The organism is Pseudomonas sp. 7P_10.2_Bac1, assembly GCF_025465935.1.
Taxonomy (GTDB): Bacteria; Pseudomonadota; Gammaproteobacteria; order Pseudomonadales; family Pseudomonadaceae; genus Aquipseudomonas.
In genome coordinates this window covers 1-107314 of record NZ_JANLNV010000051.1, presented here as the reverse complement: position 1 = coordinate 107314, position 107314 = coordinate 1, and the positions used below count along the sequence as shown (strand labels likewise).

At 57.9% G+C, this 107314-nt stretch carries 91 protein-coding genes, 6 tRNA genes and 2 pseudogenes; 61 read left to right on the top strand and 38 right to left on the bottom strand.

The features are described 5' to 3' along the window. Window positions 1-330: 330 nt before the first annotated feature. The gene (locus NTD86_RS09195) at window positions 331-1653 is read right to left on the bottom strand and encodes an Nramp family divalent metal transporter (RefSeq protein ID WP_262201884.1); all 1323 of its coding nucleotides are present in this window, start codon (window positions 1651-1653) and stop codon (window positions 331-333) included. A 30-nt stretch (window positions 1654-1683) separates the two neighbouring features. Then, window positions 1684-2634 (bottom strand): 2-hydroxyacid dehydrogenase, encoded by a 951-nt coding sequence (locus tag NTD86_RS09190; RefSeq protein WP_262201883.1) that lies wholly within the window; start codon window positions 2632-2634, stop codon window positions 1684-1686. Between the two features lie 212 nt (window positions 2635-2846). Here NTD86_RS09190 and gltX point away from each other — a divergent pair, with 212 nt between their 5' ends. From gltX to NTD86_RS09145, 9 genes are all read left to right on the top strand, one after another. Then, window positions 2847-4328, top strand: coding sequence for a glutamate--tRNA ligase (gene gltX / locus NTD86_RS09185; RefSeq protein ID WP_262201882.1), 1482 nt, complete (start codon window positions 2847-2849; stop codon window positions 4326-4328). A gap of 265 nt (window positions 4329-4593) precedes the next feature. Continuing rightward, window positions 4594-4669: transfer RNA gene (locus NTD86_RS09180), tRNA-Ala, on the top strand. Window positions 4670-4744: 75 nt separating this feature from the next. Beyond that, window positions 4745-4820: transfer RNA gene (locus NTD86_RS09175), tRNA-Glu, on the top strand. Between the two features lie 50 nt (window positions 4821-4870). After that, window positions 4871-4946: transfer RNA gene (locus NTD86_RS09170), tRNA-Ala, on the top strand. A 77-nt stretch (window positions 4947-5023) separates the two neighbouring features. Continuing rightward, window positions 5024-5099 (top strand) — tRNA-Glu (locus NTD86_RS09165). A 172-nt stretch (window positions 5100-5271) separates the two neighbouring features. Then, entirely contained in the window at window positions 5272-5706 is a 435-nt protein-coding gene (locus tag NTD86_RS09160) for an acyl-CoA thioesterase (RefSeq protein WP_262201881.1), read from the top strand. Between the two features lie 57 nt (window positions 5707-5763). Beyond that, window positions 5764-6723, top strand: coding sequence for a tRNA dihydrouridine synthase (locus NTD86_RS09155; RefSeq protein WP_262201880.1), 960 nt, complete (start codon window positions 5764-5766; stop codon window positions 6721-6723). 123 nt (window positions 6724-6846) lie between these two features. Next, window positions 6847-7332 (top strand): Hsp20 family protein, encoded by a 486-nt coding sequence (locus NTD86_RS09150; protein WP_262201879.1) that lies wholly within the window; start codon window positions 6847-6849, stop codon window positions 7330-7332. 169 nt (window positions 7333-7501) lie between these two features. Next, window positions 7502-7630: a hypothetical protein gene (locus NTD86_RS09145; protein WP_262201878.1), complete on the top strand. Its 129-nt coding sequence runs from the start codon at window positions 7502-7504 to the stop codon at window positions 7628-7630. Between the two features lie 70 nt (window positions 7631-7700). On the opposite strand, the gene pbpG is transcribed toward NTD86_RS09145, so the two are convergent. From pbpG to NTD86_RS09130, 3 genes are all read right to left on the bottom strand, one after another. Then, a complete protein-coding gene (gene pbpG, locus NTD86_RS09140; protein ID WP_262201877.1) occupies window positions 7701-8639 on the bottom strand; it encodes a D-alanyl-D-alanine endopeptidase in 939 nt (312 codons plus the stop codon). Between the two features lie 350 nt (window positions 8640-8989). Further along, a complete protein-coding gene (locus NTD86_RS09135) occupies window positions 8990-9199 on the bottom strand; it encodes a helix-turn-helix domain-containing protein (protein ID WP_262201876.1) in 210 nt (69 codons plus the stop codon). Between the two features lie 9 nt (window positions 9200-9208). Continuing rightward, window positions 9209-9760: a DUF2975 domain-containing protein gene (locus tag NTD86_RS09130; RefSeq protein WP_262201875.1), complete on the bottom strand. Its 552-nt coding sequence runs from the start codon at window positions 9758-9760 to the stop codon at window positions 9209-9211. Between the two features lie 269 nt (window positions 9761-10029). On the opposite strand from NTD86_RS09130, the gene NTD86_RS09125 reads away from it, so the two are divergent. Beyond that, complete coding sequence (locus NTD86_RS09125) at window positions 10030-10971, top strand: class I SAM-dependent methyltransferase (protein ID WP_262201874.1); 942 nt, start codon at window positions 10030-10032, stop codon at window positions 10969-10971. 189 nt (window positions 10972-11160) lie between these two features. Here NTD86_RS09125 and NTD86_RS09120 read toward each other — a convergent pair whose 3' ends face one another. Next, window positions 11161-11679: a Dps family protein gene (locus NTD86_RS09120; RefSeq protein ID WP_262201873.1), complete on the bottom strand. Its 519-nt coding sequence runs from the start codon at window positions 11677-11679 to the stop codon at window positions 11161-11163. 205 nt (window positions 11680-11884) lie between these two features. Here NTD86_RS09120 and NTD86_RS09115 point away from each other — a divergent pair, with 205 nt between their 5' ends. Then, window positions 11885-12580 carry an AzlC family ABC transporter permease gene (locus tag NTD86_RS09115; protein ID WP_262201872.1) on the top strand — a complete coding sequence of 232 codons (696 nt, stop codon included), beginning with the start codon at window positions 11885-11887 and terminating at the stop codon, window positions 12578-12580. Continuing rightward, the gene (locus NTD86_RS09110) at window positions 12577-12891 is read left to right on the top strand and encodes an AzlD domain-containing protein (RefSeq protein ID WP_262201871.1); all 315 of its coding nucleotides are present in this window, start codon (window positions 12577-12579) and stop codon (window positions 12889-12891) included. Before NTD86_RS09115 ends, NTD86_RS09110 begins: the two co-directional genes overlap by 4 nt. Here the strand turns inward: NTD86_RS09110 and NTD86_RS09105 are convergent. The 3 genes from NTD86_RS09105 to NTD86_RS09095 all read right to left on the bottom strand — a co-directional run bounded on the left by NTD86_RS09105 (window position 12839) and on the right by NTD86_RS09095 (window position 13879). Continuing rightward, window positions 12839-13033 (bottom strand): hypothetical protein, encoded by a 195-nt coding sequence (locus tag NTD86_RS09105; protein WP_262201869.1) that lies wholly within the window; start codon window positions 13031-13033, stop codon window positions 12839-12841. The genes NTD86_RS09110 and NTD86_RS09105 overlap by 53 nt on opposite strands. A 133-nt stretch (window positions 13034-13166) precedes the next feature. Beyond that, window positions 13167-13361 (bottom strand): hypothetical protein, encoded by a 195-nt coding sequence (locus NTD86_RS09100; RefSeq protein ID WP_262201868.1) that lies wholly within the window; start codon window positions 13359-13361, stop codon window positions 13167-13169. Window positions 13362-13534: 173 nt separating this feature from the next. Further along, the gene (locus tag NTD86_RS09095; RefSeq protein ID WP_262201867.1) at window positions 13535-13879 is read right to left on the bottom strand and encodes a hypothetical protein; all 345 of its coding nucleotides are present in this window, start codon (window positions 13877-13879) and stop codon (window positions 13535-13537) included. 218 nt (window positions 13880-14097) lie between these two features. Here NTD86_RS09095 and NTD86_RS09090 point away from each other — a divergent pair, with 218 nt between their 5' ends. Beyond that, window positions 14098-14916 (top strand): shikimate 5-dehydrogenase, encoded by an 819-nt coding sequence (locus NTD86_RS09090; RefSeq protein ID WP_262201866.1) that lies wholly within the window; start codon window positions 14098-14100, stop codon window positions 14914-14916. A gap of 36 nt (window positions 14917-14952) precedes the next feature. Here the strand turns inward: NTD86_RS09090 and NTD86_RS09085 are convergent, their stop codons facing one another. Next, entirely contained in the window at window positions 14953-15597 is a 645-nt protein-coding gene (locus tag NTD86_RS09085; RefSeq protein WP_262201865.1) for a YceH family protein, read from the bottom strand. Between the two features lie 130 nt (window positions 15598-15727). On the opposite strand from NTD86_RS09085, the gene NTD86_RS09080 reads away from it, so the two are divergent. Then, the gene (locus tag NTD86_RS09080) at window positions 15728-16237 is read left to right on the top strand and encodes a DUF1993 family protein (protein ID WP_262201864.1); all 510 of its coding nucleotides are present in this window, start codon (window positions 15728-15730) and stop codon (window positions 16235-16237) included. Window positions 16238-16296: 59 nt separating this feature from the next. Here the strand turns inward: NTD86_RS09080 and sstT are convergent, their stop codons facing one another. Then, the gene (gene sstT, locus NTD86_RS09075; RefSeq protein ID WP_262201863.1) at window positions 16297-17517 is read right to left on the bottom strand and encodes a serine/threonine transporter SstT; all 1221 of its coding nucleotides are present in this window, start codon (window positions 17515-17517) and stop codon (window positions 16297-16299) included. A 352-nt stretch (window positions 17518-17869) separates the two neighbouring features. Here sstT and NTD86_RS09070 point away from each other — a divergent pair, with 352 nt between their 5' ends. After that, entirely contained in the window at window positions 17870-19024 is a 1155-nt protein-coding gene (locus NTD86_RS09070) for an MFS transporter (protein WP_262201862.1), read from the top strand. Here the strand turns inward: NTD86_RS09070 and nhaR are convergent. Continuing rightward, window positions 19021-19926: a transcriptional activator NhaR gene (gene nhaR, locus NTD86_RS09065; protein ID WP_262201861.1), complete on the bottom strand. Its 906-nt coding sequence runs from the start codon at window positions 19924-19926 to the stop codon at window positions 19021-19023. The two genes, NTD86_RS09070 and nhaR, sit on opposite strands and share 4 nt — an antisense overlap. 134 nt (window positions 19927-20060) lie before the next feature. Here nhaR and NTD86_RS09060 point away from each other — a divergent pair, with 134 nt between their 5' ends. Both NTD86_RS09060 and NTD86_RS09055 read left to right on the top strand, forming a co-directional pair. Then, window positions 20061-20303, top strand: coding sequence for a hypothetical protein (locus NTD86_RS09060; RefSeq protein ID WP_262201860.1), 243 nt, complete (start codon window positions 20061-20063; stop codon window positions 20301-20303). Window positions 20304-20333: 30 nt separating this feature from the next. After that, complete coding sequence (locus NTD86_RS09055; RefSeq protein ID WP_262201859.1) at window positions 20334-21089, top strand: TerC family protein; 756 nt, start codon at window positions 20334-20336, stop codon at window positions 21087-21089. Between the two features lie 156 nt (window positions 21090-21245). Here the strand turns inward: NTD86_RS09055 and NTD86_RS09050 are convergent, their stop codons facing one another. Continuing rightward, window positions 21246-21413: a hypothetical protein gene (locus NTD86_RS09050; RefSeq protein ID WP_262201858.1), complete on the bottom strand. Its 168-nt coding sequence runs from the start codon at window positions 21411-21413 to the stop codon at window positions 21246-21248. Window positions 21414-21633: 220 nt separating this feature from the next. Between NTD86_RS09050 and NTD86_RS09045 the strand changes: the two genes are divergently transcribed. Then, the gene (locus NTD86_RS09045) at window positions 21634-22311 is read left to right on the top strand and encodes a peptidase C39 family protein (protein ID WP_262201857.1); all 678 of its coding nucleotides are present in this window, start codon (window positions 21634-21636) and stop codon (window positions 22309-22311) included. 107 nt (window positions 22312-22418) lie between these two features. Here the strand turns inward: NTD86_RS09045 and NTD86_RS09040 are convergent, their stop codons facing one another. Continuing rightward, window positions 22419-23702, bottom strand: coding sequence for an NAD(P)/FAD-dependent oxidoreductase (locus tag NTD86_RS09040; protein WP_262201856.1), 1284 nt, complete (start codon window positions 23700-23702; stop codon window positions 22419-22421). A 184-nt stretch (window positions 23703-23886) separates the two neighbouring features. Between NTD86_RS09040 and NTD86_RS09035 the strand changes: the two genes are divergently transcribed. The 11 genes from NTD86_RS09035 to NTD86_RS08985 all read left to right on the top strand — a co-directional run bounded on the left by NTD86_RS09035 (window position 23887) and on the right by NTD86_RS08985 (window position 40890). Next, window positions 23887-23963 (top strand) — tRNA-Val (locus NTD86_RS09035). Between the two features lie 824 nt (window positions 23964-24787). After that, window positions 24788-26041: a cellulose biosynthesis protein BcsQ gene (gene bcsQ, locus NTD86_RS09030; RefSeq protein ID WP_262201855.1), complete on the top strand. Its 1254-nt coding sequence runs from the start codon at window positions 24788-24790 to the stop codon at window positions 26039-26041. A 107-nt stretch (window positions 26042-26148) separates the two neighbouring features. Beyond that, window positions 26149-28266 carry a UDP-forming cellulose synthase catalytic subunit gene (bcsA, locus tag NTD86_RS09025; RefSeq protein WP_410016966.1) on the top strand — a complete coding sequence of 706 codons (2118 nt, stop codon included), beginning with the start codon at window positions 26149-26151 and terminating at the stop codon, window positions 28264-28266. Next, complete coding sequence (gene bcsB / locus NTD86_RS09020) at window positions 28266-30533, top strand: cellulose biosynthesis cyclic di-GMP-binding regulatory protein BcsB (protein ID WP_262201853.1); 2268 nt, start codon at window positions 28266-28268, stop codon at window positions 30531-30533. Before bcsA ends, bcsB begins: the two co-directional genes overlap by 1 nt. Before the next feature lie 5 nt (window positions 30534-30538). Then, complete coding sequence (gene bcsZ / locus NTD86_RS09015; protein WP_262201851.1) at window positions 30539-31774, top strand: cellulose synthase complex periplasmic endoglucanase BcsZ; 1236 nt, start codon at window positions 30539-30541, stop codon at window positions 31772-31774. Beyond that, the gene (locus tag NTD86_RS09010; protein WP_262201850.1) at window positions 31750-35787 is read left to right on the top strand and encodes a cellulose biosynthesis protein BcsC; all 4038 of its coding nucleotides are present in this window, start codon (window positions 31750-31752) and stop codon (window positions 35785-35787) included. The genes bcsZ and NTD86_RS09010 overlap by 25 nt, the downstream gene beginning before the upstream one ends. A gap of 53 nt (window positions 35788-35840) precedes the next feature. Then, on the top strand, window positions 35841-36473 hold the full coding sequence (locus NTD86_RS09005; protein WP_262201889.1) for an SGNH/GDSL hydrolase family protein: 633 nt from the start codon (window positions 35841-35843) through the stop codon (window positions 36471-36473). After that, window positions 36470-37138, top strand: coding sequence for an alginate O-acetyltransferase AlgF (locus NTD86_RS09000; RefSeq protein ID WP_262201849.1), 669 nt, complete (start codon window positions 36470-36472; stop codon window positions 37136-37138). The genes NTD86_RS09005 and NTD86_RS09000 overlap by 4 nt, the downstream gene beginning before the upstream one ends. Window positions 37139-37156: 18 nt before the next feature. Further along, window positions 37157-38572 carry an MBOAT family O-acyltransferase gene (locus tag NTD86_RS08995; RefSeq protein ID WP_262201848.1) on the top strand — a complete coding sequence of 472 codons (1416 nt, stop codon included), beginning with the start codon at window positions 37157-37159 and terminating at the stop codon, window positions 38570-38572. Window positions 38573-38583: 11 nt separating this feature from the next. Further along, complete coding sequence (locus NTD86_RS08990) at window positions 38584-39732, top strand: alginate O-acetyltransferase AlgX-related protein (protein WP_262201847.1); 1149 nt, start codon at window positions 38584-38586, stop codon at window positions 39730-39732. An 81-nt stretch (window positions 39733-39813) separates the two neighbouring features. Further along, window positions 39814-40890 carry an alkene reductase gene (locus NTD86_RS08985; RefSeq protein WP_262201846.1) on the top strand — a complete coding sequence of 359 codons (1077 nt, stop codon included), beginning with the start codon at window positions 39814-39816 and terminating at the stop codon, window positions 40888-40890. A 138-nt stretch (window positions 40891-41028) separates the two neighbouring features. Here NTD86_RS08985 and NTD86_RS08980 read toward each other — a convergent pair. After that, a tRNA-Gln gene (locus NTD86_RS08980) sits at window positions 41029-41103 on the bottom strand. A gap of 327 nt (window positions 41104-41430) precedes the next feature. Between NTD86_RS08980 and NTD86_RS08975 the strand changes: the two genes are divergently transcribed. The 3 genes from NTD86_RS08975 (at window position 41431) to NTD86_RS08965 (ending at window position 44267) form a co-directional block, all read left to right on the top strand. Further along, window positions 41431-41988: a helix-turn-helix domain-containing protein gene (locus tag NTD86_RS08975; protein WP_262201845.1), complete on the top strand. Its 558-nt coding sequence runs from the start codon at window positions 41431-41433 to the stop codon at window positions 41986-41988. Between the two features lie 16 nt (window positions 41989-42004). After that, window positions 42005-43351 (top strand): glutamine synthetase family protein, encoded by a 1347-nt coding sequence (locus NTD86_RS08970; protein ID WP_262201844.1) that lies wholly within the window; start codon window positions 42005-42007, stop codon window positions 43349-43351. 91 nt (window positions 43352-43442) lie between these two features. Continuing rightward, window positions 43443-44267 carry an AraC family transcriptional regulator gene (locus NTD86_RS08965; protein ID WP_262201843.1) on the top strand — a complete coding sequence of 275 codons (825 nt, stop codon included), beginning with the start codon at window positions 43443-43445 and terminating at the stop codon, window positions 44265-44267. Here the strand turns inward: NTD86_RS08965 and NTD86_RS08960 are convergent. Together NTD86_RS08960 and bamA are read right to left on the bottom strand one after the other, a co-directional pair. Then, window positions 44264-44851 (bottom strand): LysE family translocator, encoded by a 588-nt coding sequence (locus tag NTD86_RS08960; RefSeq protein ID WP_262201842.1) that lies wholly within the window; start codon window positions 44849-44851, stop codon window positions 44264-44266. The two genes, NTD86_RS08965 and NTD86_RS08960, sit on opposite strands and share 4 nt — an antisense overlap. Before the next feature lie 262 nt (window positions 44852-45113). Further along, window positions 45114-47480 (bottom strand): outer membrane protein assembly factor BamA, encoded by a 2367-nt coding sequence (bamA, locus tag NTD86_RS08955; RefSeq protein ID WP_262201841.1) that lies wholly within the window; start codon window positions 47478-47480, stop codon window positions 45114-45116. A gap of 230 nt (window positions 47481-47710) precedes the next feature. Between bamA and NTD86_RS08950 the strand changes: the two genes are divergently transcribed. The 3 genes from NTD86_RS08950 to NTD86_RS08940 all read left to right on the top strand — a co-directional run bounded on the left by NTD86_RS08950 (window position 47711) and on the right by NTD86_RS08940 (window position 50305). Next, window positions 47711-48397, top strand: coding sequence for a response regulator transcription factor (locus NTD86_RS08950; protein ID WP_262201840.1), 687 nt, complete (start codon window positions 47711-47713; stop codon window positions 48395-48397). After that, window positions 48394-49674 (top strand): sensor histidine kinase, encoded by a 1281-nt coding sequence (locus NTD86_RS08945; protein WP_262201888.1) that lies wholly within the window; start codon window positions 48394-48396, stop codon window positions 49672-49674. Before NTD86_RS08950 ends, NTD86_RS08945 begins: the two co-directional genes overlap by 4 nt. A 181-nt stretch (window positions 49675-49855) precedes the next feature. Beyond that, entirely contained in the window at window positions 49856-50305 is a 450-nt protein-coding gene (locus tag NTD86_RS08940) for a hypothetical protein (protein WP_262201839.1), read from the top strand. Window positions 50306-50308: 3 nt separating this feature from the next. Here the strand turns inward: NTD86_RS08940 and NTD86_RS08935 are convergent, their stop codons facing one another. Further along, the gene (locus NTD86_RS08935) at window positions 50309-51892 is read right to left on the bottom strand and encodes an aldehyde dehydrogenase (NADP(+)) (RefSeq protein WP_262201838.1); all 1584 of its coding nucleotides are present in this window, start codon (window positions 51890-51892) and stop codon (window positions 50309-50311) included. A gap of 319 nt (window positions 51893-52211) precedes the next feature. On the opposite strand from NTD86_RS08935, the gene NTD86_RS08930 reads away from it, so the two are divergent. The 17 genes and pseudogenes from NTD86_RS08930 to NTD86_RS08845 all read left to right on the top strand — a co-directional run bounded on the left by NTD86_RS08930 (window position 52212) and on the right by NTD86_RS08845 (window position 73901). Further along, window positions 52212-53435: an SfnB family sulfur acquisition oxidoreductase gene (locus tag NTD86_RS08930; protein ID WP_262201837.1), complete on the top strand. Its 1224-nt coding sequence runs from the start codon at window positions 52212-52214 to the stop codon at window positions 53433-53435. Window positions 53436-53437: 2 nt separating this feature from the next. Then, complete coding sequence (locus tag NTD86_RS08925) at window positions 53438-54103, top strand: methionine ABC transporter permease (protein WP_262201835.1); 666 nt, start codon at window positions 53438-53440, stop codon at window positions 54101-54103. A gap of 34 nt (window positions 54104-54137) precedes the next feature. After that, window positions 54138-54908 (top strand): MetQ/NlpA family ABC transporter substrate-binding protein, encoded by a 771-nt coding sequence (locus NTD86_RS08920; RefSeq protein WP_262201834.1) that lies wholly within the window; start codon window positions 54138-54140, stop codon window positions 54906-54908. Between the two features lie 78 nt (window positions 54909-54986). After that, window positions 54987-55118 carry a hypothetical protein gene (locus NTD86_RS08915; protein WP_262201833.1) on the top strand — a complete coding sequence of 44 codons (132 nt, stop codon included), beginning with the start codon at window positions 54987-54989 and terminating at the stop codon, window positions 55116-55118. Window positions 55119-55370: 252 nt separating this feature from the next. Then, window positions 55371-56426, top strand: coding sequence for an NADP(H)-dependent aldo-keto reductase (locus NTD86_RS08910; RefSeq protein WP_262201832.1), 1056 nt, complete (start codon window positions 55371-55373; stop codon window positions 56424-56426). 11 nt (window positions 56427-56437) lie between these two features. Beyond that, entirely contained in the window at window positions 56438-57832 is a 1395-nt protein-coding gene (locus NTD86_RS08905; RefSeq protein WP_262201830.1) for an LLM class flavin-dependent oxidoreductase, read from the top strand. Between the two features lie 247 nt (window positions 57833-58079). After that, the gene (locus NTD86_RS08900; protein WP_262201829.1) at window positions 58080-59714 is read left to right on the top strand and encodes an ABC transporter substrate-binding protein; all 1635 of its coding nucleotides are present in this window, start codon (window positions 58080-58082) and stop codon (window positions 59712-59714) included. A gap of 13 nt (window positions 59715-59727) precedes the next feature. Further along, window positions 59728-60708, top strand: a complete 981-nt coding sequence (locus NTD86_RS08895) for an ABC transporter permease (RefSeq protein WP_262201828.1) — start codon at window positions 59728-59730, stop codon at window positions 60706-60708. Beyond that, window positions 60705-61568 carry an ABC transporter permease gene (locus NTD86_RS08890; RefSeq protein ID WP_262201827.1) on the top strand — a complete coding sequence of 288 codons (864 nt, stop codon included), beginning with the start codon at window positions 60705-60707 and terminating at the stop codon, window positions 61566-61568. The genes NTD86_RS08895 and NTD86_RS08890 overlap by 4 nt, the downstream gene beginning before the upstream one ends. After that, window positions 61565-63277 carry a dipeptide ABC transporter ATP-binding protein gene (locus NTD86_RS08885; protein ID WP_262201826.1) on the top strand — a complete coding sequence of 571 codons (1713 nt, stop codon included), beginning with the start codon at window positions 61565-61567 and terminating at the stop codon, window positions 63275-63277. Before NTD86_RS08890 ends, NTD86_RS08885 begins: the two co-directional genes overlap by 4 nt. A gap of 23 nt (window positions 63278-63300) precedes the next feature. After that, window positions 63301-64509: an acyl-CoA dehydrogenase family protein gene (locus tag NTD86_RS08880; RefSeq protein ID WP_262201825.1), complete on the top strand. Its 1209-nt coding sequence runs from the start codon at window positions 63301-63303 to the stop codon at window positions 64507-64509. Between the two features lie 265 nt (window positions 64510-64774). Beyond that, the gene (locus NTD86_RS08875; RefSeq protein ID WP_262201824.1) at window positions 64775-66808 is read left to right on the top strand and encodes a type VI secretion system tip protein VgrG; all 2034 of its coding nucleotides are present in this window, start codon (window positions 64775-64777) and stop codon (window positions 66806-66808) included. Next, entirely contained in the window at window positions 66798-67541 is a 744-nt protein-coding gene (locus NTD86_RS08870) for a DUF4123 domain-containing protein (RefSeq protein ID WP_262201823.1), read from the top strand. The genes NTD86_RS08875 and NTD86_RS08870 overlap by 11 nt, the downstream gene beginning before the upstream one ends. After that, window positions 67538-72373 carry an RHS repeat-associated core domain-containing protein gene (locus NTD86_RS08865; RefSeq protein WP_262201822.1) on the top strand — a complete coding sequence of 1612 codons (4836 nt, stop codon included), beginning with the start codon at window positions 67538-67540 and terminating at the stop codon, window positions 72371-72373. Before NTD86_RS08870 ends, NTD86_RS08865 begins: the two co-directional genes overlap by 4 nt. Then, complete coding sequence (locus NTD86_RS08860; RefSeq protein ID WP_262201821.1) at window positions 72370-72765, top strand: immunity 50 family protein; 396 nt, start codon at window positions 72370-72372, stop codon at window positions 72763-72765. Before NTD86_RS08865 ends, NTD86_RS08860 begins: the two co-directional genes overlap by 4 nt. A gap of 52 nt (window positions 72766-72817) precedes the next feature. After that, a pseudogene (locus tag NTD86_RS24265) lies at window positions 72818-73519 on the top strand (RHS repeat-associated core domain-containing protein); the annotation flags it as partial. Further along, the gene (locus tag NTD86_RS08845) at window positions 73503-73901 is read left to right on the top strand and encodes an immunity 50 family protein (protein ID WP_262201820.1); all 399 of its coding nucleotides are present in this window, start codon (window positions 73503-73505) and stop codon (window positions 73899-73901) included. The pseudogene NTD86_RS24265 and the gene NTD86_RS08845, both read left to right, overlap by 17 nt. Before the next feature lie 580 nt (window positions 73902-74481). On the opposite strand, the gene NTD86_RS08840 is transcribed toward NTD86_RS08845, so the two are convergent. The 6 genes from NTD86_RS08840 to NTD86_RS08815 form a co-directional block, all read right to left on the bottom strand. Continuing rightward, a complete protein-coding gene (locus tag NTD86_RS08840; RefSeq protein ID WP_262201819.1) occupies window positions 74482-75585 on the bottom strand; it encodes a sigma-54 interaction domain-containing protein in 1104 nt (367 codons plus the stop codon). Window positions 75586-75593: 8 nt separating this feature from the next. Beyond that, window positions 75594-76781, bottom strand: coding sequence for an acyl-CoA dehydrogenase family protein (locus tag NTD86_RS08835; protein ID WP_262201818.1), 1188 nt, complete (start codon window positions 76779-76781; stop codon window positions 75594-75596). A 71-nt stretch (window positions 76782-76852) separates the two neighbouring features. Next, a complete protein-coding gene (locus tag NTD86_RS08830; protein WP_262201817.1) occupies window positions 76853-77254 on the bottom strand; it encodes an ExbD/TolR family protein in 402 nt (133 codons plus the stop codon). 1 nt (window position 77255) lies between these two features. After that, on the bottom strand, window positions 77256-77975 hold the full coding sequence (locus tag NTD86_RS08825; protein ID WP_048368933.1) for a MotA/TolQ/ExbB proton channel family protein: 720 nt from the start codon (window positions 77973-77975) through the stop codon (window positions 77256-77258). Between the two features lie 89 nt (window positions 77976-78064). After that, window positions 78065-78871 carry an energy transducer TonB gene (locus tag NTD86_RS08820; protein WP_262201816.1) on the bottom strand — a complete coding sequence of 269 codons (807 nt, stop codon included), beginning with the start codon at window positions 78869-78871 and terminating at the stop codon, window positions 78065-78067. Between the two features lie 385 nt (window positions 78872-79256). Next, window positions 79257-79445, bottom strand: coding sequence for a hypothetical protein (locus tag NTD86_RS08815; protein ID WP_262201815.1), 189 nt, complete (start codon window positions 79443-79445; stop codon window positions 79257-79259). Window positions 79446-79458: 13 nt separating this feature from the next. Between NTD86_RS08815 and NTD86_RS08810 the strand changes: the two genes are divergently transcribed. Beyond that, window positions 79459-81492, top strand: coding sequence for a TonB-dependent receptor family protein (locus NTD86_RS08810; protein ID WP_262201813.1), 2034 nt, complete (start codon window positions 79459-79461; stop codon window positions 81490-81492). Between the two features lie 88 nt (window positions 81493-81580). Here NTD86_RS08810 and NTD86_RS08805 read toward each other — a convergent pair whose 3' ends face one another. Continuing rightward, entirely contained in the window at window positions 81581-82531 is a 951-nt protein-coding gene (locus tag NTD86_RS08805; RefSeq protein WP_262201812.1) for a DUF979 domain-containing protein, read from the bottom strand. Next, on the bottom strand, window positions 82528-83253 hold the full coding sequence (locus tag NTD86_RS08800) for a DUF969 domain-containing protein (RefSeq protein WP_262201811.1): 726 nt from the start codon (window positions 83251-83253) through the stop codon (window positions 82528-82530). The genes NTD86_RS08805 and NTD86_RS08800 overlap by 4 nt, the downstream gene beginning before the upstream one ends. 287 nt (window positions 83254-83540) lie before the next feature. Here NTD86_RS08800 and NTD86_RS08795 point away from each other — a divergent pair, with 287 nt between their 5' ends. Beyond that, the gene (locus NTD86_RS08795; protein WP_262201810.1) at window positions 83541-84461 is read left to right on the top strand and encodes a LysR family transcriptional regulator; all 921 of its coding nucleotides are present in this window, start codon (window positions 83541-83543) and stop codon (window positions 84459-84461) included. 357 nt (window positions 84462-84818) lie between these two features. On the opposite strand, the gene NTD86_RS08790 is transcribed toward NTD86_RS08795, so the two are convergent. Together NTD86_RS08790 and NTD86_RS08785 are read right to left on the bottom strand one after the other, a co-directional pair. Continuing rightward, window positions 84819-86123: a sensor histidine kinase gene (locus NTD86_RS08790; RefSeq protein ID WP_262201809.1), complete on the bottom strand. Its 1305-nt coding sequence runs from the start codon at window positions 86121-86123 to the stop codon at window positions 84819-84821. Further along, entirely contained in the window at window positions 86120-86860 is a 741-nt protein-coding gene (locus NTD86_RS08785; RefSeq protein WP_262201808.1) for a response regulator, read from the bottom strand. The genes NTD86_RS08790 and NTD86_RS08785 overlap by 4 nt, the downstream gene beginning before the upstream one ends. Window positions 86861-87166: 306 nt before the next feature. Here NTD86_RS08785 and NTD86_RS08780 point away from each other — a divergent pair, with 306 nt between their 5' ends. Together NTD86_RS08780 and NTD86_RS08775 are read left to right on the top strand one after the other, a co-directional pair. Beyond that, a complete protein-coding gene (locus NTD86_RS08780) occupies window positions 87167-87430 on the top strand; it encodes a DUF2790 domain-containing protein (RefSeq protein WP_262201807.1) in 264 nt (87 codons plus the stop codon). A gap of 111 nt (window positions 87431-87541) precedes the next feature. Beyond that, window positions 87542-87982: pseudogene (locus NTD86_RS08775) on the top strand (thioredoxin family protein); the annotation flags it as partial. Between the two features lie 159 nt (window positions 87983-88141). Here NTD86_RS08775 and ppnN read toward each other — a convergent pair. The 3 genes from ppnN to csrA form a co-directional block, all read right to left on the bottom strand. Continuing rightward, a complete protein-coding gene (gene ppnN / locus NTD86_RS08770; RefSeq protein WP_262201806.1) occupies window positions 88142-89515 on the bottom strand; it encodes a nucleotide 5'-monophosphate nucleosidase PpnN in 1374 nt (457 codons plus the stop codon). A 384-nt stretch (window positions 89516-89899) separates the two neighbouring features. After that, the gene (locus NTD86_RS08765; RefSeq protein ID WP_262201805.1) at window positions 89900-90436 is read right to left on the bottom strand and encodes a DUF1269 domain-containing protein; all 537 of its coding nucleotides are present in this window, start codon (window positions 90434-90436) and stop codon (window positions 89900-89902) included. Window positions 90437-90718: 282 nt separating this feature from the next. Next, on the bottom strand, window positions 90719-90913 hold the full coding sequence (csrA, locus tag NTD86_RS08760; protein ID WP_262201804.1) for a carbon storage regulator CsrA: 195 nt from the start codon (window positions 90911-90913) through the stop codon (window positions 90719-90721). Between the two features lie 252 nt (window positions 90914-91165). Here csrA and NTD86_RS08755 point away from each other — a divergent pair, with 252 nt between their 5' ends. Next, the gene (locus tag NTD86_RS08755; protein WP_262201803.1) at window positions 91166-91522 is read left to right on the top strand and encodes an SPOR domain-containing protein; all 357 of its coding nucleotides are present in this window, start codon (window positions 91166-91168) and stop codon (window positions 91520-91522) included. Between the two features lie 189 nt (window positions 91523-91711). On the opposite strand, the gene NTD86_RS08750 is transcribed toward NTD86_RS08755, so the two are convergent. Beyond that, on the bottom strand, window positions 91712-91996 hold the full coding sequence (locus NTD86_RS08750) for a helix-turn-helix domain-containing protein (RefSeq protein ID WP_262201802.1): 285 nt from the start codon (window positions 91994-91996) through the stop codon (window positions 91712-91714). A gap of 306 nt (window positions 91997-92302) precedes the next feature. On the opposite strand from NTD86_RS08750, the gene NTD86_RS08745 reads away from it, so the two are divergent. Then, a complete protein-coding gene (locus NTD86_RS08745) occupies window positions 92303-92923 on the top strand; it encodes a TetR/AcrR family transcriptional regulator (RefSeq protein WP_262201801.1) in 621 nt (206 codons plus the stop codon). Between the two features lie 94 nt (window positions 92924-93017). Here the strand turns inward: NTD86_RS08745 and preA are convergent, their stop codons facing one another. Genes preA through hydA form a run of 3 tightly spaced genes read right to left on the bottom strand, consistent with a single transcriptional unit; the run spans window position 93018 to window position 97157 of the window. Continuing rightward, window positions 93018-94292, bottom strand: coding sequence for an NAD-dependent dihydropyrimidine dehydrogenase subunit PreA (gene preA, locus NTD86_RS08740; protein WP_262201800.1), 1275 nt, complete (start codon window positions 94290-94292; stop codon window positions 93018-93020). Further along, window positions 94293-95660 (bottom strand): NAD(P)-dependent oxidoreductase, encoded by a 1368-nt coding sequence (locus tag NTD86_RS08735; protein WP_262201799.1) that lies wholly within the window; start codon window positions 95658-95660, stop codon window positions 94293-94295. 57 nt (window positions 95661-95717) lie between these two features. Next, a complete protein-coding gene (hydA, locus tag NTD86_RS08730; protein ID WP_262201798.1) occupies window positions 95718-97157 on the bottom strand; it encodes a dihydropyrimidinase in 1440 nt (479 codons plus the stop codon). A gap of 593 nt (window positions 97158-97750) precedes the next feature. Here hydA and NTD86_RS08725 point away from each other — a divergent pair. Together NTD86_RS08725 and NTD86_RS08720 are read left to right on the top strand one after the other, a co-directional pair. After that, window positions 97751-99238, top strand: coding sequence for an NCS1 family nucleobase:cation symporter-1 (locus tag NTD86_RS08725; RefSeq protein ID WP_262201885.1), 1488 nt, complete (start codon window positions 97751-97753; stop codon window positions 99236-99238). A 28-nt stretch (window positions 99239-99266) separates the two neighbouring features. Continuing rightward, window positions 99267-100544: a Zn-dependent hydrolase gene (locus tag NTD86_RS08720; protein WP_262201797.1), complete on the top strand. Its 1278-nt coding sequence runs from the start codon at window positions 99267-99269 to the stop codon at window positions 100542-100544. 175 nt (window positions 100545-100719) lie between these two features. Here the strand turns inward: NTD86_RS08720 and NTD86_RS08715 are convergent, their stop codons facing one another. Genes NTD86_RS08715 through NTD86_RS08705 form a run of 3 tightly spaced genes read right to left on the bottom strand, consistent with a single transcriptional unit; the run spans window position 100720 to window position 106502 of the window. Then, window positions 100720-102138 (bottom strand): efflux transporter outer membrane subunit, encoded by a 1419-nt coding sequence (locus NTD86_RS08715; RefSeq protein ID WP_262201796.1) that lies wholly within the window; start codon window positions 102136-102138, stop codon window positions 100720-100722. Next, window positions 102122-103288, bottom strand: coding sequence for an efflux RND transporter periplasmic adaptor subunit (locus NTD86_RS08710; RefSeq protein ID WP_262201795.1), 1167 nt, complete (start codon window positions 103286-103288; stop codon window positions 102122-102124). Before NTD86_RS08710 ends, NTD86_RS08715 begins: the two co-directional genes overlap by 17 nt. Beyond that, window positions 103278-106502, bottom strand: a complete 3225-nt coding sequence (locus NTD86_RS08705; protein WP_262201794.1) for an efflux RND transporter permease subunit — start codon at window positions 106500-106502, stop codon at window positions 103278-103280. Before NTD86_RS08705 ends, NTD86_RS08710 begins: the two co-directional genes overlap by 11 nt. A gap of 224 nt (window positions 106503-106726) precedes the next feature. Here NTD86_RS08705 and NTD86_RS08700 point away from each other — a divergent pair, with 224 nt between their 5' ends. Further along, complete coding sequence (locus tag NTD86_RS08700; RefSeq protein ID WP_262201793.1) at window positions 106727-107140, top strand: hypothetical protein; 414 nt, start codon at window positions 106727-106729, stop codon at window positions 107138-107140. The last annotated feature ends 174 nt before the right edge of the window (window positions 107141-107314 follow it).

Sequence of the window (107314 nt, the reverse complement as noted above, 5' to 3'; positions counted from 1 at the left end):
GATGACTCTAGGGGCCTGTACGAACTTGTCTCGCCCTTGCCCTCTCGCGAGGGAGAGGGAACTGATTGGGGGATGCTGAAGATATTTGTTTGCTACCCGACGCGATGACTCTAGCGGCCTGTACGAACTTGTCTCGCCCTAGCCCTCTCGCGAGGGAGAGGGAACTGATTGTGGGATGCTGAAGATATCTGTTTGCTACCCGACGCAATGACTCTAGCGGCCTGTAGGAGCGAGCTTGCCTCGCGATCTTTTGATCTTTATCTGTTGATCCAAGCGCCTGCTCTCCCGAAGGAGAGGTAACCGCTTGAGGGATGCAGAAGATTTCACGGTTCAGTCGAAGCCGATCTGTGCAATCAACCACACATTCGCCCCGCTGATCACGGCAAACAGGAACCACGCCAGCAGCCGCGTCGGCAACCGATTGGCAAATGGACCCATGAGTTTCGGGTCGCTGGTCATGCGGATCAACGGGTACAAGGCAAACGGTAATTGCAGGCTGAGGACGACCTGGCTAAGGATCAGCAGCTTGCCCACGGCATCGTCGCCCATCAACCACACCCCGAGAAACGCCGGGATCAGCGCCAGCCCGCGGGTGATCAGGCGGCGCTGCCAGCAGGGGATGCGCAGCTTGAGATAGCCCTCCATGATCACTTGCCCGGCAATGGTGCCGGTGAAGGTGGAGCTTTGCCCCGAGGCCAGCAAGGCCACGCCAAACAGCACGCTGGCCAGTGCGCCGCCGACCAGCGGGTCGAGCATGCGGTAGGCGTCTTGAATGTCGATGATGTCGGAGTGACCGGTCTGGTGGAAGGCCGCTGCCGCGAGGATCAGAATCGCCGCATTGACCAGCAGCGCCAAGGTCAGCGAGCCGATGGTGTCGATACGCGACAGGCGCACTGCGTCCAGTTTGCTGGCGTAGTCTGTGCCGGTCAGGCGGGTTTGCACGATGGATGTGTGCAGGTACAGGTTGTGCGGCATGACCGTGGCGCCCACGATACCGATGGCGATGTACAGCGGCGCGGCGTCGCTGATGGCTGACAGCGAAGGTTTGAACCCTTCGAAAACGTCCGGCCAGTAGGGTTTGATCAGCACCAGTTCGACCAGGAAGCAGGCCGCAATGGTCATGACCAAGGTCAGCATGATGGCTTCCAGGCGGCGGAAACCTTTGCCTTGCAAGGCCAGAATCAACAGGGTGTCGAAGGCCGTCAGGGCGATACCGAAGGTCAGCGAACAACCCAGCAGCAAGTGAAAGGCCAGCGCGCAGCCGAGCACTTCAGCAAGGTCGGTGGCGATAATCGAAATTTCCGCCAAAACCCACTGAAACCGCGCCGAGCGCTGGCTGTAGCGCTCACGGCACAGTTGCGCCAGGTCGCGGCCGGTGGCGATGCCCAGGCGCGAGCACAGGCATTGGACTGCCATGCCGGCAAGGCTGGCGAGCAAGACCACAAACAGCAGGTTGTAGCCGTAGCGTGAACCGGCTTCGATGGCGGTGGCCCAGTTGCCGGGGTCCATGTAGCCGATGCTGATGAGCAGGCCGGGGCCGGCATAACGCAATACGCGCTTCCAGAACGGGGCGCGGGCGTCGACAGGGACGCTACCGCTGACTTCGGGAGGGCAGAAGGGCGCGGTGGCGATTTTCGGCAGACTGAATTTCAAGCGCGAGCTCCGGGTGGTTACAAATCAGGTTCAGCGCGGGGCTGGCAAGTGCAGCGGGGTCAGCAACGGCTGGCCAGTAAAAAAGGCCTGCAGGTTGTCGAGCACCTTTTGCACGGTGTCGTGAGCCGCCTCGGGGGACTGGCCGGCTACGTGCGGGGTCATGACCACATTGGCGAGGGTTTTCAGCGCGTCTGGGACCAGCGGCTCGCCATCAAACACATCGAGCCCGGCGCCTGCGATCTGGCCCGAAGTCAGGGCGCTGATCAGGGCCTGGGTGTCGACCACGCTGCCACGGGCAATGTTGATCAGGTAGCCGTCCGGGCCCAGGGCATCCAGCACCTCGGCGTCCACCAGGTGCCGCGTGTCGGCACCGCCGGGTGTCGCCAGCACCAGAAAGTCCACCGCGCTGGCCAGTTCACGGACGTTGGCTTTGTAGGTGTAGGGGCTGTCTGGGCGCGGTTGGCGGGTGTAGTAGCTCACGCTCATGTCAAACCCGAGTGCGGCGCGCTTGGCAATGGCCTGGCCGACGGCGCCCAGGCCAATGAGGCCCAGACGTTTGCCAGTGAGTGACGGTTGGCGGACCTTGTTCCATTCGCTGCGGCGTACGCTGGCGTCTGCCTGGGGAATCCCGCGCACCACCGACAGCAGCAGCGCCATGGCATGGTCCGCCACGCACGAGGCATTAGCGCCGGCACCGTTGGTCACTTTGATGCCGCGGTTGCTGGCGGCCTGCAAGTCGACTTCTTCATAACCGGCACCGATGACGCAGATGATCTGGAGCAAGGGCAGGGCGGCTATTTCATCGGCGCGCAAGCCCAGCGGACCGCGCGTCAGCACGGCATCGATGCGGCCGCCGTGGCGGGCGATGGCCTCGGCGCGGCTAGCGGGTGTAGGCGCAAGAATCAACTCGTACCCCTGATCCTCCAGCAGATACAGACAGTCATTAACCGTTTCAACCAGCACCAGCACGACGTGGCCCATGGGGACTCCAGACAGGACTAACCGAGAATGAGGCGAGATTAGCACCTCTGTCCCCGGGGTTACCCTGTATCAAGTTGATACAAATGCTCTATTTTGCGGTTTTTTCATCTGCGCGTCGGATGTTCAGCCTTTGCCTGCGTGCTGCGCTGGAGCCAAGCCGGGTCGGCCTGTTAACATTCGCCCTTTGTTTTATCTTCACTTCGAGATCGCTCATGACCACCGTTCGCACGCGCATTGCGCCATCACCTACCGGTGACCCCCACGTAGGGACCGCTTACATCGCTTTGTTCAACTACTGCTTTGCCAAGCAGCATGGCGGCGAGTTCATCCTGCGCATCGAAGACACTGACCAATTGCGTTCGACCCGCGAGTCCGAACAGCAGATTTTCGATGCTTTGCGCTGGCTGGGCATCACCTGGAGCGAAGGCCCGGACGTTGGCGGCCCGCACGGCCCGTACCGTCAAAGCGAGCGCAGCGAGATCTACAAGCAGTACACCCAGGAACTGGTCGACAAGGGCTATGCCTTCCCGTGCTTCTGCACTGCAGAAGAACTGGACCAGATGCGCGCCGAGCAGATGGCCAAGGGTGAAACCCCGCGCTATGACGGCCGCGCCTTGCTGCTGTCCAAAGAAGAAGTCGAGCGTCGCCTGGCGGCGGGCGAGCCGCACGTTATCCGCATGAAAGTGCCGACCGAAGGCGTGTGCGTGGTACCTGACATGCTGCGTGGCGACGTTGAGATCCCGTGGGATCGCATGGACATGCAAGTGCTGATGAAGGCCGACGGCCTGCCGACGTACTTCCTGGCCAACGTGGTCGATGACCACTTGATGGGCATCACCCACGTGCTGCGTGGCGAAGAATGGCTGCCCTCGGCGCCAAAACTGATCCTGCTGTATGAATACTTTGGCTGGGAGCAGCCGCAGTTGTGCTACATGCCGCTGCTGCGTAACCCGGACAAGAGCAAGCTGTCCAAGCGCAAGAACCCGACGTCGGTGACGTTCTATGAGCGCATGGGCTTCATGCCTGAGGCCATGCTCAACTACCTGGGCCGTATGGGCTGGTCGATGCCGGACGAGCGCGAGAAGTTCTCGCTGCAGGAAATGGTCGACAACTTCGATCTGTCCCGCGTATCGCTGGGCGGACCGATTTTCGATATCGAGAAACTGTCTTGGCTCAATGGTCAGTGGCTGCGTGACCTGCCGCTGGAAGAGTTTGCAAGCCGTGTCCAGCACTGGGCGTTGAACCCTGAGTACCTGATGAAGATCGCGCCGCTGGTGCAAGGCCGTGTCGAGACCTTCAGCCAGATCGCGCCATTGGCCGGGTTCTTCTTCGCAGGTGGCGTGCAGCCGGATGCCAAGCTGTTTGAGCACAAGAAGCTGTCGGGCGATCAGGTTCGCCAGTTGATGCAACTGATTCTGTGGAAGCTCGAAAGCCTGCGTCAGTGGGAGAAGGACTCGATCACCGCGTGCATTCAGGCCGTGGTGGACGCCCTGGAACTGAAGCTGCGTGATGCCATGCCGCTGATGTTCGCGTCCATCACCGGCCAGGCCAGCTCGGTGTCGGTGCTCGATGCCATGGAGATTCTGGGCCCGGACCTGACCCGTTTCCGTCTGCGTCAGGCGCTGGACCTGCTGGGCGGCGTGTCGAAGAAAGAAAACAAAGAGTGGGAAAAGCTGTTCAGCGCAATGGCTTGATTCGCATTTATTTGTAGTCGTTGCCGTAGGCTGCGAGAAGGGCTGAAGGTGTTTTGGAACAGCAGGGCTGCTGTGCAAGCCATCGCAGCCTGTGGCAGCGACTACAAATTTAATCAGCGAGCCCCCGTGTTTTCGGGGTTTTAAGGGTAAGTGGTTGTTCTCACGGCAAATTTTTTTAAAAATTTTTGAAAATAAGTTTGACAGCCTACCGATCCAGTCTTAATATGCGCCCCGTCCACACAGCAACACGCAACACTGACTGTTTGGGGCTATAGCTCAGCTGGGAGAGCGCTTGCATGGCATGCAAGAGGTCAACGGTTCGATCCCGTTTAGCTCCACCAAATTTTAGGTTCAATGCTTGGCCACACCGGCATTGAATCGATCAGCACTCAGCGCTGATCAAATAGAAGGTTTATGTCCCCTTCGTCTAGTGGCCTAGGACACCGCCCTTTCACGGCGGTAACAGGGGTTCGAGTCCCCTAGGGGACGCCAGTTTCACAGAAGCAGCATTTCGATGTTGCTCCGCCGCCAGGCGATAAATCGGGGCTATAGCTCAGCTGGGAGAGCGCTTGCATGGCATGCAAGAGGTCAACGGTTCGATCCCGTTTAGCTCCACCAATTTACAGTTCAATGCCGGGCCAAATTGGCATTGAATCGATCAGTACTCAGCACTGATCACTGTTAGAAGGGTTTGTGTCCCCTTCGTCTAGTGGCCTAGGACACCGCCCTTTCACGGCGGTAACAGGGGTTCGAGTCCCCTAGGGGACGCCACGATTACCCGCTCTGCGGGATTTTTAAGGGTCATTCATTTATTGAATGACCCTTTTGTTTTTCTGGCGTTTGCCCATTTCCCAACCTTATCTTGAACCATCAGTGCGAGCCTGCCTCAGCGCCGACCGGGTGCGTTACACTGCGCGCTTTATTGGTATGCAGGGAGACAGGCATGAATTGGGATCTGGCGACGCCGTTTATCATTGATCTGCGGGTTCAAGCCGAAGACATTGACGGTTTTGGCCATGCCAATAACGCCGCCTACGTGGTTTGGTTGGAACGCTGCGCCTGGCGTCACTCACAGCGCCTGGGCCTGGACTTGACCGAGTACCGCAGGCTTGACCGGGCAATGGCCGTGGCGCGCCATGAAATTGATTACCTGGCCAGTGCTTACGAAGGTGATGAGTTGCAGCTCGCGACCTGGATTGTCGATTGCGACAAGCGTCTGCGTCTGACGCGGCACTTCCAGTTGATCCGGCCAAACGATGGCGTGACCTTGTTGCGTGCGCAAACCACTTTTGTCTGCATCGAGCTGTCGACGGGCAAGGCCAAGCGCATGCCACCCGAGTTTCTGGAAGGGTACAGTTCGGCAGTCGTGGCGCGCTGATACCGATTGCCCGCATAACCCCGTAAACTGCCGCACGTTTTCTCATGAGAGTCACCCATGCAAATTGCTTTGGCGCCGATGGAGGGGTTGGTCGACAACATCCTGCGTGATGTCCTGACCCGCACCGGCGGTATTGATTGGTGTGTGACCGAATTTATTCGGGTCACTGAGCGGCTATTGCCCGAGGCCTACATCCACAAGTTCGCTCCTGAGCTGCAGCATGGCGCTAAAACCCGTGCTGGAGTGCCACTGCGCGTGCAGTTACTGGGTTCTGATCCTGCCTGCCTGGCTGATAACGCGGCGTTGGCGTGCCAATTGGGCAGCGAGGTCATCGACCTCAACTTTGGTTGCCCGGCCAAGACCGTGAACAAATCCCGTGGTGGCGCAGTGCTGCTTAAAGAGCCGGAATTGCTGCATGCGATTTTGCTGCAAGTGCGGCGCACGGTGCCTGCGCATATTCCGGTCACCGCCAAGATGCGCCTGGGCTTCGACACGCCCGACAGTGCCAATGAGTGCGCCATTGCTCTGGCTGAAGGCGGTGCGAGCCAGATCGTGGTGCATGCACGGACCAAAATGGATGGCTACAAGCCGCCTGCGCATTGGGAATACATCGCTCAGGTGCAAGAGGTGGTCAAGGTGCCGGTGTTTGCCAATGGCGATATCTGGTCGGTTGAAGACTGGCGCCGTTGCCGCGAAATCAGTGGAGCTGAAGACATCATGCTGGGGCGCGGGCTGGTGTCGCGCCCTGACCTTGCCCGGCAAATCGCCGCAGCGCGGGCGGGCGAGGAGGTGGTTGAAATGACCTGGGCAGATCTGCAACCGATGATTCGCGATTTCTGGGCCCAGGCCGAGGCGCAACTGACGCCGCGTTCAGCGCCGGGGCGACTCAAGCAATGGTTGGCCATGTTGACGCGTAACTACCCGCAAGCGGTAGTGTTGTTCAATGCCATGCGCCGTGAAACCGACTGTGAAAAGGTTCGGCATCTGGTCAATAACCCGCCTGTGGACGCCGCCTGAAGCGTCCTGAAAAATTCCAAAAAAGCTTCTTGAAAAGATTTTGCTCATCCCTACTTAGGGGTTAAGCGATGCCGAAACCGGGTCGCGGAGACAAAAATCTCGCTGAAATCAGGAGGCTAAATTATGAACACTGCATTTTCCTTGGCGCCACTGTTCCGTAATTCTGTCGGTTTTGACCGTTTTAGTGACTTGTTTGAAACCGCGCTGCGCAACGACTCCAGTGCTGGCTATCCACCCTACAACGTCGAAAAGCACGGTGATGACAGTTATCGCATCGTGATCGCAGCAGCCGGGTTCACCCAGAACGATCTGGACCTGCAAGTTGAAAAGGGTGTGTTGAGCGTCAGCGGCAGCAAACGTGAAACCTTTGGTGACAACACTGAAGGCAGCGCTGAGAAACCAGCATCAGGCGTGACCTACTTGCATCAGGGTATCGCGCAGCGGGCATTCAAATTGTCCTTCCGTCTCGACGATCACATCGAGATCAAAAACGCGAACCTGAGCAATGGCTTGCTGAGCATCGACCTGCAGCGGGTGGTGCCCGAGGAAGCCAAGGCCAAACGCATCCCGATCAATACCGGGGATCAACAGCCTGCTCTGCAACACTGATGTGAGTCAGTGCTGGAACCCCGCCTTGCAGGCGGGGTTCTTTATTGCAGCAGGTGGGGGAGATTGCAACGGATCTGCAAGCGCGTGTTTCTATCGCCCGGATGGGCGCAAGGCTTCAACTAGTCTGCAAGGACTGGCCTCGACACCGGGGCTTTGACTGGAGCTTTAAATGAAGAACAAACGCGCACGTGATTCAGAAACAGGTCTGTTCATACCGTTGGAGGAGGCCAGGCGCCGCCCAAAAGAAACCACCGTCGAAACCATCAAGAAAACGCCCAAGCCTTCACCCAAGCGTTAACGGGCACCACGCAGGCACTTGCTCCGACTCTCTCCCCGGGGCAGGTGCCTGTTTTTTAACGAGTGCCGTGTTACTCGGCAATATGCGCCGTTTTAGGTTGATGCTGTTGCAGGTTTTTGTCGGCCTTGTAGCGCAGTGCAACGTCAGGCACGTTGCTGGTCTTGCCGGTTTCCACCCAGTTACGAATACGCCCGGCGTCGGCAAAATGGGTGTATTTGCCAAAGGCATCCAGAATGACCAGTGACACAGGGCGATTACCCATTTCGGTCACCAGCACCAGGCAGTGACCGGCCTGATTGGTGAAGCCAGTCTTGGTGATCTTGATGTTCCATTTGTCTTTGTTGATCAAGTGATCTGTGTTGTGAAAGCCCAGGGTGTAGTTGGGTTTGCGGAACGTCACTGATTTTTCCTTGGTGGTACTCAGTTGGCTGAGCATCGGATAGTGACGCGCGGCCGCCAGCAGCTTGCTCAAGTCCCGTGCGGTCGAGACGTTGCGCGGCGACAGGCCGGTGGGTTCCACGTAATGCGTGTGCATCATGCCCAGGCTTTTGGCCTTGGCGTTCATGGCTGCAATGAACTTCACATAACCGCCTGGGTAGTGGTGAGCTAGGGTGGCGGCGGCGCGGTTTTCGGAGGACATCAAGGTGATCAGCATCATGTCATGGCGTGTCAGTTCGCTGCCCAGCTTGACCCGCGAAAACACCCCTTTCATTTCCGGGGTATCGCTAATGTTGACCGGAATGTATTCGTCCATGGATTGCTTGGCGTCCAGCACCACCATGGCGGTCATGAGTTTCGACACCGAAGCGATGGGCACGACCACGTCCGGGTTGCTGGCGTAAATGACTTTGTTGGTTTGCAGATCGATCAACAGCGCACTGCCGGAGGCAATGTGCAGTTTCGATACATCCCTAGGGGACAAGGTGCTTTCAGTCGCTGCGGCGATTGAGGGAGCGGCTGTGCCTGTAAGAACTAAAAATAGGCTCAAAATCGAAAGATGAATTTTCACGCAGATTGACTCAAGGGTGGTTAGGGAATTCTGAACAGCAGTCGTTGGTATACATATAACGTTACATTTGCTGAGTATGGATTAATAACGTTAGAAATGCCTGATTTTGCAGTGAGTTAGCAGAGAAATTTCACGCTATGCATGACCCTCGGTATTGAAGGGACGCAAGGGGGGGATTCTGCTCATTCAATGATCAATGAAGCGTGCATCGCACGAGCCTATCAGTGCGATGCTGTTGGGTGGCTGAACAGACTGGGCGTCAGGGATTACGGGGGTTGCAAACGCAAAAACGCCCATGAGCGATGTGGCTCATGGGCGTGCAGGTTGGCCTTGATAAAGGAAGGGGCGGGTTACGGGTCCGGTTGAAAGTGCAGCAAGTCGCCCGGTTGGCACTCCAGTGCGACGCAGATAGCCTCCAGGGTGGCCAGTCTGATGCCTTTAACTTTTCCTTGTTTGAGCAGTGAAAGGTTCTGCTCGGTGATCCCGACCATGTGCGCTAGGTCTTTGGACTTCATTTTGCGCGTGGCTAGCATGACGTCCAGTTTTATGGCTATTGGCATCGTGCCCTCTTAAACAAACTGCTCATTTTCTCTGGCCAACGAGCACGCGTTGGACAAGCTCCTGGCGATGATCATAAGAGAGGCTGAGAGAAAAAACGCAACAATATGTGACGGCTCAAAATTTATGCTGAGCATACGCTCGCCGACAGGTCGGGTGAAGGTAATCCATACGCTCATGACCGGTGTCAGTAGCAGACTGGCCAGCACCCATAGCAACACGCTCTTGCCCACTTTACCGAGCAGGCCTGCTGACTCAGGTGAAAAGTATTCGCCTTTGCCATAGGCCAGAAACAGGCTGCGCAAAGCCAGCAAGCCTTTGGCCAGTATCAGTAGCGGAATACTGGACAGGACTATCCCGCCAGCCGCTTGCCACCAAGGCATGAGCGAAACGTCGACATTTAATTGACCGATCAGCGCAGTCAGGTTGAACCCTCCCATGAAAGAGCCTAGAGCGCTTGGGAAAATCCAGTAAGCGACATTGGCCAGCAGCATGCTGACCACCAGTACCAATGTAGCGGTTGCCAGGATCCGGCTGCGATTGGCCAAGAGATCTGTTGTCATCGAACAATCCTTTTAAGTGGTAGTTATCGATTTAAGTGTCCGGATGCCGCGCAGTCCCTCCGGGTAGTCCTGTGCGGTAGAGGCATCGTAATTCGATAATAAATGATTGTAAAACGATAATTTCATGATCTTCCAATTGGTACGCTTCGGGTCCTGTGTCTGCGCAGTGTGGCGCTGTGGCGCAGCAGTGATACACCGCACACGCTGAGCCGGGCTGAGGCTCGGCAATGGTGTAAAATGCCGGCCCTTGAAATTGACCGGCCAGCCCGATGACTCCTGAAGCATTAACCACTCTGCACCTGCACTTAATCACGGCTCTGGAAACTGCGCCCGCTGAAACACGTCGTATTTTCCATGGGCGCGGCCGTTGCTGGCCCGGCTTTGAGCAGTTGACGGTCGATTGGTTGCAGGGTGTGGTGCTGGTCTCACTGTTCAAAGAGCCGGAGCCCTTGCAGCTTGAGAGTTTGAAAAAAATGCTCATGGCGATTGCCGGCTCGCCTGTCTGGCAAGCCAGTGGCGCTCACACGCTGGTCATGCAGCACCGCTATACCGCGCAAAGTGACACCCACTGGCTGGTGGGTGAGCCGGTTGATGAGTGGACGCTCACAGAAGGCGGGCTGCGTTACCAAGTGGACCTGGGCCGCAAGCAGAACAACGGATTGTTTCTGGACATGCGCTACGGTCGCAATTGGGTGCGTGAGCAGGCTGCAGGCAAGCGGATCCTGAACCTGTTCGCCTACACCTGCGGTTTTTCTGTAGCCGCCATTGAGGGCGGGGCGCAGCACGTGGTTAACCTGGACATGTCGCGCGCAGCCCTGAGCCGGGGTCGGGACAATCATCGACTGAACGGCCATGACACCAGCAAGGTGAGCTTTCTCGGGCATGAATTATTCAAGTCCTGGGGCAAGGTCAAAAACCTGGGCCCTTACGATATGGTCATCATCGACCCGCCTTCTTTCCAGAAGGGCAGCTTTCTGCTGACCAAGGATTACCGGCGCGTGTTGCGGCGCTTGCCCGAATTGCTCAGCGAAAACGGTACGGTGCTGGCGTGCATGAACGACCCATCGCTAGGTTCTGAATTCTTGATCAATGGGGTGATGGCGGAGGCGCCCGACCTGCGATTTGAGCAGCGTCTGGAAAACCCGCCAGAGTTCCCGGACGCCGACCCCGAGTGCGGCTTGAAGGCGCTGGTGTTCAGGCAGGCGGTGTAGCAGGCAAAAAAAAGCCCGCGGGGGAGGGGTGCGGGCTAAGGTTCATTGAATGAGCAGACTCACTATACAAGTCGCGTGTCATCACCACCGTGAAACAAGTTTCATGAGCCTGGATGAATCTGCAGAAGCTGGCGAAGGCTCGATCTGTTTTAAATGACGCAACCTGCGCCAGCTATTGCGCGCAACACGTTAGCGGGTGCGCGACGACTCAAACAGGAACCAGACGCGACGTTCGGCTTCGTCGATCCAGTTTTCCAGCAGGCTGGTGGTGGCCACGTCACCCGACTCCGAGCATAGCTCGTGGGTGGCACGCATGTAGGCGGCCAATTGGATGTTGTCTTCGCGCAGTTCGGCGAGCATGTCTTCCGGGGTCACGAAGTCAGCATCGTTGTCCAGCAGGCGCTGGAGCTTCTTGACGTGCCCGATCGAGCGAATGGTGGTGCGCCCCAGCTTGCGTACGCGTTCGGCGATGGCATCGGTGGTGGCAAAAATCTGATCGGATTGCTCATCCAGCAGCAGGTGGAAGTCACGGAAATGCGGGCCGGACATGTGCCAGTGGAAGTTTTTGGTTTTCATGTAGATGGCGAACGTGTCGGCCAGCAATGCATTCACTTCAGCAGCAATGTTAATGCGTGCTTCTTCGCTCAGCGCCGAAGGTGTCCGCAGATCGGCCTTTCTGCTTTCCTTGGCGGATTTCAGGTCTTTCATGGTCGTTCCTCGTGTTGGCTGTGAAGGGGCTTAAACGAATGAATAGTGGGCTGACTAAAGACCACGATCGGTGGTTCGTCAAACCCGCCGGGCGCCCTGATAAGGGTGGCTAAACGTTACGACCGAACGATGAGCAAGATCGTTCAAGACATTACACGATCAAGTTGCGACCCTTTGTCGCTGCTTACTGCCGGGATGTTTTTTGATGCCTACTTCGCTTCCTCGTGTCGCTTTTACTCGCGGTGCGATTGCTTGCCTGCCCTTGACCCTGGCGTGCGCACCCTGGGGTTTGCTGGCAGGGTCTACCGCGATTGATGCGCAGTTGACGCCCATGCAAACCCAAGGGCTTTCGTTGTTTGTGTTTGCCGGCGCGGCCCAGTTGGTCGCGATTGGCATGATCAAGGGCGGCGCCAGCGCACTGTCCATTCTGATTACAACCTTGCTGCTGACCTCGCAGCACTTGCTCTATGCCATGCATTTACGCCCGCTGGTCTCGCCCATGCAGGCGAAGTGGCGCATCAGCCTGGGTTTTTTGCTGACGGATGAGTTTTTTGCTCTGGTCAGCCCGTATGACCACAAGACGTTTAACCGCTGGTATGCGCTGGGCGTGGGTCTGTGTATGTATGTGGGCTGGAACCTATTTACCTGCCTTGGGGTGATTGTCGGCAGGAGCATCCCGGGGCTGGATCAACTGGGGTTGGAGTTTTCGATTGCGGCGACGTTCATTGCCCTGATCACGCCCATTGTGCGCAATGTGCCGACTGTCGTGTGCGTGGCCGTGTCTCTGCTGACAGTGGTGCTGTTCAGTTACTGGCAATGGGAGTCGGCGATTGTGCTGGCAGGGTTGGCGGGTATGACCGCCGGGTATGTGTGCAAACGACTGGGAGCGTCCTTCACATGACGGTTTGGCTGATTATTGGCGGGATGACGCTGATTCTGTTTTTCAACCGCTATCTGTTTCTTGAGCCGCGCTTGCCGATTCGCTTGAATCGTGGGGTTCGCGAATTTCTGGGGTTTGCCGTACCTGGCATGCTGACTGCGATTTGCGGGCCGATCATTTTTATCAAGGACCACACGCTTGATCTGAGCCCAGGCAACCCGTATCTACTGGCTGGCGTGTGCGCGATAGGGCTGATGCTCTGGACCCGTAACGTCTTGCTCAGTGTCGTATCAAGTGTTGCGTTGTTTTACCTGTTTCGTTGGTGGCTATGACTTGCGCCGCGGCGCGAGAAGTAAACGGGCCGCCGACGGCAACACCGTCAATGACCACGTACCAGCACGCCAGCAGGCCGTCCGCGCGTAGCGGTTCGGGAACTGCGCTGCCGATAACCGACATGATATGGACCTTTGGCATAGGAACCTCCTGCATTCAAACAATGGCGCAACTTTAAAGCCTGAGCCCAAGCGCAAAAAATCATTACGCTTGATAGTTGCCATTGATGCGGGTGAGGTTGGGGGATTCCACGGGTCTACGCCCCCTGCACGGCCTAATCGACCACTAGATCAAGCATGTGCATCACTTCCTGATCACTCAACAGACCTTGGCTGACCAAGTGCTGAGCCAGCAGTGAAACCAGTTTGGCTGCCCGGTGGCTTTCGAGTTGTTTCAGCTCGGTCAGCGTGTTGTAGACCTTACTTGAAGTGCACAGACCAACGGTACGGTGCGGGTTTTGTGTCGGCATACAGGTCGTCCTTGTTTTTATAGTGTGCGAAATGTCACGGCCAGAGTGTCAAAGTGTGTGCATTCTTTATGCCACAGTTTCAGCCAATACTGTGTCCAGTGCGTGACAATCGCAATCTCAATTCAAACCTGGCGGCAACTGCACCAGCTTGCCGCAGGGGGGGACGCGCGCGATTACCAGCGTGGTGGGCCGTAATAACCGCGAGGCGGGCCGTAGTACACCGGTTGTGGATGCACGTAATACGCCGGTGCATAAACCGGTTGCGGTTGTACGTAAACAGGCTGCGCCTGGTAGTACACCGGAGGCGCCTGCACATAAACCGGTTGTGGCTGCACATATACGGGGCGTTGTACGTAAACCGGGTGTTGCTGGCTGGCCACTATCGAGCCAACAACCGTAGCACCGACCACTGCGCCAAGTAGCGCCGGGCCAGCACCCCAACCGCCATGGGCGGATGCCTGGCCAGCGACAGCCAAGGCGCCGATAAGCAAAGCAACTTTGGGGAAGGTACGCATCATGACGATTCCTCTGTTCTCAACCCCGCGTCTTGGCCTGCACCAGGCCATATGAATTGGCGGGGATAACACTAAGACAATCTTTTTAGAAAAAATTGCAAAATGTTTCGGTAAAGTTTGTGTAAGGTCTTGGGCCGCTGACACGTTTCAGTGAGGGCCATGATCCTGCAAATTGATCGTTGCGGCTTGAGCCATTTATCCGAAAGCACGAGGAGATGAACATGCAAATGAATCCGAACAAAGACACCCGGCTGTGCATATCGATGTCAGGCAGACCCGGGAATTTCGGACTGCGTTTTCATAATCATCTGTACGAGCAGTTGGGCCTGAATTTTTATTACAAAGCGTTCAGCCCAAAGGATCTGGCCGGAGCCATCACCGGAATCCGTGCCCTTGATATTCGTGGCTGCGGGGTGTCGATGCCTTTCAAGGAGGCGAGCATTGCTCTGGTCGATGAACTGGATGCTTCGGCACAGGCGATTCAGTCCATCAACACCATCGTTAACACTGACGGTCATTTGAAGGCTTACAACACCGATTACATCGCCATTGCGCAGTTGTTGCGTGATCACCAGGTGGCCAAAGACACCACGTTTGCCTTGCGCGGCAGCGGCGGCATGGCCAAGGCTGTGGCTTCGGCGTTACGCGATGGTGGTTATCGCAATGGCGTGATCGTGGCGCGCAACGAGGCAACGGGCTCGGCCCTGGCCAAGAACTGCGGGTTTACCTGGCAGGCGGAACTGGGCGAGCACCGCCCACAGATGCTGATCAACGTGACGCCGGTGGGCATGGCGGGCGGGGTAGAAGCTGATGACCTGGCCTTTGCGGCAGAGGCGATTGATCAGGCCGACATTCTGTTCGATGTGGTGGCGATCCCGGTTGAAACGCCACTGATCGTGCGGGGGCGAGCGCACGGCAAACGCGTGATTACCGGCCTGGAAGTCATTGCAATTCAGGCCCTTGAGCAATTTGTGCTGTACACCGGCGTGCGTCCAACGCCTGAGCAGTTCCAGGCTGCGGTGGCGTTTGCTCGTAGTTGAGTCGGGTGCCGGGCGTATCAGGCCCGGCACAGCGTTTTACTCCAGTTGCGCCAGTCGCGCTTCGAGTGCCGCAATGCGTGCCTCGAGCGCTTCAAAGCGTTCCAGCGATACCCCTGAATGGCTGCTGCGCTCGCTGGGTTGCTGGCGGGCGGCGATGATTGCTTCGATGTCTGCCGGGTCGCCCAGCGCGTGGGTATAGCGGTCTTCACGCTGGCCGGGCTGACGCGCAATGAGCAGCGCCAGATCACGGGCAATCAGTCGTTCGAGCTGATGCTGGACCTGCTCGGTGTCTTCAAAGTCGTGCATGCGGCTGCTACGGGTCAGCAACTCATTGAGGGTTTGCGGACCGCGCAGAAACAATAGCCCCAGCAGTATCACCTGGGCTGGAACCAACTCCAGCGTCTTGTCGACCTTATGCTCCCAGCGATCCGCGCGACTGCCCATGACCAGTCGGGTAAAACCGCGCCCTTCGAGGGCTCGCAGGCTTTGCCCGACCTGGCCTTGAGTCAGGTTCATCACCGGCTCACGGCTGGTCTTCTGATTGCAAGCCAGCACCAGCGCATTCAGGGTCAGCGGATAGGTTTCCGGGTTGGTGGCCTGTTTTTCGATCAAGGAACCGAGGATGCGGATTTCGGTACTGTTTAGCTGAAATCCGGCGTCGGTATCGTGTTCAGTGCTCATCACGCTTTCCTTGTGCGTTGAAAAGCCTAGCCTATGGCCTGTTCCAGCAAAAAGACAAGCCGCTTGGCAGGCGTGGTATGCCTATAATCGCCGCACATTCACTTCCTGCCCACAGACTGTCGAGACCTTCATGACTATCTCTCTGTACGCTGCTTCTGTTCCTGTGTTCAAACAAATGCTCAACGCCCTGAGCGGTGTGTTGAGCAAGGCTGAAGCCCATGCCACAGCCAAGAACATTGACCCGAATGTGTTCTTGCAGGCGCGTCTGGCCCCGGACATGTTCCCGCTGGTGCGCCAGGTACAAATCGCTGTTGATTTCACCAAGGGTGTCTCAGGCCGTCTGGCTGAGATCGAACTGCCTAAATACGATGACAGCGAAGTGACCTTTGCTGACCTGCAGGCGCTGATCAGCAAGGTGCTGGCGTTTGTTGACGGTATTGCCCCGGCGCAGATCGACGGCAAGGAAGGCATCGAAATCATCACCCGTCAGGGCACGCCAAAAGAAAAACGCTTCACCGGTCAGTCGTACCTGCTGACTTACGGCCTGCCGCAGTTCTTCTTCCACGTGACCACCGCTTACGCGATTCTGCGCCACAACGGCGTAGAAATCGGCAAGCGCGACTACATGGGCGCGTTCTAAGACGCTGTACAGGACGTTACCGCTCAGGAGCGCTAACAAGCGCTCCTGAGCCAGCTGGATTATGCGTGCTCTTCTTTGGCCAGGCAGGCCGCAGCAGTGAACAGCACGTCGGTCGAGGAGTTAAGCGCGGTTTCAGCCGAGTCCTGCAAGATGCCGATAATGAAGCCGACGGCCACTACTTGCATTGCAATTTCGCTCGGGATACCGAACAGGCTGCACGCCAGCGGGATCAACAGCAGCGAGCCCCCCGCAACACCCGACGCGCCACAGGCGCACACGGCTGCCATCACGCTGAGCAGAACGGCGGTCGGTAGATCCACCTCAATACCTAGTGTATGCACGGCCGCCAGAGTCAAAACGGTGATGGTAATGGCTGCACCGGCCATGTTGATGGTCGCGCCCAGAGGAATCGATACCGAATAGGTGTCTTCATGCAGGCCCAAACGCTCGCTCAACGCCATGTTGACCGGGATGTTGGCTGCCGAACTACGGGTGAAAAACGCTGTGATACCGCTCTCGCGCAAGCACAGGAACACCAGCGGATACGGGTTGCGACGCAGCTTCCAGAACACGATCAGCGGGTTGACCACCAAGGCCACAAACAGCATGCAGCCGATCAGTACGGTGAGCAGATGCAGGTAGCCCAGCAAAGCGCTGAAGCCGGAAGTGGCGAGGGTCGAGCTGACCAGGCCGAAAATGCCCAGTGGTGCGAAGCGAATCACTACGCGCACGATCAAGGTCACGCCATTGGATAAGTCATTGAGCACTGTGCGGGTGGTGTCGCCTGCATGGCGAACCGCAATGCCCATACCGATTGCCCAAGCCAGTACGCCGATGAAATTGGCATTCATCAGGGCGCTGACGGGGTTGTCGACCGCGCTCAATAACAGGCTTTGCAGGACGTCGCTGATGCCGCCGGGCGCTGCGATGGCGATGTCTTCAATGACCAAAATCAGGCTGGAAGGGAACAGCATGCTGGCGATCACCGCCACCACGGCCGCGGCAAAGGTGCCGAACAAATACAGGATAAGAATCGGACGGATATGGGTTTCCTGCCCGTGTTTGTGGTTGGCAATCGAGGCCATGACCAGCACAAACACCAGAATCGGTGCCACGGCTTTCAAGGCGCTGACGAACACCTTCCCGATAAAGGCCACCGAGAGTGCCGCCGCCGGTGCAAGCCAGGCCAGCAAAATGCCGGCAATCAGCCCAATCACAATCTGGGTCACCAGGCTGGTCCGTTTGAGCTTGTGCAGCAGGGTAGGTGGAGCGTCAGTCATAAGAGTGTCTCTAGTTGTTGTGGTTGGCGCATTCAAAGGCTCTGGCATTGGCCCAGCACTCGGCCTGCAGGCAGTGGCTGCCCGCAGAAGCGCTTAAACGTGTGAGTTAAGCAGAGTGGAGGCGAACTCAGTCATGTGTGCTGAACACATCTATCTGACTAAGACCAGAACGGGGGGCGGACTTTACCACACAGAAGTAGGAGCTTTCCTACGCCGGGGGTGCTGAGGGTCAGGTGCGCGGCGCTCAATTGGCCCGATGACGAATCATTCTGTTACTATTGCGCATCCCTTTTTTCTTCATATCAGCGGGCCTTTTGGGCTTTCGCTGGCGTTGTCGTCTCTGGAGTTATTCATGCTGTTGCCCATCCTGCTGCTGTCTGCGGCCGGTTTCACCGTGCTCACCACGGAGTTCATCATTGTCGGTCTGCTGCCCTCGATTGCCCGTGACCTGGAGGTCAGCGTGCCGCAGGCGGGCTTGCTGGTCACCTTGTTCGCTTTTACCGTGGCGGCCCTGGGGCCGTTCCTGACCGCCTATTTCGCCCGGTTCGAGCGCAAACGACTGTTTATCGGCATTTTGTTAATGTTTGCCTTCGCCAATACCGTGGCCGCGCTGGCGCCCAATATCTGGGTAATGGCGTTTGCGCGTTTGTTGCCTGCGCTCGGCTTGCCGGTGTTTTGGGCGCTGGCCAGCGAAACGGCTGTAGACATTGTCGGGCCTGAGTATGCAGGCCGTGCGATTGCGAAAATTGGCTTTGGTATTGTCTGTGCGACGGTGTTTGGTATTCCGGTGGGAACATTGATCTCTGATGCGTGGGGCTGGCGCAGCGCGTTCGCGATTCTGGCGGTGATTGCCCTGGCCAAGGCCTTGCTGCTGTGGGTGTACCTGCCCGCGGTCAAAGGCGTCAAAGATGGCGTCACCTTGCGTTCACAGTTTGGCCTGCTGCGCAGCCCGCTGATGATCGGGCACATCGTGCTGTCGGTGCTGGTGTTCAGCGGCATGTTCACGGCCTACACCTATCTGGCCGATATCCTGGAGCGCCTGGCCGGTTTTGACGGCACGCTGGTGGGTTGGTGTCTGATGGGCTTTGGCGCAGTCGGCCTGATCGGCAACTCGCTGGGCGGGCGCATGGTCGACCGCCATCCACTGATTGCCTCGATGGTGTTTTGCACGTTCATGATCGGCGGCATGGTGGCGTTGGTGCCAAGCATTCACTCCACATTGGGATTGGCGGCGGCAATGGGCGTGTGGGGCATTACCCAGGCGGCACTGTTTCTGGTCAGCCATGTCCGACTGATGAAAGCTGCACCGCATGCGCCTGCATTTGCCGCATCGCTGAACATTGCCGGGGCCAACCTGGGGATCGGCCTTGGCGCTCTGTTTGGCGGGCATGTGATCGATCACTACGGGTTGGCCAGCCTGGGCTTTGCCGGGGCGGGCTTCATTCTGGTGTCGATCATGCTCGCTTTGTTGCTGATGACCGTTAAACCACAGGCGGCCTGCGCCTAATCGCGGGCATCGGTGAATAATTCACGGCGCGCGCCCTCGGTAATCGCAACGATGCCGGGGTGCAGGATCTTGCGTTCCACAGTAATGGCGTAAAACGATTCGGTGACTGCCTCGGTCTGGCCGATCAGTTCTACGTCAAACTGGCGCATGATTTCATCGGCGATCACGCTGGGGGCGATAAACACGCCGATGCCTGACTGACCAAACGCCTGCATCAGCGCGCTGTCATCGAATTCTCCGACCATCCGCGGGTGGATCTTCAATTCTGCCAACCAACGCAGCAGGCGCGTGCGGAGCACCGTCTCGGGGCCAGGGATCAGCAACGGCGCATCTTGCAGGCAGTGCGGGAAGTTTTCTGCGTACTCGCTGGCGAGGCCCGACGTCGCAAAAAAACTGATGCCACATTCGCCAAGCTTCTGGCTTAGGCCTTTAATGTCTAGATGGGAAGGCATCGGGCTGTCGGAAATCACCAGGTCAAGGCGTTGAATCGCCAGATCTGCCAACAGCCGGTCGAGCTTGTCTTCGCGGCAGGTAATGCGCATTGGCTTGTCCAGCTCCATGGTCGGAGCGATCAAGCGATAGACAATCGACTTGGGCACCACGTCAGCGACACCGACCCGGAACAACACTTGCTGCTCTTTGGGCGCCATGCGCAACATGCTTTCCAGTTCACTGCCCACCTGGAAGATCTGCTCGGCGTAAGGCAGCACCTGGCGCCCGGTTTCGGTCAGTTCCAACTGCCGTCCTACCCGACGAAACAAGGGCAGGCCATAGGTGTCTTCCAGCAGGCTGATTTGCCCGCTGACGGTCTGTGCGGTCAGGTTCAATTGCTCGCAGGCGCGCACGATGCTGCCGGTCTTGGCAACGACCCAAAAGTAATGGAGTTGGCGGTAATTGAGCATGAGGTCTGCAATACTTCGTAAAAACCGAAGTATAACGCTTAAAAATACGAATTTTCCTGAAGTGTCTGTCTCTCTAGAATCCCGCGTTATTCGCCAACCACGGGTTGGCTGCAGGCTAAAGAGGGCGCACCACGATGAACGTTCAAAAAGCGGGTTATGCCGCGCTGTTGGCAGCAACACTGGCGCTGTTGAGCGGTTGTGATCAGGCAGAAAAGGCAGCGCAACAGATGCTCAGTAAAACCGCTGAGGCTGCCAAGCAGGCCATTGATGACACGCACAAGGCGGCTGAGCAGGCGCTCAATGAAGCCACCGGCGGGCGCTTGATTGAAAAAGAGCCGCCGGCAGAAGAGCGTAAAGAGACGTCGCACACTATTTAAATTGTCTTACTCAAGAGTCAGAACGCACCTATGGAATACCTTTTAGAACTGGCGGTCAGCCCTACGGCCTGGATTGCACTGGCCACGCTCATCGTGATGGAGGTCGTGCTGGGGATCGACAACCTGATCTTTATCTCGATTTTGACCAATAAACTGCCAGAACAATTTCGCACCAAGGCCCGGCGTATCGGTATCGGCCTGGCGCTGATTCTGCGCCTGGGCTTGCTCAGCACCATCGCCTACATCGTGCAACTGACCACGCCGGTGTTTGAAGTGCTGGGGCAGGCCTTCTCCTGGAAGGACATGATTTTGATCGCCGGTGGTCTGTTCCTGGTGTGGAAGGCCACCAGCGAAATTCACCACAATATGAGCCCTGAGGCCGAGGACAAGGCTGAGAGCGTCGCGTCCAAGGTGGCCGTCGGCTTTGCCGCGGCGATCGGTCAGATCCTGATGCTCGACCTGGTGTTTTCCATCGACAGCATCGTCACGGCAGTCGGTATGACCGAGCACTTGCCGATCATGGTGATTGCGGTGGTGGTCGCGGTAATGGTGATGCTGCTGGCCTCGGAGCCTCTGGCCAAGTTCATCAATGAAAACCCGACCGTGGTGATGCTGGCCCTGGCGTTCCTGATCATGATCGGCATGACCCTGATCGCTGAAGGCTTCGGTGCTCATGTGCCAAAAGGTTACGTTTACGCGGCCATGGCGTTCTCTGCCACGGTAGAAACCCTGAACATCCTCGCGCGGCGAGCGCGGGAAAAACGTCAAGGTGCCTTGACGAAGTAATCGCGGGTTGCAACTCAAAACCGTCCATCCTTTTCGGGGTGGATGGTTTTTTTTGCAGCGTTCAAGGGCTATTGCTGTGCAATTGCAAGGCTCAGGACGTAGGGACGAAAGCCCGCGTGGGCTTTCGTCGCGTCTGTTGTGAAACGGGAACAGAGCCTAGTGCGCGTTGGCGGCTCGGGCAGCCGTCTGGGCCGGTTTTTGTTGCGGTTTTGGCTGGGGTTGCGGGTGGTGATGGCGGCTGATGCGCATCAGGCCCCAGAGCATGGCGGCGGCGACGGTCAGCCAGCCGGTGATCAACAGGATAATGGTCAATGTCGGGCTCATAAGTGCCTCCTTTGCCCGCGACGGGCATAAACACACTTCAGATGACAGTCTAGCGCGGGCAGTGTTTCAGTCTATTGACCAAAGGTCGTGCTGCACCAACCGATTGGCTCTATGTACGCGCTTTCACTGTGCTTTAAGGCTATACCTTGCGACAGTGGCGCCCTATGATCGTCGGCCATGGCAGACCTTGCGGTCTGGTGTTCATTCAAAGCGAGGGAGTATGCAGGGAGTGACTGGATTGAGATCGGTGCGTCTGTGGCTGATGGCCGCCCTGGCCGTGACTGTTGTGGGCTGTGCCAGTGTTGACCAGACTGGCATGCGTCGCCTGCCGGAACGGGTGGAACTCAACGGGGGGACTTTTTTTCGCGGTAATGCCCATCAAAGTGGCCCCCAGGTATTGGCCAGCATGCTGGGTGAACAGCGCATCAGAATCACCCCGGGGCTGCTGACCAAGCCCCTCAAGCTGCCTGAGGCTGAGGCGTCGTTGCAGGGCAACATGGAGCAGTTGGCCGGGCAATACGGGCTCATGGTGTATCGGCTGGACCCATCGCTGCCGGCGTTGTTGACCCAGGTTGCGGCTGGCCATCCCGTGATGGTGCGCTTTATGGAAGGCCGGGTCTGGACCGAGCCACGCTATGCGGTGCTGGCGGGTTATGACCGAAATAAGCAAACCGTTCTGCTACGGGCAGGCATGGACCGGAGGCTGATCATGGACTTCAGTAAATTTGAGTCCAGATGGAAAGACGCTGGGAGCTGGGCCGTGTTGATTTTGTCCCCGGACCAAGTGCCGGTGAATGTCGACAAAGAGCGCTGGTTAAAAGCGGCTAATGACTTGTCCCGCCTTGGCCAGGAGCAAGCGGCGGGCAAAGCCATCAAGGCCCTGCAAGCGCAGCAATAAATACCAATAACCCAACGCGCTTGCCCCTACCACTTGGAGCACACGGCCATCCGTGGCCGTGCGGCTAACCCGGCGTCCTGCCGGGCTTGGTCAGGCACAAACCCTGTTTAAAACCCGAACTTGTCGCGCAAGCTGTAGTACCAGGCGCCCAGTGCAGTCAGCGGCGTGCGCAGCAATTGCCCGCCCGGGAATGGGTAGTGCGGCAAGTCAGCAAATGCATCAAAACGCTCGGCTTGACCGCGCAATGCTTCGGACAGCACCTTGCCTGCCAGATGCGTATACGTGACTCCGTGCCCGCTGCAGCCTTGGGAGTAATAAATGTTGTCGCCAATACGCCCGACCTGCGGCAAGCGTGACAGCGTCAGCAGGAAGTTACCCGTCCACGCGTAATCAATTTTCACGTCCTTGAGTTGCGGGAACGCCTTGAGCATTTTCGGTCGGATGATTGCTTCGATATTGGCCGGATCGCGCGCGCCGTATACCACGCCACCGCCGAAGATCAGGCGCTTGTCGCCAGACAGGCGATAGTAGTCGAGCAAATAGTTACAATCCTCGACGCAGTAATCCTGAGGTAGCAGCGTTTTGGCCAGCGCGTCGCCCAGCGGTTCCGTGGTGATGACTTGCGTGCCACACGGCATGGATTTGGACGCCAGTTCGGGCACTAGATTGCCCAGATAGGCATTGCCCGCGACGATGATGAACTTGGCCCGGACTTTACCCTGCGGTGTATGCACCACCGGGCTGGCGCCACGTTCGATGCGCACGGCGGGCGACTGCTCGTAGATCTTTGCGCCCAGGGACTCCACTGCAGCGGCTTCGCCCAGCGCCAGATTGAGCGGGTGAATATGCCCGCCGCTCATGTCCAGCAAGCCGCCCTGATAAAGATCGCAGGCAACTACTTCGCCAATACGGCGCTTGTCCAGCAACTCCAGTTGGGTGTTGCCAAAGCGTTCCCAAAGCTTCTTCTGCGCTTCGAGGTGGCCCATTTGTTTGCTGGTGATGGCGGCAAACACACCGCCGTCTTTCAAATCGCACTGGATCTGATACTTGGCAACGCGCTCGCGAATAATCCTGCCGCCCTCAAACGCCATCTGGCCCAGCAGTTGGGCTTGTTTGGCGCCGACCGTGCGTTCAATCACATCAATGTCGCGGCTATAACTGTTAACGATCTGGCCGCCGTTACGTCCCGACGCGCCAAACCCCACTTTGGCCGCCTCTAATACCGTGACCTTGAAACCGCTCTCGAGAAGAAACAGAGCACTCGACAACCCGGTGTAACCGGCGCCGATCACACAGACATCCGTTTCAACCTCATCCTGCAGGGCAGGGCGCTCCGGCGCCGGATTAGCCGAAGCCGCATAGTAGGACTGGGGATAAGGTGTGTTCGCCATTCTGCAACCTCTGTTTTATATTTTTTACGAGTGAGTTCGATGCTACCTCAGTTGAAATCCACCCGCCAGCCAGCGCCAATTGCGTATTTTCGGGATGAAAATAAAAATTTCGACTATTCATGGGGTTAGCTGCAAAAAAGGTGTTGACACCCCTCCGCAAATCTATAGAATGCGACCCCACAGCAGGCACGTAGCTCAGTTGGTTAGAGCACCACCTTGACATGGTGGGGGTCGTTGGTTCGAGTCCAATCGCGCCTACCAAACAAAATCCGCTCTGCTGGGCGGTCTAGAAGGGCTCACCGAAAGGTGGGCCCTTTTTTGTTGTCTGCGATTTAACATCGTCCTCTAAAAGCGTCAGATTGCCCTCCGCATAAATGTCATAACCCAACCCAGATACGACGCAAATCCTGTTGAGGTTGGCGTCGGTAATGGCGCACCGTTCAACGGCGTTTTCGTCGCCCTATTCACTGCAGATCACTTATTTGGTGTACCTCCTTGGCAGTCGCAAAGTGCGATACGCAGGCCTACAGGCTGCGCAATAAGCCTGACGCTTGGTCTAGTAGACGCCCCCAGGGATGACGCACGCGAAGGTGTCCACGTGGCAAGTAGCAATCGCGACTAAACCCGGCCGATGATTTTTCAGCGGTAGCCTGAGGTTAATGCTCTAGTAAGGCCGAAAAGCGCTTGATTATCAGCACTTTAGAACCACGCTCTCTGCGGATATGGACGCGTTTGCAGTGCCAGGCGGTGATCAACTCTGTCAATCCTGTGCCGCATTTGTGTAACGGCGGTGAGATAACGCTCATTTCATCCATATGCCTCTTTTTGACGACACCTCCACAGTTTTCGCGGGCTCCAGCCCAGCGGGCGGTTATGCGGTGCGCTGGGCGTGTATGGATGTCAATTTTGAAAAAATGAAAATGTCAAAATAATGACGAACTGGATGATTTTTTTTAATTGGAGGTCGGTTTTAGGGTCTGTCATATTCAAAATATTGACGATGCCATATTGATGGCCTAGCTTGAGGTTATCGGTGTGGTGAAGCAGAACTTCCTAATAAAAAGCCAGTGTCACGGGAATTCTTTATGAATCGTACAGATGACATTTCGAATCTTTTCAGTCGATTCGGAGCAAGCGCTGGCAGTTATCACGAGTTCGAAAGTCAGGCCGATTTCAAAGAAAACCAACCCGTCCCGGCCCCCGACAAAGCCCTTGTCGGCCCTGAAGCGGTGCCTGCCCCATCTATCGTTGAAGAACTTGTGGAGGCACCGGTGCAAGAGCCGTTCAGTGAGTCGTTGCCCGAACCTCAGAAGGCCATCGAAGTTGAGTCTCGGGTAACGCCGTCTGTTGACCCGCAGGCTGCTGCGCCGACCCCGCAAGCGCCAGAATCTGCAAAAGCTTCAGAAGCTCAAGAAACGCCGGTTGCGCCTGTGACCGCGCCAAGCCAATTGCGCAATCTGCTCGCTGAAGTGGTGCAGGCCCGTCAGGCTGAGGAGCAGGCCCTGGCCGGTGAGGCGTTACGCCAGGCCGCCGCTCGAGGCCGTCCGGCCAAATGCAAGGCTCACATTGTGGCGCTGATTTCGTTCAAGGGTGGGGTCGGTAAAACCACTTTGGGGGCAGGGCTGGCCAGTTGCTTGCGTCTGGAGGGGGGCCGGACCCTGGCCATCGACCTGGACCCGCAAAACGCCTTGCATTACCACCTGGGTGTCGAGCACAGCGTGTCAGGTCTCGGTAGCCTGAATGGGGCGCAGCAGGGTTTGAACGACCGGTTGCAGCAGGGTTTTGATGATGCCTTGTTGCTGCCTTATGGCGTGTTGAGTGAAGACGAACATCACGCACTGATGCAAGAGATGCGTGAAGACCGGCATTGGTTGGCTCGCCAACTGGACAGCATGGACCTGAATGAAAACGATGTTGTGGTGCTCGACACCCCTACCGGTTCCACTCGGTCGTTGGCGCAAGCTCTGGATGTAGCCGATGAAGTGCTGATTGTCAGCACCGCCGATGCCGCCAGTTTTATCACCCTCGACTCAATCGAACATCTGCTGGGCACTGCTGATGTTCGTCCGGCGTATTCGCGCTGCAGTCATGTGGTGAACCAATTTGATGCCAGTCGCGAATTTTCCAGAGACATGCTGCAAGTTCTAAAGCGACGCCTTGGCGATCAGCTTTTGGCGGTTGTGGCGCTGGACAACGCTTTGGGCGAGGTGCTGGCCTATGGGCGTAATCCCATGGCGCAGGCTGAGCTTTCCCCCGCGTGCGAAGACGTGGTGCTTTTGTCGCAAATACTTAAATCCCGGTTTGCAGCCTCATCTTCTCAAGGGGTTGCAGCCCAGTGATCAACACGAGCGAAGAGCCTTCAAGCGCGACTGAATCCAACAGGACTCAGCGTTTGGCCCGGTCTTTTTCAGATCGTATCGAGCAATGGCCGCCCGGGTTGCGACGCATGCTGGGCGTTGGCGTCGCGCTGTTATGCGCCGTGCTGGGGATATTTGTCATCATCGCGCCCTTTGATTTTTATGCGCAGTGCACCTTCGCCCTGAGCTGTTTCATCGTGGCGCTGATAGTGCGCAAGATACCGGGACGCCTGACGGTGTTGATCCTGATCGCCCTGTCACTGACCGCTTCGTTGCGTTACATGTACTGGCGCGTGACCTCGACCCTGGACTTTGAAAGCTGGCTCGACATTGCGTTCGGTTACGGCTTGGTGCTGGCCGAGCTCTATGCCCTGGCCGTGTTGATTTTCGGTTATCTGCAAACGGCCTGGCCGTTGCGGCGCCAGCCCGTGTTGCTCAAGGCGCCGCCCAGTGAATGGCCGGTTGTAGACGTATTTATCCCGACCTACAACGAAGCGCTGGAAATCGTGAAGCTGACAATTTTTGCAGCCCAGGCTATGGACTGGCCCAAGGACAAGCTGCGGGTCCATGTGCTTGACGACGGCAATCGCCAGGACTTTCGTGAGTTCTGTGAGCAGATCAATGTCAACTACATTGCCCGTGACAACAACCGTTTCGCCAAGGCTGGCAACCTCAACGAAGCCTTGAAGGTGACCAGCGGCGAGTATGTGGCCTTTTTCGATGCCGACCACGTGCCGACTCGCTCGTTTCTGCAAATCAGCATCGGCTGGTTCCTCAAGGACCCCAAGCTGTCGATGTTGCAGACGCCGCACTTCTTCTTTTCGCCAGATCCGTTCGAGAAGAACCTCAACACCTTCCGCTCGGTGCCAAACGAGGGCGAGCTGTTCTATGGGCTGGTGCAGGATGGCAACGACCTGTGGAACGCCACTTTCTTTTGTGGCTCGTGTGCAGTGTTGCGCCGTGGCCCGTTGATGGAAGTCGGCGGGGTTGCGGTAGAAACCGTGACCGAAGACGCCCACACCGCGCTCAAACTCAACCGCGCGGGCTACAACACCGCGTATCTGGCGATCCCCCAGGCGGCTGGTCTGGCCACGGAGAGTCTGTCGCGGCATATCAACCAGCGGATCCGTTGGGCACGGGGCATGGCGCAGATTTTTCGTACCGACAACCCGTTGTTCGGCAAGGGCTTAAAGCTGGGGCAGCGCCTGTGCTACCTCAACGCCATGCTGCACTTTTTTTATGGTTTGCCGCGGCTGGTGTTCTTGACCGCGCCGTTGGCGTATCTGTTTTTTGGTGCGCAGATCTTTCATGCCTCCGGCTTGATGATCATGGCCTATGCGCTGCCGCACATCTTCCACGCCAGCTTGACCAACTCGGCCATCCAAGGGCGCTTCCGCCACTCGTTCTGGAACGAGGTGTACGAGACGGTACTGGCCTGGTACATCATGGGGCCGGTGCTGACGGCGCTGGTGCGCCCCAAGTTTGGTGGTTTCAACGTCACCAACAAGGGCGGGATCATCGACCAGACTTACTTCGACTGGAAGCTTGCCCGGCCTTATATCGTGCTGCTGGCGCTCAACCTGGCGGGGATGATTTTCGGCCTGGTGCAACTGGCACTGGGGCATGAAGGCTCGGTGATCACCTTGCTGATCAACCTGGTGTGGACGGTCTATAACCTGATCATTACCAGCGCTGCCGTGGCGGTCGCCAGTGAGACCCGTCAGATACGTTCAGAGCCGCGGGTGGCAGCCGAACTGCCGGCGCTATTGACCTTGGCTGATGGTCGCGTCATCGAAGGCGTGACCCAGGATTTTTCGCAAAAGGGCATGGGGATGCGCTTGCCCGAAGGGGTCAGCGTGCCCCAAGGCGCGCGCGTGCAGCTGTCGCTGTTCAAAGACAATCACCCCAGCGTCTTCCCCGCCAATATTGTGTTTAGCCGCGGCTCTCTGCTCGGCTTGCAGTTTGATCAATTGAGTTTGCGACAGCAGAGCGAATGGGTCCGTCTGACGTTTTCACGTGCCGATACCTGGGCGTCTACGTGGGGCCACGGCCAGATCGATACGCCAGTGGTGGCCTTGCGCGCCGTGACCCGCATTGGCGGGCGCGGTCTCTATGCCCTGTTTCAAGCCACGCTCATGGAGGCGCGCAACTTAATCCAGCGTCGTCGTGTCGCCTCATCCACTCTAGAAAACGTAACGGACAAATGATGAATTCAAAGTCTATTGCTCTCAGTACGCTGCGCGATCCGTGTCGTGCACTGGCAGGCCTGACCTGTGCCTGGCTGGCCTTGAGTGGCGGCACCGCATTCGCCGAGACAGCTGCTGCTCCGGCGGCCAACACCAATAGCTACACGGTGACGCTCAAGCAACTGGGGCGCAATTACCCCATGACCTTGCGCGGCGTTGATTCCACAGACAGCGTCAATTTCAACGTGCGCGCAGACTCGATCGTGACGGGTGCCAAGTTGAACCTGCAGTACACGTATTCACCTGCGCTGCTGGCTGATCTGTCGCACATCAACGTACTGGTCAATGACGAAGTGGCGGCAAGCTTGCCGTTGCCCAAAGACAAAGCCGGGCAACCGCAGCAACAGACAATCGAGATTCCGGCGCACCTGATCACCGAGTTCAACCGCTTGAGCCTGCAGTTTATCGGGCACTACACGATGAGCTGCGAAGACCCGCTGCATTCAAGCCTGTGGGCCAAGATAAACAACGGCACACTTCTGACCCTGGACGTGTCCCCCCTCGTGTTGCCTGATGACTTGTCGATCTTGCCGCTGCCTTTTTTTGATCGCCGTGACGCGCAGCCCCTGAATCTGCCATTTGTATTTGCCGCATCACCTGACAACACCACGCTGGAAGCTGCCGGGGCGTTGTCTTCCTGGTTCGGTGCCTTGGCCAGTTACCGCGGTGCGCGGTTCACCTCAAGTTTCAACCAGATCCCCACCCACGGTAACGCGGTGGTGCTGCTCAGTGGCCCGGGCGACTTGCAACTGGACGGGGTAAGCCTGCCAGCGGCCAAAGGGCCGAGCATTAACCTGATCACCAACCCCAACGACCCTAACGGCAAGTTGCTGCTTATCACCGGTCGCGACAGTGCCGAACTCAAACGGGCTGCGACCGCTCTGGTACTGGGCAGTCAGGCGTTGTCGGGCAACAGTGTCGTGATCGATAACCTCGCGGTCGTGCAGCCACGCAAACCCTACGATGCGCCTAACTGGTTGCCCACCGATCGCAAGGTCAAGCTGGGCGAGCTGCTGCCTGAGCAGCAATTCAATGTCTCCGGCTATAACCCGGGCGACATCGTGGTGCCTTTGAACTTCCCGCCAGACTTGTTCACCTGGCGCGATTCTGGCGCCCCGCTGGACCTCAAATACCGGTACACGCCTCAAGAGAAATCCAATAACTCGTCGTTTATTGTCAGCTTCAACGATGCATTGATTCAGTCGCAGAGCCTGCCGTCCGAAGACAAGCTCGACAGCGGTGTGCTCAGCGATCTGGCCTCCAACAATGGCAACCTTGATCGCGAAGCCAACGTGCGCTTGCCGTTGAACTCGGTGGCCCTGCAATCACGCCTGCAACTGCGCTTCATGTTTGATTACATCAAGCAGGGTGAATGCCGCGACATCATCATCGACAACATGCGCGGTGCCATCGACCCCGAGTCGACACTGGACTTGACCGGCTACGATCATTTCATCGCCATGCCTAACCTTGGGGTATTCAAGGACGCCGGCTTCCCGTTCACCCGCATGGCGGATCTGTCGGAAACCGCCGTGGTGCTGCCTGACCATCCGGGGGCTGCCGAGCTCAATGCATTCCTGACCGTGCTCGGGCGCTTTGGCCAGGCCACTGGTTACCCGGCGGTTGGTGTGCAAGTGATTGAGGCAGACAAGGTGGCGGGGGCGGCAAACAAGGACCTGCTGGTATTTGCCTCGGGTTCGAACCAGCCGTTGTTGCAACAGTGGGCCGACCGCTTGCCTGCCTACGACGCCAACGGGCAGCAGACATTTCATCTCTCCGATTTGCCCATGCGCATTCGTGACTGGTTCAGCCCTGACCCTGAAGCCAACCTGCGCCAGAGCAAGCTGCAGATGGCGTTTTCGGGTGGCGCCCGCAGTACCTACCTGACGGGCTTCGAGTCGCCACTCAAGAGCGGGCGCAGTGTGGTGGTGATCGCGGGGGGCGGGCCTGACGGCCTGGCCGATGCGACCAATGCGCTGATTGGCGGGGAGGATTACACCCAATCAGTCCAGGGCAGCCTGGTGGTGGTGCGCGACAAATCCATCGAGGCGCTGGTCGCTGACGAGGATTACTACGTCGGTAGCTTGGGGCCGATCAAATACCTGCAATGGCTGATGTCGCGCCATGTGCTGTGGGTGTTGCTGCTGACCGGCCTGGGTGTGCTCGTGCTCAGTGGCCTGGCTTACCTGGCCCTGCGTGCGCGTGCCAATAAACGTCTTAAAGAGTAAGGCCTATGCTTTTTTCGACGGGTGTCAGTGCCGTTCAAAGCCGCTTTCGTGCAGGTGCTTTGTTCGCATTGCTGTTGACCTGGCCGCTGCCAACGACTGCGCGCGCAGAGGCTTGCCGCGTGTCGCCCTGGCCGCTGTGGCAAACCTTCGCCGCGCATTTTGTACAGCCCGACGGACGCGTGATGGATGCCAGCACGCCGCAGCGTCACAGTTCATCGGAAGGGCAGTCGTATGCCATGTTTTTTGCGTTGGTGGCGAACGACCGTGAGGCCTTCGATAAGCTGTGGCGCTGGAGCGTGAACAACTTGGCCCAAGGCGACATCAACACCCATTTACCGGGTTGGTTCTGGGGCCTGGACGAGCACGGAGAATGGATCTTGCTGGACAGCAATTCAGCTTCCGATGGCGACTTGTGGTTTGCCTACGCCTTGCTTGAAGCCGGGCGGCTATGGCATCGCCCTGACTACACCGAAGACGGCCACCAGCTATTGCACAACGTCGCCAGTCAGGAGGTCGCCACCTTGCCGGGGCTGGGCAAGATGCTGATGCCGGGCAAGTTCGGCTTTATCAAGCCTGACCCCGCCACTCCTGAGCAGTGGCAGTTAAACCCCAGTTACATGCCCATCCCGATTCTCCACCGATTTGCAGAGGTCGACCCTGCTGGCCCATGGGCCGAGATCGCCAACAATACGGCGGCCCTGATCCAGGCGGTTTCCCGCAACGGGTTTGTTGCCGACTGGGTGACTTACCGCGCTACCGGCCCCGAAACCGGCGAGTTTGTGGTTGATCCGACCAAGGGTGATCTGGGCAGCTATGACGCCATACGCACTTACCTCTGGGCGGGGTTGATGCCGGCGCCTGACCGCTTGCGCAAGCCCTTGCTCGATAGCCTCAGCGGCATGTTGCAAGCCACCACCGAGGATGGCGCGCCGCCGGAGAAAGTCCGGGTCAAGAGCGGCGAGCGCAGCGGGGCAGGGCCGTTTGGTTTTTCGGCGGCGTTGCTGCCGTACCTCAAGGCCCTGGGCAAAGACACATTGCAACAACAGCAGGCACTACGGGTTGAACAACTCATGGCGCAAAGCCTCACACCCGAGGCCATCGAGCTCGCGCAGCCACCGTATTACTTTTTTGTCTTGAGCCTGTTTTCCCTGGGTTACATGGACAACCGCTACCACTTCCTGATTGACGGGAAGTTGCAACCGATGTGGGAGACAACATGTCTGCGCGCCACCATGCTGTAGCTTTCGGGATACTTGCCGCCCTGATCAACAGCAGCAGTTTTGCCGCGCTTAATGACGCGGGCAAGGCACTGCTGGAGCAGGGTAAATATTGGCAGACTCAAAATGACCCGACCCGGGCCGCCGAGATCTGGAAAAAGCTGTTGCTGATAGAGCCTCAGCAAGTGGATGCGCTTTATGGCCTTGGGCTGCTTGAACTCAGGGCCAAACGAGTGGCGGGAGCCAATAACTACCTGGCGCAGTTGAAAAAATCGCACCCGGGCGAGCCGCTGACCTTACAGCTGGAGCAAGCGATTGCGCTTCAGGCCGGCTCCAACCCGGACCTGCTCGACCAGGCCCGCACCCAGGCCAGAGGTGGGGAGCTGGATAAGGCGGTGGCGCTGTACCGGCAGGCGTTTGCGGGCAAACCGCCGCAAGGTGATCTGGCGGTGGAGTTCTACAACTACTTGAGTTACACCGCCAGCGGCGGCAACGAGGCGCGTCAGGGGTTGGAGCGTTTGCTGCAACAGAACCCGAACAACGCCAAGGCCAAACTGGTGCTGGCCAAGTTGCTGATTCGAAGCGAAGGCACGCGGCCAGAAGGTTTGCGGCGTCTGGCGCAGTTATCGACCCTGCCTGAACTGGGCGGTGAGGCAACCGAGAGCTGGCGCCAAGGGCTGGTCTGGCTGGGCACGCCACGCCCTTCGGATATTCCCTTGTTTGAGGCTTACCTCAAGGCCAACCCGAACGACACTGAAATCCGCAAGCAAATGCTCAGTCGACCCAAGGCTGGCAGCACGGCCAGTATGAACCCGAACCTGGCACGGGGCTTCAAGGCCCTGCAAAACAATCAACTGAGCGTCGCTGAGCAAGCGTTTCAGGCGCGACTCAAAGAGCAGCCGCAAGACCCCGACGCGCTGGGTGGCCTGGGTCTGGTTCGTCAGCGTCAGGGGCGTTTGAGTGATGCCAATGAATTGTTGGGCCGCGCCGCCGCTCGCGGTCCTGACAAGCGCTGGCAGGCTGCGCTCAATGGCAACCGTTACTGGAACCTGCTGGCCCAGGCCGACAAGGCAAGGGCCGGTCAGGACCTTGCCCGCGCGCGCAGCTTGTTGCAGCAAGCCATTGCCAGCAACCCGCGTCAGGCCGAAGGCTACATTGCGCTGGGCGTGGTACAGGCCGAGCAAAATCAGCTAAGCAATGCCCAGAGCAGCTATCAGCAGGCGCTTAGCCTGGACAGCGACAACCCTGATGCCTTGCTCGGGTTGATCACCGTAATGGCGCAGAACGGTCAGGCCAGTCAGGCCATGCAGATGGTCGAGCGCATGACACCGGCTCAGCAGCAGCGCTTGGGCGATTTGCGTCCGTTAAAAGCGGCGGTGGCGGTTGGCAAGGCCAAAAATGCAGCGAGCAGTGGTGACCTCAAAGGCGCAATTACGGCGCAGCAAGAGGCCATTCGCAATGACCCGGACAACGCCTGGACACGCTACGATCTGGCGCTGTTTTACCTGAAGGCCAAGACCCCTGATCTGGCCCGGCAAACCATGGCCGATGCGCTCAAGGCTAACCCGCAAAGCCCTGAGCACTTGTACGCCAGTGCCTTACTGTCGAGCCGGTTGGGCGAGTGGTCCGCCGCGCAGAGTACGCTGGATCAGATCCCCTTCAACCAGCGTACGGCGCCGATGCAGCAACTGGCCAACGAAGCCCAGGTGCAGTCATTGGTCAGCCAGGCCTCGACACTGTCCAAGCAGGGTGACCGCACCCAGGCGCTGAGCCAGCTGCGCCGGGCTGAACTGGCGGCACGTGGCAAGCCGCAGGCCTTGGGCATGCTGGCCTCGGCCTACGTGGATGCAGGTTACCCCGATCACGCGCTGTCGATGCTGCGCAACGCCATTGCCCAGAGCAGCAATCCGCCGGCCTCTTTGCGCCTGGCTTACGCCGGCGTGTTGCTGAAAACCGGTGACGATACCCGGGTCAATCAATTGCTCAATGAGTTGCAGGCTCAGCCTTTGACCGCAACCGATCAGCGCACTTATGACGACCTGCTGTTTTTGTACACCGTGCGTCAGGCGGATGTATTGCGTGAGAAGGGCGATCTGGTGTCGGCTTACGACACCCTGGCTCCGGCACTGGCTCAGCGCCCGAACGATCCATTGGCCAACGCTGCTCTGGCGCGTATGTACCTGACCAATGGCGACAGCGCCAAAGCCATCGCCCTGTATAAACCCCTGTTGCTGGCCGCGCCTGACGATCCGCAATTGCAGATCGGCATGGCGCAGGCCCTGGCCAGATCGGGTGACAAGAGCGGGGCTGCGGCGGCGGCTGATAAAGCCCTGGCGCTGGCCCCCAACGACGCCCAGATACTCGGCAGTGCGGCGGGGATCTTCCGTGCCCAAGGTAAAAATGCCAAGGCTCAGGAGCTCTACACACGCGCCCTGGCCCTGCAGGCACCGCCCAAACAAGATGATCTCAACCCGTTCACCAATACGGCCGTGGCCGCCAACCCTTTCGTAGGGGCGGCGGGGCAGCGTCGTCAGTCGCGATTGGCTAAAGGCAGCGCGCCACAGATTCCGGCGCCTGCACAAGAGCAACTGGCGGCCGCCGACGCCGTTGTCGAACCCGCACCGCGCTTGTATGCCGGCACTCCCGGGCGCGCTGCGCGCACCGCATCGAGCACCGCCCAGGAGCATTACTCGGCCATTCCGTTCGATGATGGAGACTTCGCTGCGCAAGGGGCTGGCGTGGCCCCGGCGAGCGATCCGCAAGAGCAAGCGCGCCAGGCCATGCAAACCGCCTTGACCGAGATCAAACAGGAACGCAGCCCACGCATCACTCAAGGGGTAGCGATTCGCAGCAATGACAGCGAGTCGGGCTTGAGCAAAATGACCGATGTTGAAGCGCCCCTGGAGATTAACCTCCCGGTGGGCGATGACCGGGTGGCCCTGCGGGTGACCCCGGTATCGCTGAATGCTGGCAGTGTCGGGGACTCGGCCAAGACCCGGTTTGGCGGCCCTAACGAGGCTCAGATCGCGGCGGTAAAAACCGTGTTGGCAGGCGCCGATCCAAAGCCTGCCGATTTGGCCGCGGCCAGCGGTGTCAATGGTTCGGCAGGGCGTCAAAAAGATTCGGGCGTTGGCGTGTCGGTGGGCTACGAAATGCCGGCAGAAGGCCTCAAGGCCGACATCGGTGTCAGCCCGCTGGGCTTTTTGTACAGCACGCCCGTGGGGGGCGTGAGTATTGATCGGGCGCTCAGCGATGACAGCAATGTCCGCTACGGAGCCAGTGTGTCCCGCCGCTCGGTGAACGACAGTCTAGTGTCGTTTGGCGGCGCCAAGGATGCGCGCAGCGGGCTTAAATGGGGCGGCGTGACCGCCAACGGTGGGCGTGCGCAACTGGGCTACGATAATGGCGATTACGGTGCATACGGTTACGCCGGTCTTTACAAACTGTTGGGCAACAACGTCAAGGACAACACCCGCGCCGAAGCAGGCGCCGGTATTTACTGGTACCTGCTGAGTGACGATGCTCGCCGGTTGACCGCTGGCCTCGGCGCCACGGCCCTGAAGTACGGCAATAACCAGGGCAACTTCACCTACGGCAGTGGTGGCTACTTCAGCCCGCAAAACTACTTCTCCCTCGGCGTGCCGGTGAGTTGGTCCGAACGCGGTGATCGCTGGAGCTACACGCTGCGCGGCTCCGTCGGCCTGCAGCACATTGAGCAGGACTCGGCCAAGTACTTTGCCAACGACAGCACCATGCAGGCTTCGCTGGAACAGGCATCGGCGGGCTATGCCGCTGCCGGTTCGTCACTGCAGACCCGATCGTCTAGCCAAAACAAAAACGGCATTGGCTACAACCTCGGCGCGGCAGCCGAGTACCGCCTGGGCAGCAATATGATTCTGGGCGGCAGTTTCGGCATGGACAACGCCCAGGATTACAAGCAATGGACCGGGGGCTTGTACCTGCGCTACACGCTTGAAGAGTTCACCGGGCGCATGCCGATGCCGATCAATCCTTACCTTTCACCGTATGCGTATTAAACGTCAGGAGCTAAACCGTGGCAGCATCACTTTTGGCGGGCATGACCATTTTAATGATTGGCGACAGTCATTTGGCGACGCCTGGATACTTGATCACTTCGCTGCATGAAGACCTTGTGGCCCAGGGAGCCAAGGTCCACACCCTGGGGATTTGCGGCTCCAATGCCGGTGACTGGCTCAAGGCCTCTGCAGCGGGGCAGTGTGGTGCTGCCGAGCGACACGATGGCGGCAAGGTGGTGGTGTTGAGTGACAAGACCGCGACCACGCCGATCAGTCAATTGATCGCTGCCGACAAACCTGACCTGGTTCTGGTGGTGCTGGGCGACACCATGGCCGGTTACGACAAGCCGGCCTTTCCCAAGACCTGGGCGTGGACGCAGACCACTGGCCTGGCCAAAGCGATTGCCGCGACGGGCAAGCGTTGCGTCTGGGTGGGGCCGAACTGGGGCTCCGTGGGCGCGCAATATAAAAAGAACCCGGCACGGGTCAAGGAAGTGTCCAGCTTTCTGGCGGCCAACGTCGCGCCGTGCGATTACATCGACTCATTGACGTTTTCGGTTCCGGGGCAAAAGGAATGGGCAACGGTCGACGGCCAGCACATGACAGCCCCCGGCTACAAACTGTGGGGCGATGCCATCGACAAGGCCTTGCTCAATACGCCTGCCGTCAAGGAGTTCAAAAAATGACAAGACCCTCTGCGGAGCTCCTGGCTCTGCCGGTTTTGGCTTTCAGTGCCTGGGCACAGGCGGCCCCTGCGCTGTATTCCACAGGGCCTGCAGAAGACTCGGCGTTCATTCGCTTCGTCAACGCCAGCACTGCGCCGTTGGACGTGATTGCCCAGGCCGGGCAGCCACCGCTGCGGCTGGAAACAGCGCAGCCGGTGTCGATGTTGTATCCCGTGGATTCCAGCAAGCCAATCAAGGGCGCCTTGGCCAGCGGCGGGCAGAAGTTGCCCATCGATCTGAGCATCAAACCCAGTGAATTTGTGACGGTGTTTGCTGTGCCGGGTGGTGCGGGTATTCAACAGGCAGTGGTGCGTGAAAGTCCGGATGATTTCAACGCTTTAAAGGCATCGCTGGCGTTCTTTAGCGTCGATGCGTCGTGTGCCGATGCCGCGCTGCTGGTTGCGGGTCGTAACGTTGAGTTGTTCAAGACTGTGCCGGTCAACACTGCTCGGCGCCGCATGATCAATCCGGTGCAGTTGTCGGTGCAACTGGTGTGCGCGAAGGCCAATGTCGGCGCACCGCTGGATTTGGGTCAACTCAAGGCAGGCGAGCGTTACAGCGTAATGCTGGTGCCTTCGGCCAACGGGCCGCGGTTGTTGCAAGCAACGGACACTCTATCCAACTGACCGGATTATGCCGCCGCCATGGTCTTCGCCTCTCTTGAGTTTCTGACGTTATTTCTGCCGGCTTTCCTGCTGCTGTATGCGTTGGGCAAGCCGCAATGGCGAAACGTCATTTTGTTGATCGGCAGTTGGTTGTTCTATGGCTGGCTGAACCCGATGTTCCTCGCGTTGCACATGGCGTTGACCGTGGTGGCGTGGGTCGGCGGGCTGATGATTGACCGCTCGCGGGAAGACTCGAAGGGGCGCGTGCGGTTGTTGGTTGCCCTGATCGTGTTCAACACCGCTGTGTTGTGCTGGTACAAGTACGCCAACATCCTGGCGGCCACCTGGATGGAGTGGATCACTTACCCCGGCGCCATGCCGCTGGAATGGCAGCGCGTGGCGTTGCCGGCGGGGCTGTCGTTTATCGTGCTGCAGGCGATTTCCTATCTGGTGGACGTGCACCGCAAAACCGTGCCGGTCGAGCGCAGCTTTGTGAACTACGCCACGTACATTTCGATGTTCGGCCACTCGATTGCAGGCCCCATCATTCGTTACGACTGGGTGCGCCGCGAGCTGGTCAAGCGCTACTTCGACTGGCAGAACTTCTCGCTCGGTGCCCGGCGTTTCATGATTGGCATGTGCATGAAAGTGCTGGTGGCCGATACCCTCTCGCCGCTGGTGGACGTGGCGTTTCACTTGGATAACCCATCCTTTATCGATGCATGGATCGGCTGCCTGGCGTACTCCCTGCAACTGTTTTTCGACTTTGCCGGCTACAGCGCCATGGCCATCGGCCTTGGCTTGATGCTGGGCTTTCACTTCCCGGAAAACTTCAACCAGCCGTACCTGGCCCGAAGCATCCAGGACTTCTGGCGGCGCTGGCATATGTCGCTGTCCAGTTGGTTGCGCGACTACCTGTACATCGCCCTGGGTGGCAACCGCAATGGCGCCTGGAACACCTATCGCAATCTGTTTCTGACCATGGCCATCGCCGGTTTGTGGCATGGCGGTGACAGTTGGAATTACCTGTTGTGGGGTTGCGCCCATGGTATTGCGCTGTGCGTGGATCGGCTCTGGTCACGCTCGGCACTGCCGAGCATCCCGCCGGTGCTGGCGCACACCTTGACCCTGCTGTTTGTGTTCATGGCCTGGACCTTGTTCCGTGCACCGGACTTTCACTCGGCGTTGAACATGTACGCGGGGCAGATCGGTTTGCACGACTTCGCCCTGGGTGACGCGCTGGCCGTGACCTTGCGTTCGGCCCATGGCCTGGCGGCCTTGCTGGGGATTGCCTGCATTCTCGCCCCGGCCTTTAAAAGTCGTTATGAACAACGCTTTGGCGGTTCAGCACTGTATGCACCGATAGCGGCCGTGTGGCCGGTGGCGGGCTTTCTGCTCTCGTTCGCGTTGATCGCGAGCCGTGAAGCGGTGCCTTTCCTTTACTTCCAGTTCTGATGGCCGAGCCCATGCCTGACTCTTCCCCAAAAGCGGTGATGCCGAGTGAGTTCACAGCCCGAGTCAGCAAGTTGTCCGGCTGGGTATTCTGCGCGTTTATGGTGGTCAGCTTTGCCTCGGTAGTCTGGTTGTTGATCAGTGGCAAGGTAGACCTGCTGCCGCCCAACCTTACCCAAGACCAAGTGCTGCATGGCGAGGTCACCCACAAGATCGCCAAGCAATTGTCGATGGCGGTGGTGCCTGAACGCGCCGCCGACCTGGAGCGTGCCGCCAGTTGGTTGACCTTTCACGATACGGGTGCACGGGTGCGACCGGGGTGTGACGGCTGGTTGTTCCTGACCGACGAGATGCGCATCAACCGTCATGCCCAAGACAATGCGGACACCAAAGCGGCGGCGGTGCTCGACATTCAGCAGCGTTTGGCCAAGCGTGGCATCGAGTTGCTGGTGGCAGTGGTGCCGGACAAGAGCCGCATTGGCGCTTCGCAACTGTGCGACCTGCGGCGCCCGGCGCAATTGCAACACCGCGCCGAGGCCTGGGTTGCGGCGTTGAACAAGGCGGGCGTCAAGGCCGTAGACCTTGCGCCGACGTTACAACCGTTGGGCGCCGCCGCGTTTCTGCGAACCGACACCCATTGGAGCGAAACAGGTTCATCGGCGGCAGCTAAGGCGATAGCCGAGCACGTGCAGGCCATGGGTATCAGCGCCACGCCCCACACTGAATACGCTCGCACCGTGCAAAGCCCGGCGCGGCGTCCGGGCGACCTGGTGCACCTAGCGGGCCTTGATTGGCTGCCGTTGGGGTCACAACCTGCGCCAGAAACGGTTGCGGCGAGCGCGTTCAGCGAGAAAAAGAGCGGGGCGAACGGCGGGGGAGATAACCTTGATGACTTGTTTGGCGATGACAACTTGCCGAATGTCGCCTTGATCGGTACCTCATTTTCGCGAAACTCCAACTTTCTCGGGTTCTTGCAGCAGGCGCTGGGTGCTCCGGTGGGCAACTTCGCCAAAGATGGCGGGGAGTTTTCCGGCGGGGCCAACACCTACTTCAATAACCCGGCCTTTAAAGACACCCCGCCCAAACTGGTGATCTGGGAAATCCCCGAGCGCGATATTCAGACGCCTTACAGTGAAGTGATTGAGTGGGGGAAGCAGTCGTAACGTTCTTTTGATGGCACCGGCAGTTTGAGACGACGGGGTCTATGCTCATAGTCCTCGCCACTCCTTCAAAGGACCTCAGCCATGACCGAAAAGACGTTGTTTGAGCCTTACGCACTCGGCCCCCTCACGTTGGCCAATCGCATCGTGATGGCTCCGTTGACCCGTAACCGCGCCGGCAAAGGGTTTGTGCCCAGTGAGTTTGCGGCGACCTATTACAGCCAGCGGGCCTCGGCGGGTTTGCTGATCTCTGAAGCCACGCAGATTTCCCAACAAGGGCAGGGCTACCAGGACACGCCCGGGATTTACTCCCAGGCGCAGATTGACGGCTGGCGCGTCGTGACAGAGGCGGTGCACGCCAAAGGTGGACGGATCTTTGCCCAGTTGTGGCACGTAGGACGGATTTCCCATGTCGACCTGCAGCCCGGTGGTGGCGCACCGGTCGCCCCTTCGGCAATCCGTGCCGAGGTGAAAACTTTCGTGAACAACAGTTTTGTCGAGGTTTCAGTGCCTCGTGAGCTTGATCTGGCAGAACTGCCAGGGATTGTTGAGGATTATCGTCGGGCCGCCGCCAATGCCATTGCGGCAGGTTTTGATGGTGTCGAAATTCACGGCGCCAACGGCTACCTGCTGGATCAGTTCGCCAAGGACGGTGCCAACGTACGTGACGACGCCTATGGCGGTTCCATCGTCAACCGTGCCCGCTTGCTGTTGGAAGTTGCTTCGGCAGTCACCAGTGAAATCGGCCCGCAACGCACGGGCATCCGGATTTCTCCAGTCTCGCCCGCCAACGGTATTTCGTGCAGCGACCCACAAGCGCAGTTTGATTACATCGTCGATCGGCTATCTGCGCTCGACCTTGTTTATTTGCATGTGGTGGAAGGGGCGACGGGCGGGCCGCGTGATGTCGCGCCGTTTGACTATGACGGGCTGCGTCGACGTTTTAAAAACACCTACATTGCCAATAACGGCTATGACCTGGCGTTGGCCAAGCAGCAATTGGCTGAAAACAAGGCAGATTTGTTCGCGTTCGGGCGGCCATTTATTGCCAACCCGGATTTGGTCGAGCGTCTGAAAACCGGTGCGCCTCTGGCTGAGCTGGATCCGGACACCCTTTATGGCGGCGGCGCGGCCGGGTATATCGACTACCCGACGTTGTAATCGCTGACGATGCACGAAGGCTGCGAGGCGGGCAGGTGAAATGGCTATCGCGGCCTTATGCTTTGGCAGCAACTAACGGTTCTTTTCAATTGACTGGGTTATTCGTTATGTGCCTGGCGGCTGAATAACACTGGAAAATGGCAGGGGCGGCTGGATTCGAACCAACGCATGGCAGGATCAAAACCTGCTGCCTTACCGCTTGGCGACGCCCCTGTATCTGTTGCGAAGAGTGGCTGGCACTCTGTGTGACGCTGCTTACTGCGAGGTCTTTAGGATCTGCTGTAAGAGTGGGCGAGAATTTATCAACATTTTCTCGACCTGTGAACCCCCTTGATGAAAAAAATCACGTAAAAACAGCTGCTTACTGTCATTTAGGAGCGTGCCGAGAGGTTTTTGGCCCCTGTAACCGCTTGCCCGCCAGATAAATGGCCTTGCGTATGTGAAATTTACCGGGTAATTTTTCATGAAATTCCTATTGGTAAATTTCATGGCGTTGAAAATGTTCAAGCAAGACGGTGTGGTTGCTCGTGGATTGAGTGCGTGAATAAACAAGAAGAAATCACCGCGCTGGCGATCCTTATCCACGATCTGCGCAAACACAAGAAAGTTACCCTCAAGCAACTGGCGGACAAGATTGGCCGTTCTGTGGGGTTTCTGTCACAGGTCGAGCGAGGCCTGTCACGGCCGACGATGGCCGACCTCACCGCTATCAGCGACGTGCTCGACGTTCCTACAACGTATTTCTACAACAAGCCCAAGCCTAAAGCGTTGCCGTGGGTCACTCGCCCGGACGAGCGCCGCACCCTGTATTTAGCCAATGGCATTACCGACATTCTGGTCTCGCCGAAAATCCAGGCGTCGTTCTCCATGCTTGAAAGCCTGCTGGAGGCGGGCGCAACCAGCGGCGAACGGTACATGCTCGATAGCTCGGAGCAAGGCGGTTATGTACTTGAGGGTGAACTGACCTTATGGCTGGGCAACGACGAAACCCCGGTCACCTTGCGTGCCGGAGACAGTTTCCAGTTTGACGGCAACACCCTGTGTCGATACGCCAACCTGACCGAACAGCTCACGCGAGTGCTTTGGGTCTACACCTGATTAAGGATGAACAACGATGGATGCTGCATGCTCTGATCTGCTGGCCGAAGTGCGGACCTTTCGCCTGCGCTACCCGGATGTGCGATATGTCGACCTGATCTGCCTGGACATTCCCGGACATTTCTACGGCAAGCGCTACCCGATCGACATGCTGGAGAAAGTCGCGGCTGGCAGCGCCCTCAAACTGCCGCAGAACTGCGTGCTGTTGGGCCAGCAGGGTGGGTTGTTCAAGATCGGTGATTATTGCTTCAACGATGGCGACCCGGATGCGGTGCGGCGGTTGGTGCCCGGCACACTCAAGCCGGTGACCTGGGAAAGCCAGCCGCTGGGGCAGATGCTGATTACCTCCGACGGCACGGCAAAGCCCATCGAATTCGAGCCCCGTGAAGTCCTGGCGCAGGTGCTCAATCGCCTGGCAGGCAAAGGCATTCACCCCGTGGTGGCGTTTGAGCTGGAGTTTTATCTGTTCGATAAAAAATTGCGCGATGGCTTGCCGCAGTTTGCCCGCGACCCGTACACCGACGATGCCGATGATCAGCCCAACATGCACATCGAACGTCTGTCGCGTTTTGCGCCAGTGCTCAATGAGATGGTCGAGGCCGCGCAGATCCAGGGTATCGATGCCACGGTCATCACTGCCGAACTGGGGCCCGGGCAGTTCGAGATCAACTTTGGCCACCTCGACGATGGCTTGCGCGCCGCCGACTGGTCAGCACTGTTCTGTCGCAGCACCCGTGGCGTGGCCATGAAGCACGGTTATCGCGCCAGTTTCATGGCCAAGCCCTACCTTGAGCAGCCTGGCAGCGGCATGCATGTGCATGTCAGCCTGTATGACGCGCAGGGCAACAACCTGCTGGCCGCCAATCAACAACAACCGCTGCGCCATGCCATTGCGGGTTGCCTGGAACTGTTACCGGCGTGCATGCCGATCTTTGCCCCCAACCACAACGCCTTCCGCCGCCTGGGCGGCACGACCAACATCGCCACCCGCGCCAGTTGGGGCTTTGAAGACCGCGACGCGTGCTTGAGGGTGCCTGAGTCAGACAGCAAAAACCTGCGGGTCGAATATCGCCTGGCCGGAGCCGATGCCAATCCATATCTGGTACTGGCGGCGATTCTGGTTGGGCTTGAACACGGGCTCGAATCCGCCAAAGAACCGATCCCGCCCCTCAACGAAGACCGTACCAGCGGCGTCGATTTCCCCTTGGACATGCTCCAGGCACTGCGCGTCATGCAGCCTCAGCCGCAACTGCGCGCAGGCCTGGGGGCCGAGTTCGTGGACGTTTATTACGAGAACAAGCGTCAAGATCATCTGGCCTTCATGCAAGACATCAACCCGCGGGAATATCGCTGGTTTTTGTAAGTCGACCGTATTCGAGGTCTCGTGACTGTACGAAATATGCCTGAACCCGGATATATTTCGTACAGGTCGAGTCCATGATCAGGTAAGCCCCATGTCCAGTGACGCTTCGAACGCAACCCCGCAATTCTGGCGGGACCCGCAGTTGCCTTTTATTGAGGCGCGTTCAATCGCCGATGGCCGCAAGGTCTGTTACGCCCGGCATTCCCACGAAGTGTTCTCCATTGGCGCCATCACCAGCGGGCGCTCAACTTACCTGCACGAGAAAACGCGTCACACCATCAGCACCGGCACTGTGGTCTTGATGAATCCGGGGGAAGTGCATGCCTGCAATCCCATCGACGATCAGCCGTGGTCCTACGTGATGCTCTATGTCGACGCACACTGGCTGGCGGGTATTCAGCACGCGGGTGAGTGCGGCACTAATTCAGGGTTTCAGCCCATTGCCGCGACTCACACCCAATTGCCTGCGCTGTTCAATGGTTTGCTTGAGCTGTACGCCCGTTTGCTTTATCCCGCCATTGAACTGCTGGCCAAGCAGGAGGCGGCCATTCACTTTTTTTCGCGGGTGCAACAGTCTCTGGGCAGTCTGGTTTCGCTACCCAAGACGGCCAATCGGCGCGTGGAGCGCGTTGCTGAATACATCGACGAGCATTTCAGGCATCCGATCCGTCTGGAAGACATGTGCGAAGCCGCCAGTTTGTCCGAGGCCTACTTGATTCGGGCGTTCGAGCAGCGCTATCACATGACGCCCCACGCCTACCTGACTAACCGGCGCGTGCAGCATGCCCAGACACAGCTACGGGATGGCACTTCGATAGCCGCCATCGCCCAGCAAAGCGGTTTTGCCGATCAGGCCCATTTGCAGCGGGTGTTCAAAAAGCACCTGGCGGCCACACCGGGTCAATACAAGGCTTAAAGCCACAGCAAGGACACCGCGCAGCCGGCCAGCAATATCGCCATACAGCGATTGAACACACGCACTCGCGCGGCGCTGTGCAGGTAGCGGTTGAGAAACGCTCCGGCATAAGCCCAGCACGCCACCGACACATAGCAGATCACGAAGTAGATCAGTGCGAACGCCCAGATCAGCGACGCTTCACCGCTGGCCACAAATGCGCCCATCCCGGCGATGGCGGCCAGCCAGGCTTTTGGGTTGAGCCACTGCATCAGTGCGCCATGCATGAAAGAGGGTTGCAGTTGTGTGCCCTGGGTATCGAGACGGCCGTTATCGACGGCTAGCTTCCAGGCCAGATACAGCAAAAAGGCCATGCCGGCCCAGCGGATCAGATCGGTGAGCAGCGGCCATTTTTCCAGGACTTCATGCAGGCCAAAACCGGTAAACAACAGCAACACCACAAACCCTATCGTGGCGCCGAGCACGTGCCGAAGGCTCGGGCCCAACCCGAATTGCCTGCCGCAACTGAGCGCTACGACATTGACCGGGCCCGGTGAAATGGATGCCGCGAGGGCGAATACTGCCATGGAAACCAGCACGCTCATTGCTTTGAACCTCTGTGTGTCATTGAGGTGGCAAGCGTGCTGGAAAGAAGGGTGGGGGTATTGAACAAAACTGCCCAATGCGTTGCGCAGCTAAAAAAACTTCGCGGTCCGCATCGCAGTTTTCATGCCTCATCAGCGACTACAGGCATCTTTCTGTAGTCGCTGACGGGGCATGACCAATCGCAGCCCTGCGGCCTGTTTCAGGCTTTGTACGAACTGTATCCACGCTTGGTTGGGCAAGGCGAAAACATTGCGTACAGACCTAGAACGTCTGCCCCAGTGAGAACTGGAAGATTTGCGTCTCGGCATCGGTCGGTTTGCGTACCGGGAATGCCAGGTTGACGCTCAGCGGCCCCATCGGGCTATACCACGTCACCCCCACACCCAGCGAACTGGCCATCTGGCTCAGGTCGACGCCGTCGCAGCCGGTGGTCGTGGTCAGGTAGCACTTGTCCGAATACACACTGCCGACGTCCCAGAACAACGAGGTCCGCAGGGACTTGTTGTCTTTGATGAAGGGGATCGGGAACAGGTATTCCACGCCGCCGGTGATCATGATGTTGCCGCCCAGCGCGTCGGTCTTGCGGTCAGAGTAAAACTGCTGGCCCATACTTGCGTATTTGCCGGTGGCCGGGGTGTTGCGCGGACCAAGGGTGCCGCTTTCAAAGCCGCGCACCGAACCCTCACCGCCCGCGGTGTAGTTTTCATAGAACGGCAAGCCGTCGGTGGAGCCATAACCGTTGCCGTAGCCCAGGTTGGTGTGGAAGCGCAACGAGGTGGTCTGTGTCAGGGGCAGGAAGGTCTGGCCGCTGTAGTCGATTTTGTAGAAACTCAGGTCGCTGCCGGGCACCGTGACCATCAGGTTGAGGTTCTGCGAGTAGCCTCGGGTTGCCAGGATGCCTTTGTTCAGGGTCGATTCCGACCAGCCGAGGTTGGCCTTGAAGTTGGTGAAGGACTTGCCCTCGCGCTGGATAAAGTCATAGATCTCATCGGCGCTGTAGGTGCCGGGCTTGAGTTCGTCATGCTGCGCAGTCAGGCCGAAGCTCAGGCGCGAGGTTTCGTTGATCGGGTACCCCAGGGTGATCCCGGCGCCGTAGCTGTTGATCGAGTAGTACGACACGCCATCGTCGTAGTAATCGTTGTAGTCGGTTTTGTTGTAGAACGCGTTGTAGCCCAGGCTCACGCCGTCCGGAGTGAAGTAGGGGTTGGTGAAGCCGATGTTGTACTTGCTCTGGTACTCGGAGCGAGTTAGGCCAAGGCTGGCCGAATTACCGGTCCCCAGAAAGTTGTTCTGGGTGATCGAGCCACCGAGGATCAAGCCGGCGTTCTGGGCAAACCCGACGCTGGCGGTGATCGAGCCCGAGGCCTGTTCTTCGACGGTGTAGTTCACGTCGACCTGGTCATCCACGCCGGGCACGGCCGGTGTCTCGACGTTGACCTCCTTGAAGTAGCCCAGGCGCTCAAGGCGAACCTTGGATTGATCAATCAGGTAGGTCGACGCCCAGCCGCCTTCCATCTGGCGCATTTCGCGGCGCAGCACCTGGTCTTCCGTCTTGGTGTTGCCACGGAAGTTGATCCGGTTGGCATAGGCGCGCTTGGCCGGGTCCACCACAAACACAATGTCGACCGTGTGGTCGTCATTGTTCGGCGTCGGCACCGCGTTGACGTTGGCAAAGGTGTAGCCTTCGTTGCCCAGGCGGCGGGTGATCAGGTCAGAGGTGGTGGTCATGAGTTTGCGTGAAAACACCTGGCCTTTTTGCACCAGCAACAAGGCTTTGATCTGGTCCTCGGGGACTTTCAAGTCACCGCGCAAGGACACGTCGCGCACCGTGTACTTTTCACCTTCATTGATATTGACGGTGATGAACACTTGCTTCTTGTCCGGCGAGATCGAGACCTGAGTCGAGACGATCTCCATGTTGATATAGCCGCGGTCCAGGTAGTAGGAGCGCAGGCGCTCTAGGTCACCGGAGAGTTTTTCGCGGGCGTACTTGTCGTCGTTTTTAAAGAACGATAGCCAGTTGGTGGTCTTGAGGGTGAACTGATCGTCGAGTTCGGCCTGGTCAAATACCGTGTTGCCGACCACGTTGATGTGTTTGATCGCCGCCACTTGGCCTTCGTCAATCTTGATCTTGAGCTTGACCCGGTTACGCGGCTCCGGCACCACTTCGGTGTCGACCGAGGCCGAATAACGGCCTTGGGCTACGTATTGGCGCAGCAGCTCATTGCGCACGCCTTCAAGGGTGGCCTTCTGGAAAATCTCACCTTCGGCCAGCCCCGATTGCTTGAGGCCTTTCATCAGGTCGTCGGTGGAAATGGCTTTGTTGCCTTCTATATCAATGCTGGAGATAGACGGGCGTTCAACCACGGTGATGACCAGCACATCGCCATCGCGACCCAACTGAATGTCCTGGAAAAACCCGGTTTTAAACAGTGCGCGGGTGGATTCGACCAAGCGCTGATCATCCGCTTCTTCACCGACATTCAAGGGCAGGGCGCCGAACACACTCCCGGCGGACACCCGTTGCAAGCCGTTGATTCGAATATCAGAAATTTTGAAACCCTGGGCATGTGCAAGGGTGGCATTGAGCAGCAGTGCAACCGAGCAGAGCAGGCGCGGAAAATTCATCAAGATCTTTATTTCCAGAACACATCGACAAGCAGCGTTAGCGGGCGCGCAGATGACTCGACAAGACGCCATGCTCCGCGAGGCACGCAAGCGGGTGGAGCGCCAGCATAAAAGCTCGGGGCGTTTGGTGCGGTTAACCCAATGTCAAGTTAGGTAAAGGTTGGCGTTACGCGATGACGCTGGACAGTTCAGCTACGATAATGCCTGGACCCCTTTTGCAAGAGTTCGCCATGATCCGTGTATTGCTCGTCGATGATGACCAGGAGCTGACTGCATTACTCAGTGAATATCTGGAACGAGAAGGTTTTGCTGCAACTGCCGTACACAGCGGTGAAGAGGGCGAAGTTCAGGCGCTGTCCGGGCGCTACAGCATTGTGGTGCTGGACGTCATGCTGCCCCGTTTGTCTGGGATCGAAGTCCTGCGGCGCATTCGTGCGCGCAGCCAGGTCCCGGTCGTGCTGCTGACCGCCCGTGGTGACAACATTGACCGCATCACCGGCCTTGAGCTGGGCGCGGATGACTACGTGCCCAAGCCCAGCTCGCCGGGTGAACTGGTAGCGCGCTTGCGGGCGATCATGCGCCGAGTCAATCCTGCCACGGACCAGCCCGCCAGCGAGGTGATCAAAACCGGTCAGTTGGTGCTCTGGCCCGGTAAACGCCAGGCGCTTTGGCAGGGGCAGGAACTGGGCCTGACGAGCACTGAATTCAGCCTGCTCGAAGAGCTGGCTCGATGCGCCGGGCAAGTGGTGAGCAAGCAAGACCTGTCGCTCAACGCCCTGGGTTGCCCGCTGACCCGTTACGATCGACGCATCGATGTGCACATCAGCAGCATCCGCCAAAAACTCGGCCCGCGCCCTGATGCCAAAGCCTGGATCCAGAGCGTACGTGGCCTGGGTTATTTGTTGATCGCTGAATAATGAAAGCAAGTCGACTGTTCTGGAAGCTGTTCCTGGCGTTCTGGCTGGCCACCACCTTGACGTTTTTTGTCGGCATGGGGTTTGTGATACTCAGCAAATCCAAGCCGGGAGATCCGCACCTCGACACCATTCTGACCAGCGAAATTCACCTGCTAGAGTCCTTTGGTGTCGAGTCTGGCATGCAACTGCTCACCGTCTGGCGGCACCCCGATGACCAGGCCATTGGCATCTATGACAGCAGCGGAGAGTTGCTGGCCGGATCGCCCGTGTTGCATCCGGTGTTCGAGCGGGCGGTGCTCAGCCGTGAAGGCATCGAATTATTTCTCAGATCTACCCGCGCGCCGGGGGAGCACGGAGAAGGAGGGCCTGGCCTGGGGGAAGGACCGGGCTTGATGCCGTTGATCATCGGCACGGTGATGAGTGCGCTGTTCAGCGGTTACATGGCCTTTTACCTGACCTGGCCGCTGACCTTCCTGCGTCGCGCCATGAGTGACGTGGCTCAGGGACGCTTCGGCACGCGAGTCAAACCGATGATGGGCGGGCGGCGTGATGAAATCGTCGACCTGGCCGAAGACTGTGACCGCATGGCCAACCAGTTGCGGCTGCTGGTCGAGGCTCAACAGAGCCTGCTGCATGACATCTCCCACGAGTTGCGCTCACCGTTGACCCGCATGCAAGTGGCCATCGGGCTGTTGCATCAGGACCCGGGGCGCCGCGAGATGGTGGAGCGTATCGAGCGCGAGTCGGTGCGCATGGACACCCTCATTGAAGCGCTGCTGACCCTGGCCCGTGTCCAGGGGCGGCCCGACAGTATCGAGCGTGAACTGGTCGACATCATCGAATTGTTAAGGTTGATCGTTGAAGATGCGCAATTTGAAGCCGGGGTCAAACAGTGCGAGGTCACGTTGCAGGCGTGTCCGCCGTTTGTCAGCCGGGTGAGTGGCGAGTTGTTGTATCGCTGCTTCGAAAACGTGATTCGCAACGCTGTTCGCCATACGCGGCCCGGCACTCAGGTGCGGGTAAACGCTCAGATCAATCTGGCGGGCAACAGCCTGCAGGTACAGATCACCGATCAGGGCCCAGGCGTTGAAGAACAACGCCTCAAGAGCATTTTCCAGCCCTTCGAGCGCGGAGCCAGTGAACCCAGTGGCGGTTTTGGCCTGGGTCTGGCGATTGCTTCACGGTCGGTGGAAATGCACGGCGGCACCATCGTCGCCTACAACCAGCCATCCGGCGGCCTGACCGTCGAAATCTGCCTGCCCCAAGACCCTCTGTAGGGGCGGGCTGGCCTCGCGATTTATTAAAAGATCAAAAGATCGCGAGGCCAGCTCGCTCCTACGGGTTTTATGATCTTTACACGATATTACATAGCCTTGACGGCTCTGTACGCCTTGCACCAGTAGACTTTCAGCTCAGCACTGTCTGATGTTTTGGTAAGGCCATTGAGTGGAGGTGGACATGTTTCTGGTGCATAAAAAAGGCTTTGTCGCGGGCAAGAAAATGGTCGATGGGCTGGTGCCTTACGATTTTTTTTGTGAAGACAATCCGGCCATTAATCTGTTTGTATTTACCGGCTCAAATGCACCGGGCAAGGCAGCTGCCGAACAAACCTTGTGGGGCTTTACCCGTCTTGAGCGCTTCGAAGCGCTGACCGACACCCTGGTGTCGCACAAAAAGAATCAGGACTGGTTCCAGACCGTCAACGTGCTGACCGGCCCCGCGCAGAACGGCACCCAGAACGTGAAATTCCAGCGTGTGTTGAAAATCATCAAGCACGTCAGCGGGTCGAATCGGGTCCCTGGCAAGGTGCAATACGAGATCCTTACGGATGAGGGTGACACCTACTTCACCCTCAAGTCCGTGGCGCCGGACAGCGCGCAAACTGTTATTTACGCGGCTGACCAATAATCGTCAGTTCAGCGCCTCGCGGCTTGGCTGACCGTTGAGCAGGCGCTGGATGCCCAGCGGGTTGGCGTTTTTCAATGCATCTGGCAACAGGCTGTCCGGATAGTTCTGGAAGCATACCGGGCGCAAGAAACGGTCGATGGCCAAGCTGCCGACCGAGGTCCCGCGGGCATCCGAAGTCGCCGGGTAAGGCCCGCCATGAACCATGGCGTCGCACACCTCAACCCCGGTCGGGTAACCGTTGATCAGCAGGCGACCCGCCTTGTGTTCCAGTACCGGCACCACCTCGGCAAACGCTTGCAGATCAGCCGGTTCACTGATCAGGGTGGCGGTCAGTTGCCCATGCAGGCTGTGCAATGCTTGCAGCAACTGCGCCCGGTCTGCCACTTCAACGACGATGGTAGTCGGCCCAAATACTTCCTCTTGCAAGACCTCGGCACCGCCGATCAACAGGCTGGCGTCTGCCTGGAACAGTTGCGGGTGTGCCTGATTGCCCTGTTGTGCGGAGCCGGCCAGGTGGCGGATACCCTCGACCGAGGCCAGATTATTCAAGCCTTTGGTGTAGCTCTTGAGGCCACCGGCATTGAGTAGCGTGTGCGCCGGTTGAGTGCTGAAAAACTGCCCCAGAGCATCAACGAACGCGTTGAATTCCGGCGAGGCAATGCCCAGTACCAGGCCCGGGCTGGTGCAGAACTGACCGGCGCCGAGCATCACTGAGCTTCCCAGGTCTTTGGCGATCTGCTCGCCGCGCTGCTTCAAGGCTTCGGGCAGCAGCACCACCGGATTGATACTCGACATCTCGGCAAACACCGGGATTGGTTGCGGGCGCGCAGCGGCCATGTCACACAGGGCGCGGCCACCCGACAGCGAGCCGGTAAAGCCGACCGCTTGAATTGCCGGGTGCTTGACCAGTGTTGCGCCGACTCCGGCGCCGTAGATCATGTTGAACACGCCCGCTGGCATGCCTGTGCGCTCGGCCGCCCGCACAATGGCCAGCGCCACCTGTTCTGCGGTTGCCATGTGCCCGCTATGGGCCTTGAACACCACCGGGCAACCCGCCGCGAACGCCGCAGCGGTGTCGCCCCCGGCCGTCGAAAAGGCCAGTGGAAAGTTGCTGGCACCAAACACTGCTACCGGGCCGACGCCGATGCGGTATTGGCGCAGATCCACGCGGGGCAGTGGCTGACGGTCTGGCAACGCCTGATCAATGCGCGCGCCATAGAAATCGCCGCGTCGCAGAACCTGGGCAAACAGACGCATCTGGCCGCTGGTGCGCCCGCGCTCACCCTGGATACGACCGGCGGGCAGGGCCGTTTCGCGGCAGACGATGGCCACGAACTCATCCCCCAGCGCATCGATCTCTTCGGCGATAGCCTCCAGAAACTCGGCACGGCGGACGGCAGGCAAACTGCGAAACGTCGGGAAGGCCGCGCTGGCAGCCTTGGCCGCCGCATCAACCTCGGCCTCGGTGGCCTGCACAAATTGATACGGCAGTGCATCACCAGTGCTTGCATCCAGGCTTTGCAAATGAACAGAGCCTGCACTGCTGCGCTGGCCGCCAATGAAGTTCTGGCCGGTAATCTGAGTCATGTAAGCGTCCTTGAAAATCAGGCTTTTTGGTCGCTCACTTTAATTTTTGTCCGGGATGCTGACTAATGACAGATCCTGATTGGGCGATAACCAATAGGCATTCCTCGGCCCCGCTGGCACGCCTTTGTTCCCACAGGGTTTGCAGGTGTTGCCCCTGCAACAGTTGCTATACAGACTGTTGCCAGGCCAACTATGCAAACTGCGCATAAAACCTAAGTTGTTGTATTTAAAGCAAAAAATATGTGGCATGGATTCTGCTCTGTTGTGAATAACGATCGCACCTGTTGGCGATTAAACACGCGTAAAGAGTGAGAACACCATGTCGAACACCCCTGCCGACGCCCATTACCCACTGTCTGCCCCTGATGCCCATGTTATCCGCACGGACGCAGAGGCCATTGAAGTTGCCCACAAAGTCGCTGCATTTTTACTCGAAGGTGATGCTGAGCGTGATCGCCTGCGTGAAGTGCCCGCCGAGGTGGTGGATGTGTTCTCCAACAGTGGTCTGTGGGGCATTACCGTGCCCAAGGAATATGGCGGTGCTGAGGTGTCGTTTGCCACGGTGGCTGAAGTGATCACTATTATTTCAGCTGCCGACGCTTCGCTCGGGCAGATCCCGCAAAACCATTACTGCCTGCTCGAAGACATTCGCCTGCAAGGTACCCATGAGCAGAAGGCCCGGTTCTTCGCACTGGCGCTCAAGGGCAACCGTTTTGCCAACGCCATTTCCGAAACCGGCGGCAAGACCGTACAAGACATCCAGACCCGTTTTGTCACTGAAGGCGATGACGTGGTGATCAATGGCCGCAAAGGCTATTGCACCGGTTCGCTGTACGCCCATTGGTTGGGTGTGCTGGCGCTGAACACCGAAGACAAGGCGCATTTGGCGTTCGTGCCGCGCCGCACGCCGGGCCTGACTGTGGTGGATGACTGGTCGAGCATCGGCCAGCGCAACACTGCCAGCGGCACCGTCCTGGCGGACAACCTGCGGGTACCGGCATCCAACGTGTTCAAGTCCTATCAGTCTTATGAAAACCCGACCCTGGCCGGGCCGATTGCCCAAATCACCACCGCCGCCATTGATGCAGGTATTGCCCGCGCGGCACTGCGCGACACCCTGAGCTTTGTACGCGATCACGCGCGCCCATGGATCGACTCAGGGCTGGATAAAGCCAGTGAAGACCCGCTGACGATCATCCAGATCGGTAAATTGAGCATTCAACTGGACGCCTCCGAAGCTTTGCTCGAGCGAGCGGGGCGAGTCATCGACAGCGTGCGTGCAGCACCCGATGAGGACGGCGTGGCGCGTGCCTCGGTGGCAGTGGCCAAGGCAAAGGTGCTGACCACAGAAATTGCCCTGGAAGCCAGTACCCGCCTGTTTGAACTGGGTGGCACCCGCTCTTCGCTGGCGCGCCACAACCATGACCGCCATTGGCGTAATGCTCGCGTGCACACCTTGCATGACCCGGTACGCTGGAAGTACCACGTGGTCGGCAACTGGTTACTGAACGGAGTCAACCCGCCGCGCCATGACTGGTCATAACCATGGGCGAACTGCTGAGCAACATTAACTGGCCGGAAATCGGCCAGGCCTGCCTCGACACCCTGAGCATGCTCGGCATGGCACTGGGGTTTACCGTGTTGCTCGGCTTGCCGCTGGGGGTGTTGCTGTACCTCACCGGCAAGCAGCAGTTGCACGCCAAGCCCGGTATCTATCGGGTGCTGTCGATGGTCGTGAATATCTTGCGTTCGCTGCCTTTCATCATTTTGCTGATCGTGTTGATCCCGGTCACCACCTTGATCACCGGCACTTCGCTGGGGGTGGCAGGCGCCATTCCGCCGTTGGTGGTGGGGTGTACACCGTTCTTCGCGCGGCTGGTGGAAACCGCGTTGCGTGAAGTCGACCGTGGCCTGGTGGAGGCTACCCAGTCGATGGGCGCCACGACCTGGCAAATCATCTGGCACACCTTGTTGCCCGAATCACGTCCGGGGCTGATTGCAGCCGTCACTGTGACCGCCATCGTGCTGGTCGATTACACCGCGATGGCAGGCGTGATCGGCGGTGGCGGCCTCGGGGATCTGGCGATTCGCTTCGGTTATCAGCGTTTTCAGACCGACGTCATGGTGGTCACCGTGGCCTTGCTGGTGTTGCTGGTGCAAGGGCTGCAAATGACCGGCGATCGTCTGGTTTCCCATTTCAGCCGTCGTTGAGACGGCTCATTCCCAATAGTTCGGAGTTTGTGCAATGAAAAAGCTTCTTGCCCTGGTCGCCGTGATGGCCGCGTTTGGCGCGCAGGCCGATGAAAAACTGGTGGTCGGTGCCACACCGGTGCCGCATGCCGAAATCCTGGAGTTTGTGAAGCCTGAGTTGGCCAAGGAAGGCGTTGATCTGCAGATCAAAGTGTTCAACGACTTTATTCAGCCCAACCAACAGCTCGCGCTAAAAAACATCGACGCCAACTACTACCAATACCGGCCATTTCTGGATGAGTACAACAAGGAACGCCATACCGATCTGGTCCCGGTAGTGGGTGTGCATATCGAGCCGTTTGGCGCGTATTCGACCAAAATCAAAAACATTGCCGAGTTGAAAGACGGCGCTTCAGTGGCTATCCCCAATGATCCGGTCAATGCAGGCCGTGCCTTGGTGCTGCTTGAAGAAGCCAAGCTGATCACGCTCAAAGAGCCTGGCAACCCGCAGTCGACGACTCGCGACATCGTGACCAACCCCAAACACTTGAAAATCCGTGAGCTGGAAGGGGCGATGCTGGCCCGTTCCGTGAGCCAGGTGGACCTGGCCTTTGTGTTTGCCAACTACGCGCTGGAAGCCGGCATCGACACCAACAGCGCGTTGATTGTCGAGAAGGGCAAGGACCTGTACGTCGAGTATCTGGTGGCTCGCCCGGACAACATCAACGACCCAGGCATCCAGAAGCTGGCCAAAGCCTTGCACTCTGATGCCGTGCGCCAGTTCATCCTGACCCGTTACAAAGGCCAGATCGTTCCAGGCTTTTAAATCGGTATTAAACGCCGGAGTTCTCTTGTGTCAGCTAGGCTAATGAAAATGAATTAACCAGCTGACCCAGGAGAACTTATGACATTGCGATACATGCTGTTGAGCCTGATTGTTCTATGTGCGGGCTGCCAATACTTGAGTTATCAGGAAGGCTGTACCGATAACCCCAATCAGCGCGATTGCGAAGGCGGCACGGTAGAGTCGCCATAAACTCTGTAGGAGCGAGCTTGCCTCGCGATCTTTTGATCGTTTAAACGATCGCGAAGCAAACAAATCAACCTGTTGGTTGCCCAACACTTCATGAACACATTGCATACGGTTCAACAAACCGCTCCCTGACACGCAGGGCCAGTATGCCGCTACGCCTGAGGTTGGGGGCCGTGGCATGTTAGGTGCATAGGTTCCTGGCAGTCATAAACACTCGAAGTGTTTGTATTGATTGCCAGCAAAAAAGGACCTTTCATGCATTACCGTCAATTGGGCAACAGCGACATCAAGGTCAGTGTTCTGGGCCTTGGCACCATGACCTGGGGCCATCAAAACACTGAAAACGAGGCCCATCAGCAGATCGACCTGGCGCTGGACGAAGGCGTCAATCTCATCGACACCGCCGAGATGTACCCCACGCCCACCCGCGGCGATACCTGGCGTACCACGGAGCGTTTCATTGGCAACTGGCTGGCCGCCAACAGCGCGCGCCGTGCAGACATCGTGCTGGCCAGCAAAATCGCCGGCCCGGCCCGTGAGCCTGGCGGCCAACTGCATATTCGCGATGGCCTGACCCGGCATGACCGGCGCAATATCGTCGACGCTCTGGACGGCAGTCTCAAACGCCTGAATACCGATTACCTGGACCTCTATCAACTGCACTGGCCAGATCGCTCGACCAATTTTTTTGGTCTGCGCGAATACCCCTATGTTGAAGACACACACAGCGTGGCCATCGAAGAAACCCTGTCGGTGCTGGCCGATCAGGTCAAGGCGGGTAAGATCCGTCACATTGGTGTCTCCAACGAAACGGCCTGGGGCGTGGCTGAGTTCCTCAAGCAGAGCGAGCGTCTGGGCTTGCCGAAGATTGTCAGCATTCAAAACCCCTATAGCTTGCTGAACCGTCTGTACGAGGGCGGTTTGTCGGAGTTCACCCATCGTGAAGGCGTAAGCCTGCTGGCCTATTCGCCGCTGGCGTTCGGCACCTTGACCGGCAAGTACCTGGGCGGTGCGCGCCCCGAAGGTTCGCGGCTGGCGGCGGTGTATCGCACCTTCAGCCGTTACGACAGTGTGCTGGCACAAGAAGCCATTGCCGGTTACGTGCAAGTGGCCCGCGAGCACGATCTGACCCCGGCGCAATTGGCCCTTGCCTACGTGATCAACAAACCGTTTGTGGCCAGTGCACTGACCGGTCAGACCAGCCTGGTGCAATTGCGCGACAACCTCAGCGCGCTCAACGTCACCCTCAGCCCGGAGATTCTGGCGCGCCTTGAGGCCATCCACCAGCGCATCCCGAACCCGGCGCCCTAGGAGTACAGGCGATGCCCAAGCAACTGCACGTCAACCTGTTTGAAATGAATTGCGTGAGCCATATCGTTCACGGCCTGTGGGTGCATCCAGAGAACAATCGTCACCGTTTCAATGATCTGGAGTACTGGACCGAGCTGGCGCAACTGCTGGAATACGGCACTTTTGATGGAGTGTTTCTGGCAGACGTAATCGGCACCTATGACCGTTTTCGCAATGGCCCGGAAACCGCTTTGCGCGAGGCCATGCAGATCCCCAGCAATGACCCGTTAATGGTGATTCCAGCGATGGCTGCAGTGACCAAGAACCTGGGTTTTGGCGCCACCTTCTCGACCACTTACGAGCCGCCGTTTGCCTTTGCCCGGCGCATGAGCACCCTCGACCACCTGACCAAGGGCCGGGTGGGCTGGAATATCGTGACTTCATACCTGCCCAATGCCGCGCGTAACTTTGGGCATGACACCGAGGTGGTCCACGACCATCGTTATAAAATTGCCGATGAATACCTGGATGTGCTCTACAAGCTGTGGGAGGGCTCATGGGACGATGACGCGGTGATTATCGACCGCGAACAGCGGGTGTACACCGACCCGCAAAAAGTTCGCTACATCAACCACGTCGGCGAACACTTCCGCGTGGCCGGGCCCCATCTGTGCCAGCCTTCGCGTCAGCGCACGCCGGTGCTGTTCCAGGCAACCGGCTCCCCAGCCGGTATCGAGTTTGCCGGCCGGCATGCTGAAGTGGTGTTTACCGGTGGCCTCGACACCCCGGCCGTGCGCGCCAATATCCAGGCCATGCGTAACAAGGCGGTGGCCCATGAGCGTGATCCGGAAGGTTTGAAATTCATCGTCATGGCCGGGGTGATCGTGGGCCGCACCGATGAAGAGGTGAGCCGCAAGCTCGACAGCTATCGCAAGTTGATGAGCGTCGAAGCCTCACTGGCCCATCATCAGTCGGCGATTGATCTGACCGCGTACCCGAGCGATGCGCTGATCAGTGATTTGATCGAGCTTAAGGTTGACGGCTGGGAAAGCCTGCAACGCTACAAGCCGGAGTGGACGGTGGGCACGGTGCTGTCGCAGTTCTCGGGCTTTAATCGGGAGCGCTTCTTTGTTGCGGGCACGCCGACGGTGGTGGCGGATGAAATCGAGAAATGGCTGGATGTCGACGGCATTGACGGGATCAATCTGCGTCAGTACCTGTCGTTTGAAACGGCCCGAGATTTTATTGAGTTGGTGATCCCTGAACTGCGTCGCCGTGGGCGTTTCCGTGAGCGCTACAACGAAGGCGAAACCTTGCGCGAGCGGCTGTTCGGTGCCGGGCAGGCGCGACTGCCGAGTGATCATTTCGGCGCCCGTTATCGAGACGCGGCGGTGTTGCAGCAACCGGCCACACCGTTGCGTTTCTGAATGCATTACCTGTAGGAGCTTGCCTCGCGATCTTTTTAAAGATCAAACGATCGCGAGACGAGCTCGCTCCTGCAGTGGGTTTTCAGCCAACTGTTGGCTCGCCAACAGTCGCTGCACAGACTGTTGTTTTTAACGCCCTCAATCTGTTGATCAGTGCCTGTTTGCGGGGTGAAAAACCCGGCATGGCTTGTGCAATAGCCTAAGTCCCGGACTTAAGGCAGCAGGTCATATGCGCACGACATCCCCCATGACTCGAACATTTCCGCTACTCGGTATCGCAGCTTTGTGCACAGTGCTGGCCGGTTGCGGGCAGGAACATTCAACCGTTGCGCGCAGTGACAAACCGGTCAGCGGAGGCACGCTGATTTATGCCACGGACCGCGAACCCACCTGCCTTGATCCGCATGTTGCCGGTGACATGCCGCAGGTATTTATCGGTCAGCAATACCTCGACTCGCTGGTGTCGATGGACGAACAAGGGCAAATCGGCCCGTGGTTGGCCAAAAGCTGGGAAGTCTCGCCTGACGGTCTGGATTACACCTTCCATTTGCGTGATGACGTGCACTTCACGGACGGCACGCCGTTCAACGCGGCAGCGGTCAAGGCCAACCTCGACCACATGGCCAACCCGAAAACCCAATCGAGCACGGCCGGTGGCTATATCCGCCAGTACCGCAGCACAGACGTGATCGATGACCACACGGCCGTGGTGCACCTGGCCACGCCGTACGCGGCCTTTTTGGAGGTGTTGGCGCAAGGGTTCCTGGGGATTGAGTCGCCGACCGCGTTGCTGCGTTCGCGGGATGAAAACTGCGAAAGCCCGGTGGGCAGCGGCCCCTTCAAGATCGTCCGTTGGGACCGGCAAAGCCAAGTCGAACTGGTGCGCAACCCCGATTACAACTGGGCGCCGCCGACCGCCAAACACCAAGGCCCGGCGTGGCTGGAGCGTATTGTCTGGAAGTTCATTCAGGAACCGTCGGTGCGTTTTGCCTCGTTGCAGGCCGGGGAGGTCGATGTGATCGAAGCCTTGCCGCCCGAATCCCATGAGGCCGCACGCCGTAATCCGGACCTCACGGTGATGGTCGCGTTGCGTCCGGGCAACCCTACCAACGGCACGCTGAACATCACCCGTGCGCCATTCAATGACGTGAAAGTACGCGAAGCATTTGTCCGTAGTTCGGATATCGAAGGGGCGCTCAAAAGTGTGTACTTCAATGAGTTCCCGCGTGCCGGTGGACCGCTGAGTTCGGCCACGCGTTTCTACAGTCCGGACTTTGAACACGCCCAGGACTACGACCCGGCCCGCGCCGCGCAGTTGCTGGATGAAGCTGGCTGGACCGGGCGCGATGCCGAAGGGTATCGCACCCGTGACGGCAAGCGCCTGCAGGTGCATGTGGTGATAGGCAACCGCACGCCGCCGTCGGAATACACCCTGTGGGAGCAGGTGCAAGCCACCACCCGGGCTGTGGGCATTCAACTGATCATTGACCAGATGAGTGATGTGCAGGCTACCCAGCGCCAGGCGGACTGGGACTACGACATCCGCATCGGCTACTGGAACACCAACACTGCGGACGTACTGCGGATCATTTTCGGCTCTGAGTTCCTCAGCCCGGCCGGGGTCGGCGGTTATCACCAGAACACCGCCGGCTTCAACGATCCCGCGTTTGACGGGCTGGTGCGCCAGGCGTTGACCACCCAAGACCCTGAGCAACGCAAAGCGCTGTATTACAAGGCGCAGCAGATTGCCTCCAACCAATACCTGCAACTGACTACCTACCCGCAAAGCTCACGTCTGGGCATCTACAAGACCACCCAGGGCGTGCGGTTGGAACCGTCGCTGGCGGTGACTTATTTGTATGACGCCTGGGTTAACAAATGAAAAGGGTGAATAAATGAGCCGAATCGAGACTGTGAATCTGCAGCGCGAGCGCTGGGTGCAGGTGGGCCGTCGCGCCGTTTGGCGTCTGGCGGGCGGAGTGCTGGTGTTGTGGGCCGTGGCGACCCTGACCTTCTTTGCCCTGCGGCTGATGCCGGGCGATCCGGTGCTGGCCATCCTCGGCGGGCCGAGTGGCAACCCGAGCCCTGAAACCATCGCAGAAGCCACCCGCGAGTTTGGCTTGGACAAGCCTTTGGCAGTTCAGTACGTGTTGTATCTGGGGCGTCTGGTTCAAGGTGATTTGGGGATGTCCTACTCACAGCATCTACCCGTGACCCGTGTGCTGGCCGAGCAATCGTGGGCCACTTTGCAACTGACGTTTACCGCTCTGGTGCTGGCCTGGTTGCTGGTGCTGTTACTCACCGTACTCACGGCCGGGCGGCAGCGCTGGGTGGCTAAGGTGGCTTCGTTTGCAGAAACCGTCTCGGCGGCAATCCCGCATTTTTGGCTCGGGCTGGTGCTGCTGGCGGTGTTTGCTTTCGGGTTGCGCTGGTTTCCCCCTGCCGGCAGCGATGGCTGGCGGACCCTGGTGTTGCCATCGGTGGCGTTGGCGATTCCGCTGGCAGGTTTTATCGCCCAGGTGACTCGTGAGTCGCTGGAACTGACCCTGGAGCAACCCTTTGTGCTGACGGCTCGGACCCGTGGCTTGAGTGAAATCGCAGTGCGCTTCAAGCATGCGCTGCGCCATGCGGTGCTGCCGGGTATTTCATTGTCGGGCTGGGCCATCGGCGCCTTGATCAGCGGTGCGGTGGTGATTGAAGTGATCTTTTCGCGCAAGGGGCTTGGGCGCCAGTTGTATCAGGCGGTGCAGGCGCAGGACTTGCCGCTGACCATCGGCATCAGTCTGGCGGTGGCGGCGGTGTATGTGCTGGCCAACATTCTGGTCGACCTGCTGCACCTGTGGGTCGACCCTCGTCAACAGGGGAAAACAGCATGAGCGCACTGACTCTCGAGACCCGGTTGCCCGGTGTGCGGGCGCAACGCACTGCGCGCAAGGTGCCACTTGGCCCATTGCTGGCGCTGGTTTTTCTGGCATTTTTGATCATTGCAGCGCTGTTCCCGTCCCTCTTCAGCCATGCCGATCCGCTGGCGATTGTGCCGCGTGATGCCTTCCATCCACCCGGATGGGCACATTGGTTCGGCACCGATCAGTCCGGCCGGGATATTTTCTCGCGGGTGATTTATGGCACCCGTCAGTCACTGTTGATCGGCCTGGCGGCTACCGCACTGGCCATGACCATTGCGATTGCCTTGGGCCTGCTGGGCGGGCTTGGCGGTGCGCGACTCGACCGCGCCGTGGGCTGGTTGCTGGAAATTCTCTTTGCGTTCCCCAGCCTGGTGCTGGCGTTGTTGTTTGTGGCGGTGTTTGGCAGCGGTATCGGGCCATTGATTATCGCCACCGGGCTGGGCGCTGCACCCGGGTACGCCCGGATGGTGCGTGGTCAGGTGCTGGCGGTGCGCAACGCCGGCTACATCGAAGCAGCAGTCGCCCTGGGGCACCCCACACGGCGGATTATCTTGCGTCAATTGCTACCCAATGCCATGCGTCCGCTGATCGTGACCCTGACCATGGGTGTCGGCCAGGCGATTGTCTGGGCTTCGGCCCTGAGCTTTCTGGGGTTGGGCGCAAAGCCGCCTGCGCCGGAGTGGGGGACGATGTTGTCCATGGGGCGTGATTTTGTCGCCAACGCCTGGTGGCTGACCTTCTTCCCCGGCCTGTTCATTGTACTCACCACGCTGTCGACCACAGTCGCGGGCCGTTATCTGCAACAACGTCTGGAGGGTCGCCTGTCATGAGCGATAAACACTTGATCGTCGAAGGCCTGTCCATCGAGTTTGGCGGGCAGACGGTAGTGCATGATGTGTCTTTCACTCTGGCACCCGGTAAAACCCTGGCGCTGGTGGGGGAGTCGGGTTCTGGCAAGAGCGTGACTGCGCGCAGCCTGATTGGTCTGGCGGGTGCCGGTGCGCGGGTCACGGCCCGTACGTTGAGTTATGGCGGGCAGGATTTGCTCGGGCTGTCTGAGCGTGGCTGGCGTGGATTGCGCGGCAAAGGCATCGGGTTTGTGCTGCAGGATGCGCTGGTTTCACTCGATCCGCTGCGCCCGGTGGGCAAGGAGATTCTTGAAGTACTCGAAACTCATCACTGGGGCGACCGCCGCAGCCGCGCTGAGCGGGTTATCGAGTTGCTGGATAAAGTCGGCGTGCCCGAGCCTGAGTTGCGGGCGCGTCAGCGGCCTGATCAATTGTCCGGCGGCCTGCGCCAGCGGGCGCTGATTGCCAGTGCGCTGGCGTTGAGCCCGGGGTTGGTGATTGCCGACGAGCCGACCACCGCTCTGGATGCCACGGTGCAAGCGCAGATTCTGCAGGTGCTGCAAGAGATCAAGGCCCGGGGTGACTCGCTGCTGATCATCAGCCACGACTTGGCGGTGGTGGCACAACTGGCCGACGAAGTACTGGTGCTGCGCCACGGTGTGGTGGTCGAGCAGGGGCCGATGCAGCAGGTGTTGCGCACCCCCAGCCATCCTTACACCCAGGCGTTGCTGGATGCGGTGCCTGCCGAACATGCGCGGGGCACGCGGCTGTCGTCGCACAACAGCGGGCAAGTGGTACCCCCCAGGCCCGGTGCGGACTCGCCGGTGCTGCTCAAGGCCAGCGGACTGGGCAAACGCTATATCGGCCCCGATCAGCAATCGCGTCAGGTGGTGGATGGCGTCAGTTTTGAGCTGCAGGCCGGACGCACGTTGGGGATCGTCGGTGAGTCCGGTTCGGGCAAGACCACGGTCGCACGCATTGTCCTCGGGCTGCTCGAACCGGATGCCGGGCAGGTGGAGTTTCTGGGGCATGCCTGGTCGGGTGCGGGCGCCCAGCGGGTGGCGGAGAAAGACCGGCGCTTGCGCCGCCGCGACATCAGCGTGATTTATCAAGATCCACTGAGCTCCTTCGACCCGCGTTGGAGCATCGGCCAGATCCTCGGTGATGCGCTGGATGTGGCCGGTGTTGCGGCGTCGCAACAGCCCGCCCGCATCAGTGAATTGCTCGACCAGGTGCGCCTGCCCGCCGAACTGGCCACCCGGCGGCCTTTGCAATTGTCGGGCGGGCAACGCCAGCGGGTGGCCATTGCCCGCGCCATTGCCAGCAACCCGAAAGTGATCATTTGTGATGAGCCGGTCTCGGCACTCGACGTCTCGGTGCAGGCGCAAGTGCTGGACCTGCTGGCAGATCTGCAGGCCTCGCTGGGGCTGGCCTACCTGTTTATTTCCCATGACCTGGGGGTGATTCGCCATGTCAGTGATCAGGTACTGGTCATGCGACACGGCCAAGTGGTGGAGAGCGCCCCGGTCGACACGTTGTTTGAACATCCGCAACACGCCTACACCCAACGTCTGCTGGGCGCTGTGCCGCGCCTGCCGGGCGCCGACACTGCACTGTTGGTCCCGCCCCTGGAAGCCGAAAGCACGGCGTTGCGGTTTGACGAATCGCAACTGTGGAAGATCGCTATTTAAGCTTGAACACTTAAGGAATTGTCATGACTACGCTGTCTCTTGTAACTGAACATAGTGTTGCGTCAATCGAAGAGCTGAATGCCCGTGCCGACCAGTTGTTGCCGAGCATTGCTCTGGGGGCTGCCCAGCGCGAGCGTGATCGGTTGCTGCCGTTTGACGCGGTAGCGCAAATTGCCAAGGCCGGCTTTTTTACCACCCGTATCCCGGTGCGATACGGCGGCAGCGGCGGCTCGGTCAAGGACGTGATCCGTTTATTGATCCGTATCGCCGCTGCCGATTCCAACGTTGCGCAGGCCTTGCGCCCGGGCTTCGGTTTTGTCGAGGGGCTGCTGGCATCTTCCAGCGAACAGGCCGAAGTGGAGCGTGAGCGCTGGTTTGCGCGCTATCTGGACGGCACCGTGGTCGGCAATGCCGGTTGGGAAGTGGGCGGCGCCAACGGCTCGATCAGCGCGCGGATTGTGCGCGATGGCGAACATTACCGGGCCACCGGCAGCAAGTACTACAGCACCGGGTCGCTATACGCTGACTGGGTCAGCGCGGTGGCATTGGATGAAGAGGACCAGCCGGTGTCGTTCATCCTGCCGCGCAATCGCAAAGGTCTGGAACTGCTTGACGATTTCGACGCGATGGGTCAACGCCTGACGGCCAGTGGCACCACGCGGCTGAACAATGTGCAGGTACTGGCTGAAGAAATCCGTACGCGGACTGTGGAAGAGGGCAAGCGCACAATTGTTACCCCGTTCTTGCAATTGTTTCTTGCTGCAGTCCAGGCGGGTATAGCGCGCAACGCCTTGAATGACGCTGTTGCGTTTGCCAACGAGCATGCCCGTCCGATCAAACACAGCAGCGCCAGCCGCTCGGTGGACGACCCTTACGTTGAGCTGAGTGTCGGTGACATCTCGGCACGCGCCTTTACCGCCGAAGCGGTGGTGTTGCATGCCGCAGATGCCATCGACCGGGCATGGGCTGCTGATCTGGACCCGCAACTGGTCGACCAGGCGGCAGTTGATGTGGCGCAAGCGCAATACATCGCTGCCGAGTCAGCGCTCAAGGCCGCTGAGCTGGTGTTCGACGTGGGCGGTGCTTCGACCACAGGTCGCGGGCACAACCTGGACCGTCACTGGCGCAATGCGCGCACCGTGGCCAACCACAACCCACGGCACTGGAAAGCCTCCGCGGTCGGCTCCTGGCAACTCAAAGGGACGCCGCCACCGACCTCCGGATTGTTCTAACCTCCCGTCTGTAGTCGCTGATGAGGCACGAGGCTGCAATGCGGCCCGCAGGGCGGCCATTCAAGGTCGTTATTGCGCGCCGCAGCGTCGTGTTTTAGCGGCGGCTACATGTAATTCCCCATAATTCCTACTCGATTTTCGCCTAATGCTACTTCCGGCATAGACGCGCCCTACATCCAGTTCCAGCCCCGTAATCGCACACTTGCGCACCGATAAGCCCTGACGTTTTGTTACATCCGGGCGACCGCAGCGCAAGGAGTCGCGGATGTCACGCTCGCAGCCTCAGTTTCGTTTCAGCCTGACCATTGACGGCTTCACTGATGACCTTCAGGTCTTGTCATTCAAGGGCGATGAAGGCATCAGCACACCCTATGCCTTCGATCTGGTCCTGGTCAGCCAGCGTGCCGATCTTGACCTGGTAGCGCTGCTGCACAAGCCCGCATTTCTACTCCTGGCCGCCGATGGAAGTGGGGTTCACGGGCACATCTACTCCATTGCCCAAGGTCAGACCCTTGAACGCCTGACGTTTTACACCCTCACGCTCGTACCGCAGCTTGCCTACCTGGAGCACCGCACCAACCAGCGGATGTTCCAGCAACTGACGGTCGAACAGATCATTGGCAAGCTTCTTGAAGAACATGGCATTTACGGTAATGCCTGCACCTTCAAGCTGGATGCGACCTACCCGGTGCGCGACTACTGCGTGCAGTACCACGAGACGGACCTGCACTTTATCCAGCGCCTGTGCGAAGAAGAAGGCATTCACTACCACTTCCGTCACTCAGCCCAAGGGCATCAACTGGTGTTCGGTGATGGCCAGGGCGCCTTCGCCAAACTCGAGCATCCCGTGCCCTTTCACAGCCACAGCGGCCTCGTTGCCGATGAGCCCGTGGTCAGTGACATTGAAGTGGGGATCAACACCTGTTCCACCCGCAGCACCTTGCGCGATTACAACTTCGAAACCGCCAGCCGTGAGAGCGAGGCCCACTCCGGTCCAGACCGCCAGCTTGTCGAGCAAGACCTGGAGGACTATCGCTACCCTGGCTACTTCAAGCTGGAACAACGCGGCCAGTTGTTGAGCCAGCGAGCACTGCAGCGCCAGCGTGCCGACCGCTGCCAGGCCCACGGTGTCAGTGACGAGCCCAGATTCAGCAGCGGCCACTTCATGACCCTGTACAAGCACCCGCATGACACCTGGAACGCGTTGTGGCTGCTGACTGCAATTCATCACCAGGGCCGTCAACCGCAAGTGCTCGAGGAGCGCGGGGCGAGCAGCCACGAGTTGGTGACTGACGGCTTTATCCAGGGTTATCGCAACGACTTCCTCGCCACTCCTTGGGACGTTCTCTACCGTCCGCAGCTCAAACACCTCAAGCCACAGGCGGTAGGTCTGCAGACTGCCCGCGTCACTGGCCCGGCGAACGAAGAGGTGCACTGCGACCCGTATGGTCGGGTCAAGGTGCAGTTCCATTGGGATCGCGAAGGGCGAAATGACGATGCCAGCAGTTGCTGGCTGCGCGTGGCCTCCACATGGGCCGGTGACAGTCATGGTGCAGTCACCGTACCTCGGGTCGGCATGGAGGTACTGGTGACGTTTCTTGAGGGTGATCCGGACCAGCCGATTATTTCAGGGTGCCTGATCAACAGCCTCAACCCGCCTGCGTATCCATTGCCCGCACATAAAACCCGCAGCGTCTTGCGCAGTCGCAGCACCCCGAGCGGCACCGGTTACAACGAACTGCACATCGAAGATCGGCTGGGCCAGGAACTGATCTATCTGCATGCCCAGCGTGATCTTGAGCAACACATCAAAAACGACAGCCTTCTGCAAATCGACGGTCAGCGCGAAGAAACCATTACCGGCAACAGCGTCTCGGTGCTCAAGGGTGAAGATCAACGTACCGTCAGCAGCGATCGTAAAGTTCAGATCAATGCCAACGACTTTCGCCAGGTCGCCGCCAGCAGCCACTCCATCGTAGGGGGAGCGCTGGCCGTCGAAGCGGGCATGGAGGTCACGATCAAGGCCGGCGCCCACGTCGTGTTATCGGCTGGCGCCTGCATCTCGCTGACTGCAGGCGGCCAGCACCTGATCGTCAGTGCTGCCGGCATTTACGTCAGTTCGCCGGTACTGCCGGGGGGCGTGCCGGTGCCGGGAATGCCGGCGTTGCCTGCCGTCACCTCGGGCGTTGCGCAATTGACCGCCGCCGTACTGACCCCCAACCAAATCAACAGCCTCAAGCGCAATGCACCTTTCTGCGAAGAGTGCGAAAAATGCAAGGGAGGCGTGTGTGACATCTAAACCTCTAAGCCCGAAGCAGTGGCTGGTAGATACCCCGCTGCGTCACGGCGAAAACCTGTACGCAGTGATCACCTCAACCAGCGATGCCGACCCGCTCGCCGTCTACCGCCAACGAGGAGGCGTCGAGCCGGCCGCCAGGGTGTGGGCTGGAACGCCCTTTGCCGACTGGTTGTCCGTCATGCCTTATTTATTAAGCCTGACGCCAGACAGCGAGTTTCTTCAATGGGCCACAGAAACCGCTGCCAATGACTGGGGATGGTTGGCCGTGTCCACGGCCACGCCTGAGACGATCGTCGAGCATTTACGGGGGCTGACCCAAGTCTTCATGCCCGCAGGTGAGGCTGTATTTTTTCGTTTTTGGGACGGGCGCCACTGGCTGCCCATCCTTCAGCACCTGGGTGACGCGACCCGTGATGTTTTACCGGTGTTCGACCGCTATTGGATCAACAGCCAGCCAGTGGCAGTGGGGCAGGGGGCGGTGCTTGCAGCTCAGGCATTTCCCTGGTGGCAAATCCCCGGTGAGCTGCTGGACACGCTCGCTGAGAGCGACCTCAACACCGTGATCGACAACCTGATGCAGTGGCTCAAAGACACCCAGGCTGAGCTCTATGCATCGATTGGCGAGCCCCACCTGCGGCTAAAGGTTGAGCATTTCGTACAGCGTTCATCTCCCTCACAACTTAAAGACAGCGGCCTCTTGTTGGCTCATGTGCAGCAAGAGGTTTTTTCATGATTTCGATTGGCAGCATGTTTATGTCTATGGATGCCTCCCAGCCAGACATAAATAAGGTCCTGGAAGAGCTCAAGCACTGTATTGAGGGGAGCGAAGCCAAAAAAGGCTATCGCGATCACGCTGACGCCTGGTACGGCGGCATGCTTGATGCAGAACAGTCGTTCCGTGTCGGTGATGAAGTACACACCCAAGACAAGGACAACCAGGCGCCGGTCAAGTTGTTTGCCCAATGCCAGCGCAACTCGACATTGACATTGATTCACGCCTTCGAAGCTGCGCGCTTCATACCCATCGGCAATACCCGGGTACGCATGGTCCCGATGGGCGGCGGTCCTGAAATTGACACGGTCATTGATGCCTCTGGTGTCCAGCGGATTGAAAACTGTCTACCCGATCGAAACTACCAAATCACCTTTTACCCGCAGATCACGACTGAGCAGCTCGATACGTTTTTTGCTTCTTATCAGGACTTGCTCAATGACCTGAGCCAGTGGCTACGTACCCAGTGGGACACCGAATATTTCCCTTTGTGGCAAACCCATCAAGAGGCTGGCGAACTGGGTCGTGTCTGGATTGATATCCAGAGCCAGTGGAATGGTCTGATCAAGACGCTGATCGGCTTATGGGATGACATTAAAGGGATTTTCTCGCTAATAAGTGATCCCAAAAAAAATTACGAAAAACTCAAAAAATTCTTTACTGAAGAACAGTACAAGTTGCTGTTGAGCGCTTCCACAGAGGCGTTGCAAACAGCCTTGCTGATTGCTAGCGATGAACCCCTGATGTGGGCTTATCTCTCAGCTCTTACTGCCTGGATCAAGATATTACCGCCACAAATTCGTAGCGAGATACTGGCTCGCATCACGACCGAATTACTGATCAATATCCTGCTTGGCGTTGTGCTGAGTGGCGGCATTGGGCTGGCTACGCGCCTGACCATCAAGGGCGTTGGCAGTGCAGGCAAAGCGACTCAATTTTTGCAGGATTTTGTCGACCTGTTGATGCGCACCAGCAAGGCGCGATCCCCACACCATGCCACGGTAGGTAAACCGTTTTACTTGCAGGGCGAAGGCCGTCTTGATTCAGGGCTAAAGGCTGATGTCGAGATAAAGCCTCAAAACGGTGAGGGCGCAGCTCAAGTTATTCCTGATGCCACTGTCCTGGCCCGTGGTAAACCCCAGTCGAAAACCACGCTGGAAGTTGCCCAGCACGTTGACGACGCCCCGTCACAATCGAAAACCCCCAACGACAAACCTGCCGAACCCGCCAAAGACACCCAGACCAATGGCTGCCCGGTCTCAATGGTCACCGGCGAAGAACTCCTGACCTTGACCGATGGCGTACTCGACGGCGCTCTGGCGCTTGAATGGACGCGCCTGTATCGCACCAGTGCGGTCGAAATAAACGGCGATCTGGGGTTTGGCTGGAGCCATACACTGTCCCATCGCCTGCAACGCGACGGTGAGGAACTGCTGTGGACCGATCATGAGAACCGTCAAACCCGCTTTCCTCTGCCTAGCCGACAACGTCCAGCGATCACTAATAGCCTGGCCAAAGCCGCGATCTATCTGGGCGAGCATAACGATGAGCTTATTCTTGCGCAGGCGGGTAAAAACAGCCGCTTCTATCACTTTAACGACCTGCAACTGTCAGCCATCAGCGACGCCTACGGCAACCGGCTGAAAATCACCTACCAAGCAGGGCGCCTGCACCGTATCGACAACGGTGCCGGGCGGGCCTTGTTGCTGCGCTACGCCGATGGCCGTCTCTGCGCCGTTGACTACCAGCAATACGATGACAGTCGAGAGTTTGCCGAGCGTTCGAATCAGCACTACGCGAAACGCGGCATTCACCTTGAACGCTGGACCACCCTGCATACGCAGGTCACCTATCAGTACAACGCTGCGGGCCAATTGATCAGTGCCAGCAATGCGTTGCAAGAAACCGAGCACTACCGTTACGACGCCCAGCATGTCATCCAGGAGCGCCAATTGGCCGGGGGCGCAACGTTCTACTGGCAGTGGCAACATGCGGGAAAACAGGCGCGCTGCATTCGTCACTGGGCCAATTTCGGGCAGATGGACGCCACATACGAATGGGACGACCAAGGCTCGGTCACCGTCAAAAACCGTGACGGCAGCCAGCAAGTGTATGTGCATGACGACAACGCACGGCTTGTCAGCCAGATCGATCCGGACGGTGCCGAGCATCACAAAGCCTACGACGACAAAGGCCGTCTGATCGCCGAAAAAGACCCGCTCGGTGCTGTCACCGAATACCAGTACAACGAAGCCGGGCAACTGACGGCGCTGATCCCGCCGACTGACGAACCAACGTTCTACAGCTACTTCAACGGCCACGTGCGCAAGGTGGAGCGCGGGCTCGCCAGTTGGAAATATGAGCGCAACGCCCAGGGCGACATCACCTGTCAGACCGACCCGGACGGCAACGTCACCCACTACAAATACACCGCCAAAGGCCAACTGAGTGGCCTGTATTACCCGGACGGCAGCCAGCACACCCTGACCTGGAACCCATTGGGGCAACTGCTCGACGAAACCCTGCCAGACGGCACGCAACGGCGTTATCGCTACGATGCACAGGGTCGCAAAATCACCCAGCAGGACGAGCGGGGCGCCATCACCCAGTACCAGTGGGACGCTGCCAACCGCCTGACCCAAATCACCTTGCCTGGCGGCAAAACCCGCGCCTGGAGCTACAACGCCTACGGCAAAGTGACCGCCGAGCGCGACGAACGCGGCCACATCACCCGCTACGAATACGCCGACAACCTGCACCTGATCAGCCGGCGCATCAACCCTGACGGTAGCCAGCTCAACTACCGCTACGACAACGCTCGCTTGCTGTTGACCGGCATCGAAAACGAGCGTCACGAACACTACCAGCTTGAGTACTACTCCAACGGTTTAATCCATCAAGAAATCGGCTTTGACGGTCGCAAAACCGCCTATGCCTACGACCTCAAAGGTCAACTGCTGGAAAAGACCGAATACCCCGACGCTGAATATCCCAATGAAGAACCGCTGATAACCGCTTACCAGCGAGACCCTGCCGGACGCCTGATAAGCAAAACCCTGCCCGACGGCAGCGAAATTACCTACACCTATGACACCTTGGGCCGACTCACTGCCGTCGACGACGGCGCCTGGCCACTGGCCTACGAATACGACCTGCAAGACCGCCTCATCAGCGAGCACCAGGGCTGGGCCACCCTGCGCTATCAGTACGACACCCTCGGCCAACTCAGCGACTACCGCCTGCCCGACGGCAACCGCCTGCACTACCGCTATCAAAAAGGCGGCGCGCTCAAAGCCATCGACCTCAACGGCAAACCGCTTACCGGGCACCGTTACGAAGCGGGCCTGGAAACCGTTCGCCAACAAGGCTACGTGGTCAGTCACTACCAATACGATGAACAAGGCCGACTGCAAGACCACGCCGTCAGCCAACTCAATGCCCACGGCGACATCGACGGCCAGCCACTGTACCGCCGCAACTACCGATACGACGCCAACGGCAACCTCAGCCTGCTCAGCGACAGCCGAAAAGGGCACAAAAGCTACGCCTACGACCCGCTCGACCGCCTGACAGACGTGCGCGGCACACTCACCGAACACTTCATCCACGACCCAGCGGGCAACCTGCTCGACCAAAGCACCGACGGCCCAAGACACGCTCGCTACGTCAACATCAAAGGCAACCGCCTGCTGATGCAAGGCGACAGCCATTTTGCGTACGACGCCTACGGCAACCTCAGCCAGGAACGACGCGGCGCCGGCCAGCGCATCACCCGCGAGTACCGCTACGACAGCCAACAGCGCCTGACCGGCATCACCCTACCGGACGGCAGCCGGGTCACCTACCGCTACGACGCCTTCGGTCGCCGCATCGCCAAAGACTATGGCGGCATCACCACGCAATATCTCTGGCAAGGCGAACGTCTCATCGCCGAAAGCGCCCAACAAAAAGGCTTGCGGGGTATCAGCCACTACAGCAGCTATCTATACGAACCGGGCACCTTCAAGCCGCTGGCCTTGCTCCAGGGTGAAGGCGACGCAGCACAGGTTTACCACTACCAACTCGACCACCTGGGCACGCCACAAGAACTTACCGACCACCGCGGCCAAATCGTCTGGTCGGCCCACTACCGCGCCTACGGCAACGTCCTCAAATTCGACAAGTCCGAAATCACCAACCCGCTGCGTTTCCAGGGCCAGTATTACGACGAAGAAAGCGGACTACACTACAACCGGCATCGCTACTACAATCCAAACACCGGCCGCTACCTCACTCCCGACCCGATCAAACTCGCAGGCGGGCTGAACAGCTACCAGTACGTGCCCAACCCGACGGGGTGGGTGGATCCGTTGGGGTTGAGTTCGTGTCCGGGAGGGGATAATACTCCTGCGTGTGAGCGGCCAAATGAGCTAATTCCTCCCGAGGTCTCTCGAAACGGTGCTTTTAAGCAGGCTAAATTGGAGGCGGGGATACCTAGAACACAACAACCCGATTCTATATACGATCCGTTAACAGCCGAGACTGGCCAGTATAAATACGTGAGAATGACTAGCAAAAACAATGAAAGTATTCTCAATAATGAAGGTAAGCCTATTCTGACTAGGGAGTATCAATTCACTCGTGCCGATGGTTCAATAATCGTTATTCAAGATCATAGTGCCGGTCATAGGTTTTCTGCGCCGGGAAATGCAGGTGATCAACCAGCTCATCTCAATTTAAGACCAATCGAAAATACTAGAAATGGCAAGGTCGACGGAGCAAGAGATCATTACTATTTCAGGGAGAAAAAATGAAATTTTGGAATGAACTGGACAGTTCTGTTTTCCTGAACAAGGTATTCAGCACCCCCGTACCAATCAATGCTATTGAACTTTTCGGTGTAAGCATAGATAACGATAAAAATAATATAACTATAGGGTTCGATATTGATGAGGTCCCTGATGTTATTCCTGAGAAGTGGTTGAGAACGAAATTTAATACCTGTCGTCTAGGTTTGGAATTTGGGGAGATCAGAGACCTTTCGATGAAAAACATACCGACAGCTTCAAAGCTGAAAGTAGAAATTAAAAAAACTGAAGACTCTTATTTAGTAGATATCTCAAGTGGTGTGTCCGTAATAAGGTTTACTGCTAAGTTCGTTTTTTTACGGGGGCCTACTGTGTATTTTAATGCCGAGCGTTTGTAAATGGCTATCGTCAAGGCGATGCCCTCAATGGCAAAGCCTTTCCGGCCATCACGGCCAAATCGTATGGTCGGCCCACTGCCGCGCCTAAGGTAACGTCCTCAAACTAGACAAGGCCGAAATCACCAACCCGCTGCGCTTTCAGGGTCAGTATTACGACAAAGAAAGCGGACTACACTACAACCGGCATCGTTACTACAATCCCAACACCGGTCGCTACCTCACCCCCGACCCGATCAAACTCGCGGGCGGGCTGAATAGCTACCAGTACGTACCCAACCCGACAGGGTGGGTGGATCCGTTGGGGTTGAATTCGTGTCCTGGGGGGGATAATACTCCTGCGTGTGAGCGGCCAAATGAGCTAATCCCTCCTGAGGTCTCTCGAAACGGTGCTTTTAAGCAGGCTAAGTTTGAAGCGGGGATATCAAGGATACAGCATCCTGATCTCGTATATGATCCGAGAACTGGTAAAAATAGTCAGATTAAATATGTGAACATGACAGTTAGGAGTAATGAAAATATTCTAAACGCTTACGGCAAACCTATCTTCACGAGGGAGTATCAGTTTACACGTGAGGACGGTTCGAAAATCATCATTCAAGATCATAGCGCTGGACACAAGTTTTCAGCGCCGGGAAATGAGGGGGATCAGAAGGCTCATTTAAACCTAAGGCCAATTAGCAATCCAAGGACCGGAAAAATTCCGGGGGTAAAGATCATTTCTACTTTAAGGAAAGAAAATGATGCATTGGAATGAGCTGGATGGAAGTGTTTTTTTTGGAAAGGTATTTAGCGCTCCTGTAGCTATTGGGTTAGTTGAGTTGTTTGCTGTGCATATAGACAGTAATAGACCGAGCATTACAGTGGAGTTTGATATACAAGAATTGCCGGATACCTTGCCCGAAAAGTGGAGGAAGGCCGAGTTTAATACTTGCAGGATCGGTATAAGCTGCGGAAATTTCCGCGAGCTTGAAATTAAGGGTGTACCTACAAACGAATTGTTGAAGGTTGATATAGCCGTGCTGGCAGGGGAGTATAGGGTACGCATATCAAATAAGGATTCGCTAATTTCTTTTACGACAAAGCATGTGTCTCTATGCGGGCCCTCAGTATACTTTAATGCGAGATCTGAAGGTTAAGTAGTGTTTTTAAAAGTTAGAGAGTAAAGTTGCAGTAATGATGTGGGCGGGTTGCGAGTGAAGAAGGTTGGTCAATAGGTTTGGAATGAGTTTAGTGTCAGAGTAATCTATAGACATCAAATTTCAAACTATAAATTTAAGAGGTTGAATAAATTACTGCGTGGGGCTTTATGGGGGGATGGATATTGTATGATGGGCTCTCACACATAGATGAGGGTAATGCAGCTTTGGCTTGGGATTTATTTGTGAAGGTCTAAAGGTTGATGGGTCATAGTTGGAGTAATGTTGATGGGCTGATCTTTAGTGTTTTATATTGTGTGATGATCAAAATATGCTCTAAGCTAATGCGGGATTCTAATGTTGTGTTAGCTGGTTTAGTAGTGTGCAGCTGGTTATAGGGTTGAAATAAAGTATTATAAGGATTATTTATTGTTAGGGTTTTTTAATTTTTTCGATGTCGAATGGAAAAGTGTATGTAACTCCCCGTGGGAGCGAGCTTGCCTCGCGATCTTCTAACGGTTTAAAAGATCGCGAGGCAAGCTCGCTCCTACAGGGTTTTGTTGTTACCGCAAGGCAGTATTCAAATCGACAAATGCAACACGCGTTCATCTTGCTTGGGTTCTGTTGCGCTGCGTTTGTTGACTTTCAATTCGCCCAGGTTGATCAATAGGGTGCGGGTGACGTTGCGGCTCAGCCCCAGCAGTTTGGCGGTGTGAACCTGGTTGTGGTGGCAAAAGCGATAGGCCGCGCGCAGCAGGCTGCGTTCGACGTTTTCGTGGAGGTTGTCAGACTGGCTTTCGAACAGCCGCTGGAAGGCATGTTCCAGCAGTTCTTCTGCGCTCTGGTCGCTGTTGACGGTGCTGGTTTCTGGTCGGGTGATGCGCAGGTTGGACATGCGCAGGTCGTCGCTCTGGATGACGCCGTCGCGGCAGATCAGCAGGGTGTGGTGGATGACGTTTTCCAGTTCGCGGATGTTGCCGGGCCAGTTGGAGTGGGTGAGTTTTTGCTCTGCCTCTGGACTCAGGATGACGTCGCCGTAACCCAGTCGACGGCTGTAGGTGTCGATGAAGTAGCGGGTCAACGGCAGGATATCGCCCGGGCGTTCACGCAGCGGGGTGAGTTCCAGGTTGACCACGTTCAGGCGATAGAACAGGTCTTCGCGAAAGTGCCCGGCATTGATGGCTTTTTCCAGCTGTACGTTGGTGGCGGCCAGTACGCGGACGTTGATGGGAATGCTTTTGCGCGACCCCAGGCGAACCACTTCGCGCTCTTGCAAAACGCGCAGCAGCTTGACCTGGATCGGCATTGGCAGATCGCCAATTTCATCGAGGAACAGGGTGCCGCCGTTGGCTTCTTCGAACCATCCGGCCTTGGCGCCCAAGGCGCCAGTGAAGGCGCCTTTCTCGTGGCCAAACAGTTCGGACTCCACCAGCGATTCTGAAAAAGCACCGCAGTTCACGGCCAGAAACGGCTGGTGTTTGCGTGCGCTGAGGTTGTGGATGTGGCGCGCGATCAGTTCTTTGCCGGTGCCGGTTTCGCCAATGATCAACACGCTCGCATCGCTGGGGGCGATTTGCTGCAGATGCTGGAGCAAGGCTTTGGACTTGGGGTCTTCAAAGACTTGTGCGGTTGCCCGGATCGAGGTGGCCAAGGCCGGGGAAGGGGGGAGGGTTAGCAGTTGCATGTCGGTCCCTATGAATAGAATGTCGGGATGGGGGACGTGCCGTTAAGTGCCCAGTCGCCCAGTTCCTGAAGCTTGTAGTCCAGCGGGTCGTGCAGGCTCTGGGTGCGCAGGTTGCGCCAGTGCCTGTCGAGGGCCACGGAGGTTTGCGTCGCGCGCGCCCCGGTCACCTCGAAGACCTTGCTACATAGCTCCAGGCCATTGCGGCTGGCGGCTACTTTGGCAGTCGCAATGGCGATGGCGACTTCACCGCGCTCTTCACTGGTCAATGCCGGGCCTTTGGACCAGGCCTCGTCCAGTACTGCACCCGCGCGCTCGACCAGCAAGCGGGTACTTTCGAGGGCGACCCAAAAATCGCCGTAGTGGCCCAGAATGTAAGGGTCCTGAGTGTTCTGCGTGGCGCTGGATTTAAACCAGGGCCGGGTTTCTTCGAGGGTATAACGGCGCGCTTCTTCAAAGGCGCCTTCGGCAATGCCGAGGAAAATAGTGGCGAAATGCAGTTGGGCGATCAGCGGCCGCAGGCAGGCAAACGGCGTGCTCAGGGGGCCGGGATCGAGCAGCAAGTCCGAGTCTTCAACCCGAACACGCTGGAAGGTTACGCTGCCGCTGTCCGTCTGGCGCTGGCCCATGTTGTGCCAGTCGTTGTGCAGTGTGATGCCGGAGCGGGCGCTGGGGATGGCGGCAATCAGCAACTTGCCACCTGCACTTTCATCGATTGCAGAGGCGATCAGCATTTCGGAGTCATTGGCGCCGGAGCAAAAACTCTTTTTGCCGGAAAATTCGCGCCAGCCTTCGCGGTCCTTGACCACGGTGCGCGTGTCCAGCGGGTTGAGGGTATTGCCCCAGAACCAATTTTTGTTGGCGGTCAGTTTGAACCAGGTTTGCCATTGTGACGGCTTGGCAAACAGCCGCACCGTGGCCAGCATCAGGTGATGAAAACCAAAGACGTGGGCGATGGAACTGTCGACTCGGGCAAACTCGCGGACCACCTGAAAGGTTTCAGACCAGGTGGCGTTGAGACCGTCGAACTGACCAGGAATGCTCATGGCCAGCAGGCCGCTGTCGCGCAGTAAGTTACGTTCATGCTTGGGCGTACCGCCTTGAGCGTCACGCTCCACAGCGGTAAGGGCGAACTCGACTGCCAGCTCTCGAGCAATTTCCAACGGCGCCTTCCTGGCATTTAGCTGTGTGACAGTCACGTGTGTTCACCTCGTTCGAATGTCGCCCCCCGACGTCGTGTCAGGGGGTTGCCAGAAGGCTGCGGTTTAAGTCACTTGGCAGTAATCACCGAAAGCTTGGTGATCCCGGCGCGCTCGATCGAGGCCATGGCCCGAGCCACTTCGCCGTAGTTCACGCCGTTATCGGCCTGCAATTGCACGCGGACTTCCGGGTCTTTGGCTTTGGCTGCCTGGAGGTTGAATTCCAGCAGGCTTGCTTCGACTTCATCTTTGTTGATGAACACCTTGCCTTGATCGTCGATGCTCACCACCAGTGGGTCTTTTTGCTCCACGGGGGCGACCGAGTCGGTCTTGGGCAGGTTGATCGGGATCGCGTTGGTCAACAGCGGCGCGGTCACGATAAACACCACCAGCAGTACCAGCATCACGTCTACCAGCGGCGTAACGTTGATTTCACTCAGCACTTCATCGCTGTCTTGGGTTGAAAAGGCCATATCAGGACGCCTCCTTCACTTTTTGCGCAGGCGCGGCAGATTTGTTCAGCACCGGGTGCAGGTGTACACGGAAGGCGCTCTTCTGGGCCAGGCTGTAAAAGTCGTGGGCGAAGTCGTCCAGGTCAGCGGCGGTGAGCTTCAGGCGACGCAAGAAGTAGTTGTAAACCAGTACCGCAGGCACCGCGACCGCGATGCCGACGCCGGTCGCAACCAGTGCCGCACCAATCGGGCCGGCCACGGTTTCAAGGCTGGCGGAACCGGCGGCGCTGATGCCTTTGAGAGCCGACATGATGCCCCACACGGTGCCGAACAGACCGATAAACGGCGAGGTGCTGCCGATACTGGCGAGGATCGCCAGGCCGGTTTCCAGCGAGCGGCGTTCACGCACAATTTGCTGGCGCAGCGAGCGCTCAAGGCGGTCTTGATGGTTGATGTTGTGCGCCAGGTCATTGGCCTGTGGCGCATCGGTCACTTGAATGGCGGCATAGCCGGCTTGGGCTACACGGGCAGCTGCACCCGGCGCAGTGCTGGCCAGCTCGGCGGCCGAGTCGAGGCTGGTGGCGGCCCAGAATTGCTTGAGGAAACGACGGTCCTGGTTTTTCAGGCGGCTGAACTGCACGCCTTTAAGCAAGAACAGGCCCCAAGTGGCGACCGAGAAAATAATCAGCAGCCAGATGACCGCATGTTCAATGGATTCAAAGGGGGAAGCGATAAGGTTCATTTTCAGGCTCTCTAAATTAGGTCATCAAAAACGGTCTGAACGCCGCGTCTTTTTCAGAACGCTCGCGGTGTAAAAATGGTGGCCTGGGCTTATTTGATTTTGAAATCAATCGGCACGCTGACCCATCCGTCAATCGGGTCTTTCCCTTGTTTGGCCGGGACAAAGCTCCAACGTTTAACGGCATCTTTAGCGGCATTGTCGAGTTGGTCGCGACCGCTGCTTTTCTGGATCTGGATTTCTCCGGGCTTACCGCTGGCCAACACGTGGACGCGCAGCAGCACGGTGCCTTCCCAACCACGGCGCATGGCCAGCGACGGATATTCCGGTGCCGGGTTGTGCAAATAGCCGGCATTGGCAGACGCCGGGGTTATTGGCGCCGGGGCAGGTGGGGCGGGCGGGGCAGGTGGAGCAACCGGTTGCGGTGGCGCGGGCGGTTGTTCAACCGGCTTGGCCACGGGTTTAGGAACAGGCTTGACCACCGGCTTGGGCTTAGGCTTTGGAATCGGTTTGGGCGGTGGCGGTTTTACGGCCAGTTCGTCTTCCACCGGCGGTGGCGGCTCGACCACGGGTTGAACAACCGGCTCAGGTGGAGGCGGTTCCACCACGGGCGGTGCCGGTTGCGAAAACTCGATGGTCATTGGCGGAACTTCCGGCGGCACGATAGGCAGTACGGGCGTCGGGTTCTGACTGATCCAGTAAATCACCGCACCGTGCAGTGCCAGTGCGAAAACCCCCAGCAGCACTGCTTCACGGCGGCTCAGGATGCGCTTGGGCGTACTCTGCAGGCGCGACAAAGACAATGGGCCGCGAAAGGTTCGCCCAAGATCAAGTAGCTCGCCGCCGGGGCCCTGGCGCCAGAGCACATCCAGCGCGCTGGCAGTTTGGACATTGGCCATTAATAACTCCTGGCTTTTAGCAAAACGGAGTCGTATTCGAGATCAATACACTCCACCGTTTACCTTTGTTTACCGAAGCAAACAGGCATGTCAGAAAGTTAGAGCAAGAGCCATACCAACTATTAATCAGTGCGTTAAACCGGGGGTTCAGGCTTATTGACGGGGTGTCATGTTGTGGTTAATTCAGCGTATTGCTCATGCACTGTTGCTGGAGCAACACTTGATGGGCAGCAGGCAGGCAAAACCCCTCTAGTGCAAGGGTTAGGTCGATCTCATGGGTTCATGCAAAAGCATATGCACTAATCAAATTGTTATAAGTGAGCTGTGCAATAAGTTGACTGTTGAAATGCAAACAGACCCTTAACAAAGTGTTTAAGCAACACATTCAAGTTGCTATTAAAAGACCGTATTTTCGCAGTTTCAGGGCTGGCACGAACTCTGCAAAAGTCTGGGTGAGAGCGAGACTATACGCATAGATGCTCCACTCACTAACAGGCAGGAGCATTGAAATAATGAACAGTGCGTCAGAAAGGCGAGCAAGGCGACGTAGTGCACTGGTAACAGCCTCCAGCATGGGGATTCTCCTGATGCTGGTTCAAGCCACAGCGGTTGCTGACGAGGCAAAAGATCCCACGCTGGCTACGGTAGTAGTAACCGGAGCCGAGGCCAGCGAGGCGCAAAAGTCGCAAAAGGAATTGAAGAAAGTGGCGGGCAATACCGCCGTGGTCGACAACCGCGACATTGAACGCGGGCGGGCGGCCAACGCCGAGGACGTGCTGGCTTTGCAGCCGGGTGTCTTTGCCCAGGCCACCAGTGGTTCAAGTGCCAACAAGATTTCCATTCGCGGTTCGGGGCTCAACACGTTCTATCAAGGCTATGTGCTGGGTATTAAGTTCCTTTTTGATGGACTGCCCCTGACCGGCCCCGGTGGTACCCAGGAAGACATGCTCGACATGCAGGCGGTGGATCACACCGATGTGCTGTACGGCGCCAACGCTTACCTTTATTCCGCCTTGTCACTGGGTGGCGCGATTAACTTTGTGAGCAAAACCGGGCGCACTGATCCAGGCAATTACGCGCGCTTCGAGGCGGGTAGTTACGGCTATCAAAAAGAACAACTCAGCACCGGCGGGGTCGTCGGGGCTGCCGATTACTACGTCAGTGTGCTGCACAACCAGCGCGACGGTTATCAGGATCACACGTCCAACAATGGCCAGGGGCTGGTGGCCAACTTTGGTTATGTGTTCAACCCTCAGTTGGAGACGCGCTTCTTTGTGCGGTATCGCGAAGAAAACCTGATTCAGGGCAACACGCTGACCAAATACCAGCTCAAGCACGACCCCACCAGCAATACCGTACCCATTGGCCGCAAGAAGGACGGTTCGACCTTGCTGGGCAGCAAGACCACCTACACCTTTGACGACAATGCCAAGCTGGAAGTAGGCCTGGGCTATAACGATTACCCACTGTTGAACGGCTGGCGCTACAGCCCGACGCCGCAAGACTGGCGATCCAAAGACATCAACCTGACCCTGCGTTATCTGCGCACCGGCGATACCTTCCTGGGGTTGCCCAGCGACAGTAGCGTGACGTTCAGCAATACCCAGTCGTATTTGGCTGACGTGAAATCCCATAGCCAGACGACGGGGGCCACGCTGCAAAAAACCGATTACACCGGGTCGCGCGATACGGTGTTTTCGTTAGGTAACGAGCTGCAACTGAATGATAAAACCTGGCTGTCCAGTGGTCTTTCGCTGATCAATGTCAAACGTAAGGCCGATATAAAATTCACCACTGGCGTCAATACCAGCACCTTCCCCAATGGTGTCGAATACACCGAAACCGATTTGGCCCCGCGCCTCGGTTTGCGCTATCAGTTGACCCCGGAATTCGAGCTGTTCGGTAACGTCAGCCGCTCGGTCGATCCACCCGTCACCTGGCAGTTGGGCAGCACCGGAACGCCCTACATTCGCGACGTTCGTCCGCAAAAGGCCAATACCGTTGAGTTCGGGATTCGCGGCGGGCATGGCATCTTTGATGGCAGCCTGACCGTGTATCGGTCGTGGGTTCAGAAGGAGTTGCTTTCGGTGGTGGTGCGTCAGGCCACTGCAACTCAAGACCAACTGGTCGCCACCTCCAATGGCAGCCCGACGATTCACCAAGGCATTGAAGCCGGCCTCAACGCGCTGCTCTGGGAAGGCAAGAACGGCGACACCCTGTCGTTGCGCCAGGCCTACACCTTGAACGACTTCTATTACCGGCACGACTCAACCTTCGGCGACAACCAACTGCCGGGGTTGCCGCGGCAGGTGTATCAGGCTGAGTTGCAATACCGGCAAGCGGGGGGCTTCTACGCACAACTTAATGCGCGTGCTGCTTCCAGCTATTACGTCGACTTCGCCAACACTTTGAGTGCACCGTCCTACACCATTTGGGGCGCGAAAGTCGGTTACGAAGCCCCGAGTAAAAAATGGGAAGTGTTTGTCGATGCCCGTAACTTGACCAACCAGCGTTATGCCACGGCCACCAACACCGCGTATGACGCCAAAGGGCAGGACTCTGCCAACTTCTATCCGGGTGATCCGTTAAACGTCACGACCGGGGTATCTTTCCACTTCTGATCGTGCTTCTCATAGAAGTTGACGAGGCTCGAAGGCTGCGATTTTTAAAGATCAAAAGATCGCAGCTTTCGGCAACTCCGCAATCCCCCTACATCAGTCCATATAGCAGCACGATGTTGACCACGAGCATCATCAGTGCGGTGGGTATTTGTGCCTTGATCACGGCGTATTTGTCCGGCAGATCAAGTAACGCCACCGGCACGATGTTGTAGTTGGCGGCCATAGGCGTCATCAGCGTGCCGCAGTAACCTGAAAACATCCCGATTGCCGCCATAAGCGCCGGATTTGCGCCATACATCCCCACCAGTACGGGTATTCCGACACCGCCGGTCATCACCGGAAAGGCGGCAAAACCATTGCCCATGATGACGGTAAAGAGCGCCATGCCCAACACGTAGACCACCACGGCTACCAGGCGAAAATCCATATTGATAGAGGCTGTGGTGACGTGAGCCACGGCGTTGCCAACCCCGGCGTCGTTAAACAGCAGGCCGAGCATGGCGAGCATTTGTGGCAGCACCATGGTCCAGCCGAGTGCCTCAGTCAGGCGCCGCGATTCTCGCAAGGCCTGTACGGGCGAGTCGCGCGTCAATAGGCAAGCCAGCACTAAAGCCACGATGCAACCCAGGCCAAGGGAGACAAAGGTGGTGTTTTTCGGGTCCAGCAACGGTACGCCACCAATTTCCACGTGTTTGAGCAGCACTGAACCGATAACGGTAACCAGCGGAATCGACAAGGCGGGTATGAAGAGCGTGTGGCCCAGACGACCGGCGCTCGCCCGCGCCGCTTTCACATGCAGTTCAGCGTGGGCGCCACGGCCGACACCACCAATGCCGGCGATCACGGCCATGATCAGTACGCCAACACCGATGACAAACGGTGACAACCGGTCACCGATCAGAAACACCAGAGCGAAAATCGTCCAGAAGATACCGCTGGTCCAGCGCTTGGGGTGGCTTCGGTCACTCAGGATCATGCCCGCGGTAATCAACAGCAGGACACCGGCCAGCCAGTAAAAATACTCGATCGAAATAATCATCCTGCCACCTGCTTCGCCATGTCAGCCTGGGCGACTTCGGTCAGGCTGCGGGACAGCATCAGGTCAAAGCGATAGAGGCGCAGTGCATGCACGACAAAGGCACAGATCGCGGTCGGTATTCCCCAGAAAGCAATGTGCAGCGGTTCGACATCAAGCCCGGCGCCCAGCAGAAAGGTGTGCATCAGGGCAATGGCGCCGAAGGCGACGAACACGTCCTCACCAAAAAACAGGCCCACGTTATCAGTGGCAGCACACATGGCCAGCACCTTATGCCGCACGGCATCCGGCAGTTTGCCGTACTTGTTTTCGGCTGCCCCTTCGGCCATCGGTGCCAGCAGCGGGCGTACCATTTGCGGATGGCCGCCAAGGCTGGTCAAGCCCACGGCAGCAGTGGTTTCGCGGACAAACAGGTACATGATCAGCAAGCGCCCGACGGTGGCGCGTTGAAAACCCGCGATCCAGTTCTGTGCATGCAGGCGCAAGCCATGACGTTCGAGCAGTCCGATCACGGCCAGAGGCAGCAACAGGATGAGTTGCAGGGCGCGAGTCTGCAAAAAACCTTCACCCATTTCGCTGATGATTTTTTCCAGCGGAAAATGAGCCGCAAGGCCGGTAACGATAGCTGCAGCGCTTACGACTAACAGGGGGTTAAAGCGCAGTACAAATCCAAGGACGATGACCAGAACGCCGATCAGTGGCCACAGGTTTACGATGGTTTGCATGAGGGGGAATCTCTTGCTGGTTGCTGCAACGCCAGGGCAGGCTGGTGTGAGCAAAGCGAAAGCGGTCAGGTGCACTTTCGAAAATTCGGTTCGCTGCCGGACTCAGCGTGTTTTTTTATAATGAATGGCAGCTATGTTTGGCGCCTTTGCGGTGGGCGTCCAGTCAATAAAATTTGTCACGGCTGAACAAAAAAAGTTATGTCTATCATCGAATTAAGGCCACTGGCCTGTATCTGCGACATGGGTTTAAAGTAGGAGCCTCGTTTAGGCCGGGCGAGCACACCAATATGAATATCCGATTCCTTCAGACATTTGTCTGGGTCGCACGGCTGGGAAGTTTCCGCCTGACGGCGGAGAAACTTTCAACCACGCAGGCGGCGGTTTCCAGTCGCATCTCTGTGCTCGAAAGTGAGCTGGGAGTGCAATTGTTTCAGCGCGATCCGCGTGGTGTGAGCCTCACCCGTGAAGGGCAGAAAGTGCTCGGCTATGCCGAACAAATGCTCGCGACCCAGCAGCGTTTGTTGCAGGCACTCGGCCAGACGGACAGCTTTTCCGGTCGTTTGCGGATCGGGGTCATGGACACGGTGATTCACAGTTGGCTCAGCGAATTGATCAGCGCCGTGAGCCGCGATTACCCCCAGGTTGAAGTCGAGCTGACGGCCGATACTGCGCTGAACCTCAATGAACAGTTGCTCAAGGGGCATCTGGATCTGGTTTTTCAGACTGATCTGGTTCGTGCTGATGGTGTGCGTAATGTGCAATTGGCCAGTTACCCGCTTTACTGGGTAGTGGCCAAAGGAAGCCTGCTCGATCGTGACTATGAAAGCTTGGCGGATCTGTGTCGGGAGCGTTTGCTGACGTTTTCCCGGTTGTCTCGTCCACATCAGGACATGCTCAATTTTCTGCATCAGCAGGGTATCGCTGCGCCGAAAGTCAGCTGTATCAACTCGGTGGCAGCGATCATCAAACTGGTAACTGACGGCTTTGGTGTCGGGGCCTTGCCACCGGTTTTGGTTGGGCGTGAACTGACGAGCGGAGCGCTGGTTGCCTTGCCGATGCAAGCGCCGCCGGGGTTTGCTGTATTTGCCAGTTGGCGCGTCGGCGCGGGCCTGGAATTGAACGAAGCGGTGGTTCATCTGTGCCAGCAAGTGGTTGCGGATTATCAGCGCAGCGTCATGAGCGGCCAATTTGTATTACCTGGCAACTGATCCGTATTATTTCGCCATATCTGCGTCTGTTATGAGTGCAGATCTAGGCGCACACTTTCATCCAACCTCTCGAGACAGGCAAGAACGCGAGACCTGTGCAGTACTCGCCGCTTGCCGCCCGAAGTTCTGCACCTGTTTTATTACGTAGGTTTGACGGGGAAATGTGATGGGTAAGATGGCGTGGTTTTTAGGCGGTTTTTTGATACTGACCATCGGTATTGGTATTTTGGCGACCATTCCGCCGGGTTGATCAGTGGTTTCCACCCAGATGCGGGCATACCTGTGTTGCCCGCTCTGCCGTGCTTTACACCGTTGTTTGACGCTGGTGGGGTAGTCAACCAGGCCCCTTGAGTCAGATTAATGAGCGGGTAATATCAGTTCTGCGCACAATCCCCCCCCTTCGCGGTTGCTCAAGCTCAATGAGCCACCCAGTGCGATTGCCAATTGCTGGGCAATCGCCAGTCCAAGCCCGGTCCCACCGGTATCGCGATTGCGCGAACTTTCTACCCGGTAAAACGGCTTTAACACTTCATTGAGCTCATCGGCCGATATGCCCGGCCCACGATCCATCACTTTGATCGAAACATGGCTGCTGGCTTGCTCGCTCACCTGCAGTTCGGCTGCGCCAGAAAACTTCAAGGCATTGTCGATCAGATTGATCAGTACTCGGCGCAAGGCATGCGGGCGTGTTTCGATCGGGGAGCCGTGGCTGCCGCTGAGATTGACCTCTTTGCCAACGTCTTGATAGTCGAACACGATGCTGTCGACGAATGCATCCAGATCTAGCCGGCAGTTGGCTTCAGTGGAGCCGTGTACGCTGCGGGCGTAGGCCACGCCTTCACGTACCAGATGCTCCATTTCCCCGAGGTCATTGAGCAATTTGTCGCGCTCGGCTGAGTCGTCCATGAATTCGGCGCGCAACTTCATGCGCGTGATCGGGGTTTGCAAGTCGTGCGAGATGGCAGCCAGAATTTGCATGCGTTCTTTGAGGTAGTCGGCAATGCGTTGCTGCATGGCATTAAACGCCACAGCGGCATGTGCGACTTCGGTGGGGCCGGTTTCATCCAGATGCTGGATACGAGCATTGGGGTCCAGGCTTTCTACCGCACGTGATAGCCGGCTCAGTGGGCGTATCGCCAGCCTCACGGCCATCCACGTGCAGCCCAGCAGCAGAGCCAGTTGCAGTACCAGCACCACGGGTAGCCATAGCGCCACGGGGATGTCTTCGGGACGAACGTCGATGGTTATCGGGCTTCCGTCGGCCAGTTGCAAGAACACCTGATAGTGCGGCCGCACGCCGGGGATCTCGGCAAACGTCAAGTCGTAATGCTTGCCGAGGGTGGCCTGAATCGAGTTGGCCGACATCGGAGGGTCTTTGCTGTCCATGGGCACGCCGCTGTCACCTTTGCCCAACATGTATTGATAATGCGCGCGGTCCAGGCGGCTCAGCCAGGCCTGGCGTTCTGCGGCGGGCAGGCGATCAAGGATGGCGATGGAAGTGGAAATGTCGTTTTCCATGTTGTTGAGCATGGTCGAGCGAGCGCTCACAAAGCGCTCGTAGAACTGCGCGCTGAACGACAGACCGTTGGCCAGCAGCAGGCTGACCAGAAAAATCAGTGACAGTTGTGACGCCAGTGTCTTTGGCCAACGCAGCCTTTTCATGTCGATGCACCGAGGATTTTCACCGGTAGTGAGAACACATAACCCTCACTGCGCACGGTTTTGATACAGGCCGGTTCGCGGGCGTCATCGAGCAGGCGTTGGCGCAGGCGGCTAACCAGCAGGTCGATGGAGCGATCAAACAGATCTGCATCACGGCCCTGGGTCAGATTGAGCAGTTGATCGCGGCTCAGTACCCGTTGGGGGTGGTCCAGAAACACGCGCAGCAAGCGGTATTCGGCGCCACTGAGGGCAACCATGGTGTCATCCTGGTCGAGCAGGTGGCGAGCGCTGGTATCCAGCCGCCAGCGACCGAACGCCAGCAGGCTGCCGCTTTCGGTGACCTGAAGATTGGGTGGCAACATCCGCGTTCGCCGCAATACGGCATTGATTCGAGCCAATAATTCGCGTGCTCCGAAGGGTTTGACCAGATAGTCGTCGGCGCCCATTTCGAGGCCGATAATCCGGTCGGTTTCGTCACTGCGGGCTGTCAGCATCAATACAGGCGTGGATTTGTGCTTGCCGGCGCGTAATTCGCGGCACAGCAACAACCCGTCATCGCCGGGCATCATGATGTCCAGCACAATCAGGTCAACCGGTGTGCTTTCCAGAAAACTTCGCATTTGCCTGCCATCCGCGACGACGGTAGTGCGCAGGCCATTTTTTTTCAGGTAATTGCCCACCAGTTCGCGGATTTCACGATCATCGTCAACGATCAGGATGTGATCGACATGCTCCATGGCTTTGCTCTCTCGCTATTGGTTGGTGATGCGCATCATAGCCAGCGCGCATTCCCTTGCCTGCAGGCCTTTGTATTGCAGTGTATCTAAGGTTTTACAGATACATGCTGAGGCAAAAATCTTCTGGCCGCCCATGGGCCTCATGGGACGGCTGTGTATCGCTGTGTATCTGCAGGGCCTCTTGATACGCAAAGAGTCATCGGGCTGTGTTCTCGACACATTTGTGATACCTGGCGGGCTTTGAATAGGCCCCATCGAGATCCAAAGCCTCGATGACTCTTATCTAAAGCCTGTGAGGACGTGATCATGAACATTAAAGCTACCTGTGCTGCTGGCGTGTTTGCCGCATTGAGCCTGTTTACCCTGGCTGCTCAGGCCGAGGAAGCGCCTGTCGCGCAAAACTATACCTATGGCACGCACCTGGACATCAAAAAGGTATTGGCCATCAATGAAGACCCTGGCACCGACTGCCAAGTGGTCAAATCACACATGACTTACCTGGACTCCAAGGGCCAAACCCAGCACCTCAACTATTTGAAAGTGTCGCAAACTTGCAACGAGGGGGGCTAGTCGATGGCTCGCGGTTTGACCGGAGCAGGCAGGGTTGTGCGCTGGCTGTTGCTGACGGGGGCTTTCATGGCCGCGAGTGGTGGCTCGTTCGCGGCCCAGCACGGCGATACCCCAATGCCGTCATTGTCCGGTGCAGTTCAATGGCTCAATTCGCCAGAGCTGACGCGCGAGTCGCTGCGCGGCAAAGTGGTGTTGGTGGATTTCTGGACTTATGACTGCATTAACTGCCAGCGCAGTCTGCCGTATGTCAACGCGTGGGCAAATAAGTACGCGAAAGAAGGGTTGGTAGTCATTGGTGTGCACACACCTGAGTATGACTATGAGCGAGTTATCGACAACGTACGCCAACAGGTTAAACAGTTGGGGATCGAATATCCGGTGGCGATCGACAATGACAATGTGATCTGGCGAGCGTTTGATAATCAGTATTGGCCTGCTCACTATTTTGTTGACGCAAAGGGGCAGGTCCGGGCGAGCCATTTTGGTGAAGGCATGTATCAGCAGCAGGAGCAGTTCATTCAGCGTTTGCTTGCCGAGAGCCATGAACAGTGATGAGGGGCGTGAGTGGCAGGCGAGCCTTCACGTGAAAACTTTTCGTCCGGCCGCTGGCCAACGCCAGTGGGGTTTCGTGGCGATCGCCATACACCCTCCAGCGTACGTTCGCGTTTCGTCGCGGCTGCAATGAAACGCGAACAAGCCTAAGGCAGAGCGTTAACTGACAACGCGATAGCAGGGGACGTAGGCGGCACCGCCAGGCAGTTTCATGCGGTGTTGTTCGACGAACGCATGCAGCAGTTTATCCAGCGGTTTCATGATCGCGGTGTCACCGTGAATTTCATACGGGCCGTGTTGTTCGATCAGGTGAATACCCTTTTCTTTCACGTTGCCCGCAACGATCCCGGAGAACGCCTGACGCAAATTGATGGCCAGCTCATGAGGCGGGAGGTCGCTGCGCAACTGCAGGTTGGCCATGTTGGCATGGGTCGGATCGAACGGACGCTGGAACCCTTCATCGATCTTCAGCAACCAGTTGAAGTGGAATGCGTCATTGCGCTCGCGGCGGAACTGCTTCACCTCTTTGAGCCCCGCAGTCATCTGGCGGGCCACTTCTGGCGGGTTGTCGATGATGATCTGGTAGTGGTTCTGCGCCGCTTCGCCCAAGGTGGCGCCGACAAACTCGTGCAGTTGTTGCAGGTAAGGTTCGGCCTCTTTGGGGCCGGTGAGAATGACCGGGAAGGGCACATCCTTGTTGTCCGGGTGCATCAGGATCCCGAGCAGATACAGGAACTCTTCGGCCGTGCCGGCGCCGCCCGGGAAGATGATGATGCCGTGGCCAACACGTACAAACGCCTCAAGGCGTTTCTCGATGTCGGGCAGGATCACCAGCTCGTTGACGATCGGGTTGGGCGCTTCGGCGGCAATAATGCCCGGCTCCGTGAGCCCCAGGTAGCGCCCGCCCACCAAGCGTTGCTTGGCATGGGAAATGGTCGCGCCCTTCATTGGGCCTTTCATCACGCCAGGGCCGCAGCCGGTGCAGATGTCCAGGCTGCGCAGGCCCAATTCATGGCCGACCTTTTTGGTGTATTTGTATTCTTCGGTGTTAATCGAGTGGCCGCCCCAGCACACCACGATTTTAGGGTCGACTCCCGGGCGCAGGGTGCGGGCATTGCGCAGAAAATGAAACACGTAGTCGGTGATGCCGGCAGAACTGCTCAAATCAACACGCGGGCTTTCAAGGCCGCTTTGGGTATAGACGATATCGCGCAGGGCGCTGAACAGCATCTCACGGGTGCTGGCGATCATTTCGCCGTCGACAAAGGCATCGGCCGGGGCATTGATCAACTCCAGGCGCACACCACGGTCTTGCTGGTGAATCCGGACTTCGAAATCCTTGTAGGCTTCAAGAATGGTTTTGGCGTTATCGACGTGAGCACCGGTATTGAGGATCGCCAGTACACATTGGCGGAACAGGGTGTAACTGCTACCTGAGCCAACTTCGCTCAGTTGTTGTACTTCACGTTGCGAGAGCGTCTCCAGGCTGCCTTTTGGGCTGACCGAAGCATTGATGACTTGTCTTTGAACCATTGTGGGCTTCCTGTGAGCGGGATCAAAAAAGGCGTGGCGCAGCTTTATGAGTTCATATCAGCACGTCGCATTGGCCGAGCGAGAGGTCCCAACTCTTACGTCTTTGGATTCATTGGATTTAAGCATAGTCGTCTCTGCGCAGGCGTGACGCAGAGTCCACTGGGTAGCGTTGGTTACAGTAACACCGCAAACGCATAAGGACAGGGGCTGACCCATTTTGCTGAGCGATGGAGAGCGATGAGGGTTGTCTTGAACACACACTCGATCATTCGCCCAAGGCATGATTTATGGCGGGTAATGGCAAGCATTGTTGCGTGCTTGCGGGGTTTCGACTGCCCGATGCGGGCAGTCGAAAATTCAGCACGTTGCTGGCGTGTTCAACGCTCAAGCGCCAGGGTTAGCCTGCACGTGATGGGACAGCGCTTCCTGAAGCTTTTTCTCTTGCTCAGGGGACAGGGAAGTACGAAGAACCTTGCCCTCGAAGCCTGCCTTTTGCAGCTCTTCCAGGACTCTCTCCGGTTGGTATTTGCGCAGTAGCACAAACAGGGCAGAAGAGTTGTCCGGAATGGTGTCACCCAGGTTTTTGATGAATTTGTCGTCGATCCCGTAATCGCTCAACGAGCCCGACAGTGCACCGGCGCCGGCGCCCAGAGCACCACCAATGGCAAAACCTGCCAGTGGGTTGAGGAACAGCAAACCAACCAGAGCACCCCACAGCCCGCCAGTCACCAGGCCCGAGGTGGCGCCAATGGCCGTCAGGTTGACGCTTTGCTTGATATGGAGTTTGCCTTCGGCGTTGCGCACGACAATGACCGAATCCTCCAGCTCAACCAAATACTCTTTGCTTAAAGAAACCAGTTCGGTGAGCGCGCGATCGGCCGTTTCTTTGTCTGAAAATCCCACTACGATTAGATCGGACATGTCTTTCATTCCTTGACAATACAGGTCCAGCCCACGAGGGCTGATATTAGGAGGAGTCTCTCAAGTCGCCATGAAGATCGGCGCCTTGGCCCGCAGTGATTCAGAGGGTATGAGTCTTCTGCGAGGATTGAGCGTGGTCGCAAACCTTAATATGGTCAAGTCAGCAGCGCATAACAGTCAGCAATCATGGACATGACGGCAGAAAAAATCGGTGCATTTCAATCGTGGAGGGCTGGCAGGGCAGCCCTGACACTTCACTCCAAGGGCTGATACCTCGGAGTTTTAAGACTGGTTGCCTTTGTCTGATGCATTCAGGCCGGCCTGGATGCGTTGATAAATTTCTTCACGGTGCACCGCGACGTTTTTAGGCGCGTTGATCCCGATTCTGACCTGTTGGCCGCTGACTCCTAAAATAGTGATCGTAATATCGTCACCGATGTTTATGCTTTCACCGACTTTGCGGGTGAGTATCAGCATTTTTTTCTCCTTGATGGCTTTGTAAGGCACGTCTCTGAGACGGTGCGGCTTCGGTCATGGCTACAGAATACTGCTAAGTGCATAGAAATGCGCCGCTCATTACAGACGTCATAGCCAGAGGTAAAATTCCCCGGACGAGGGAAACTCATGCCTATGAGTCTTAGATAGGGGCGGATTTGATTTGTTCAAGGAGAGCAAAGGCCGCTGCCCCAGTGATAAAATCGACCCATCCATACAGATAGGGGAAACGCAGTGCGTAAAGTCATCATGATGACAGCTATATTGGCCTTGACGGCTTGCGGTCAGGAGTCTAACGATAAAATCGAGCGGGCTAAAGCGGCTTCTCAATCTACGGTGGTCCAAGTCCCCGTTGCTCACTGGGCGCTGGAGCTCACCGAGGGTCAGAGAGCGACCATCACGGACACCACTGGCAGGCTTCTGGATAATGGTTTCGTACCCTACATTCTGGAAAAAGACGGTGTGCAACATTTCTTGATCGGGCCTTACGCGACCGAGGCTCAAGCCAAGGACGTGCAGGAGCAGATCAAGCGCAAACCCAAGCTCGAAGGCATTGAAACCGACGTGATAGAGCTGCCACCTTCGCCTTGATCGATTAACGATAGCCACGGATTCAAGCGTAGTGCTCAACGGGCACTACGCGAATGTTCTCATCTTTTTTTTTGCGCGGGCCCGACGCTGCCGGTTGCAGCGAAAGCAGGGCTACATCCATACGATGCTAGATGGCACGCGTATCAAGCACCTGCTGCCAGCACTCAGAACATGCAAGTTGTTCAGCGTTTAGAAAGGTGTAACAAGGCCCAGGGCTGTTGCTTTGATCAAGGCTGCGCTTCGGGTTGAAACACCAAATTTAAGACGAATATTGCTGAAATGAAAGTTGACCCCCGACTCCGTGCATTTGAGGATCAGCGCAATTTCCCAGGAGGTTTTGCCCTGAGCTCCCCATGCGAGCACTTCCTTTTCTTTAGGGGTAAGTTTGATCGCGCAAATAAGACTTTCTTTGACGTCACCGTTAGAGAGGGGGGGCGCAGATTGTCCGTTGGTCGCTGATTGGGCCTGATGCATGGCATGTCGCTCCCATAGATCAAAAACGTAAGTGGGATGTAGGAAAACTCTCTCTGAAAAGAGGCGTTTTCCGTCGGTTTTTTCTTGGCCTTGGGCTTATTTATAAACCGTTCTGCGGTGTTTGGAACCTGTCATAAATGACAGTCCGAGCACATTTTCGATGACTGACTTTCACGCGAGCGGCCTCATTGTTTCGCGCTTTGACAGACCTCTTTATCCAGCACTAACGCTTGATTGAGGCGGGCAGAAGGCGCAACTTTTACCCAGGCAACTATCGACGAATCGTGAGGACAAGGACCGCACGCCATGAGCAATCACAAGATCGAAATTCGTCGCAGCAATGTCGAAAAAATTCTTCTCGGGGCCGAAAAGGTCTTTGCCGAGAAAGGCTTTGCGGGCGCCGCCATGGCTGATATCGCCAGTGAGGTTGGGCTTCCACGCTCCAACTTGCACTACTACTTCAGTACCAAAACCGAGCTGTATAACGCGGTTTTGCTGGGCTTGCTGGAAGTCTGGAAGCAAGATGCGCTGTGTTTTGAAACCTACGATGACCCGCGCCTGGTCCTCAGCAGCTACATTCGCGCCAAGATGACCCACTCGCGGACACGCCCCCATGGCTCGAAAGTCTGGGCCGACGAAATCATCCATGGCGCACCCACGCTGGGGCTCACGCTGGATGCGAGTCTCTATGATTGGGCGAAGATCAAAGAAGCCAAAATCCGCCAGTGGGTGACGGACAAACGGATATTACCGGTAGAGCCGTCCAGCGTGCTGTTCATGATATGGGCTTCAACCCAGCACTACGCTGACTTCGATCACCAGGTGAACATCATCAATGAGCACCAGCCCTTGAGCGACATCCAGTTCGAGCGAGCGATCCACAGCGTCACCAGTATCATTCTGCGGGGCATCGGGTTGGAGCCTTAGCGGTGCTTGCTCCCAGGCCCACAGTCGCCGAGGAGCGGAGCAAGCCTGCGATCAAGATCAAACGATCGTGAGCAAGCCCGCTCCCACAGCAGGTTCAGGAAGCCACGTGGTACGGATTGCGCGGGTCGTGGTTCCAGTCCAGAAATGGCTTGCCCGTGCTTTGCGGGACCATCTCGATACACCCATCCACCGGGCAGGTGATCTGGCACAGGTTGCAGCCCACGCATTCGTCATCAATTACTTCATAGCGATGCGTCCCGTCAGCCAGTTTCTGGCTGGAAATGGCTTGGTGCGAGGTGTCTTCGCAGGCGATGTGACAACGACCACAGCCAATACATGCCTCTTGGTCGATCTTGGCGATGACTTGGTAGTTTATATCCAGATATTTCCAGTCAGTGGTATTGCCCACGGCTCGACCCGAAAAATCCTCCAGGCTTGTATAACCTTGGCTGTCCATCCAGCGCGACAGACCGTCCTTCATCTCATCCACAATCCGAAAACCGTGGAGCATGGCGGCGGTGCACACTTGCACGGCCCCACAGCCCAGCGCGACAAATTCCGCCGCATCGCGCCAACTACCAATGCCGCCAATCCCACAAATAGGCAATCCTTGGGTCTGCGGGTCGCGGGCAATTTCAGCCACCATGTTCAGCGCGATCGGCTTGACCGCAGAGCCACAGTAACCGCCATGGGTGCTCTGGCTGCCGACCACGGGCAACGCCACCATCCGTTCAAGGTCAACACTGGTGATCGAGTTGATGGTGTTGATCAGCGACACCGCATCGGCACCGCCTCGATGGGCAGCACGGGCGCTGAGGCGGATGTCTGTGATGTTGGGCGTGAGTTTGACGATTACCGGCAACGAGCAATAGGTCTTGCACCAGCGCGTGACCATCTCCACGTACTCCGGCACTTGCCCAACCGCTGCGCCCATGCCGCGCTCCGGCATGCCGTGGGGGCAACCGAAATTCAGCTCGATGCCATCGGCACCGGTGGCTTCTACCAGCGGCAAGATGTATTTCCAGGCTTGCTCTTCACACGGCACCATCAGCGACACAATCAGCGCGCGGTCCGGCCAGTCCTTTTTGACCTGGGTGATTTCCCTCAGGTTGATCTCCAGCGAGCGGTCGGTAATCAACTCGATATTGTTGATGCCCATGACTTCACGGTTAGGCCCGAAGTGCGCCGAGTACCGCGAGGACACGTTGACCGCCGCCGGGTCTTCGCCCAGGGTTTTCCAGACCACACCGCCCCAGCCCGCTTCATACGCGCGGACCACGTTATAGGCTTTGTCGGTGGGGGGCGCAGAGGCCAGCCAGAATGGGTTGGGGGCTTTGATACCGGCGAAGTTAATCGAAAGATCGGCCATTTACGCAGCCTCCTGGTTGAGCATGAGTTGGGCATGAATAGCTTCTGCTGCCAGCTTGCCGTGTTGCACCGCTTGTACGGTGAGGTCCTGGCCCAGGGAGCTGCAATCGCCGCCGGCGTATACACCGGGGATGTTGGTGCGCAGTTGTTCATCAACCGCAATACGGTCACCCACGCGTTGCAGGGAGTGGGCCAACGGGTCACTCAACGCGGACTCATCCATGGTCTGGCCGATGGCTTTAAATACCGCATCGGCGGCCAATTCAAATGTTTCACCGGTTTTCACCAAGCGCCCGTTCTCAAATCGAGTACGGGCAAAACGCATACCGCGCACCTTCCCCTGATCACCCAGCAGTACCTCATCGGGTTGTGCCCAGGTCAGCAGACGCACCTGATTGGCCTTCGCGATGTCTTGCTCATGCCCGGTTGCGCCCATTTCTTCCAAGCCACGGCGATACACCAGATTCACCTCGCGACCGCCCAAACGGGCCATTTGCACGGCCATGTCGATTGCTGTGTTGCCCGCGCCCAGCACAATGCAGCGCTCGGCCAGGGGCAGTTGCGTGAGGTCGTCACTTTGGCGCAGTTCGCGGATGTAATCAGTGGCGGCCAATAAGCCGGGTGCATCCTCGTGGGCCAATCCCAGTTGTCGACTGGCGGCCAGGCCGATGGCCAGAAACACCGAGTCAAATTGCTGGTGCAACTCGCTCAGGCTCAGGTTGTCGCCCAAACGCTCACCGTGGCGCACTTCAATGCCGCCGATTTGCAGCACAAAATCCACTTCACGCTGAGCAAAATCGTCCACCAGTTTGTATTTGGCGATGCCGTACTCATTGAGCCCGCCGGATTTTTCCCGCGCTTCAAAAATCACCACGTCATGCCCGTGCATGGCCAGGCGATGGGCGCAGGCCAGCCCGGCCGGCCCCGCGCCGACCACGGCGATACGCTTGCCGGTCGCCGCGGCGCGCGTGAACGGGTACTCGTTGAACTGCGCATGGTCGATGGCATAACGCTGCAACAAACCAATCAATACCGGCGCACATTCCTGCGCGTTGTTGCGTACACAAGCTTGCTGGCACAGCACTTCAGTGGGGCACACACGGGCGCAACTGCCGCCCAGGATGTTGGCCGAGAGAATTTTCTGTGCTGCACCTTGAACGTTTTCCTGCTGGATATTGCGGATGAACGACGGAATGTCGATGTCACTGGGGCACGCATTCACACACGGAGCGTCGTAGCAATACAGGCAACGCGAACTTTCCAGCTCGGCCTGGCGTGCGCTGAGCGGGGGAGCCAGATCAGTGAAGTGACTGGCCAGCACCAGCGCATTTTCATGGGGATGCGGTAGATGATTCAGGGACTTGATCACAGTAATTGCCTCACGGTTGTGGGAAGCGTCTGCCTCTGACGGGCAGTGGTTTTGTGCTCAGCGTTTAACAGCGACCGGTTGATGATGCTCGGCGCGCTTTTTCAACAGATCGAACACGGCGGGGTAGGCCGGACGTTCGATGTAGCGACCGGCACCGCGTTCGGCCCGCAAGTCGCCATCGGCCCACACCACGCGGCCTTGGCTGATGGTATGGCTGGGTACTCCGCGAACGGTCTTGCCTTCGAAAATATTGAAATCGACCTTTTGGTGGTGGGTTTTCGCAGAAATGGTGCGTGTGCCCTGTGGGTCCCACAGCACAAGATCGGCGTCGGCGCCAACGCGGATCGCGCCTTTGCGCGGGTACAGGTTGAAAATTTTCGCGGTGTTGGTCGAGGTCAGCGCCACGAACTCCTGCATGGACAAGCGCCCTGTGTTCACGCCTTCATCCCAGAGCACGGCCATACGGTCTTCGATACCGGCCGTGCCGTTGGGGATCTTGCTGAAGTCGTCACGCCCAGCGGCTTTTTGCTCGGCGCAAAAGCAGCAATGGTCGGTAGCGGTGGTGTGCAGGTTGCCCGATTGCAGGCCGTGCCACAGCGCTTGTTGGTGGCCCTGGGGACGGAAGGGCGGGCTCATCACATAGCCCGCAGCGGTTTGCCAGTCGGGGTTTTGATACACGCTGTCATCGAGCAGCAAATGCCCGGCGAGGACTTCGCCGTACACCGGTTGGCCTTGGCCACGGGCGTAGGTGATTTCATCCAGCGCTTCACGGGTCGAGACATGCACCAGATACAACGGCGTGCCAATGGTTTGCGCGATGCGGATGGCCCGGCTGGCGGCTTCACCTTCGACTTGCGATGGCCGCGACAGCGGGTGGGCTTCAGGGCCAGTGATGCCCTGAGCCAGCAGTTTACGTTGCAAGTGATACACCAGCTCGCCGTTTTCAGCGTGCACTGTAGGCACCGCGCCCAGTTCCAGGCAGCGTTCAAAGCTGGCGACCAAGGTGTCATCGGCGGCCATGATCGCGTTTTTATAGGCCATGAAATGCTTGAAACTGTTGATGCCGTGGTGACTCACCAGCTCTGCCATTTCCTCGCGAACCTGTTCGCTCCACCACGTGATGGCGACATGAAAACCGTAGTCTGACGCCGATTTTTCAGCCCAGCCGCGCCACTGGTGAAACGCCTCCAGCAATGATTGCTGCGGGTTTGGAATCACGAAGTCGATAATCGACGTTGTACCGCCAGCCAGACCGGCCGCCGTACCACTGAAGAAGTCTTCACTGGCCACAGTTCCCATAAACGGTAGTTGCATATGCGTATGGGGATCTATACCGCCAGGCAGTAAATATTGGCCGCTGCCGTCGAGCACTTCACAACCGGGAGGAACTTCAAGATCAGTTCCAATTGCGCGGATTAGACCGTCTGCACAATAAACATCAGCACGATAAGTTTCGTCATGGGTCACAAGCGTAGCGCCACGGATTAACAGTGACATACCAAGTTCCTCGCAGGCAGACCGGCTGGAGCCGGTTCTCATGTTGTTATTACGACCGTAGTACAGGATTTTATTCCTGTCACTGGTGACAGGAATAAAATCTAGTGGGTAGTTGTGGAATGAGCAAATAATATTTTCAAGTTTGGTTTTTATAACTAAGTTACTGATTTTTAAGTAATAATTTCTTTAAACACCAAATTGGTGCGCCCATTCACCATTTCGGCGCACTTGACAGGAATTAAATATAGGTAAAGTTTCTTATGCTAAATCAGGCGCTTGAAGCGCTCGGAGGAATTGGCGCAGCAAACCAAAATAAATAAGCCTGCACCGATATGTTTCGTTTAGTTCTATCGCTGAATGCAAACTGTTCTTGATAAGGGGTTATAGGTACGTTGCGTGCTATTTAAAAGTGCTTATAAACCAGTGAGTTGTACGGTGTGAACATAACTGGCCGTGAACAATAAAACTTACACGGCACAGTTTTTGATTGTCGCTGCCATTACCGAGAGGGCCAAGGTCCATCGGTGATTGGACAGAGAATCGCTCTGCGTCCAAGCGCAGGGTCAATCACCATAAAAAGAGAGTGAATGAGCATGCAACCGAGCCGATCCCACGTCACCGAACGCAATGGTTTGTACGAGCTGGAAGCCGGGCCTGAAGTGCTCGACAGCCCCCGTTACAACCACGACATTGCCCCCACCCGCGTCCATGAACGCACCTGGAACAAGTGGCACATCACCGCGCTGTGGGTCGGCATGTCAATCTGCGTGCCGACCTACACCCTGGGTGGGGTATTGACCGCTTACTTCGGGCTATCGGTGGGCGAAGCGCTGCTGGCGATTTTGCTGGCCAATATCGTGGTGTTGATTCCACTGACGCTCAACGCTTTTGCTGGGACCAAATACGGCATTCCGTTTCCGGTCCTGCTGCGTTCTTCATTCGGCATCCTGGGCTCCAACGTGCCGTGCTTGATCCGGGCCTTGGTGGCTTGTGGCTGGTTCGGGATCCAGACCCTGTTTGGCGGCCTGGCCATCCACCTGTTTCTGGGGTCGGTATTCGAGGGGTGGAAAAGCCTGGGCGGGACCGGCGAAGTCCTCGGTTTCATGATGTTCTGGGTGCTCAACCTGTGGGTGGTACTGCGCGGTGCCGAATCGATCAAATGGCTTGAAACCCTGTCTGCGCCGCTGTTGGTGCTGGTGGGCCTGGGGTTGCTGGTATGGGCTTTGCCGAATGTGTCGATGACCGAACTGCTGGCCCAACCGCCAAAGCGCCCCGAAGGGGCCAGCGTGTATGGCTATTTCTTCGCCGGTTTGACGGCGATGGTGGGGTTTTGGGCGACGTTATCACTGAATATTCCAGACTTCAGCCGTTACGCCAAAAGCCAGAAAGACCAGATCCTTGGACAGATTTTTGGCTTGCCGTTGACCATGTTCCTGTTCGCCGCATTGGGCGTGATCATGACTGCCGCGTCGCAAAAACTGGTCGGCGTGACTGTCTCTGATCCCGTCAGCCTGATCGGTCATATCCAGAGCCCTGTGTGGGTCGCGTTGGCCATGGCGTTGATCATCATCGCCACCTTATCCACCAACACCGCGGCCAATATCGTGTCACCCACCAATGACTTCCAGAACATTGCCCCCAAGCTGATCAACCGCACCACGGCGGTGATCCTGACCGGCCTGGTAGGGCTTGCGTTGATGGCCCACGAACTGCTCAAAAAGCTCGGCTTGCTGGTGTCGGACGTCAGCCTGGAAACCGTGTACTCCAACTGGTTGCTGGGCTATTCCAGCTTGCTGGGGCCGATAGCCGGGATCATGGTGGTCGACTATTTCATCATCCGTCAGCAAAAACTCGACCTTGCCGGGCTCTACCGCGACGGTGTGTATCCGGCCTGGAACTGGAACGGTTTTATCGCTTTCGGCGTGCCGGTGGTCTTGACCTTGCTGTCACTGGGCAGCAGTGCTTTCAGCTGGTTCTACGACTACGGCTGGTTTACCGGATCGTTGCTCGGTGCCGCGATTTACTACGGCTTATGTCGCATGAGCAGCCCGCAAGCGGCGGCGGCAAAAAGTTCGATTTGACCCAAGAAAACTGCCTGAGGAAATAACAATGAACGCAGCACAACACCTTCAGCAGCAACGCGCACAGTCGATCAATGGCGAACGCCTGTGGGCCTCTCTCATGGAACTGGCGAAATTGGGCGCCACGGTCAAGGGCGGGGTGTGTCGCCTGGCCCTGACCGATCTGGACCGTCAGGCCCGCGACCTGTTCGTGCGCTGGTGTGAAGACGCCGGGTGTAGCGTGAGTGTCGATGCTGTGGGCAACATCTTCGCCCGCCGCCCTGGGCTCAATCCGAATCTGCCGCCCGTGATGACCGGCAGCCACATCGACACCCAACCCACAGGCGGCAAATTTGATGGCTGCTTCGGCGTGCTGGCCGGGGTCGAAGTGCTGCGCACCCTCAATGACCTGAATATCGAGACCCAAGCGCCGATCGAAGTGGTGGTGTGGACCAATGAAGAAGGCTCGCGCTTTGCCCCATGCATGATGGGCTCGGGGGTGTTTGCCGAAAAATTCACTTTGGAAGAAACCCTGGCCAAGACCGACGCCCAAGGCGTGACCGTTGGCCAAGCGCTGAATGCCATCGGCTATGCGGGTAGCCGAAAAGTCAGTGGCCACCCGGTAGGCGCCTATTTCGAGGCACACATTGAACAGGGGCCGATCCTGGAAGATGAACATAAAACCATTGGCGTGGTGCTAGGTGCCCTTGGTCAAAAATGGTTCGACCTTAACCTGCGCGGCGTCGAAGCGCATGCCGGGCCGACCCCGATGCACCTACGCAAAGACGCCCTTGTCGGCGCTGCGGCTGTGGTTGCGGCCGTCAACCAAGCGGCCCTGGGGCATCAGCCACATGCCTGCGGCACCGTGGGTTGCCTGCAAGCGTACCCTGGCTCGCGCAACGTGATACCGGGCGAGGTGCGCATGACCCTGGACTTCCGTCATCTGGAGCCCGAGCGTCTGGACTCGATGATCAGCGACGTTCGCGAAGTGATTGAGACGACGTGTGCTAAACATGGCCTGAGTTTCGAACTGACCCCCACGGCCGATTTCCCGCCGCTGTACTTCAACGCGGACTGCGTCAAGGCCGTGCGCAATGCAGCGCAAGATTTAGGGCTTAGCCACATGGACATCGTCAGCGGGGCAGGGCACGACGCAATCTTCCTCGCTGAACTGGGCCCGGCGGGCATGATCTTTGTGCCGTGTGAAAATGGCATCAGCCATAACGAAATCGAAAATGCCGATCCCAAAGACCTGGCGGCGGGGTGCGCGGTGTTGCTCAAAGCGATGCTGGCGGCGTCGCAAACCGTGGCGTCACAGCATTCCTGAACCTGTAGGAGCGAGCTTGCCTCGCAGCCCTTAGGGAGAGCCGCGACGGGCCATGGATGGCCCGTCGCGGCACGAGGGAACCTGAGCGCAAGGCCATTTTGGGTACATTGCCGTTTAGCTCTTGTGGCGTGTCCCTTTTGGCAAACAGCGCCATCCATGGCTCATCGCAATCTGCCTACTGCTGGCCCTCCCAACCGCCGCCCAACGCGGTCAACAGCCCTACACTGGCCTGCAACTGACGGGTACGAATAGCTTGTACCTGGCGCTCGGCCTGCAACGCTGCAGTTTGCGCCGTCACCACATCCAGATAGCTCACCGCACCCGCTTCATAGCTGTTGGTGGCCAGGGTCTGGGTATGTTGCGCGGCATTGGCGGCCGCTTGTTCATCGAGGCTTTCCTGTTGCAAATCACGCAACTGCGCCAGGTTGTCTTCGACTTCACGCACGGCGCGCAGCACCTGGCTGCGGTAGTGCGCAGACGCTTCTTCGAACTCAGCCTTGGCCTGACGCTCTTGGGCATCGAGACGCCCGCCGTCAAAAATCGGTAAGTTTACCAGCGGCCCAAGCGCCCATAAGTGGTTACCCGAAGCCAGCAAGTTGCCTACGCCCTGAGTCTGCCCGCCAAAAAAGCCGGTCAGGCTGAAGTCCGGATACCAAGCCGCCTTGGCCACACCGATTTGTGCGTTGGCGGCAAATACACGGCGCTCTGCTGCGGCGATGTCAGGCCGACGTTGCAGCAGGGTGCTGGGCAAGGCCTGAGGTTGCTGCGGCAGGCTTAATGTCTCTGTGCGGGCGGCCAGTTGGAACTGGCTGGCGGGTTCGCCTACCAGTTCACCAATCGCATGCTCGGTCAGGTTGCGCTGTCCGCGTACATCGTCCAGTTGGGCCTCGGCCTGGGCCAGTTGGTTTTGCGCCCGGGTCAGGTCCATTTCCGAGGCGATCTGCCCTTGGTAACGAGCCTTGGTCAGGTCCAGTGCCTGCCTGAAATCGTCCAGCGATGTGGACAGGATGCGGCTTTGCGCATCCAGGCCGTCCAGTTGCACGTACAGGCTGGTCAGTTGTTTCTGCAAGCTCAAGCGCGCCACCGCCAGGTCGTCGGCCGAGGCCTGGACCTGCGCGTCACCGGCAGCCACCTGGTTGCGGATTTTACCCCACAGGTCCAGGTCGAACGTCAGCGCAAAGCCAGCGGTATTGCTGTTGTACACCGACGGCTGGCTGCTGCCGCGCAGCGGACGGTGGTCCGATTGCCGCTGGCGCAAGGTTTGTTCACTGGCGGTGATCTGCGGGAACAACCCGGCATGCAACTGGCTGGCATAGGCCTGCGCCGCATCAAAGTGCGCGAGCGCTGCCGCAAGATCCGGGTTGGCTTTTAGCAGACGCTGTTGCAGGTCGTTCAAGCGCTCATCGTGGTACACCCGCCACCATTGTGGCGACAGGTTGTCCGCCGGTTGCGCGCTGTGCCACGGACCATCGCTGGTCTGTTCGCGGTAATGCTGCGGCAGGTCCAGCACGGGCGGTTTGTAGGTCGGCGCCAGGGAGCAACCTTGCAGCGCCAGTGCCAACAGCAAGGCGCTGCGTTTAAGTTTTGGCGACATGAGCAGCTCCCGCATCGGCAAGTTTGACCGAGTCGCCGTCCCGCAAGGAATCTGGCGGGTTATCAATGACTGTGTCGGTCGGTTTCAGGCCCTGGTCGATAACCAGCTTGTCACCCAGGTCCATGCCGATATGGATGTCCTGCAAGTGCACGTGTTGCGCACTGTCCAGTACGGCCACTTGGGTCCCTTGGGCGCGGAAGATCAGCGAGCTGGCCGGAATGCTCACGCCGTGGGTGTCCGCCGGTATCGTCAGGGCTGCTTCGGCGTAGTCGCCGGGCAGCAGAGCGTCGTTGGGGTTTTGCGCAACAAATTGTGCGGTCAGTGTGCCCGAACGCCGATCAACCGAAGTCGAGTCGCCGATCAGGGTGGCATTGAACGTTTGCCCTGGGTGCTCGGGCACGGTGAGTTGCACGGTCATGCCAGGACGAATCACGCTGGCATAGTTTTGTGGCACCGGCACGTACAAGCGCAGTTGGTGCGTGTCGGCGATCTCGAACAGTTCGGCGTCGCTGTCCGTGTCGGCCTTGATCAACTGCCCAATGTCGGTGTGACGCGCGGTGATGGTGCCGGTAAAAGGCGCACGGATGGTTTTGTAGTCTTCAAGACTGGACAGGCGTGCGTAATCAGCTTCAGCGGCCTGGGCATTGGCCTTGGCGGCAGCAGCATTGGACACCTTTTCGTCGGCCTCCTGACGCGATACCGAGTGGCTGTCCACCAGGTTTTTCCAGCGCACTGCTGTGGTGGCCGCGAGTCGGGCGTTGTCTTGCTCTTGCAGCATATGAGCGTGGGCTTGCGCCAGTTGCTGATCAAGGTCGGGGCTGTCGATTACCGCCAGCACCTGGCCTGCCTGCACCTTGCTGCCGATATCAGAGTTCCAGCTTTTCAGGTAGCCACTCACCCGGGCGTGAATCTGCGCCGTGCTCCAGGCGTCCAGGTGAGCCGGCAAGCGTAACGTGTCGCCATTGGCGTTCTGTGAGGGTTTGAACACGTTAACAATCGGTACGGCAGCCGCTTCAGTCCATTGCGTAACAGCATGTTCGTGGCGGCTGCGGGCTGCCAGGCCATTAGCGACCAGTAGCGCGGCCAGGGTCAGACCTCCGATACCGAGAAGCATCAAGCGCTTGCGCGAAGGTTTTTGATCAGACGACATGGGTAGTTTCTCCAGCAGCGGCAGCGCTATTTTTTTTACGACCGTGCACCAGGCTGAACACCACGGGCACGAAGAGCAGGGTGGCGACGGTTGCCAGCATCAGACCACCAATCACGGCGCGTCCGAGCGGGGCGTTCTGTTCTTCTGAAATAGCCAGCGGCAGCATGCCGATCATCATCGCCAGAGCGGTCATGCACACCGGACGGAAGCGTGTGTAGCCTGCTTCGAGTGCGGCTTTGAGGGCGTCGCCGTGTACGGCCAATCGCTCTCGACAGAAGCTCACCACCAGAATCGAGTTGGCGGTGGCCACCCCCATACACAAGATGGCGCCGGTCAGCGCCGGGACGGACAACGATGTACCACTGATGAACAGCATCCACACGATCCCGGCCAAGGCAGCGGGCAGGGCGGTGATGATCACAAACGGGTCAAGCCAAGACTGGAAGTTGACCACAATCAGCAGGTAAATCAGCACCACCGCACCCAGCAGACCAAAGCTCAAACCGCTGAAGGCTTCATGCAGGGCGTCAATCTGACCATGCAGGCTGATGATCGCGCCTTTAGGGCGAAGGTCAGATGCACCATCAATGACTTTCTGTACATCGGCGGCCACGGAGCCCAAGTCGCGGCCCTGAATGTTGGCGTACAGATCCAGGGTTGGCTGGATGTTGTAGTGGGTGACGATTGCCGGGCTATCCACCCGGCTAATGGTCGCCAGACCGCCGAGGATTTGCGACTGACCGTTGCTGCCGGTGACGGGCAGGGCTTCGAGTGCTGGCAAGCTGTCCAGACGGTATTGCGGCGTCGCTGCAACCACGCCATAAGACACCCCGTTCTGCGGGTTCAGCCAGAAGGTTGGCGCCACTTGGGAGCTGCCCGCCAAAGAGGCGACCATGCTGTTGGTGACGTCACGTTCGGTGATGCCCAGGCCATTGGCGCGTTCCCGATCGACATTCACTTGCAGTGACGGGTAGCCCACCGACTGCTGGATACGCAGGTCTGTAATCCCAGGAACATGTTCCAGGCGGCGTTGCAGCTCCAGTGCGTAGGCCCGGTTGGACGCATCGTCGCGACCGGAGATCTTCACGTCCAGCGGCGCAGGGGCCCCGAAGTTGAGAATCTGGGTACTGATGTCCGCTGGCTCAAACGCAAACTGAGTACCGGGGAAACTTTCGGGCAGGGCTTCACGCAAGCGCTTCACGTAATCTGCCGTTGGGCTGTGGCCGGGCTTGAGAGTGACTTGAATATCACCATCTTGCGGGCCGACCGTGCCGGTACTGCTGTAGGCCATGTCGATACCGCTCAACGGAATACCGATGTTATCGATGATGGTGTCCAGTTGTTCCGGCGGGACAATTTCGCGAATGCGCGATTCGATATGGTCAAATGCCGCCGCACTTTCTTCGATCCGCGTACCCAGCGGTAAACGCACATGCAGGGCCATGGCCCCGGCGTCAGTGGCCGGGAAAAAGTCCTGGCCCAGGGTTGGCAGCAGCGTAAATGAAGCCAGCACACAGGCCATGAAACCGAGCAAAAAGCGTTTGCGATTGGCCAGCGCCAGTTCCAGCATGCCGTAGTAGGCGTCCCGCACGGCCGAGAAGCGACGTTCAAACCCTTGCTGGAAATTCAGCAGCGCACGCACCGGTGCCGAGTGGTTCTGAGTATGCTGATCGCCCTCGTGGTGGTTGATATAGCCATCTTCTGGATGATGCCCTGGCCCTTGTTCCGGCTTGTGAGGCTTGAGCAGGAACATCGCCATCGTCGGCACCAGGGTCCGCGACAGGATGAAAGAACTGCCCATGGCAAAAATCACCGACAGCGCCATCGGACGGAACAGGTAACCGGCAATCCCCTGCAACATGAACATCGGTACAAACACGATGCAGATACACAGCAGCGAGACAAACGCCGGGCCGACGATCTGTTTGGCACCATCGAGAATCGCTTTGCGCACCGCCTTGCCTTGTTCAAGGTGCCAGTTGATGTTCTCGATGGTAACCGTCGCATCGTCCACCAAAATCCCCACCGCCAACGCCAGCCCTCCGAGCGTCATGACGTTCAGGGTTTGCCCGGTGGCAGCCAGCAGGGCAATCGCCGAGAGCACCGCCAGTGGAATCGACACGGCAATGATCAGGGTTGAACGCCAGCTGCCGAGGAACAACAGAATCATGGCGCTGGTGAGCAAGGCCGCAATAATCCCTTCCTGAGCCACGCTGCCGACCGACTGCTTAACGAAGACCGATGCGTCGCCCAGCAAGGAGGTTTTCAGCGAAGGCGGCAAGGTTTCATAGATACGCGGCATCATCTGGCGGATGCCATCAATGATCGACAGGGTCGAAATATTGCCGTTTTTCAGGGCGGGCATCAGCACCGCGCGTTGACCGTCCACCCGCACAATGTTGGTTTGCGGTGGCGACCCGTCACGGACGTGCGCCACCTGACCGATCGTGATCACAGCGCCATCAACGGTTTTGATCGGCATGTTGTTCAACTCGTCGATCGCTGTCGGGCTGTTGTTCAACATGACCGTGTATTCAAACGTGCCGAGCTTTGCCGTACCCACCGGAATGATCTGGTTTTGGGCGGCCAGCGCATTGCCCACGTCTTGTGCCGACAACCCTTGCGCCGCCAGAGCCTGCGGATCGAGGTCGAGGGTAATCTGGCGCTGCTTGCCGCCCATGGGCGTAGGCAAGGCCAGGCCGGGCAGGGCGCTCAGCGGCAGGCGGATGTTGTTCTGCACCAGGTCACGGATTTTGGCTTCCGAGAGCGTCGGGCTGGAAAACGCCATTTGCAGAATGGGCACCGTCGACGCGCTGTAGTTGAGAATCAGCGGTGGGGTAATGCCCGGTGGCATTTGTTTGAGCACGGTTTGTGACACAGCGGTCACTTGCGCGTTCGCAGTACGAATATCGACACCTGGCTGGAAGAAGATCTTCACGATCCCCATGCCGGGTAAAGATTGCGACTCGATGTGTTCGATATCGTTAACCGTGGTACTTAACGATCGTTCATAAGTGTAAATGACTCGGCCCGCCATATCGGCGGGGGAGAGCCCGGTGTACTGCCACACCACGGCAACCACCGGAATACCAATGTCAGGGAACACATCAGTGGGGGTTCGCAGAGCAGCCAGCGGCCCTATGATGCAGATGAAAATCGCCAACACGACAAACGTGTAGGGCTTGTGCAGTGCGGTCTTTACCAGCCCGAGCATGCCTGAACCTCCGAAGGAGTGAAAATTGCAAACACGGGCAGTCTTACCGCCGGATCTTAACTTTCAGCTTTCACCAACATGAAGGTTCCGTTAGTAATGTCCTTAAACTCCCTTCACCTTGATTCATTGGGCTTGCCCGTCATTCGGCGCCAAGCTTGAGACCAATCGACGGGTTGACTATTGGCCGGTCGGACTCTTTGGTTTCATGTGCGAGGCATACCGAAATGAACCTTAAACCACTGCTGCTGATTCCTACTCTGAGCCTGGCCTTACTGCTGACCGCCTGTGCCGGACCTATGCCCAAGCAAGACCCGGGCGAGGCCTGGATTGGTCTGCAAGAAGAAGGTGGTAGCGGCGACCTGATGGCCGAACGTGTAGACGGCAAGAACATCAATGACGGTCGTTACTTTGAAGTCACCCCCGGTGCTCACCGTCTGGACGTGACCTTGTTTGAAGACCCGAGCGGTGATCAGAACCAGGTGGATTGCCAGGGCAATGTCAACTACCAGAATTTCAAGGCGGGCGAGCGCTACAAGCTGGTTGAGTCGAGCCTGGGTACGCATGTGAGTGCAACCCTTGAAGATGCCAGCGGCAAGGAAGTGGCACACACTGCTGACTTCACCTGCATGCCTGGCTGATTCAGGTTCCTGCCTTCTATGTATCTTTTGAGGGCGCAGACCTATTCCACTTAGGAACTGGTGCAGGTTGTGATTTGGCGCAACGCGCTGTTGGTGTGTCGGCGTACATATTCATCTGATGCGCTATGGCGATCTACGGGTTTCGCCCTTACGGCGAGGCACTTTTGTCAAACA

Coding starts and splice junctions, on each gene's coding strand:
- NTD86_RS09105 (WP_262201869.1), bottom strand. CDS start 13,033: ATGCCAAAGGTCCATATCATGTCGGTTATCGGCAGCGCAGTTCCCGAA.
- bcsB (WP_262201853.1), top strand. CDS start 28,266: ATGAATTCAAAGTCTATTGCTCTCAGTACGCTGCGCGATCCGTGTCGT.
- NTD86_RS08990 (WP_262201847.1), top strand. CDS start 38,584: ATGCCTGACTCTTCCCCAAAAGCGGTGATGCCGAGTGAGTTCACAGCC.
- NTD86_RS08830 (WP_262201817.1), bottom strand. CDS start 77,254: ATGGCCTTTTCAACCCAAGACAGCGATGAAGTGCTGAGTGAAATCAAC.
- NTD86_RS09100 (WP_262201868.1), bottom strand. CDS start 13,361: ATGCCGACACAAAACCCGCACCGTACCGTTGGTCTGTGCACTTCAAGT.
- NTD86_RS09145 (WP_262201878.1), top strand. CDS start 7,502: ATGAAGAACAAACGCGCACGTGATTCAGAAACAGGTCTGTTCATACCG.
- NTD86_RS09135 (WP_262201876.1), bottom strand. CDS start 9,199: ATGCCAATAGCCATAAAACTGGACGTCATGCTAGCCACGCGCAAAATG.
- bcsA (WP_410016966.1), top strand. CDS start 26,149: ATGCTGGGCGTTGGCGTCGCGCTGTTATGCGCCGTGCTGGGGATATTT.
- NTD86_RS09125 (WP_262201874.1), top strand. CDS start 10,030: ATGACTCCTGAAGCATTAACCACTCTGCACCTGCACTTAATCACGGCT.
- NTD86_RS09000 (WP_262201849.1), top strand. CDS start 36,470: ATGACAAGACCCTCTGCGGAGCTCCTGGCTCTGCCGGTTTTGGCTTTC.
- NTD86_RS08895 (WP_262201828.1), top strand. CDS start 59,728: ATGAGCCGAATCGAGACTGTGAATCTGCAGCGCGAGCGCTGGGTGCAG.
- NTD86_RS08715 (WP_262201796.1), bottom strand. CDS start 102,138: ATGTCGCCAAAACTTAAACGCAGCGCCTTGCTGTTGGCACTGGCGCTG.
- NTD86_RS08790 (WP_262201809.1), bottom strand. CDS start 86,123: ATGAAAAGGCTGCGTTGGCCAAAGACACTGGCGTCACAACTGTCACTG.
- NTD86_RS08700 (WP_262201793.1), top strand. CDS start 106,727: ATGAACCTTAAACCACTGCTGCTGATTCCTACTCTGAGCCTGGCCTTA.
- NTD86_RS08985 (WP_262201846.1), top strand. CDS start 39,814: ATGACCGAAAAGACGTTGTTTGAGCCTTACGCACTCGGCCCCCTCACG.
- NTD86_RS08885 (WP_262201826.1), top strand. CDS start 61,565: ATGAGCGATAAACACTTGATCGTCGAAGGCCTGTCCATCGAGTTTGGC.
- NTD86_RS08705 (WP_262201794.1), bottom strand. CDS start 106,502: ATGCTCGGGCTGGTAAAGACCGCACTGCACAAGCCCTACACGTTTGTC.
- NTD86_RS08840 (WP_262201819.1), bottom strand. CDS start 75,585: ATGCAACTGCTAACCCTCCCCCCTTCCCCGGCCTTGGCCACCTCGATC.
- csrA (WP_262201804.1), bottom strand. CDS start 90,913: ATGCTGATACTCACCCGCAAAGTCGGTGAAAGCATAAACATCGGTGAC.
- NTD86_RS08960 (WP_262201842.1), bottom strand. CDS start 44,851: ATGAGCGTGCTGGTTTCCATGGCAGTATTCGCCCTCGCGGCATCCATT.
- NTD86_RS08920 (WP_262201834.1), top strand. CDS start 54,138: ATGAAAAAGCTTCTTGCCCTGGTCGCCGTGATGGCCGCGTTTGGCGCG.
- bcsQ (WP_262201855.1), top strand. CDS start 24,788: ATGAATCGTACAGATGACATTTCGAATCTTTTCAGTCGATTCGGAGCA.
- NTD86_RS08865 (WP_262201822.1), top strand. CDS start 67,538: ATGATTTCGATTGGCAGCATGTTTATGTCTATGGATGCCTCCCAGCCA.
- NTD86_RS08750 (WP_262201802.1), bottom strand. CDS start 91,996: ATGCATCAGGCCCAATCAGCGACCAACGGACAATCTGCGCCCCCCCTC.
- hydA (WP_262201798.1), bottom strand. CDS start 97,157: ATGTCACTGTTAATCCGTGGCGCTACGCTTGTGACCCATGACGAAACT.
- NTD86_RS08940 (WP_262201839.1), top strand. CDS start 49,856: ATGTTTCTGGTGCATAAAAAAGGCTTTGTCGCGGGCAAGAAAATGGTC.
- NTD86_RS09005 (WP_262201889.1), top strand. CDS start 35,841: ATGATTGGCGACAGTCATTTGGCGACGCCTGGATACTTGATCACTTCG.
- NTD86_RS09190 (WP_262201883.1), bottom strand. CDS start 2,634: ATGGGCCACGTCGTGCTGGTGCTGGTTGAAACGGTTAATGACTGTCTG.
- NTD86_RS09130 (WP_262201875.1), bottom strand. CDS start 9,760: ATGACAACAGATCTCTTGGCCAATCGCAGCCGGATCCTGGCAACCGCT.
- NTD86_RS08805 (WP_262201812.1), bottom strand. CDS start 82,531: ATGATTATTTCGATCGAGTATTTTTACTGGCTGGCCGGTGTCCTGCTG.
- ppnN (WP_262201806.1), bottom strand. CDS start 89,515: ATGGTTCAAAGACAAGTCATCAATGCTTCGGTCAGCCCAAAAGGCAGC.
- NTD86_RS09095 (WP_262201867.1), bottom strand. CDS start 13,879: ATGATGCGTACCTTCCCCAAAGTTGCTTTGCTTATCGGCGCCTTGGCT.
- bamA (WP_262201841.1), bottom strand. CDS start 47,480: ATGAATTTTCCGCGCCTGCTCTGCTCGGTTGCACTGCTGCTCAATGCC.
- NTD86_RS08965 (WP_262201843.1), top strand. CDS start 43,443: ATGTCCAGTGACGCTTCGAACGCAACCCCGCAATTCTGGCGGGACCCG.
- NTD86_RS08745 (WP_262201801.1), top strand. CDS start 92,303: ATGAGCAATCACAAGATCGAAATTCGTCGCAGCAATGTCGAAAAAATT.
- NTD86_RS09160 (WP_262201881.1), top strand. CDS start 5,272: ATGAATTGGGATCTGGCGACGCCGTTTATCATTGATCTGCGGGTTCAA.
- NTD86_RS08950 (WP_262201840.1), top strand. CDS start 47,711: ATGATCCGTGTATTGCTCGTCGATGATGACCAGGAGCTGACTGCATTA.
- NTD86_RS08820 (WP_262201816.1), bottom strand. CDS start 78,871: ATGGCCAATGTCCAAACTGCCAGCGCGCTGGATGTGCTCTGGCGCCAG.
- NTD86_RS08825 (WP_048368933.1), bottom strand. CDS start 77,975: ATGAACCTTATCGCTTCCCCCTTTGAATCCATTGAACATGCGGTCATC.
- NTD86_RS08785 (WP_262201808.1), bottom strand. CDS start 86,860: ATGGAGCATGTCGATCACATCCTGATCGTTGACGATGATCGTGAAATC.
- NTD86_RS09060 (WP_262201860.1), top strand. CDS start 20,061: ATGAACGTTCAAAAAGCGGGTTATGCCGCGCTGTTGGCAGCAACACTG.
- NTD86_RS08890 (WP_262201827.1), top strand. CDS start 60,705: ATGAGCGCACTGACTCTCGAGACCCGGTTGCCCGGTGTGCGGGCGCAA.
- NTD86_RS08915 (WP_262201833.1), top strand. CDS start 54,987: ATGACATTGCGATACATGCTGTTGAGCCTGATTGTTCTATGTGCGGGC.
- preA (WP_262201800.1), bottom strand. CDS start 94,292: ATGGCCGATCTTTCGATTAACTTCGCCGGTATCAAAGCCCCCAACCCA.
- NTD86_RS09080 (WP_262201864.1), top strand. CDS start 15,728: ATGACTATCTCTCTGTACGCTGCTTCTGTTCCTGTGTTCAAACAAATG.
- NTD86_RS08905 (WP_262201830.1), top strand. CDS start 56,438: ATGCCCAAGCAACTGCACGTCAACCTGTTTGAAATGAATTGCGTGAGC.
- NTD86_RS08930 (WP_262201837.1), top strand. CDS start 52,212: ATGTCGAACACCCCTGCCGACGCCCATTACCCACTGTCTGCCCCTGAT.
- NTD86_RS08780 (WP_262201807.1), top strand. CDS start 87,167: ATGAACATTAAAGCTACCTGTGCTGCTGGCGTGTTTGCCGCATTGAGC.
- NTD86_RS09040 (WP_262201856.1), bottom strand. CDS start 23,702: ATGGCGAACACACCTTATCCCCAGTCCTACTATGCGGCTTCGGCTAAT.
- NTD86_RS09150 (WP_262201879.1), top strand. CDS start 6,847: ATGAACACTGCATTTTCCTTGGCGCCACTGTTCCGTAATTCTGTCGGT.
- NTD86_RS08970 (WP_262201844.1), top strand. CDS start 42,005: ATGGATGCTGCATGCTCTGATCTGCTGGCCGAAGTGCGGACCTTTCGC.
- nhaR (WP_262201861.1), bottom strand. CDS start 19,926: ATGCTCAATTACCGCCAACTCCATTACTTTTGGGTCGTTGCCAAGACC.
- sstT (WP_262201863.1), bottom strand. CDS start 17,517: ATGACTGACGCTCCACCTACCCTGCTGCACAAGCTCAAACGGACCAGC.
- NTD86_RS08875 (WP_262201824.1), top strand. CDS start 64,775: ATGTCACGCTCGCAGCCTCAGTTTCGTTTCAGCCTGACCATTGACGGC.
- NTD86_RS08910 (WP_262201832.1), top strand. CDS start 55,371: ATGCATTACCGTCAATTGGGCAACAGCGACATCAAGGTCAGTGTTCTG.
- NTD86_RS09055 (WP_262201859.1), top strand. CDS start 20,334: ATGGAATACCTTTTAGAACTGGCGGTCAGCCCTACGGCCTGGATTGCA.
- NTD86_RS09070 (WP_262201862.1), top strand. CDS start 17,870: ATGCTGTTGCCCATCCTGCTGCTGTCTGCGGCCGGTTTCACCGTGCTC.
- NTD86_RS09120 (WP_262201873.1), bottom strand. CDS start 11,679: ATGAAAGACCTGAAATCCGCCAAGGAAAGCAGAAAGGCCGATCTGCGG.
- NTD86_RS09090 (WP_262201866.1), top strand. CDS start 14,098: ATGCAAATGAATCCGAACAAAGACACCCGGCTGTGCATATCGATGTCA.
- NTD86_RS08925 (WP_262201835.1), top strand. CDS start 53,438: ATGGGCGAACTGCTGAGCAACATTAACTGGCCGGAAATCGGCCAGGCC.
- NTD86_RS08725 (WP_262201885.1), top strand. CDS start 97,751: ATGCAACCGAGCCGATCCCACGTCACCGAACGCAATGGTTTGTACGAG.
- NTD86_RS09155 (WP_262201880.1), top strand. CDS start 5,764: ATGCAAATTGCTTTGGCGCCGATGGAGGGGTTGGTCGACAACATCCTG.
- NTD86_RS09050 (WP_262201858.1), bottom strand. CDS start 21,413: ATGAGCCCGACATTGACCATTATCCTGTTGATCACCGGCTGGCTGACC.
- NTD86_RS08815 (WP_262201815.1), bottom strand. CDS start 79,445: ATGCTGGAGGCTGTTACCAGTGCACTACGTCGCCTTGCTCGCCTTTCT.
- NTD86_RS08800 (WP_262201811.1), bottom strand. CDS start 83,253: ATGCAAACCATCGTAAACCTGTGGCCACTGATCGGCGTTCTGGTCATC.
- NTD86_RS08935 (WP_262201838.1), bottom strand. CDS start 51,892: ATGACTCAGATTACCGGCCAGAACTTCATTGGCGGCCAGCGCAGCAGT.
- bcsZ (WP_262201851.1), top strand. CDS start 30,539: ATGCTTTTTTCGACGGGTGTCAGTGCCGTTCAAAGCCGCTTTCGTGCA.
- NTD86_RS08860 (WP_262201821.1), top strand. CDS start 72,370: ATGAAATTTTGGAATGAACTGGACAGTTCTGTTTTCCTGAACAAGGTA.
- gltX (WP_262201882.1), top strand. CDS start 2,847: ATGACCACCGTTCGCACGCGCATTGCGCCATCACCTACCGGTGACCCC.
- NTD86_RS08765 (WP_262201805.1), bottom strand. CDS start 90,436: ATGTCCGATCTAATCGTAGTGGGATTTTCAGACAAAGAAACGGCCGAT.
- NTD86_RS08810 (WP_262201813.1), top strand. CDS start 79,459: ATGCTGGTTCAAGCCACAGCGGTTGCTGACGAGGCAAAAGATCCCACG.
- NTD86_RS08710 (WP_262201795.1), bottom strand. CDS start 103,288: ATGTCGTCTGATCAAAAACCTTCGCGCAAGCGCTTGATGCTTCTCGGT.
- NTD86_RS08880 (WP_262201825.1), top strand. CDS start 63,301: ATGACTACGCTGTCTCTTGTAACTGAACATAGTGTTGCGTCAATCGAA.
- NTD86_RS09110 (WP_262201871.1), top strand. CDS start 12,577: ATGACGGTTTGGCTGATTATTGGCGGGATGACGCTGATTCTGTTTTTC.
- NTD86_RS08845 (WP_262201820.1), top strand. CDS start 73,503: ATGATGCATTGGAATGAGCTGGATGGAAGTGTTTTTTTTGGAAAGGTA.
- NTD86_RS09085 (WP_262201865.1), bottom strand. CDS start 15,597: ATGAGCACTGAACACGATACCGACGCCGGATTTCAGCTAAACAGTACC.
- NTD86_RS08720 (WP_262201797.1), top strand. CDS start 99,267: ATGAACGCAGCACAACACCTTCAGCAGCAACGCGCACAGTCGATCAAT.
- NTD86_RS08795 (WP_262201810.1), top strand. CDS start 83,541: ATGAATATCCGATTCCTTCAGACATTTGTCTGGGTCGCACGGCTGGGA.
- NTD86_RS08995 (WP_262201848.1), top strand. CDS start 37,157: ATGGTCTTCGCCTCTCTTGAGTTTCTGACGTTATTTCTGCCGGCTTTC.
- NTD86_RS09115 (WP_262201872.1), top strand. CDS start 11,885: ATGCCTACTTCGCTTCCTCGTGTCGCTTTTACTCGCGGTGCGATTGCT.
- NTD86_RS09010 (WP_262201850.1), top strand. CDS start 31,750: ATGTCTGCGCGCCACCATGCTGTAGCTTTCGGGATACTTGCCGCCCTG.
- NTD86_RS09045 (WP_262201857.1), top strand. CDS start 21,634: ATGCAGGGAGTGACTGGATTGAGATCGGTGCGTCTGTGGCTGATGGCC.
- NTD86_RS08900 (WP_262201829.1), top strand. CDS start 58,080: ATGACTCGAACATTTCCGCTACTCGGTATCGCAGCTTTGTGCACAGTG.